At 65.6% G+C, this 111281-nt stretch carries 110 protein-coding genes and 1 tRNA gene (1 of these 111 cut by a window edge); 66 read left to right on the plus strand and 45 right to left on the minus strand.

Features of this window, described 5'->3' with window-relative positions; all coding sequences use genetic code 11:
• From rplL to RIdsm_RS01110, 6 genes are all read left to right on the plus strand, one after another.
• A protein-coding gene (gene rplL / locus RIdsm_RS01085; protein WP_057816440.1) for a 50S ribosomal protein L7/L12 crosses the window boundary here: on the plus strand, positions 1-37 show its 3' portion. 344 nt of this gene lie to the left of the window's left edge; the window shows 37 of its 381 coding nt (coding positions 345-381); its start codon lies off the left edge, out of view; its stop codon occupies positions 35-37.
• A 72-nt stretch (positions 38-109) separates the two neighbouring features.
• Entirely contained in the window at positions 110-1174 is a 1065-nt protein-coding gene (locus tag RIdsm_RS01090) for a glycosyltransferase family protein (RefSeq protein ID WP_143100488.1), read from the plus strand.
• A gap of 255 nt (positions 1175-1429) precedes the next feature.
• On the plus strand, positions 1430-5566 hold the full coding sequence (gene rpoB, locus RIdsm_RS01095; protein WP_057816438.1) for a DNA-directed RNA polymerase subunit beta: 4137 nt from the start codon (positions 1430-1432) through the stop codon (positions 5564-5566).
• A gap of 101 nt (positions 5567-5667) precedes the next feature.
• On the plus strand, positions 5668-9912 hold the full coding sequence (gene rpoC / locus RIdsm_RS01100; RefSeq protein ID WP_057816437.1) for a DNA-directed RNA polymerase subunit beta': 4245 nt from the start codon (positions 5668-5670) through the stop codon (positions 9910-9912).
• A 257-nt stretch (positions 9913-10169) separates the two neighbouring features.
• Positions 10170-10541: a hypothetical protein gene (locus RIdsm_RS01105; RefSeq protein WP_057816436.1), complete on the plus strand. Its 372-nt coding sequence runs from the start codon at positions 10170-10172 to the stop codon at positions 10539-10541.
• Positions 10538-10735 (plus strand): helix-turn-helix transcriptional regulator, encoded by a 198-nt coding sequence (locus RIdsm_RS01110; RefSeq protein WP_057816435.1) that lies wholly within the window; start codon positions 10538-10540, stop codon positions 10733-10735. The genes RIdsm_RS01105 and RIdsm_RS01110 overlap by 4 nt, the downstream gene beginning before the upstream one ends.
• Before the next feature lie 150 nt (positions 10736-10885).
• Here RIdsm_RS01110 and map read toward each other — a convergent pair whose 3' ends face one another.
• Positions 10886-11740, minus strand: coding sequence for a type I methionyl aminopeptidase (gene map, locus RIdsm_RS01115; protein WP_057816434.1), 855 nt, complete (start codon positions 11738-11740; stop codon positions 10886-10888).
• Positions 11741-11877: 137 nt separating this feature from the next.
• On the opposite strand from map, the gene RIdsm_RS01120 reads away from it, so the two are divergent.
• On the plus strand, positions 11878-12531 hold the full coding sequence (locus tag RIdsm_RS01120) for a hypothetical protein (RefSeq protein ID WP_057816433.1): 654 nt from the start codon (positions 11878-11880) through the stop codon (positions 12529-12531).
• On the opposite strand, the gene sfsA is transcribed toward RIdsm_RS01120, so the two are convergent.
• Complete coding sequence (gene sfsA / locus RIdsm_RS01125) at positions 12509-13228, minus strand: DNA/RNA nuclease SfsA (protein ID WP_057816432.1); 720 nt, start codon at positions 13226-13228, stop codon at positions 12509-12511. The genes RIdsm_RS01120 and sfsA overlap by 23 nt on opposite strands.
• Positions 13229-13276: 48 nt before the next feature.
• On the opposite strand from sfsA, the gene RIdsm_RS01130 reads away from it, so the two are divergent.
• The 6 genes from RIdsm_RS01130 to RIdsm_RS01155 all read left to right on the plus strand — a co-directional run bounded on the left by RIdsm_RS01130 (position 13277) and on the right by RIdsm_RS01155 (position 17638).
• A complete protein-coding gene (locus RIdsm_RS01130) occupies positions 13277-13999 on the plus strand; it encodes a competence/damage-inducible protein A (RefSeq protein ID WP_057816431.1) in 723 nt (240 codons plus the stop codon).
• On the plus strand, positions 13996-14730 hold the full coding sequence (locus RIdsm_RS01135; protein WP_057816430.1) for a GNAT family N-acetyltransferase: 735 nt from the start codon (positions 13996-13998) through the stop codon (positions 14728-14730). The genes RIdsm_RS01130 and RIdsm_RS01135 overlap by 4 nt, the downstream gene beginning before the upstream one ends.
• Positions 14727-15299 (plus strand): peroxidase-related enzyme, encoded by a 573-nt coding sequence (locus tag RIdsm_RS01140; RefSeq protein ID WP_057816429.1) that lies wholly within the window; start codon positions 14727-14729, stop codon positions 15297-15299. Before RIdsm_RS01135 ends, RIdsm_RS01140 begins: the two co-directional genes overlap by 4 nt.
• Before the next feature lie 62 nt (positions 15300-15361).
• A complete protein-coding gene (locus RIdsm_RS01145) occupies positions 15362-16258 on the plus strand; it encodes an OmpA family protein (protein ID WP_074940382.1) in 897 nt (298 codons plus the stop codon).
• Between the two features lie 5 nt (positions 16259-16263).
• Complete coding sequence (locus RIdsm_RS01150) at positions 16264-17103, plus strand: carbon-nitrogen hydrolase family protein (RefSeq protein ID WP_057816428.1); 840 nt, start codon at positions 16264-16266, stop codon at positions 17101-17103.
• Between the two features lie 79 nt (positions 17104-17182).
• Complete coding sequence (locus RIdsm_RS01155) at positions 17183-17638, plus strand: methylated-DNA--[protein]-cysteine S-methyltransferase (RefSeq protein ID WP_057816427.1); 456 nt, start codon at positions 17183-17185, stop codon at positions 17636-17638.
• Here the strand turns inward: RIdsm_RS01155 and RIdsm_RS01160 are convergent.
• From RIdsm_RS01160 to fsa, 4 genes are read right to left on the minus strand one after another with little or no spacing between them, the layout of a single operon-like run.
• The gene (locus tag RIdsm_RS01160; protein ID WP_057816426.1) at positions 17635-18333 is read right to left on the minus strand and encodes a CDP-alcohol phosphatidyltransferase family protein; all 699 of its coding nucleotides are present in this window, start codon (positions 18331-18333) and stop codon (positions 17635-17637) included. The genes RIdsm_RS01155 and RIdsm_RS01160 overlap by 4 nt on opposite strands.
• Before the next feature lie 35 nt (positions 18334-18368).
• A complete protein-coding gene (locus tag RIdsm_RS01165) occupies positions 18369-19283 on the minus strand; it encodes a tyrosine recombinase XerC (RefSeq protein ID WP_057816425.1) in 915 nt (304 codons plus the stop codon).
• Positions 19280-19987 carry a DUF484 family protein gene (locus tag RIdsm_RS01170; RefSeq protein ID WP_057816424.1) on the minus strand — a complete coding sequence of 236 codons (708 nt, stop codon included), beginning with the start codon at positions 19985-19987 and terminating at the stop codon, positions 19280-19282. Before RIdsm_RS01170 ends, RIdsm_RS01165 begins: the two co-directional genes overlap by 4 nt.
• 36 nt (positions 19988-20023) lie before the next feature.
• Complete coding sequence (gene fsa / locus RIdsm_RS01175) at positions 20024-20677, minus strand: fructose-6-phosphate aldolase (RefSeq protein ID WP_057816423.1); 654 nt, start codon at positions 20675-20677, stop codon at positions 20024-20026.
• An 87-nt stretch (positions 20678-20764) separates the two neighbouring features.
• Between fsa and RIdsm_RS01180 the strand changes: the two genes are divergently transcribed.
• From RIdsm_RS01180 to RIdsm_RS01200, 5 genes are all read left to right on the plus strand, one after another.
• Positions 20765-22963 (plus strand): primosomal protein N', encoded by a 2199-nt coding sequence (locus RIdsm_RS01180; protein ID WP_057816422.1) that lies wholly within the window; start codon positions 20765-20767, stop codon positions 22961-22963.
• Positions 22964-23009: 46 nt separating this feature from the next.
• Entirely contained in the window at positions 23010-24140 is a 1131-nt protein-coding gene (locus RIdsm_RS01185; protein WP_057816421.1) for a flavin-containing monooxygenase, read from the plus strand.
• A gap of 64 nt (positions 24141-24204) precedes the next feature.
• Positions 24205-25437 (plus strand): MFS transporter, encoded by a 1233-nt coding sequence (locus RIdsm_RS01190; RefSeq protein WP_057816420.1) that lies wholly within the window; start codon positions 24205-24207, stop codon positions 25435-25437.
• 22 nt (positions 25438-25459) lie between these two features.
• Positions 25460-26335: a 50S ribosomal protein L11 methyltransferase gene (locus RIdsm_RS01195; RefSeq protein WP_057816419.1), complete on the plus strand. Its 876-nt coding sequence runs from the start codon at positions 25460-25462 to the stop codon at positions 26333-26335.
• A gap of 110 nt (positions 26336-26445) precedes the next feature.
• Positions 26446-26790, plus strand: coding sequence for a hypothetical protein (locus RIdsm_RS01200; RefSeq protein ID WP_057816418.1), 345 nt, complete (start codon positions 26446-26448; stop codon positions 26788-26790).
• Positions 26791-26933: 143 nt separating this feature from the next.
• On the opposite strand, the gene RIdsm_RS01205 is transcribed toward RIdsm_RS01200, so the two are convergent.
• Complete coding sequence (locus RIdsm_RS01205) at positions 26934-27122, minus strand: DUF1127 domain-containing protein (RefSeq protein ID WP_057816417.1); 189 nt, start codon at positions 27120-27122, stop codon at positions 26934-26936.
• A gap of 315 nt (positions 27123-27437) precedes the next feature.
• Between RIdsm_RS01205 and ruvC the strand changes: the two genes are divergently transcribed.
• The 5 genes from ruvC (at position 27438) to thpR (ending at position 30990) form a co-directional block, all read left to right on the plus strand.
• Positions 27438-27929, plus strand: coding sequence for a crossover junction endodeoxyribonuclease RuvC (gene ruvC, locus RIdsm_RS01210; RefSeq protein WP_057816416.1), 492 nt, complete (start codon positions 27438-27440; stop codon positions 27927-27929).
• Positions 27926-28594: a Holliday junction branch migration protein RuvA gene (ruvA, locus tag RIdsm_RS01215; RefSeq protein ID WP_057816415.1), complete on the plus strand. Its 669-nt coding sequence runs from the start codon at positions 27926-27928 to the stop codon at positions 28592-28594. Before ruvC ends, ruvA begins: the two co-directional genes overlap by 4 nt.
• 54 nt (positions 28595-28648) lie before the next feature.
• On the plus strand, positions 28649-29677 hold the full coding sequence (gene ruvB / locus RIdsm_RS01220; RefSeq protein WP_057816414.1) for a Holliday junction branch migration DNA helicase RuvB: 1029 nt from the start codon (positions 28649-28651) through the stop codon (positions 29675-29677).
• Between the two features lie 110 nt (positions 29678-29787).
• On the plus strand, positions 29788-30417 hold the full coding sequence (locus RIdsm_RS01225) for a hypothetical protein (RefSeq protein WP_057816413.1): 630 nt from the start codon (positions 29788-29790) through the stop codon (positions 30415-30417).
• A 12-nt stretch (positions 30418-30429) separates the two neighbouring features.
• Positions 30430-30990 carry an RNA 2',3'-cyclic phosphodiesterase gene (thpR, locus tag RIdsm_RS01230; RefSeq protein WP_057816412.1) on the plus strand — a complete coding sequence of 187 codons (561 nt, stop codon included), beginning with the start codon at positions 30430-30432 and terminating at the stop codon, positions 30988-30990.
• Here the strand turns inward: thpR and RIdsm_RS01235 are convergent.
• Positions 30987-31793 carry a mechanosensitive ion channel family protein gene (locus RIdsm_RS01235; protein ID WP_057816411.1) on the minus strand — a complete coding sequence of 269 codons (807 nt, stop codon included), beginning with the start codon at positions 31791-31793 and terminating at the stop codon, positions 30987-30989. The genes thpR and RIdsm_RS01235 overlap by 4 nt on opposite strands.
• Positions 31794-31973: 180 nt before the next feature.
• On the opposite strand from RIdsm_RS01235, the gene ybgC reads away from it, so the two are divergent.
• The 14 genes from ybgC (at position 31974) to RIdsm_RS01305 (ending at position 45517) form a co-directional block, all read left to right on the plus strand.
• Complete coding sequence (gene ybgC, locus RIdsm_RS01240; RefSeq protein ID WP_057816410.1) at positions 31974-32360, plus strand: tol-pal system-associated acyl-CoA thioesterase; 387 nt, start codon at positions 31974-31976, stop codon at positions 32358-32360.
• A 73-nt stretch (positions 32361-32433) separates the two neighbouring features.
• A complete protein-coding gene (locus RIdsm_RS01245) occupies positions 32434-33696 on the plus strand; it encodes a SulP family inorganic anion transporter (RefSeq protein ID WP_057816409.1) in 1263 nt (420 codons plus the stop codon).
• 175 nt (positions 33697-33871) lie between these two features.
• The gene (tolQ, locus tag RIdsm_RS01250) at positions 33872-34567 is read left to right on the plus strand and encodes a protein TolQ (protein WP_057816408.1); all 696 of its coding nucleotides are present in this window, start codon (positions 33872-33874) and stop codon (positions 34565-34567) included.
• Between the two features lie 3 nt (positions 34568-34570).
• On the plus strand, positions 34571-35041 hold the full coding sequence (gene tolR, locus RIdsm_RS01255; protein ID WP_057816407.1) for a protein TolR: 471 nt from the start codon (positions 34571-34573) through the stop codon (positions 35039-35041).
• Between the two features lie 10 nt (positions 35042-35051).
• Complete coding sequence (locus tag RIdsm_RS01260) at positions 35052-36200, plus strand: energy transducer TonB family protein (protein ID WP_057816406.1); 1149 nt, start codon at positions 35052-35054, stop codon at positions 36198-36200.
• Positions 36197-37534, plus strand: coding sequence for a Tol-Pal system beta propeller repeat protein TolB (gene tolB / locus RIdsm_RS01265; RefSeq protein ID WP_057816405.1), 1338 nt, complete (start codon positions 36197-36199; stop codon positions 37532-37534). The genes RIdsm_RS01260 and tolB overlap by 4 nt, the downstream gene beginning before the upstream one ends.
• 110 nt (positions 37535-37644) lie before the next feature.
• Entirely contained in the window at positions 37645-38148 is a 504-nt protein-coding gene (pal, locus tag RIdsm_RS01270; RefSeq protein ID WP_057816404.1) for a peptidoglycan-associated lipoprotein Pal, read from the plus strand.
• Between the two features lie 26 nt (positions 38149-38174).
• Positions 38175-39041 carry a tol-pal system protein YbgF gene (gene ybgF, locus RIdsm_RS01275; protein WP_057816403.1) on the plus strand — a complete coding sequence of 289 codons (867 nt, stop codon included), beginning with the start codon at positions 38175-38177 and terminating at the stop codon, positions 39039-39041.
• Entirely contained in the window at positions 39038-40291 is a 1254-nt protein-coding gene (gene tilS, locus RIdsm_RS01280) for a tRNA lysidine(34) synthetase TilS (RefSeq protein WP_236553227.1), read from the plus strand. Before ybgF ends, tilS begins: the two co-directional genes overlap by 4 nt.
• A gap of 80 nt (positions 40292-40371) precedes the next feature.
• Positions 40372-42294, plus strand: coding sequence for an ATP-dependent zinc metalloprotease FtsH (ftsH, locus tag RIdsm_RS01285; RefSeq protein ID WP_057816402.1), 1923 nt, complete (start codon positions 40372-40374; stop codon positions 42292-42294).
• A gap of 101 nt (positions 42295-42395) precedes the next feature.
• Positions 42396-43076, plus strand: a complete 681-nt coding sequence (locus tag RIdsm_RS01290; protein ID WP_057816470.1) for a methyltransferase domain-containing protein — start codon at positions 42396-42398, stop codon at positions 43074-43076.
• 105 nt (positions 43077-43181) lie between these two features.
• On the plus strand, positions 43182-43781 hold the full coding sequence (locus RIdsm_RS01295; protein ID WP_057816401.1) for an MOSC domain-containing protein: 600 nt from the start codon (positions 43182-43184) through the stop codon (positions 43779-43781).
• 10 nt (positions 43782-43791) lie between these two features.
• Positions 43792-44964, plus strand: coding sequence for a benzoate/H(+) symporter BenE family transporter (locus RIdsm_RS01300; protein WP_057816400.1), 1173 nt, complete (start codon positions 43792-43794; stop codon positions 44962-44964).
• Positions 44965-45007: 43 nt separating this feature from the next.
• Positions 45008-45517, plus strand: a complete 510-nt coding sequence (locus RIdsm_RS01305) for a L,D-transpeptidase family protein (protein WP_057816399.1) — start codon at positions 45008-45010, stop codon at positions 45515-45517.
• 6 nt (positions 45518-45523) lie between these two features.
• Here RIdsm_RS01305 and RIdsm_RS30320 read toward each other — a convergent pair whose 3' ends face one another.
• Positions 45524-45913, minus strand: coding sequence for a hypothetical protein (locus RIdsm_RS30320; RefSeq protein WP_074940355.1), 390 nt, complete (start codon positions 45911-45913; stop codon positions 45524-45526).
• A 76-nt stretch (positions 45914-45989) separates the two neighbouring features.
• Positions 45990-46640 (minus strand): YggS family pyridoxal phosphate-dependent enzyme, encoded by a 651-nt coding sequence (locus tag RIdsm_RS01315; protein WP_057816398.1) that lies wholly within the window; start codon positions 46638-46640, stop codon positions 45990-45992.
• 164 nt (positions 46641-46804) lie between these two features.
• Between RIdsm_RS01315 and RIdsm_RS01320 the strand changes: the two genes are divergently transcribed.
• Positions 46805-47287: a DUF3576 domain-containing protein gene (locus RIdsm_RS01320; RefSeq protein ID WP_057816397.1), complete on the plus strand. Its 483-nt coding sequence runs from the start codon at positions 46805-46807 to the stop codon at positions 47285-47287.
• Positions 47288-47305: 18 nt separating this feature from the next.
• Here the strand turns inward: RIdsm_RS01320 and RIdsm_RS01325 are convergent, their stop codons facing one another.
• On the minus strand, positions 47306-48565 hold the full coding sequence (locus RIdsm_RS01325) for a glycosyltransferase (RefSeq protein WP_057816396.1): 1260 nt from the start codon (positions 48563-48565) through the stop codon (positions 47306-47308).
• A 149-nt stretch (positions 48566-48714) separates the two neighbouring features.
• Between RIdsm_RS01325 and leuS the strand changes: the two genes are divergently transcribed.
• The 4 genes from leuS to RIdsm_RS29980 all read left to right on the plus strand — a co-directional run bounded on the left by leuS (position 48715) and on the right by RIdsm_RS29980 (position 54105).
• The gene (leuS, locus tag RIdsm_RS01330) at positions 48715-51279 is read left to right on the plus strand and encodes a leucine--tRNA ligase (RefSeq protein WP_057816395.1); all 2565 of its coding nucleotides are present in this window, start codon (positions 48715-48717) and stop codon (positions 51277-51279) included.
• Positions 51266-51754, plus strand: a complete 489-nt coding sequence (gene lptE, locus RIdsm_RS01335) for an LPS assembly lipoprotein LptE (RefSeq protein ID WP_057816394.1) — start codon at positions 51266-51268, stop codon at positions 51752-51754. Before leuS ends, lptE begins: the two co-directional genes overlap by 14 nt.
• Positions 51751-52776, plus strand: coding sequence for a DNA polymerase III subunit delta (holA, locus tag RIdsm_RS01340; RefSeq protein WP_057816393.1), 1026 nt, complete (start codon positions 51751-51753; stop codon positions 52774-52776). The genes lptE and holA overlap by 4 nt, the downstream gene beginning before the upstream one ends.
• A gap of 162 nt (positions 52777-52938) precedes the next feature.
• Positions 52939-54105, plus strand: a complete 1167-nt coding sequence (locus RIdsm_RS29980) for a hypothetical protein (protein WP_057816392.1) — start codon at positions 52939-52941, stop codon at positions 54103-54105.
• 67 nt (positions 54106-54172) lie between these two features.
• On the opposite strand, the gene RIdsm_RS01350 is transcribed toward RIdsm_RS29980, so the two are convergent.
• Together RIdsm_RS01350 and RIdsm_RS01355 are read right to left on the minus strand one after the other, a co-directional pair.
• Positions 54173-55372, minus strand: a complete 1200-nt coding sequence (locus RIdsm_RS01350) for an MFS transporter (RefSeq protein WP_082647391.1) — start codon at positions 55370-55372, stop codon at positions 54173-54175.
• A 16-nt stretch (positions 55373-55388) separates the two neighbouring features.
• Positions 55389-55829 carry a GFA family protein gene (locus tag RIdsm_RS01355; RefSeq protein WP_057816390.1) on the minus strand — a complete coding sequence of 147 codons (441 nt, stop codon included), beginning with the start codon at positions 55827-55829 and terminating at the stop codon, positions 55389-55391.
• 142 nt (positions 55830-55971) lie between these two features.
• Between RIdsm_RS01355 and RIdsm_RS01360 the strand changes: the two genes are divergently transcribed.
• Together RIdsm_RS01360 and RIdsm_RS01365 are read left to right on the plus strand one after the other, a co-directional pair.
• On the plus strand, positions 55972-56559 hold the full coding sequence (locus RIdsm_RS01360; RefSeq protein ID WP_057816389.1) for a glutathione S-transferase family protein: 588 nt from the start codon (positions 55972-55974) through the stop codon (positions 56557-56559).
• Positions 56560-56640: 81 nt separating this feature from the next.
• Positions 56641-56934, plus strand: coding sequence for an HNH endonuclease (locus RIdsm_RS01365; RefSeq protein WP_057816388.1), 294 nt, complete (start codon positions 56641-56643; stop codon positions 56932-56934).
• Here RIdsm_RS01365 and RIdsm_RS01370 read toward each other — a convergent pair.
• Positions 56931-57851, minus strand: coding sequence for a LysR family transcriptional regulator (locus RIdsm_RS01370; RefSeq protein WP_057816387.1), 921 nt, complete (start codon positions 57849-57851; stop codon positions 56931-56933). The two genes, RIdsm_RS01365 and RIdsm_RS01370, sit on opposite strands and share 4 nt — an antisense overlap.
• A 107-nt stretch (positions 57852-57958) precedes the next feature.
• Between RIdsm_RS01370 and RIdsm_RS01375 the strand changes: the two genes are divergently transcribed.
• The gene (locus RIdsm_RS01375) at positions 57959-59194 is read left to right on the plus strand and encodes a urate hydroxylase PuuD (RefSeq protein ID WP_057816386.1); all 1236 of its coding nucleotides are present in this window, start codon (positions 57959-57961) and stop codon (positions 59192-59194) included.
• 126 nt (positions 59195-59320) lie between these two features.
• Here the strand turns inward: RIdsm_RS01375 and arsC are convergent, their stop codons facing one another.
• The 3 genes from arsC to RIdsm_RS30850 are packed head-to-tail and all read right to left on the minus strand — an operon-like array spanning position 59321 to position 61475.
• A complete protein-coding gene (arsC, locus tag RIdsm_RS01380; protein WP_057816385.1) occupies positions 59321-59662 on the minus strand; it encodes an arsenate reductase (glutaredoxin) in 342 nt (113 codons plus the stop codon).
• The gene (locus tag RIdsm_RS01385; protein WP_057816384.1) at positions 59659-60717 is read right to left on the minus strand and encodes a quinone-dependent dihydroorotate dehydrogenase; all 1059 of its coding nucleotides are present in this window, start codon (positions 60715-60717) and stop codon (positions 59659-59661) included. Before RIdsm_RS01385 ends, arsC begins: the two co-directional genes overlap by 4 nt.
• Positions 60714-61475, minus strand: a complete 762-nt coding sequence (locus RIdsm_RS30850; RefSeq protein WP_082647390.1) for a DUF952 domain-containing protein — start codon at positions 61473-61475, stop codon at positions 60714-60716. Before RIdsm_RS30850 ends, RIdsm_RS01385 begins: the two co-directional genes overlap by 4 nt.
• A 105-nt stretch (positions 61476-61580) precedes the next feature.
• Between RIdsm_RS30850 and RIdsm_RS01395 the strand changes: the two genes are divergently transcribed.
• Positions 61581-63140, plus strand: a complete 1560-nt coding sequence (locus RIdsm_RS01395; protein ID WP_057816383.1) for a bifunctional metallophosphatase/5'-nucleotidase — start codon at positions 61581-61583, stop codon at positions 63138-63140.
• A 103-nt stretch (positions 63141-63243) separates the two neighbouring features.
• Here RIdsm_RS01395 and RIdsm_RS01400 read toward each other — a convergent pair whose 3' ends face one another.
• Complete coding sequence (locus tag RIdsm_RS01400; RefSeq protein ID WP_057816467.1) at positions 63244-63798, minus strand: flavodoxin family protein; 555 nt, start codon at positions 63796-63798, stop codon at positions 63244-63246.
• A 120-nt stretch (positions 63799-63918) separates the two neighbouring features.
• Here RIdsm_RS01400 and RIdsm_RS01405 point away from each other — a divergent pair, with 120 nt between their 5' ends.
• The 6 genes from RIdsm_RS01405 to RIdsm_RS01430 all read left to right on the plus strand — a co-directional run bounded on the left by RIdsm_RS01405 (position 63919) and on the right by RIdsm_RS01430 (position 71551).
• On the plus strand, positions 63919-65112 hold the full coding sequence (locus RIdsm_RS01405; RefSeq protein ID WP_057816382.1) for a class I SAM-dependent methyltransferase: 1194 nt from the start codon (positions 63919-63921) through the stop codon (positions 65110-65112).
• A 96-nt stretch (positions 65113-65208) separates the two neighbouring features.
• Positions 65209-66843, plus strand: a complete 1635-nt coding sequence (locus RIdsm_RS01410; RefSeq protein ID WP_057816381.1) for an MFS transporter — start codon at positions 65209-65211, stop codon at positions 66841-66843.
• Positions 66844-66891: 48 nt separating this feature from the next.
• On the plus strand, positions 66892-67647 hold the full coding sequence (modA, locus tag RIdsm_RS01415) for a molybdate ABC transporter substrate-binding protein (protein ID WP_082647394.1): 756 nt from the start codon (positions 66892-66894) through the stop codon (positions 67645-67647).
• Positions 67648-67650: 3 nt separating this feature from the next.
• Positions 67651-68343: a molybdate ABC transporter permease subunit gene (gene modB / locus RIdsm_RS01420; protein ID WP_057816379.1), complete on the plus strand. Its 693-nt coding sequence runs from the start codon at positions 67651-67653 to the stop codon at positions 68341-68343.
• Positions 68340-69422, plus strand: a complete 1083-nt coding sequence (gene modC / locus RIdsm_RS01425) for a molybdenum ABC transporter ATP-binding protein (RefSeq protein WP_057816378.1) — start codon at positions 68340-68342, stop codon at positions 69420-69422. The genes modB and modC overlap by 4 nt, the downstream gene beginning before the upstream one ends.
• Positions 69423-69640: 218 nt before the next feature.
• Positions 69641-71551, plus strand: coding sequence for an elongation factor G (locus tag RIdsm_RS01430; RefSeq protein WP_057816377.1), 1911 nt, complete (start codon positions 69641-69643; stop codon positions 71549-71551).
• 3 nt (positions 71552-71554) lie between these two features.
• On the opposite strand, the gene hisA is transcribed toward RIdsm_RS01430, so the two are convergent.
• Positions 71555-72277, minus strand: coding sequence for a 1-(5-phosphoribosyl)-5-[(5-phosphoribosylamino)methylideneamino]imidazole-4-carboxamide isomerase (hisA, locus tag RIdsm_RS01435; RefSeq protein WP_057816376.1), 723 nt, complete (start codon positions 72275-72277; stop codon positions 71555-71557).
• 136 nt (positions 72278-72413) lie between these two features.
• Here hisA and RIdsm_RS01440 point away from each other — a divergent pair, with 136 nt between their 5' ends.
• On the plus strand, positions 72414-72806 hold the full coding sequence (locus RIdsm_RS01440; protein ID WP_057816375.1) for a DUF2147 domain-containing protein: 393 nt from the start codon (positions 72414-72416) through the stop codon (positions 72804-72806).
• Positions 72807-73044: 238 nt separating this feature from the next.
• Here the strand turns inward: RIdsm_RS01440 and hisH are convergent, their stop codons facing one another.
• The 8 genes from hisH to RIdsm_RS01480 form a co-directional block, all read right to left on the minus strand.
• Positions 73045-73683, minus strand: a complete 639-nt coding sequence (gene hisH / locus RIdsm_RS01445) for an imidazole glycerol phosphate synthase subunit HisH (protein ID WP_057816374.1) — start codon at positions 73681-73683, stop codon at positions 73045-73047.
• Between the two features lie 4 nt (positions 73684-73687).
• Positions 73688-74275, minus strand: coding sequence for an imidazoleglycerol-phosphate dehydratase HisB (gene hisB, locus RIdsm_RS01450; protein WP_057816373.1), 588 nt, complete (start codon positions 74273-74275; stop codon positions 73688-73690).
• 79 nt (positions 74276-74354) lie between these two features.
• Positions 74355-75362 carry an LLM class flavin-dependent oxidoreductase gene (locus tag RIdsm_RS01455; protein ID WP_057816372.1) on the minus strand — a complete coding sequence of 336 codons (1008 nt, stop codon included), beginning with the start codon at positions 75360-75362 and terminating at the stop codon, positions 74355-74357.
• A 453-nt stretch (positions 75363-75815) separates the two neighbouring features.
• A tRNA-Gly gene (locus RIdsm_RS01460) sits at positions 75816-75890 on the minus strand.
• 94 nt (positions 75891-75984) lie between these two features.
• Positions 75985-76374, minus strand: coding sequence for an MAPEG family protein (locus RIdsm_RS01465; protein WP_057816371.1), 390 nt, complete (start codon positions 76372-76374; stop codon positions 75985-75987).
• A 21-nt stretch (positions 76375-76395) separates the two neighbouring features.
• Positions 76396-76887, minus strand: a complete 492-nt coding sequence (locus tag RIdsm_RS01470) for a DUF2314 domain-containing protein (protein WP_057816370.1) — start codon at positions 76885-76887, stop codon at positions 76396-76398.
• Between the two features lie 76 nt (positions 76888-76963).
• Complete coding sequence (locus RIdsm_RS01475; RefSeq protein ID WP_057816369.1) at positions 76964-80407, minus strand: pyruvate carboxylase; 3444 nt, start codon at positions 80405-80407, stop codon at positions 76964-76966.
• A gap of 199 nt (positions 80408-80606) precedes the next feature.
• Complete coding sequence (locus RIdsm_RS01480; protein ID WP_057816368.1) at positions 80607-81788, minus strand: alpha-hydroxy acid oxidase; 1182 nt, start codon at positions 81786-81788, stop codon at positions 80607-80609.
• A 333-nt stretch (positions 81789-82121) separates the two neighbouring features.
• Here RIdsm_RS01480 and RIdsm_RS30695 point away from each other — a divergent pair, with 333 nt between their 5' ends.
• The 5 genes from RIdsm_RS30695 (at position 82122) to RIdsm_RS01500 (ending at position 87491) form a co-directional block, all read left to right on the plus strand.
• Positions 82122-82250, plus strand: a complete 129-nt coding sequence (locus RIdsm_RS30695; protein ID WP_268874587.1) for a hypothetical protein — start codon at positions 82122-82124, stop codon at positions 82248-82250.
• 101 nt (positions 82251-82351) lie between these two features.
• A complete protein-coding gene (locus tag RIdsm_RS01485) occupies positions 82352-82819 on the plus strand; it encodes a hypothetical protein (protein ID WP_074940357.1) in 468 nt (155 codons plus the stop codon).
• Positions 82820-83073: 254 nt separating this feature from the next.
• Positions 83074-85419: an ATP-dependent helicase gene (locus RIdsm_RS01490; protein ID WP_057816367.1), complete on the plus strand. Its 2346-nt coding sequence runs from the start codon at positions 83074-83076 to the stop codon at positions 85417-85419.
• A 187-nt stretch (positions 85420-85606) separates the two neighbouring features.
• The gene (locus RIdsm_RS01495) at positions 85607-86488 is read left to right on the plus strand and encodes a fatty acid desaturase (protein ID WP_057816366.1); all 882 of its coding nucleotides are present in this window, start codon (positions 85607-85609) and stop codon (positions 86486-86488) included.
• A gap of 7 nt (positions 86489-86495) precedes the next feature.
• Positions 86496-87491, plus strand: a complete 996-nt coding sequence (locus RIdsm_RS01500) for a zinc-binding dehydrogenase (protein ID WP_160325846.1) — start codon at positions 86496-86498, stop codon at positions 87489-87491.
• A 577-nt stretch (positions 87492-88068) separates the two neighbouring features.
• Here RIdsm_RS01500 and RIdsm_RS01505 read toward each other — a convergent pair.
• From RIdsm_RS01505 to RIdsm_RS01520, 4 genes are all read right to left on the minus strand, one after another.
• Positions 88069-88320 carry a DUF7218 family protein gene (locus tag RIdsm_RS01505; RefSeq protein WP_057816364.1) on the minus strand — a complete coding sequence of 84 codons (252 nt, stop codon included), beginning with the start codon at positions 88318-88320 and terminating at the stop codon, positions 88069-88071.
• A gap of 70 nt (positions 88321-88390) precedes the next feature.
• Complete coding sequence (locus RIdsm_RS01510) at positions 88391-89305, minus strand: DMT family transporter (RefSeq protein WP_057816363.1); 915 nt, start codon at positions 89303-89305, stop codon at positions 88391-88393.
• Positions 89306-89408: 103 nt separating this feature from the next.
• Positions 89409-90782: an L-serine ammonia-lyase gene (locus RIdsm_RS01515; RefSeq protein WP_057816362.1), complete on the minus strand. Its 1374-nt coding sequence runs from the start codon at positions 90780-90782 to the stop codon at positions 89409-89411.
• Entirely contained in the window at positions 90782-91483 is a 702-nt protein-coding gene (locus RIdsm_RS01520; RefSeq protein ID WP_057816361.1) for a glutathione S-transferase family protein, read from the minus strand. The genes RIdsm_RS01515 and RIdsm_RS01520 overlap by 1 nt, the downstream gene beginning before the upstream one ends.
• A 347-nt stretch (positions 91484-91830) precedes the next feature.
• Here RIdsm_RS01520 and rpiA point away from each other — a divergent pair, with 347 nt between their 5' ends.
• From rpiA to RIdsm_RS01550, 6 genes are all read left to right on the plus strand, one after another.
• Positions 91831-92619 (plus strand): ribose-5-phosphate isomerase RpiA, encoded by a 789-nt coding sequence (gene rpiA / locus RIdsm_RS01525; protein WP_057816360.1) that lies wholly within the window; start codon positions 91831-91833, stop codon positions 92617-92619.
• 10 nt (positions 92620-92629) lie between these two features.
• Positions 92630-93985, plus strand: a complete 1356-nt coding sequence (gor, locus tag RIdsm_RS01530; RefSeq protein WP_057816359.1) for a glutathione-disulfide reductase — start codon at positions 92630-92632, stop codon at positions 93983-93985.
• A 69-nt stretch (positions 93986-94054) separates the two neighbouring features.
• Positions 94055-95218 carry an FtsH protease activity modulator HflK gene (gene hflK / locus RIdsm_RS01535; protein WP_057816358.1) on the plus strand — a complete coding sequence of 388 codons (1164 nt, stop codon included), beginning with the start codon at positions 94055-94057 and terminating at the stop codon, positions 95216-95218.
• Positions 95218-96450, plus strand: coding sequence for a protease modulator HflC (gene hflC / locus RIdsm_RS01540; RefSeq protein ID WP_074940359.1), 1233 nt, complete (start codon positions 95218-95220; stop codon positions 96448-96450). Before hflK ends, hflC begins: the two co-directional genes overlap by 1 nt.
• Complete coding sequence (locus tag RIdsm_RS01545) at positions 96447-96644, plus strand: DUF2065 domain-containing protein (RefSeq protein ID WP_082647388.1); 198 nt, start codon at positions 96447-96449, stop codon at positions 96642-96644. The genes hflC and RIdsm_RS01545 overlap by 4 nt, the downstream gene beginning before the upstream one ends.
• A 198-nt stretch (positions 96645-96842) precedes the next feature.
• The gene (locus RIdsm_RS01550) at positions 96843-98291 is read left to right on the plus strand and encodes a DegQ family serine endoprotease (protein WP_057816465.1); all 1449 of its coding nucleotides are present in this window, start codon (positions 96843-96845) and stop codon (positions 98289-98291) included.
• A 133-nt stretch (positions 98292-98424) separates the two neighbouring features.
• On the opposite strand, the gene RIdsm_RS01555 is transcribed toward RIdsm_RS01550, so the two are convergent.
• The 7 genes from RIdsm_RS01555 to RIdsm_RS01580 all read right to left on the minus strand — a co-directional run bounded on the left by RIdsm_RS01555 (position 98425) and on the right by RIdsm_RS01580 (position 104461).
• Entirely contained in the window at positions 98425-98700 is a 276-nt protein-coding gene (locus RIdsm_RS01555; protein WP_074940361.1) for a type II toxin-antitoxin system RelE/ParE family toxin, read from the minus strand.
• Positions 98693-98986 (minus strand): type II toxin-antitoxin system RelB family antitoxin, encoded by a 294-nt coding sequence (gene relB / locus RIdsm_RS01560; protein WP_057816357.1) that lies wholly within the window; start codon positions 98984-98986, stop codon positions 98693-98695. Before relB ends, RIdsm_RS01555 begins: the two co-directional genes overlap by 8 nt.
• A gap of 114 nt (positions 98987-99100) precedes the next feature.
• Positions 99101-100387 carry an ABC transporter substrate-binding protein gene (locus RIdsm_RS01565; RefSeq protein ID WP_057816356.1) on the minus strand — a complete coding sequence of 429 codons (1287 nt, stop codon included), beginning with the start codon at positions 100385-100387 and terminating at the stop codon, positions 99101-99103.
• Positions 100388-100457: 70 nt separating this feature from the next.
• Positions 100458-101861 carry a hypothetical protein gene (locus tag RIdsm_RS29995; protein WP_074940392.1) on the minus strand — a complete coding sequence of 468 codons (1404 nt, stop codon included), beginning with the start codon at positions 101859-101861 and terminating at the stop codon, positions 100458-100460.
• Positions 101862-102029: 168 nt separating this feature from the next.
• Complete coding sequence (locus RIdsm_RS01570) at positions 102030-102314, minus strand: YrhK family protein (RefSeq protein WP_057816355.1); 285 nt, start codon at positions 102312-102314, stop codon at positions 102030-102032.
• 102 nt (positions 102315-102416) lie between these two features.
• The gene (gene pheS, locus RIdsm_RS01575) at positions 102417-103490 is read right to left on the minus strand and encodes a phenylalanine--tRNA ligase subunit alpha (RefSeq protein ID WP_057816354.1); all 1074 of its coding nucleotides are present in this window, start codon (positions 103488-103490) and stop codon (positions 102417-102419) included.
• A gap of 83 nt (positions 103491-103573) precedes the next feature.
• Complete coding sequence (locus RIdsm_RS01580; RefSeq protein WP_057816353.1) at positions 103574-104461, minus strand: fatty acid desaturase family protein; 888 nt, start codon at positions 104459-104461, stop codon at positions 103574-103576.
• A 140-nt stretch (positions 104462-104601) separates the two neighbouring features.
• Between RIdsm_RS01580 and RIdsm_RS01585 the strand changes: the two genes are divergently transcribed.
• The gene (locus RIdsm_RS01585; RefSeq protein ID WP_057816352.1) at positions 104602-105282 is read left to right on the plus strand and encodes a hypothetical protein; all 681 of its coding nucleotides are present in this window, start codon (positions 104602-104604) and stop codon (positions 105280-105282) included.
• Here the strand turns inward: RIdsm_RS01585 and RIdsm_RS01590 are convergent.
• The 5 genes from RIdsm_RS01590 to RIdsm_RS01610 all read right to left on the minus strand — a co-directional run bounded on the left by RIdsm_RS01590 (position 105275) and on the right by RIdsm_RS01610 (position 108875).
• The gene (locus tag RIdsm_RS01590; protein WP_057816462.1) at positions 105275-106042 is read right to left on the minus strand and encodes a MauE/DoxX family redox-associated membrane protein; all 768 of its coding nucleotides are present in this window, start codon (positions 106040-106042) and stop codon (positions 105275-105277) included. The two genes, RIdsm_RS01585 and RIdsm_RS01590, sit on opposite strands and share 8 nt — an antisense overlap.
• A gap of 5 nt (positions 106043-106047) precedes the next feature.
• The gene (locus RIdsm_RS01595) at positions 106048-107349 is read right to left on the minus strand and encodes a flavin monoamine oxidase family protein (protein WP_057816351.1); all 1302 of its coding nucleotides are present in this window, start codon (positions 107347-107349) and stop codon (positions 106048-106050) included.
• Between the two features lie 190 nt (positions 107350-107539).
• Positions 107540-107905: a 50S ribosomal protein L20 gene (gene rplT, locus RIdsm_RS01600; protein WP_057816350.1), complete on the minus strand. Its 366-nt coding sequence runs from the start codon at positions 107903-107905 to the stop codon at positions 107540-107542.
• Positions 107906-107918: 13 nt separating this feature from the next.
• Positions 107919-108119: a 50S ribosomal protein L35 gene (gene rpmI / locus RIdsm_RS01605; protein WP_057816349.1), complete on the minus strand. Its 201-nt coding sequence runs from the start codon at positions 108117-108119 to the stop codon at positions 107919-107921.
• A 120-nt stretch (positions 108120-108239) separates the two neighbouring features.
• Complete coding sequence (locus RIdsm_RS01610; RefSeq protein ID WP_057816348.1) at positions 108240-108875, minus strand: cation efflux transmembrane domain-containing protein; 636 nt, start codon at positions 108873-108875, stop codon at positions 108240-108242.
• A gap of 72 nt (positions 108876-108947) precedes the next feature.
• Between RIdsm_RS01610 and RIdsm_RS01615 the strand changes: the two genes are divergently transcribed.
• On the plus strand, positions 108948-109376 hold the full coding sequence (locus tag RIdsm_RS01615) for a MerR family transcriptional regulator (RefSeq protein ID WP_057816347.1): 429 nt from the start codon (positions 108948-108950) through the stop codon (positions 109374-109376).
• A 12-nt stretch (positions 109377-109388) separates the two neighbouring features.
• Here the strand turns inward: RIdsm_RS01615 and RIdsm_RS01620 are convergent, their stop codons facing one another.
• Together RIdsm_RS01620 and pyk are read right to left on the minus strand one after the other, a co-directional pair.
• Positions 109389-109610, minus strand: a complete 222-nt coding sequence (locus RIdsm_RS01620) for a hypothetical protein (RefSeq protein WP_057816346.1) — start codon at positions 109608-109610, stop codon at positions 109389-109391.
• Positions 109611-109657: 47 nt separating this feature from the next.
• Complete coding sequence (gene pyk, locus RIdsm_RS01625) at positions 109658-111103, minus strand: pyruvate kinase (RefSeq protein WP_057816461.1); 1446 nt, start codon at positions 111101-111103, stop codon at positions 109658-109660.
• Positions 111104-111281: the final 178 nt, after the last annotated feature.

Below are 111281 nucleotides of genomic sequence, written 5' to 3' on the forward strand. Positions count from 1 at the left end.
GCTGGAAGCAGCCGGCGCCGAAGTCGAACTCAAGTAATTCCTTTCCGGAATTGAGGAATCTTCAGGGGTCCGTTCCGCGGGCCCCTGTTTTCGTTGTAAGGTCATAGGCATGAGCCCGCGATACCTCTTCACCTGCCCCGACTCTCCGAAACCATCGGGCGGTGTGGCGGTCGTTTACCAGACCGCGGAGCTGTTGGCCGAGGCGGGCTACGAGACGGGTCTGGTGCATAACAGCCCGGGCGCCTGCCATCCGGATTACGCGGTGACCGTGCCCAATTACTACACCCGAGCTATCGCCAGGGTCATGGCCCGTTACAGCGGGCGCCTCGGCCGGCTTCGGGCCCTGGTCAACAGGCTGCTGTCCGGCGACTCGGCCAAACGGGGCAAGGCGCTCGACCTGCGCCCCGATGATGTGATCGTGATGGGCGAATGGCAGATGCCCGACGTGATGGAGGCATTCCCGCGCCATCGCAAGATCGTCTATGTCCAGAACCCCTTCGCCCATGTCGACGCCCATGCCCGCGCGCTTGGCCGCGGGCTCGACCCGGTGGCGCAGATCGACCACTACATCGGCATTTCCGATGCCAACATGAGTGTCTTCGATCTTCTCGGCCTCGACCGTGTGTCCTATTTTCCGGTCGCGCCCAAGCTCGACCTCTTCCCGTACCGCGAGACCAAGAAGAAACTGGTCACCTACATGCCCCGGAAACGCCCGCAAGAGGCGCTCGTGGTCGACAACGCCCTGCGCGCCCGCGGCCGGCTGAAGGGCTATGACCTCGTCGCCATCGACGGGGTGCCGCCGGCGAAAGTGGCCGAGCTTCTCGGCGACTCGCTGATCTTCATCTCCTTTCTCAAGCAGGAGGCGCTCGGCTTCCCCGCGGCCGAGGCCATGTCGGCCGGCTGCATCACCGTCGGCTTCACCGGCTTCGGCACCGAGGAATATTTCAGCCCCGACACCGGCGTGCCCACGCCAGAGGGCGATCTGCCCGCGCTGGTTCAGGCGACCGAATCGGTCATCGCCGAATACGAGTCTTCGCCGGCCCGACTCGATGCCCTCCGCAAGGATGCCTCCGCCTTCGTGCGCGACCGTTACGCCCCCGAGCGGTTCAGGAAGGGCCTTCTGGAGGCCTGGAAGCAGATCGAAACGGCCCTCGAAAGCTCAAAACGAACCTGATGGCAAAGAGTAAACTGTTCGTGAGCGAGAAACTGCTCTTGACGCCCTTGCAGTCGGAACAAATATGATGCTACGAGATCACCTCACTTAACGCATCTTGCCAAACCTGTATGTGCGCAGGTTTGGCTAGGTGCGTTTCGATGTCCGAGCGTTCAGCCTGGCACGCTGCACAGGAATGGGACACCGAACCGCCTGAACGGTCACTTCGCCGGTTGCCGCCCCGCGAAGTGGCGTGAGTACAAGGACAGTCCCCTTATGCCCGCGACCTATCTTGGCCAGAAGCGTCTTCGGAAATACTACGGCAAAATCCGCGAAGTGCTGGAAATGCCGAACCTCATCGAGGTTCAGAAATCTTCTTACGACCTTTTCCTGAACTCCGGCGATCAGCCCGACCCGCAAGACGGCGAAGGCATCAAAGGTGTCTTCCAGTCGGTTTTCCCGATCAAGGATTTCAACGAAACCAGCGTGCTGGAATTCGTCAGCTACGAGCTGGAAAAACCCAAATACGACGTCGATGAATGCATGCAGCGCGACATGACCTACAGCGCCCCGCTGAAGGTCACCCTGCGCCTGATCGTGTTCGATCTCGACGAGGATACCGGCGCCCGCTCGGTCAAGGATATCAAGGAACAGGATGTCTTCATGGGGGACATGCCGCTCATGACCCCGAACGGCACCTTCGTCGTCAACGGCACCGAGCGCGTGATCGTCAGCCAGATGCACCGTTCGCCCGGCGTGTTCTTCGACCACGACAAGGGCAAGACCCATTCTTCGGGCAAGCTGCTCTTCGCCTGCCGCATCATTCCCTACCGTGGCTCGTGGCTCGACTTCGAGTTTGACGCCAAGGATATCGTCTTCGCCCGGATCGACCGCCGCCGCAAACTGCCGGTGACGACCCTGCTCTATGCCCTCGGGCTGGATCAGGAAGATATCATGAATGCCTACTACGATACGGTCGACTACAAGCTGCACAAGAAAAACGGCTGGGTCACCAAGTTCTTCCCGAACCGCGTGCGCGGCACCCGTCCGACCTATGACCTGATCGACGCCGCCTCCGGCGAGGTGATCGCCGAAGCCGGCAAGAAGATCACGCCCCGCGCGGTCAAGAAGCTGATCGACGAAGGCAACGTGACCGAGGTGCTCCTGCCCTTCGAACAGATCGCAGGCAAGTTCGTCGCCCGTGACATCATCAACGAGGAAAACGGCGCGATCTACGTCGAGGCCGGCGACGAGCTGACGATCACCCGCGACAAGGATGGCGAGATCACCGGCGGCACCGTGATGGAGCTGATGGAGGCGGGTATCACCGATATCCCCGTGCTCGACATCGACAACATCAATGTTGGCCCGTACATGCGCAACACCATGGCGCAGGACAAGAACATGAACCGCGAAACCGCGCTCATGGATATCTACCGCGTCATGCGCCCGGGCGAGCCGCCGACGGAAGAGGCCGCCTCGGCCCTCTTCGAAACGCTCTTCTTCGACGGCGAGCGCTATGACCTCTCCGCCGTGGGCCGCGTGAAGATGAACATGCGCCTCAACCTCGAAAAGCCCGACACACAGCGCACGCTGGACCGCGAGGATATCGTGGCCTGCATCAAGGCCCTGGTCGAGCTGCGCGACGGCAAGGGCGACATCGACGACATCGACCACCTCGGCAACCGCCGAGTGCGCTCGGTCGGCGAGCTGATGGAGAACCAGTACCGCGTTGGCCTTCTCCGCATGGAGCGCGCCATCAAGGAACGCATGTCCTCGGTCGAGATCGACACCGTCATGCCGCAGGACCTGATCAACGCCAAGCCGGCGGCGGCCGCGGTACGTGAATTCTTCGGCTCCTCGCAGCTGTCGCAGTTCATGGACCAGACCAACCCGCTCTCGGAAGTCACCCACAAGCGGCGCCTCTCGGCGCTCGGGCCGGGCGGCCTGACGCGCGAACGCGCGGGCTTCGAGGTGCGCGACGTTCACCCGACCCACTATGGCCGGATGTGCCCGATCGAGACGCCGGAAGGCCCGAACATCGGCCTGATCAACAGCCTCGCCACCTTCGCCCGCGTGAACAAGTACGGCTTCATCGAAACGCCCTACCGCCGCGTGAAGGACGGGCAGGTCACAGACGACGTGACCTACATGTCCGCCACCGAGGAAATGCGCCACACCGTGGCCCAGGCCAACGCGACGCTCGACGATGACGGCAAGTTCGTCAACGAGATGGTCAACACCCGCCAGTCGGGCGAATACATGCTGGCCCCGGTCGAGCATGTCGACCTGATCGACGTCTCGCCGAAACAGCTGGTCTCGGTCGCGGCCTCGCTCATTCCGTTCCTGGAAAACGACGACGCCAACCGCGCTCTGATGGGCTCGAACATGCAACGTCAGGCCGTGCCGACGCTCCGGTCCGAGGCCCCGCTCGTGGGCACCGGCATCGAAGGCGTCGTCGCGCGTGACTCGGGTGCATCCGTTCTCGCCCGCCGTGCCGGCGTGATCGACCAGGTCGATGCCCAGCGGATCGTGATCCGCGCCACCGAGGATCTCGAAATCGGTGATCCCGGCGTCGACATCTACCGGATGCGCAAGTTCCAGCGCTCGAACCAGAACACCTGTATCAACCAGCAGCCGCTGGTGAAGGTGGGCGACACCGTGGGCAAGGGCGAAGTCATCGCCGACGGCCCGTCGACCGACCTCGGTGAACTGGCGCTCGGCAAGAACGTGGTCACGGCCTTCATGCCGTGGAACGGCTACAACTTCGAAGACTCGATCCTGATCTCGGAACGCATCGCCCGCGATGACGTGTTCACGTCGATCCACATCGAGGAATTCGAGGTCGCCGCCCGCGACACCAAGCTCGGACCGGAAGAGATCACCCGCGACATCCCGAACGTCGGCGAGGAAGCCCTGCGCAACCTCGACGAGGCGGGCATCGTCTATATCGGCGCCGACGTGCAGCCGGGCGACATTCTCGTGGGCAAGATCACCCCGAAAGGCGAAAGCCCGATGACGCCGGAAGAGAAACTCCTCCGCGCCATCTTCGGCGAAAAGGCCAGCGACGTGCGTGACACCTCGCTGCGCGTGAAGCCGGGCGACTACGGCACTGTCGTCGAAGTCCGCGTCTTCAACCGCCACGGGGTCGAGAAAGACGAGCGCGCGCTCCAGATCGAGCGGGAAGAGGTTGAACGCCTCGCCCGTGACCGGGACGACGAGCTCGCCATTCTCGAGCGCAACATCTACGCGCGTCTCAAGGACCACATTCTCGGCAAGGTCGCCGTGAAAGGCCCCAAAGGCGTCAAGTCCAACTCGGAGATCACCGAGGAGCTGCTGGAAACGCTCTCGCGCGGCCAGTGGTGGCAGCTTGCCCTCAAGGAAGAGCATGACGCCCAGATCGTCGAGGCCCTGAACGAGCAGTACGAGGCGCAGAAACGCACCCTCGACGCCCGTTTCGAGGACAAGGTCGAGAAGGTCCGCCGCGGCGACGACCTGCCGCCGGGCGTGATGAAGATGGTCAAGGTCTTCATCGCCGTGAAGCGCAAGCTTCAGCCGGGCGACAAGATGGCCGGCCGTCACGGCAACAAGGGCGTGATCTCGAAGGTGGTCCCGATGGAGGACATGCCGTTCCTCCAGGATGGCACCCCCGTCGACTTCTGCCTCAACCCGCTCGGCGTGCCTTCGCGGATGAACGTCGGTCAGATCCTTGAAACCCACATGGGTTGGGCCGCCCGCGGCCTTGGCATCAAGATCGACGAGGCGCTGCAGGAATACCGCCGCTCGGGCGACCTGACCCCGGTCCGCGAGGCGATGAAGATCGCCTATGGCGACGATGTCTACGACGAAGGCATCGCCTCCATGTCCGAAGAGGGTCTGGTGGAAGCCGCCGGCAACGTCACCCGTGGCGTTCCGATCGCAACCCCGGTCTTCGACGGTGCGAAAGAGCATGACGTGAACGACGCGCTCAAGCGCGCTGGCTTCGACGAAAGCGGTCAGTCCGTCCTTTACGATGGCCGCACCGGCGAACAGTTCAGCCGCAAGGTCACCGTCGGCGTCAAGTACCTGCTCAAGCTGCACCACCTTGTCGACGACAAGATCCACGCACGCTCGACCGGGCCGTACTCGCTCGTCACCCAGCAGCCGCTGGGCGGCAAGGCACAGTTCGGCGGCCAGCGCTTCGGCGAGATGGAGGTCTGGGCGCTCGAAGCTTACGGCGCGGCCTACACCCTGCAGGAAATGCTGACGGTGAAATCCGACGACGTGGCAGGCCGGACCAAGGTCTACGAGTCGATCGTCAAGGGCGAGGACAACTTCGAGGCCGGCGTGCCCGAAAGCTTCAACGTGCTGGTGAAGGAAGTCCGCGGCCTCGGCCTCAACATGGAACTCCTGGACGAGGAGGAAGACGAGTAACGGCGCTCGTCGGTGAGTTTTGCCCACCCTGCGAACCGTAGGGTGGGTGCCAACCCACCGCAGCCGCCGCTCTTCCCCTCACCCGATCAAAGGATTTGAACATGAACCAGGAACTCACGAACAACCCGTTCAACCCTGCGGCCCCCGCCAAGGTGTTCGACGAAATCAAGGTCTCGCTGGCCAGCCCGGAGCGTATCCTCAGCTGGTCCTACGGCGAGATCAAGAAGCCCGAAACCATCAACTACCGCACGTTCAAGCCCGAACGTGACGGCCTGTTCTGCGCGCGCATCTTCGGCCCGATCAAGGACTACGAATGCCTGTGCGGCAAGTACAAGCGGATGAAATACCGCGGCGTCGTCTGCGAGAAATGCGGCGTCGAGGTCACGCTCCAGAAGGTCCGGCGCGAGCGCATGGGCCATATCGAGCTGGCCGCGCCCTGCGCCCATATCTGGTTCCTGAAATCGCTGCCCTCGCGCATCGGCCTCATGCTCGACATGACCCTGCGTGACCTGGAACGCGTGCTCTACTTCGAGAACTACGTCGTGATCGAACCGGGCCTGACCGACCTGACCTACGGCCAGATGCTCACCGAAGAAGAGTTCATGGACGCCCAGGACGCCTACGGCATGGATGCCTTCACCGCCAATATCGGCGCCGAGGCCATCCGCGAGATGCTGCAGAACATCGACCTCGAAGGAGAGGCCGAGCAGCTGCGCGCCGATCTGGCCGAGGCCACCGGTGAACTCAAGCCCAAGAAGATCATCAAGCGCCTCAAGGTCGTCGAGTCGTTCATCGAATCCGGCAACCGCCCGGAATGGATGGTCATGACCGTGATCCCGGTCATTCCGCCGGAACTGCGCCCGCTGGTCCCGCTGGATGGCGGCCGTTTCGCGACCTCCGACCTCAACGACCTCTACCGCCGCGTGATCAACCGGAACAACCGCCTCAAGCGGCTGATCGAACTGCGCGCGCCCGACATCATCGTCCGCAACGAAAAGCGGATGCTGCAGGAATCGGTCGACGCGCTCTTCGACAACGGCCGCCGCGGCCGGGTCATCACCGGTGCCAACAAGCGCCCGCTCAAGTCGCTCTCCGACATGCTCAAGGGCAAGCAGGGCCGCTTCCGCCAGAACCTTCTGGGTAAACGGGTCGACTTCTCGGGCCGTTCGGTCATCGTGACCGGCCCGGAACTCAAGCTGCACCAGTGCGGCCTGCCCAAGAAGATGGCGCTCGAACTCTTCAAGCCGTTCATCTACTCGCGGCTCGAAGCCAAGGGCATGTCCTCGACCGTGAAGCAGGCCAAGAAACTGGTCGAGAAAGAGCGCCCCGAGGTCTGGGATATCCTCGACGAGGTGATCCGTGAGCACCCGGTTCTCCTGAACCGCGCGCCCACGCTTCACCGTCTCGGCATCCAGGCGTTCGAACCGGTCCTCATCGAAGGCAAGGCCATCCAGCTTCACCCGCTCGTCTGCTCGGCCTTCAACGCCGACTTCGACGGTGACCAGATGGCCGTGCACGTCCCCCTCTCGCTGGAAGCCCAGCTCGAGGCGCGCGTGCTGATGATGTCGACGAACAACGTTCTGTCGCCCGCCAACGGCGCACCGATCATCGTTCCCTCGCAGGACATGGTTCTCGGCCTCTACTACACCTCGATCATGCGGGCCGGCATGAAGGGCGAAGGCATGGTCTTCTCCTCGATCGACGAAGTGCAGCACGCGCTCGACTCGGGCGAGGTGCACCTGCACGCCAAGATCACCGCGCGCATTCCCCAGATCGACGAGGAAGGCAACGAGGTGATGCAGCGGTTCGAAACCACGCCGGGCCGTGTCCGCATCGGCGCGCTCCTGCCGCTCAACGCCAAAGCGCCCTTCGAACTCGCCAACCGCCTCCTTCGCAAGAAAGAGGTGCAGCAGGTCATCGACACCGTCTACCGCTACTGCGGCCAGAAGGAGAGCGTGATCTTCTGTGACCAGATCATGAGCATGGGCTTCAAGGAAGCCTTCCGCGCCGGCATTTCCTTCGGCAAGGACGACATGGTCATCCCCGATCAGAAGTGGACCATCGTCGAGGAAACCCGCGAACAGGTGAAGGGCTTCGAACAACAGTACATGGACGGCCTGATCACCCAGGGCGAAAAGTACAACAAGGTTGTCGACGCATGGTCGAAGTGTAACGACCAGGTGACCGACGCGATGATGGGCACCATCTCCGCCGAGATCACCGACGAAAGCGGCGCCGTGCAGGAACCCAACAGCGTCTACATGATGGCGCACTCGGGTGCCCGGGGCTCGGTCACCCAGATGAAACAGCTGGGCGGGATGCGCGGCCTGATGGCGAAGCCGAACGGCGACATCATCGAGACGCCGATCATCTCGAACTTCAAGGAAGGTCTGACCGTGCTGGAGTACTTCAACTCCACCCACGGCGCCCGGAAGGGTCTGTCGGACACCGCCCTGAAGACGGCCAACTCGGGTTACCTCACCCGCCGTCTCGTCGACGTCGCGCAGGACTGCATCGTGCGTCAGCACGATTGCGGCACCGAGCGTGCGATCACCGCCGAGGCCGCCGTGAACGACGGTGAAGTGGTGGCGTCGCTGGCCGAGCGCGTGCTGGGCCGTGTCGCGGCCGAGGATATCCTCAACCCCGCGACCAACGAGGTCGTCGTGGCCCATGGTCAGCTGATCGATGAACGCCTCTCCGACGCGATCGACCAGGCAGCCGTGCAAACCGCGCGGATCCGCAGCCCGCTGACTTGTGAGGCCGACGATGGCGTCTGTGCCATGTGCTATGGCCGCGACCTCGCGCGCGGCACCATGGTCAACACCGGCGAGGCGGTCGGCATCATCGCCGCCCAGTCGATCGGTGAACCCGGCACCCAGCTGACGATGCGGACCTTCCACATCGGCGGCGTGGCGCAGGGTGGCCAGCAGTCGTTCCTCGAGGCCAGCCAGGCCGGCACGATCGTGTTCGAAGCCGCCCAGACGCTCGAGAACTCGGCGGGCGAAACCCTCGTCATGGGCCGCAACATGAAACTGCGGATCATGGGCGAGAACGACCAGGAGCTTGCCAGCCACAAGATCGGTTACGGCACCAAGCTCTTCGTCAAGGAAGGCGACAAGGTCCAGCGTGGCGACAAGCTGTTCGAATGGGATCCGTATACCCTGCCGATCCTGGCCGAGAAGAGCGGTATGGCCCGTTTCGTCGACCTCACCAACGGCGTCTCCGTGCGCGAGGTGACCGACGATGCCACCGGCATGACCCAGAAGATCGTGTCCGACTGGCGCGCCGCCCCCCGCGGCAACGAGCTGAAGCCGGAAATCCTGATCGCCGACGCCGATGGCGAACCGGTGCGCAACGATGCCGGTCACCCGGTCACCTACCCGATGTCGGTCGACGCCATCCTGTCGATCGAAGACGGTCAGGATGTCAGCGCCGGTGACGTGGTCGCCCGGATCCCGCGCGAAGGCGCCAAGACCAAGGACATCACCGGCGGTCTGCCGCGTGTGGCCGAACTCTTCGAGGCACGTCGCCCGAAGGATCACGCCATCATCGCGGAAATCGACGGCTACGTCCGCTATGGCCGCGACTACAAGAACAAGCGCCGGATCAGCATCGAACCGGCCGACGAGTCGCTGGAGCCGGTCGAGTACATGGTGCCCAAGGGCAAGCACATCCCCGTTCAGGAAGGGGACTACGTGCAAAAGGGCGACTACATCATGGACGGCAACCCCGCCCCCCACGACATTCTGTCGATCATGGGTGTCGAGGCTCTGGCCGATTACATGATCAACGAGGTGCAGGAGGTCTATCGTCTTCAGGGCGTGAAGATCAACGACAAGCACATCGAGGTGGTCGTCCGCCAGATGCTCCAGAAGTGGGAGATCCTCGACAGCGGGGAAACCACGCTTCTCAAGGGCGAGCATGTGGACAAGGCCGAATTCGACGCGGCCAACGAAAAGGCGATCGAACGGGGCAAACGCCCGGCTCAGGGCGAGCCGATCCTTCTGGGGATCACCAAGGCCTCGCTGCAGACCCGGTCGTTCATCTCGGCGGCATCGTTCCAGGAAACCACGCGCGTGCTGACCGAAGCCTCGGTTCAGGGCAAGCGTGACAAGCTGGTCGGCCTCAAGGAAAACGTCATCGTCGGTCGCCTCATCCCGGCGGGCACCGGTGGCGCGACCCTCAAGGTCCGCTCGATCGCCCAGGGCCGCGACAACGTGGTCATCGAGGCCCGCCGCGAGGAGGCCGAAGCGGCCGCCGCGCTGGCAGCTCCCGATGCCAACGACGTGGTCGGCGGCGACGATTTCGACAACTTCGTCGAGACGCCCGAGAGCCGCGAAGACTGAGCATTGCCCGGTTAGAAACACCAGAGGCCCCGCCAACCGGCGGGGCCTTTTTCGTTGTGGGCCAAGGGGTTGAAACCGTGACGTCCCCAACCCGTAGGGTGGGTGAAACCCACCGCCCCGACGCCTGCAAACCACCGTTCTAGGGTGGGTGAAACCCACCTCCCCATCCTCTCGAAACCCTAAAAATGTAAAGCACCCTTGACACCGCGCAACTACTCCCCCAAATGTAAAGGACACTTTACAAAAACGGGACCCTCATGAAACAGAACCTCGTCCTCCTGGTCCTCGGGCTGGCCGCCTACGCGGCCACCCTGATCTTCTCGCAAAGGATTCTCGCCACCGCCCCCCACGGCGCCACCGCCGGCATTCTCCTCTCCCTCGCCCCCATGCTGCCCGCCATCTTCATCTGTGCCGTCATCATCCGCACCATCCGTCATCTCGACGAAATGCAGCGCAAGCTGCAATTCGAGGCGCTGGCCTTCGCCTTCGCGGGCACGGCGCTCCTCACCTTCGGCTACGGTTTCCTCGAAGGGGCGGGCCTGCCGACGCTGTCGATGTTCGTGGTCTGGCCGCTGATGGCGGCGCTCTGGGTCGTCGGCACCATCATCGGCCGAATCCGATACGGATGAAGAACCGCATCCAGGATCTGCGCCGCCAGCGCGGCTGGTCGCAAGCCGACCTTGCCAGCCAGCTCGGCGTCTCCCGCCAGACGGTCAACGCCCTCGAACGCGGCCGCTACGACCCCAGCCTGCCGCTGGCCTTCACCATCGCCCGCGTGCTCGGCGAAAGCATCGAGGATATCTTCCAGCCCGATCCCGAATAGCGCGCAACGCCCGGCGCCTTAACCCGGCCCCGCGCGCGGCCCGTCGGCGAAAAACACCGACAAAATACCGACGTTATACCGACGCGATACCGACATCGGGTTTTGCCGTGTTTTCAAGGAATTAACCGTGATTCGCCAAAGATGCGCGGTTCAGCCCCAGGTCGGGTGAAATTTACCCGCCGGTGACAGGGTAAAAATCTCGCAGCCGTCCGCCGTCACCCCGATGGAATGCTCGAACTGCGCCGACAGCGACTTGTCCCGCGTGATCGCCGTCCAGTCATCCGACAGCACCTTGGTCTCCGGCCGCCCGAGGTTCACCATCGGCTCGATGGTAAAGAACATGCCTTCTTCCAGCACGGGGCCCGTTCCGGGCCGGCCATAGTGCAGCACGTTGGGCGGCGCATGGAACACCCGGCCCAGCCCGTGACCGCAGAAGTCCCTGACAACGCTCATCTTGTGACCCTCGACGAAGGTCTGGATCGCGTGGCCGATATCGCCGAACGTGTTGCCCGGCTTCACCGCCTCGATCCCCTTCATGAGGCTGTCATGCGTCACCTGCATCAGCCGCTCGGCATAGGGTTTCGGCTGGCCCGCCACGAACATCCGGCTGGTGTCGCCATACCATCCGTCGACGATCACCGTGACGTCGATATTCAGGATATCGCCATCCATCAGCGTGTCATCGGTGCGCCGGTTGGTGTCGTTCTTCCACTTCGGCAGCTTGCTGCCCGGAATCCCGTGGCAAACCACGTGGTTGACGCTGATACAACTGGCGTGCTGATAGCCCTTGTACCCGATCGTCGCCGACGTGGCCCCGGCCTTGTTTACATGGGCCTCGATCATCCGATCCAGCTCGCCGGTTGTCTGTCCGACCGCCACATGCGGCGCCAGGTCGTCGAGGATTTGCGCGGCCAGCTCGCCGGCCTTGTGCATGCCGGCAAAATCGGCCCGCTCATGAATGCGGATCCCGTCGCGTGTCAGTTTGCCGCGATGTTCATTCTTCACGGTTGGCTCCCGTAACTTACCGTTTCGCCTTCTATTTATGACACTTGAGCGCAATGTGCCAGAGGCGCCGCCTGCGTCCTTCTGAACCCCGCCATTCCAGTGTAATCTGTCACCATTATTTTGAAACAGGTAGTGTCATGAACAGAGTCTCCAAGCTATTCCCCCTGTTGGCCACCTCGATCGTGATTTCGGCGGCAGACCGGGCCACAGCCTCCGACTGCCTCGCCGAGGTCCGTGCCCTCTGGGATGAGGGCGCCCCCCTCGACGCCTTCCAGCGCCCGCCGCACGAGAACACCAACACCGTGCGCGACGCTAACGGAACCGTAACCGAAATCTACGACTCCATCATTGAAACACCCCTGCGCACCATCGCCGGAATACGTGGCACCCATATGACGCTGGCCATCGACAACGACGTCTGGACAGGCCCCGGCGTTAACGGTCCGTGGACCCCGCAACAGGGCTTCACCGGCGATCGCCGGGCCCAGTACAATGCCGACCGCCTGCAGCGCCAGGCGAACCTCACCGATGTCGCCTGCCACGGCACGGTCGATGTCGAGGGCGCCAGCTACCTCTCCTATAGCTTCACCACCAAGTCCGACCCCGACGAAGAAATGGGCGGCCTGTGGTACGGCTCCTCCGACACGGTCTACATCGACCCCGGCACGCGGCAGGTGATGATCTGGGAAATGGGCAACTTCGTGTCGTCCTGGGCACCGGCGCCCACCGGCGAGCATCACCGCGTGGTCTTCACCTACGACCCGTCGATCAAGATCCTGCGACCGGGGTGAATGCCAACGGCCCGGCCACCTCCACCGCCTCCGGCGTGATGGCACAGCCAAGGCAGATCGTCTCCACCCCCGCCTCCCGCGCCGCGGCAAAGGCCGCGGCATAGGCCGGGTCGATATCCGCGGCCAGCGTGACATCGGCGCAATCCGTCCTCTGCACCAGGAACAGCATCACCGCCCGGTGCCCCGCCCGCGCCATTTCCGCCAGTTCCAGCAGATGCTTGCGCCCCCGCGCAGTCACGCTGTCGGGAAACTCCGCCAGCCCCGCCTGCCGCGACAGCGTCACCGACTTCACCTCGACATAGGCATCCGGCAACCCGTTCTCCTGCAACAGAAAATCGATCCGGCTGCCGGCCCCGTACTTCCGCTCGGGCAGCACCGTGCCATAGGCCGCCAGCCCCGGCACCGCCCGCGCCTCAAGCGCCGCCTTAAGCGCGCGGTTCGGCAAGCCGGTATCGACCCCGGTGAAATGCCCGTCGCGGTGCTCAACCAGCCGCCAGCCGTATCTCAGCTTCTTCTTCGGGTCGTCATTGGGCTCGACCCAGATCCGCATCCCCGGCTCCGCAAGCCCCATCATCGACCCTGGATTGGCGCAATGCGCCACCACCTCGCGCCCATCCGCCTCCAGCCGGATGTCGGCCAGGAAGCGTTTGTACCGGCGAAGAAGCCGCGCCGGCTCAAGAGGGGTTTGAAAGCGCATGTCGCAGGGCCTATACCGATCTGACGACCCATTCAAGAAAGGCCGCCGATGCCCAACCCCACCGCCGCCATGCTCGTCATCGGGGATGAAATCCTCTCGGGCCGCACACGCGATGCCAACATGCACCACTTGGCGAACGTGCTGACGGAACGCGGCATCGACCTCAAGGAAGTGCGTGTGGTCAGCGATGACCCCGACGCCATCACCGACGCCGTCAAGGCGCTGTCGCAGGCCTATGACCACCTCTTCACCTCCGGCGGCATCGGCCCCACCCATGACGACATCACCGCCGACAACGTCGCCCGCGCCTTCGACACCCCGATCGATGTGCGCGACGACGCCCGCGCCCTGCTTGAGGCGCATTACCAGAAAAGCGGCCAGTCCCTGAACGACGCCCGCCTGCGCATGGCCCGCATCCCCGAGGGCGCAACGCTCATCGACAACCCGGTCAGCATCGCGCCGGGCTTCACGCTGGGCAACGTCCATGTCATGGCCGGCGTGCCCCGCATCTTCGAGGCGATGCTGGAAAGCGTGTTGCCCAAGCTGACCGGCGGCTCGCCCGTGCTGTCCCAAACGCTGCAGATCATGCGCCCCGAGGGCGATATCGCGGGCCCGCTGGCCGATCTCGCGGCGCGCTATCCCGATCTCTCGATGGGCTCCTACCCATTCCAGCGCGAGGGAGCCTTTGGCGCCCACGTGGTCCTGCGCGGCACCGATCCCGAACGGCTCGACGCCGCGATGGCCGAACTGCGGAAGGCCTTCCCCGAATGATCCCCGACATCGAAACCCTTTATGGCGTGATCGACGCCACATGGGCCCCGGCCGCCATGACGCAGGCCGGCCCCTGGACCATCCGCGAAGGGCAGGGCGGCGGCCAGCGCGTCTCGGCCGCCACCGCGAACGGCCCGGTCACCGAAGCCGACCTGCCCCAGGCCGAAGAGGCCATGCGCGCCCTCGGCCAGACGCCGCTCTTCATGATCCGCAAGGGCGACGACGATCTCGACACCATGCTCGCCGGGCGTGGCTACAAGGTCGTCGATCCCGTGAACCTGTGGATCGGAAAGGCCCAGCCGCTCGCCGACGAGGCCGGCCCCCGCGGCAAGGCCTACGCCGTGTGGGAGCCATTGGCGATACAGGTCGACATGTGGGCCGACGGCGGTATCGGCCCCGGGCGGATCGCGGTGATGCACCGGGTCGAAAGCCCCAAGACCTCGATCATCGGCCGGTTCGAACACACCCCCGCCGCCACCGCCTTCGTCGGCCTGCACGCGGGCGTGGCGATGATCCATGCCCTCGAAGTACCCGAGGCGCTCCGCCGCAAGGGAGTCGCCGTGCGTGTCTGCCGTCAGGCGGCGCTCTGGTCGGTACAGAACGGCGGCACCTGGATCTCGGCCCTTTGCACTCAGGCCAACACCGGGGCCAATGCCCTCTACTCTTCCCTCGGCCTCGGGGTTGTGGGACAGTATCACTACCGCAAAGCACAGGAAGACAGCGCCTCATGAGCCAAGACGATCAGCCCACCGCCCTCGATCTGCCGATGGTCGACCCGCTGCCGCCCGAGACGCAGAAATATTTCGACGTCTGCATGGACAAGCTGGGCATGGTGCCGAACGTGCTGAAGGCCTATGCCTTCGACATCGACAAGCTCAACGCTTTCACGGCCATGTATAACGACCTCATGCTGGCCGATAGCGGGCTCACGAAGCTCGAGCGCGAGATGATCGCGGTGGTTGTCTCCTCCATCAACCGTTGCTGGTACTGCCAGGTGGCCCACGGCGCCGCCGTACGCGCCCTGTCGGGCAAGCCGGAACTGGGCGAGGCGATGGTGATGAACTGGCGCATGGCCGATCTCGACGACAAGCAGACCGCCATGCTGAGCTTCGCCGAGAAGGTGACCAAGGCCAGCGCCGAGGTGACAGAGGACGACCGACAAACCCTGCGCGACGCGGGCTTCACCGACCGCGATATCTGGGATATTGCCAGCGTCGTCGGCTTCTTCTCCATGTCGAACCGCGTCGCCAGCGCCACGGGCATGCAGCCCAACGCCGAATATCACGCGCAGGCGCGCTGAGCCTTTTGGAGGGCCTGGCGCGTCTCCTTGTCCTGTTTCCGATCCTGATCGGGGGCGCCGGGATGGCGTCGGCGCTCGACCTGACCGTGCCGGGCGAGGCCGAGCTGACCCGTAAAGAGCAAAGCGCGGCGGGCTCCTACCTGCTTCCGACCGGCCCCTTTTCCGATGGCCAGGTCCCCTCGATCGATGTCGAAGGCCTCGTTTCCCGACAGGCCTGGCGGATCGAGGGCGAGGCGCTGACAACGCTCAAGCTTCTCGTGCCGCTGCGCGATCAGCTGACGGAGGAAGGCTACGAGATCCTCCTCGATTGTGCCGACCGTGAATGCGGCGGGTTCGATTTCCGCTTCAACACCGAAATCCTGCCCGCTCCGGACATGTTCGTCGACCTGTTCGATTTCCGTTTCCTCTCGGCGCGGAAAACCGATGGGCCAAGCGCCGAATACGTCTCCTGCCTTGTCAGTGTGACCGGGCAGACGGGCTATCTGCAACTTGTCACCGTCGGCGGCGGCGAAGCCCCCAAGGTCGAGATCGGCGCGGTCGATACGGCGTCACCCGCCAGCCCGCCGCTCCCGGCCGGGACGGCCGATATCGTCGACCAGTTGCGGTCGCAGGGCCACGTCGTGTTGCCCGACCTGGTGTTCGACAGCGGCTCGTCGGCCCTGGCGGAAGGATCCTACGACTCCCTGGCCGCGCTGGCCGGGTTTCTCAACGAGGATGCCTCGCGCCGCATCGCGCTCGTAGGCCACACCGACACCGTGGGCGGGCTCGACACCAATGTCGCCCTGTCCCGCCGCCGGGCCGCCTCGGTGCTCGAGCGGCTCGTGTCCCGCTACGAGGTGCCGCGCGCCCAGATGGAATCGAACGGGATGGGCTACCTCTCCCCCGTCGCGCCAAACACCACGGAAGCAGGCCGCGAGGCGAACCGCCGGGTCGAGGCCGTGCTTCTGAACACCGAGTGAGCGCCATGGCCGAGCCCCGAAACCTCCGCCTGCTCGCCTGCCAGATCGACGTGCCGCCCATGACCCGGGCCGAGGATCGCGACGCCCATCTGAAGCGCACGACCCGGCTGGTGTCCGACGCCCTTGCGGATAACCCCGCCGACCTGGTCGTCCTGCCCGAACTTTCCAGCATCGACTATTCCCGCCCCGCCTTCGATGCGCTGGATGATCTGGCCGAGCCGCTGGAGGGCCCGTCATTCGACGCCTGGGCCCGTGTCGCGCAGGCGCACGACACCCACGTCGTCTTCGGTTTCGCCCGGCAGCAGGGGGGCGACCGGTTCATCAGCATGGGCGTCGCAGCGCCCGACGGCACCTGTCTGGGCGTCTATGACAAGCTGCACCTGTGTCAGTACGGCGCCTCGATGGAGAAGGAATACTTCACCCGCGGCGACCACGTTCTGACCTTCAAGGTAAACGGCCTCACCTGCGCGCCGATCATCTGCTACGACATCCGCATTCCCGAACTGTCCCGCAGCCTGACCCTGACCCACGGCGCCGACCTGATCCTGCACAGCGGCGCCTATTACCGCGACGAAAGCTTTGCCACCTGGCACGAGTTCATCACCGCCCGGGCACTGGAAAATCAGCTCTACCTGCTCAGCCTCAACCGGGCTGGCACGCATTTCGGCGGCTCGGCCTTCTGCCGCCCGTGGATGGATGAAACGATGCCGAAGCTGTTCTTCGACGCCCATGCCGAAGATCTGCGCTGGTTCGAGGTGACGGCCTCGGCCATCGCCGACGCGCGGCAAGGCTACACGTTCCTGAAAGACCGCCTGCCGGATTACGACGCCCTGCCGAACGGCTGACTCCTCAATTGCGCAGGTTTCGGGGCGAAGGCCCTGTCGAAACGCGCTATCCTTCGCAGGATTGCCCAAGGAATTTGCCATGTATTCCGCCACACTCTCCACCCCCGTCGGCCCGCTGACAGTCACCAGCAACGGCACAGCCATCACCCGCGTTTCGTGGGAAGGGCCCAAGGGCCACGACGCGCGCCCTGAACTGACCGAAGCCCTGTCGCAGCTCGACGCCTATTTCGAGGGAACGCTGAAGGATTTCGACCTGCCCCTCGCCGTCGAGGCGCCCGCCTTTCAGGTGCAGGTCTGCGAGGTCATGCAATCCATCCCCTTCGGCGAAACGCTAACCTATGGCGACATCGCCAAACGTCTCGACGTCCCGGCACAGGCGATCGGACAAGCCTGCGGCGGCAACCCGATCCCGGTCATCATCCCGTGTCACCGCGTGCTCGGCGCCACGTCCCTGGGCGGTTATTCGGGCGAAGGCGGGGTGGAAACCAAGGTCTGGCTCCTGCGCCACGAAGGCGCGGCGGGCCTCTTGATCTAGGCCTTGTTGCGCTCGGGGATGACCTGTTGCACGGCCCCTGCGAACAGCAGGTAAAGGCTGGTCGCGACCAAGCCCCAATGCGCCCAGCTTTCCGGGTGGAAATCGACCCATGCCGCCCAGCCGGCGAAGAAGGTCCAGGCCACCGCGATCGGCAGCGTCACGACCCGCCAGCGCTTGGTCCGCGCCGGGTGGACGAACTTCAGCGGCAGGAACATCGCCACCGCCATCGCCACCACCAGCACGAGGATCAGCCAGAAATTCGGCTCGACCGCGAACAGCACCAGCACCAGCATGTTCCAGCAGCCGGGAAAGCCGTGAAACGAATTGTCCTTGGTCTTCATCTTGGTGTCGGCGAAATACATCGCGCTGGCATAGGTGATCACGATGATCGCGAACCAGCCTGTCCAACCCGGCAGCAGGTCGGAACTGAACAGCGCGAAGGCCGGGATGAAGACATAGGTGAGATAGTCGATGATCAGGTCGAGCAGCACCCCGTCGAACCGCGGCGCATATTTCTGGACGTGGTAATGACGTGCCAGCGGCCCATCGACCCCGTCGACGGCGAAAGCCACCACCAGCCACAGGAACATCATGTCCCATTTCTCGTCCACGGCCGCCAGCATGGCCAGCATGGCGAAGACTGCACCGGTCGCGGTCAGCAGGTGAACGAGGAGGGCCTTGAACGCGTCTGTCATGCAGGTTTCATGAAGCAAAATCGGTGGCGGCGCAATCAGGCTTTGGGATGGGCACGGCGATAGACCTCCATCAGCCGCGCGGTATCGACGGCCGTATAGGCCTGCGTCGTCGAAAGCGACGCATGGCCCAGCAATTCCTGTATGGCCCGCAAGTCGCCGCCCGCGTTCAGCAGGTGCGTGGCGAAGCTGTGGCGCATGGCGTGCGGGGTAACACTGGCGGGCAGGCCAAGCTGAAGCCGCACCTGTTCCACCACCTTCTGCACGGCGCGAGGGCCAAGCACCCCGCCGCGCACCCCGCGGAAGAGCGCGGCATCAGGCTCGGTGGGGTAGGGGCAAAGCCTGAGATACACCTCGACCGCCTCGCGTGCCGGCCCGATCACCGGCACCACCCGTTCCTTGCCGCCCTTGCCGATGATCCGCAGCGACCCGCCCAGCGGCAGGTCGGCGCCGGTCAGGCCAAGCGCCTCGGATATCCGCAAACCACAGCCGTAAAGCAACGTGACGACCGCCTGATCCCGGGCCGCGACCCACGGCACCTGCGATTGCAGGTCGAGCGTGTCGATCACCCCCTGCGCGGCATCCTCGGCCAGCGGCCGGGGCAGTTTCTTCTGAAACTTGGGGGCACGCGCCGCCATCACTGCCGTTGCGTCGAAGCCTTCACGCTCGGACAGCCACCGGTAAAAGCTCTTCACCGCCGACAGCTTCCGTGCCAGCGACCGCGCGCCAATCTCCTCCGCGCGACACCGGGCCATCCAGCTGCGCATGTCCGACAAGGTCACCGCCTTGAGCGCACCGATGCCTTGCAAGCCGCCCTTGTGCTCCGTCAGGAAAGCCAGAAAGCCCCTCACATCGCGCGCATAAGCCTCGATGGTATTGTCCGAAGCCCCCTTCAGCGCCTTCTGCGAGTGCAGCCAGTCATGCAGCGCCGAACGGGCGGCGTCGGAAATCATGACAGCCAGCGGCGCATCGCCCTTTCGAAAACGCCGGTGAAGAAGGCCAGCAGGTCGGTGCCCTGCTGCGGGCTGAACTGGTGCGGATCTTCCGCCCCCATGGCCAGCATGCCGGGCAGGCGCCCCTTGCCGAAATCGAGCATCAGGCAGGCCTCCGACCGGATGAACTGCGCCCGCGCGCCATAGATTCGCCTGTCGCCCTCGCTCAGCTGGCGCAGGGTGACCTGGCGGGGTTGGCCGGGCCGGCCCGCGGTCAGGTAATCCTCGATGAAACCGGGCTCGGCCACGGAAAGAACGTCGCCCAGCTTGCGCACCGCCGGGTCGTCGTCATCCTGCACCGACTCCAGCACCAGCCGCACGCTATCGACCCGCAGAATATCGGCCACCTCGCCGCCGAGGTCGCGCAGGAATGTCTCGAAATCCGTCGGGTCCAGCATCCGCAGAATGGCCCGGTGCACCTGGTTGGTGCCCGACAGGTTCTCATAGGCCGCCGCGATCACGCTGCGATGCGTATCCTCGAGGCGGGCCAGCCGCGCCTCGAGCCGTTCCATCGCGATCCCGCGCAGATCGACGATATTGCCCCCCATCGCACGCTCGTTCGCGGCGATAAGGGCGCGCATAAGGTCCTGATCTTCAAGAATAACGTCGGGCTGCGCGATGATTTTCTCGCGCATCTGGTCATTGATCGCGGGCTTGCTGCTCATTCTCGCCTCGTTGATTTTTCGATTTTATAGCATGGCCTACAGGATTTTCTGCCCTGTTTTTTCCCAATCGCTCAAAAACGCTTCGAGGCCTTTGTCGGTCAGCGGGTGCTGCGCCATCTTCTTGATCACATCCGGCGGCGCGGTCATCACGTCGGAGCCGATACGCGCGGCCTCGAACGCGTGGTTCACGGTGCGGATCGACGCGGCGAGGATCTCGGTTTCGAAATCGTAATTGTCATAGATCTGCCGGATATCGGCGATCAGCTGCATGCCGTCGAGGTTGATGTCGTCGAGCCGGCCGATGAAGGGGCTGATGAAGGTCGCGCCGGCCTTGGCCGCCAGCAGCGCCTGGTTGGCCGAGAAGCACAGCGTCACGTTGACCATGTGGCCCTCGTTCGTCAGCACGTTACAGGCTTTCAGCCCGTCCCACGTCAGTGGCACCTTCACGGCGATGTTCTCGGCGATCTTCGCCAGCTTGCGGCCCTCGGCGATCATCTCGTCGGCCTTGAGCGCCACGACCTCGGCGCTGACCGGGCCGCTGACGATCTCGGTGATCTCCTTGGTCACCTCGAGAATGTCCCGCCCCGATTTCAGGATCAGCGAGGGGTTGGTGGTGACCCCGTCGACGACGCCAAGGTCGTTCAGTTCCTTGATCGCCTCGACATCGGCAGTATCTACGAAAAACTTCATGGCGCACCCTTTCAAGCGGCTTGGGTTTGGTTGGCTTTGCGTTTACCCCATAGATCGATTTGCGGAAACCCTAGAAGGAGCGAATGCGTGGCCGAAGCGCCGGGATTCTTTGCCGAAGGCGAGCTTGTGGGGGTGCTCACCACGCAACCGCTCGACCGGCTGCTTGATTACCGGGCACCCGAGGGGGGCTGCCATCCCGGCGCGTTCGTCGAGGTTCCGCTGGGCCCGCGCAAGGTTCTGGGTGTGGTCTGGGGGCCGGGGAAAGGCGATTTCGACGCCTCGAAAATCCGGTCGGTCATCCGCGTGCTCGACGTGGCGCCCATGCGCGAAGAGTTGCAGGCCTTCCTCGAACGCGCCGGCGATTACACGCTGACATCGATGCCGGCCATGCTGCGGCTGGCCACGCGCGCGCCGGGGCTGGGCGACCCGCCCTCGATGCGCAAGGTCTACCGCCTCGGCGATGCCGAACCCGAGCGCATGACCGATGCGCGCCGCCGGGTGCTCGAGGTGCTGCGCGATTATGGCGGGCTCTCCTTCACCTTGAAGGAACTGGCCGAACAGGCGGGCGTGACCTCCTCGGTGATCAAGGGGCTGGTAAAACACGGTGCCGTTCGCGAGGAGGACACTCCACGCGACGTGCCCTTCCCGACGCTTCAGCCCGATATCGCCGGCGTCGACCTGACCGGCGAACAGGCCGACGCCGTCGAGGCCCTGCGCGAGGGCGTCCAATCGCGCGCCTATGGCACGACGCTGCTGCGAGGCGTGACCGGCTCGGGCAAGACAGAGGTCTATCTCGAAGCCGTGGCCGAGACGCTGCGCCAGCGGCGTCAGGCGCTGGTGCTGCTGCCTGAGATCGCACTCACCACCGAGTTCCTCACCCGCATCGAGGCCCGCTTTGGCGCCCGCCCCGCCGAATGGCATTCCGGCGCCACGATGACCGAGCGCCGCCGAATCTGGAAGATGGTCGGGCAGGGCGGCACGCAGGTCGTCGTCGGCGCGCGCTCGGCGCTGTTCCTGCCCTTCCGAGACCTCGGCCTGATCGTCGTCGATGAAGAACACGACACCTCCTACAAGCAGGAAGACGGCGTGCTCTACAACGCCCGCGACATGGCCGTTCTGCGCGCCAGCCTGTGCGGCGCGCAGGTGGTGCTGGCCTCGGCCACGCCCAGCCTTGAAAGCTGGGCCAATGCCGAAGCTGGCAAGTATCGCCGGCTCGACCTGACCGCCCGCTTCGGCGAGGCGGTGATGCCCGAGATGCGCGCCATCGACATGCGCGCCGAAACCCTGCCGTCGCAACGCTGGGTCTCGCCCACGCTGCAAAAGGCGGTCGAGGCGCGGCTGGCCGCGGGCGAACAGGCGCTTCTCTTCCTCAACCGCCGTGGCTATGCGCCGGTCACGATCTGCCGGGCCTGCGGGCACCAGGTGGGCTGCGACCATTGCGATGCGCGGATGGTCGAGCACCGGTTCCTCAAACGCCTGATGTGCCACCAGTGCGGCGAGACGAAGCCCTTGCCGCAGGTCTGCCCAAGCTGTGGGGCGGAAGACCGGATGGCCGCCGTCGGCCCGGGGGTGGAGCGGATGTCGGAGGAGGCCGCCGCGCTCTTCCCCGACGCCCGCATCGCCACGCTGTCGTCCGACCTCTTCGGCTCGGCCCGCGCGCTGAAGGAGCAGATCGCCGAAATCGCCGAAGGCGGTGCCGACATCATCATCGGCACGCAGCTTGTCGCCAAGGGTCACAACTTCCCCAACCTTACCCTCGTGGGCGTGATCGATGCAGATCTCGGCCTTCAGGGCTCCGACCTGCGCGCCGCCGAACGCACCTTTCAGCTGATGCGCCAGGTGGCCGGTCGCGCCGGGCGCACCGAGAAGCGGGGCACAGCGCTACTTCAGACATTCCAGCCCGAGCATCCGGTGATCCGCGCCATCCTGTCCGGAGACGAGGAAGGCTTCTGGGCCGCCGAGGCCAACGAGCGTCGGCAGGCCGGCGTGCCACCCTATGGCCGGATGGCGGGCATCGTGCTCTCCTCGACCGACATGCAGGAAGCCTTCGACATCGGCAACCTGCTCGCCCGAAACGACGCCCCCCTCCGCGCGGCCGGCGCACAGGTCTTCGGCCCGGCGCCCGCCCCCATCGCCCGGGTGCGCGGGCGGCACCGGGTGCGGCTGCTGGTTAAGGCGCCCAAGGGCGTCGCGCTGCAGGGCCCGGTGGCGCAATGGGTGGGGCAGGTGCGCGGCTCGAACCAGTTCCGATTGAGTGTCGATATAGACCCGCAAAGTTTTTATTGATCCCTCACCTGTTGACCCTGTGGCGGCAGGCGAGTCCAATGTTGATATGGAGGATGTCATCGTCATAGGCGCTGGGCCAGCCGGGCTGGCGCTGGGTGCCTGCCTGAACGCCGAGGGGCTGTCACCCCTGATCCTGGAGCGCGAGGCATGCGTCGGAAGCGCGTGGCACCGGCACTATCGCCGGCTGGCACTGCACACCGACAAGAAGCGCTCGTCGCTGCCCGGGCTGCCCTTTCCGGATGACGCACCACGCTATGTGCCGCGCACGCAGGTGGTCGCATATCTCGAACGCTATGCCGAGGCGTTCGGCCTGCAGCCCCGGTTTGGCGCCGAGGTCGCGAAGGCGGAGCCGTCAGAAGGCGGCTGGCAGGTGACGCTGTCATCCGGCGAAACGCTGGCCAGCCGCGCGCTCGTCTTCGCAACGGGCGTGTCTGAGAGGCCCCATTTCGCCACGTGGCCGGGTCTGGAAGGCTTTCCCGGCCCGGTCATCCATTCACGCGCCTATCGCGCCCCCGGCGACCTGCCGGGCGAACGGGTGCTGGTCGTGGGTTTCGGCAACTCGGGCGGCGAGCTTGCCATCGACCTGTCCGAGGCCGGCCGCAAGGTCGATATCGCCGTCCGCAGCCCCGTCAACCTTCTCCCGAAAGAGCTCTTCGGCCGGCCCATCGGCAACTGGGAGGTGCTGCAACGCATCTTTCCCTACCGCGTGGCCGACGCGATCACCGCCCCGATCCTGCGGTGGAAGATGGGCAACTATGCCCGCTTCGGCCTGCGTAAATCCGAAAAGGGCCCCATCGCACAGGTCCGCGAAGACGGGAGGATACCACTGATCGACCTGGGCACACTCGACCTGATCCGCCGCGGGCGGATCAAGGTGCGCCCGGGCCTTTCGCGCATCGAGGGGGCTCTGGTGACCTTCGACGACGATACCAGTGCCCAGTACGATGCGATCCTGCTGGCCACCGGCTATACGGTCGACCTGCGCCCGATCCTCGGGCCCATGCCGAACGTGCTCGACGACACCGGCCGCCCCCTCGCCTCGGGCGAGGAGTTGGCGCCGGGGCTCTGGTTCTGTTCCTACCACACGGTCCCCAACGGCCAGCTCAGGGAAATCTCGCGCCAGGCCCCTGTCATCGCGCGGGCCGCGGCCGAACACCTTGCGCCTCATGCCGCCTGACGCACAGATCGTTGTGCGGCAATAGCTCTCGCCAAGGCGGATGGATCGGCGTAAAGGATCAGAAATGACACGCACCGTCCCCCTTGCCGAAGCGAAACACCTGCCCGTCTGGCGGCGCCCGGTCACGCTTCTTTTCCTGATGGCCGCCGCCATGCCGGTGGCCTTTGCGACATGGTCGGCCCTGCTCAACAACTTCGTCATTGAGGTGGCGGAGTTCGACGGCAAGGATATCGGCTGGCTGCACACGGTGCGCGAAATCCCCGGCTTCTTCGCCATCGGCGTGATCGCCATCATCATCTTCATGCGCGAACAGGTGCTGGGGCTAGTGTCGCTCCTGCTGCTGGGCGTGGCGACCGCGGTCACCGCGTGGTTTCCCAGCCTCGGCGGTATCCTGACGATCACCATGCTCAGCTCGATCGGCTTTCACTATTACGAGACGGTCAACCAGTCGCTGCAACTTCAGTGGCTCGACAAGCTGCGCGCCCCAAAGATGCTGGGCTGGCTTCTGGCGGCAGGGTCGGCGGCAACGCTCGTGGCCTATGGCCTGATCGTCCTCACGTGGGAGACGCTGGGCCTGACCTACAACATCGTCTACCTGCTGGCGGGCGGATTCACGGCGGCGGTCGCGATCTTCTGCATGTTCGCCTACCCGCAGTTCGAGGCGCCCAACCCGCAGGTCAAGAAGATGATCCTGCGCCGGCGCTATTGGCTTTATTACCTTCTCCAGTTCGTGGCCGGTGCCCGGCGGCAGATCTTCGTCGTCTTCGCGGGCTTCATGATGGTCGAGAAATTCGGCTTTCAGGTGCACGAGGTGACGGCGCTTTTCCTGATCAACCTCGTCGCCAACATGATCTTTGCCCCGCTGATGGGCCGGGCCGTCTTCCAGTATGGCGAGCGCGCGACGCTGATCTTCGAGTATGCCGGGCTGGTCATCGTCTTCCTTGCCTATGGCGGTATCTATTACTTCGGCTGGGGCGTCCTGCTTGCCGCCGTGCTCTACGTGATCGACCACATGCTCTTCGCGCTGGCTCTGGCGCTGAAGACCTACTTCCAGAAAATCGCCGATCCGGGCGACATCGCGCCCACCGCGGCCGTGGCATTTACCATCAACCACATTGCGGCGGTTTTCCTGCCGGCCTTGCTGGGCTATCTGTGGCTCGTCTCGCCCGGGGCGGTGTTCCTGCTGGCGGCCTGTATGGCGGGGGCCTCGCTGCTTCTGGCCCTGCTGATCCCGCGCCATCCCGAACCGGGGCACGAGACGATCCTGTCGGCTGTGGCGCCCGCGCCGGCCGAATGACGCCAGACCAATACGAGGCCCCATGCCAACCTACACGGCCCTGACGACCCTATCCGGAAAACACGCCGCCGAAGCGCTGGGTGAAGACCTTGAGCGCCTGACGCCCGAGCCCACGGGAATCGGTACGTTCGAAATCGAGGACGGCTCCGGCCTGTGGGAAGTGGGGGCCTATTTCGATGGCGCGCCCGACGAGGCCGGGCTCGCGTTGCTGGCGGCGATACATGACGCGAAGCCCTTCGTCGTGTCGGAACTGCCCGACGTCGACTGGGTCGCCAAGGTGCGGCGCGAACTCGTGCCCGTCGAGGCCGGCCGCTTCTTCGTCTATGGCAGCCACGATGCCGACAAGGTACCGAGCAACAGCGTCCCGCTTCTGATCGAGGCGTCGATGGCCTTTGGCACCGGCCATCACGGCACCACGCAGGGCTGTCTCAGGGCACTCGACAAGCTGGCCGCCGAAGGCATGACGGCGACGCGCGTGCTCGACCTTGGCTGCGGCACCGCGGTTTTGGCCATGGGGGCGGCGCATGTCTGGCCCGATGCAACGATCCTTGCAAGCGACATCGACGAGGTGGCGGTCGAGGTGGCAGAGGCCAACCTTGCGGCGAACGGGCTGGCGGGCCGGGTCGCCTGTATCGAGGCCGAGGGGCTCGACAATCCCGATATCGCCGGAAAAGCGCCTTTCGACCTCATCTTCGCCAACATCCTGAAGGGCCCGCTCATCGCCCTCGCGCCGGCGATCACCGATGCGCTGGCCCCCGGCGGCCGCGTGATTCTCTCGGGGATTCTCAACGAACAGGCCGACGAGGTGATCGAGGTCTACTCGGCCGCGGGAAACAGTCTGGTCGAGCGCTCGGAGATTGGTGAGTGGACCACGACAGTTTTGCGCAAACCTGTCTGAAAAGCAGTTAAAAAACGGTTATTTCAAGGCGGATGCCCAAGTTTCGCCACATTTAATGCCTAGCTTTTGCCTTAATGTGGTGGGGTCACATTTGAAGTTACGGTGCTGTCATGAGTAAATGGTTCGAGACATCGCGCGGTCTGCAACAAGGCGCGAAAAACCTTCGGTCTTATATCGACCGGGTCCGCCAGTCGGACCGAGCCGAAGATGGCGTCATCGTCCTCACCAACCACCGCCCCGAAGCCGCGATCAACCTGAAAGGGTTTACGCTTCTGGTCGCCGTTTTCCTGGCGTTCAAGGGCTTCGTGATCGCGTATCTTGGCCTCGACGTCTATTCCGCCGCCATCCAGAAGCTTGAATACGGCTCCCTGCTGGAACAGGCGGGGGCCTTCATCATGCGCCCTGACGTGGTGTCGCAGGCCGTGGCCGGCCAGCTTCTTCCGATCGTGCGATAAGTTTCGGTTCAGCACGACCGCCGCCCGGTTCGGGGCATCCCTATCCAAGACCTCTCTCACGACGAAAAAAGCCCTGTGCCGTTGGTCCCGGCACAGGGCTTTTACGTGAGTGGCGGCCCCCGAAAAGGGGAAGCTGCTGAAACTCAGAACGTGATGCGGTCGATATCGCCACGAACGAGGCCGATATCGTCGAGCTCACGGTCGCTCAGTTGCGACAGGGCTTTGCGGGTCATGCGGGCGTCGTTCCATGCGGCAACGGTGCCAACCAGTTTGAACAGGCCACCGAAGAGGCCAGCGTGGGATGCGGTGCGGGTGGTGTCGAGGACAGCCATTTCGATATTCCTTCTGTACGCGCGGATAGCGGATTGTGATGATGTTTCTAAACCGCCAGATAATTGGGCGATCATGCGCGGGCAAGCTAGGTTGCTGCATAGTCCATATGCAGTTTTTGCAAGGCTCACGTGGTGGATAAACACCTGTTAATAAGACGTTTTCGTGACAGCTGCTTCAAATTTGCTGCGTTGCAGCACGGAATCGACGCCCCATGGTCTGAAATCGCCATTTGCCCGCGCAAAATCGCAATCCGCTTGGCGTATGTTCCCGTTTCGTGCTAAGGATTGCAAAACGACACGAACGGGCAGGGACATATGCGGGTAGTGGGCATCGACCCCGGGTTGCGAAACCTCGGCTGGGGCGTGATCGAGGCAGACGGCAGCCGTCTGACACATATCGCCAACGGCGTTTGCAAGTCGCAAGGCGCGGATCTGGCCGAGAGGCTCCTGTCCCTGTATCGGCAACTGACTGAAATCCTGAACAGATTTTCCCCCGAAACCGCGGCGGTCGAACAGACTTTCGTCAACAAGGACGGGGCCGGCACGCTGAAGCTGGGCCAGGCGCGGGGCATTGCCATGCTGGTGCCGGCGCAATTCGGGCTGACGATCGGGGAATATGCGCCCAACACGGTCAAGAAGACAGTGGTCGGCGTGGGCCATGCCGACAAGGTCCAGATCGCGCACATGGTGAAGGTGCAACTGCCCGGCGCAGACATTGCCGGGCCCGACGCCGCCGATGCGCTGGCCATTGCCATCTGTCATGCCCATCACGTGAAGCTTCCTGCCATGCGGAGGGTCGGCTCATGATCGGGCGCCTTGCCGGCCGGATCGACTATCGCGCCGCCGATCACGTGCTGATCGACGTGCGCGGTGTGGGCTACCTCGTCTATTGCTCCGAGCAGACACTGCGCGCCCTGCCGGGCACGGGCGAGCACGTGGCGCTTTATACCGACCTGCTGGTCCGCGAGGACCTGCTGCAGCTGTACGGCTTCACCACGCTGGCCGAGAAGGAATGGCATCGCCTGCTGATGAGCGTGCAGGGCGTGGGCGCGAAAGCCTCGCTCTCCATTCTCGGCACGCTGGGGCCGGACGGTGTCGGCCGGGCAATCGCGCTGGGCGACTGGAACGCGGTGAAGGCCGCCAAGGGCATCGGGCCCAAGACGGCGCAGCGCGTGGTGAACGAATTGAAGGACAAGGCGCCGGAGGTGATGGCGATGGGGGCGGTTTCGTCCCAGGCCGCACCGGTCCAGGACACTGACGACGTGATCGAGACACCGGGTCCCGCCACGCCGGCCCCGGCCGCCCCCTCCGGCCCCGGTGCCCAGGCCGAAGCCTTGTCGGCGCTCACCAACCTGGGCTATGCCCCGGGCGAAGCCGCCGGCGCCGTGGCGCAGGCGGCGGGCGATGCGCCCGAGGCCGAGACGGCGGAACTGATCCGCCTGTCGCTCCGTCTGCTGGCGCCGAAAGGGTAGGGACATGGCACCGCTCACCGGACTTTACAGCCCGTTTCGCGACAAGGCGCGGCCATGACCGGCCCCGACCCGACCCTGCGCCCCGACCCGCTGCCCGAGGATGCCGAGCGCAGCCTACGCCCGCAGGCTTTGCAGGACTTCATCGGCCAGCAAGAGGCCAAGGCCAATCTGCGCGTCTTCATCCAGTCTGCCCGCCAGCGCGGCGAGGCGATGGACCACACGCTGTTTCACGGACCCCCCGGACTTGGAAAAACGACGCTGGCCCAGATCATCGCCAAGGAGCTTGGCGTGGGATTCCGAATGACCTCGGGCCCGGTGCTGGCCAAGGCGGGCGACCTGGCGGCGATCCTGACCAATCTCGAAGCCAATGACGTGCTCTTCATCGACGAGATCCACCGTCTCAACCCGGCGGTGGAGGAGGTACTTTACCCCGCGATGGAGGATTTCGAACTCGATCTCGTGATCGGCGAGGGGCCGGCGGCCCGCACCGTGCGGATCGAGCTGCAGCCCTTCACACTGGTCGGCGCCACCACGCGGCTGGGCCTGCTGACCACGCCGCTCCGCGACCGGTTCGGCATTCCGACGCGGCTGCAATTCTACACCGAGGACGAGTTGCACGAGATCGTCACCCGCAATGCGCAGTTGCTGGGCGTCCCCGCCGACAAGGATGGCGCGCGCGAGATCGCCCGCCGCTCGCGCGGCACGCCGCGGATCGCCGGGCGCCTTCTGCGCCGGGTGGTGGATTTCGCCGTGGTCGAGGGTGATGGGCACATCACCAAGGCGCTGGCCGACGGGGCGCTCACCCGGCTGGGGGTCGACCACCTCGGCCTCGACGGGGCCGACCGGCGATACCTCGCGCTGATCGCTGAGGCCTACCAGGGGGGGCCGGTGGGCATCGAGACCATGAGCGCGGCACTCTCGGAAAGCCGCGACGCGCTGGAGGAGGTGATCGAGCCCTTTCTCCTGCAGCAGGGCCTGATCCAGCGCACGCCGCGCGGGCGGATGCTGGCGCAGCGGGGCTGGCGGCACCTGGGGTTGAAAGCGCCCCGGCCGAAAGGGCAGAGCGACCTGTTCGGCAAGTAAGATCGCCCGTGCCGGGCGATGCCTTCGGCGAGGATATTTGGAGCCAGAAGAAGCCGGGCGGGATTGCGCCGGCGGGCGCGGCTGCGTAAGTCGGGGCCATGGCAGAGACGATGACCCCGCAAGAGATCGAGGCGCTGTTCACCCGCGCCGATGGCAGCTACCTGTTCGCCCGCTGGGGCCGGCCGATCGTGCCGGTGGTCTTCGGGGTCGATGACAAGACGCTCGGCACCGTGAAAGGCGCGATCGAGGCGGTGGTCGGGCTGGCCGGGCACCAGATGGCCGAGACCGACCCGGAACTGGGCGTGAACTGCATGTTCTTCTTCTTCCGCGACTGGGATGAGCTGCTCGAGGTGCCCGACCTAGACCGCCTGATCGAGGGGCTGGGCCCGCTGGTGGCCAAGCTGAAGGAGGCCGATGCCAACCAGTACCGGGTGTTCCGGTTCGACGAACAGAACGCGATCAAGGCGGCGTTCGTCTTCCTGCGGATGGATGCGGAGCTGAGCCAGGTTCCTGCCGAGACGCTGGCGCTGGGGCAGGTGGTGCAAACCGTTCTCTTATGGTCCGACAGGGCGTTCACCGATGCCTCGCCGCTGGCGCGTGTGCCGGAAGGCGACCGGGTGATCCTGCGGCCCGATATCGCCGGGGTGATCCGGGCCGGGTATGACCCGGTGATGCCGGCAGTGGCGCAGGATCCGAGCCACGCATTGCGGCTGGCCGCAAGGGTCGGCCGCGAGCAGTAGAGGGCCCTTGCGATGAGAAGCTTCATCGCCATTCCCGTGCCCGAAGAGCAGGCCGACCCGCTTCTCGACGTGCAGCACGCGCTGGAGGTCGGCCGCCCGGTCCCGCCCGAGAACTGGCACGTGACGCTGGCCTTCCTCGGCAACCAGACGGAGGATGTGCTGGAGCACCTGCACGATCGCCTTTCGGAGCTCGAGGCCCCGGAGTTCGACATGCGTATCGCCGGAGTGGATATATTCGGCGGTCGCAAACCCAGCCTGCTCTATGCCGCCGTCGACAGTTCGGAGCCCCTCAGCCACCTGCGCAAGAAGGTGCGGCAGGTGGTGCGGAACGCGGGCATCGACCTGCCCCGCGAACGCTTCCGCCCGCATGTCACCCTGGCGCGGTTCCGCAAGCGGTTGACCATGCTCGAGACGCAGCGCATCGCCGGTGTTCTGGAAGGTTGGGGTGATGTCGAGGCCGGGGTTCTTCCGGTCGGGCATTTCACCCTCTACCGGTCGATCGCCGGGCCTGATGGTATGATCTACGAGCCGCTGGCCGAGTACCCGCTCGGCCAGCGCCAGGACGGGGCTTAGCCCTCTTTCTGAATTTCCACCGAATGCGGATAGGGGATAGAGATACCCCCCTTGTCGAAGGCTTCCTTGACCGCCTTGGTCATGTCGAACTTGAGGTTCCAGTAATCGGCCGCGTTGCACCACAGGCGCACGCCCAGATCGACGCTGCTGTCGCCGAGGTTCGTGACACGCACCCAGGGCTCGGGGTCTTCGAAGACGCGGGTGTCGGCCCTGGCGAGGTCGAGGATGATCTTCATCGCCGCATCGGCATTGTCGGAATAATCTATACCGAAGGTGAAGTCACAGCGGCGCGTGTCGTGATGCGAGTAGTTGGTGATGATCGCGCCCCAGGCCTGGCCGTTGGGCACGATGATCTGGACGTTGTCGGCGGTGACCAGCTCGGTGACGAAGAGGTTGATGTCGACAACCGTGCCGGCTGTGCCGCCGATGTCGACATACTGGCCGTTCTTGTAGGGCCGAAAGAGGATGATCATGAACCCGGCCGCGAGGTCGCCCAGCGTCCCCTGAAGCGCAAGGCCGATGGCCAGCGTGGCGGCGCCAAGCACGGCGACAAGGCTGGTTGCCTCGATCCCGAAGAGGCCCAGGATGGCCGTCAGCACCATCAGCAGGATCAGCCATTTCACGATGCTGGCCACGAAATTGCCGATGGTGTTGTCGATCTTCGGGCTGGCATTGACCCGGCGGCGGATCAGCCCGCTGACGGCGCCGGCGATGATCCAGCCGAGGACAAGGACGATGATCGCCTTGACCGCGTTGACGACCAGCGGGCCGTAGCCGTTTGCCGTTTCCATAATTCCTTCCATCTGTCCCTCCTGATGAAATGCCCCGCCGGGCTGGTACGATAATTGCAATTGATCTTGACGAAGCGTTGCCAGAGGGGGGCGGGAAAATAAAGTCTCGCCGGTCCTGCCGGGTGGAATTTCTGTACCTTGGACCGGAAAATCCGGTTTCGGCCGCTCGGATTGAAGGCTAACGTCCGCGCCATGACACACCGCTTTGCCATTCGCGTTTACTACGAAGACACCGACATGGGCGGGATCGTCTACCATGCCAACTTCCTGAAATTCATCGAACGGGCCCGCAGCGAGTGGGTGGCCGGGCTGGGTCTGGATCAGAACGCCATGCGCGACGATGGCATCGTCTTTGCCGTGCGCCGGGTCGAGGCGGATTACATGCTGCCCGCCCGCTACGGAGACGAGCTTGAAGTGCGCACGACGACCGCCTCGATCAGCGGTGCCCGGCTGGTGATGGACCAGAAGGTCGTGCGCGGCGAGGAGATCCTGTTCACGGCACAGGTCACCGTGGCCTGCATCACGATGGACGGGCGTCCCGTGCGCCTGCCTGCCGGGATTCGGAAGATCGTGAACTGAACCTTGGCGGTCGTGTCTGTCGTTCCCGCCCGGCTTTTGCGCCGGCCCTGTCTTGCAGACCTGCTACCGCATCATGAAACCGAAAATTCTCACCACCCTGAAAGACTACGATCGCCAGACCTTTCTCGGTGACATTGCCGCCGGGGTCACCGTTGCAATGGTGGCCCTCCCGCTCAGCCTTGCGATTGCCATCGCGTCCGGTGCAAGCCCTGCAAAGGGGCTTGTCACCGCCATCGTCGCGGGCTTCCTCATTTCGCTGCTCGGGGGAAGCCGGGTCCAGATCGGGGGGCCGACCGGGGCGTTCATCGTCGTCGTCTTCGGCATCATTGCCGAGCAGGGGTATGACGGGCTGGTTCTGGCCACCTTCATGGCGGGGGCGATCCTGCTGGTCGCCGGGGCGCTGCGGGCGGGCCGGCTGATCCAACTGGTGCCCGAGCCGGTGATCAACGGGTTCACCATCGGCATCGCGATCATCATCGCCACCAGTCAGTTGCAAAGCCTGTTCGGCCTGACGCTTGCCGAGGTGCCGGCCGAGTTCTTCGCCAAGCTCGGGGCGCTCTGGTCGGCGGGGCATACTCTGAACCCGTCGGCATTGCTGATCGGGCTGGTCACGATGGTGCTGATCGTCTGGCTGCGCCGGCTGGCGCCCCGCTTGCCCGGGCTGATCGTTGCCGTCGCCGCAACCTCGGCCGTGGTGGAGCTGGCGGGTTTGCCGGTGGACACGATCCACTCGCGCTTCGGCGACCTGCCGCGCAGCCTGCCCATGCCTGCCATGCCCGAGGTGAACCTCGCGCGGATGAGAGAGCTTCTGCCGGATGCGTTCCTGATCGCCTTTCTCGCTGGCGTGGAGTCCCTCCTTTCCGCGATGGTGGCCGACCGGATGGTCGCGGGCCGCCACCGCCCCAATGCCGAGCTTATCGCCCAGGGCGCCGCCAACCTTGGTTCCGCGCTGTTCGGCGGTCTTCCCGCGACCGGGGCCATCGCCCGAACCGCCACCAACGTGCGCGCCGGGGGCCGCACGCCGGTCGCCGGGCTGGTGCACGCCGCCACGATCCTGATCGTGATGCTGGTGGCGGCGCCGCTGGCCGGCTATCTCGCGATGCCGGCGCTGGCGGGGCTGCTCATCCTGACCGCGTGGAACATGAGCGAGCCGCATCGGTGGCGCGGATACCTGAAGGATCGCAGGTCAGACCAGGTCCTTCTGCTTCTGACCCTCGTGCTGACGGTTGTCACCGATCTCGCGGTTGCCATTGGTGTCGGTGTGGCCGTCGGGTTGGCGCTGCGTCTGAGACGACGCAACGTGCCGCCATCCGACTGGACGCCACCGGAAAGATGACCGCCGAATCGCTCGATTCCCCTTGTACGACGGCAATTATCCGCCTTTGCCCCGCGTCCCGCTTGCCCTGACGCGGAAGTGATGGCTTTCCCTGTGGAATTCCGCTAGGTTCGCCGTCAATGAGGCCGGTGAACAAGGCCCTTCGGGACGAAACGACGTCGAAAAGAGCAGGCAGATGGAAGCAGAAACCCTGGCATTGGCACAGGAGATGGATTTCTCCCTGTGGGCGCTGTTCGCGCGTGCCACAATCGTAGTCAAACTTGTGATGATTTTCCTGATCGTCGCCTCGTTCTGGGCGTGGTCGATCATCATCCAGAAACTTATCACCTATCGCCGTGCCCGCGCCGAGGCGGCGCGGTTCGACGACCGGTTCTGGTCGGGCGACCCGCTTGACGAGCTGTTCGACGAGATCGGGCCCGATCCGAACGGCCAGTCTGAAAGGGTATTCGCCGCCGGCATGATGGAATGGCGGCGGTCACACCGGAACGATGGCGGGCTGATCGCCGGCGCGACGGCGCGGATCGACCGGAACATGGACGTGGCCATCGCCAAGGAAGCGGATTCGCTGCAAAGCGGGCTGTCGGTGCTGGCGACGGTCGGCTCGACGGCGCCGTTCATCGGGCTCTTCGGCACCGTCTGGGGCATCATGCATGCCTTCATCGGGATTGCCGAACAGCAGAACACCAACATCGCCGTGGTGGCGCCGGGCATCGCCGAGGCCCTTCTGGCCACCGGCCTGGGCCTTCTGGCGGCCATCCCCGCCGTCATCTTCTACAACAAGCTCAGCGGCGACAGTGACCGGATCGTGGCGGGCTACGAGGCCTTTGCCGACGAGTTCTCGACCATCCTCAGCCGCCAGCTGGACAGCTGACCCATGGGCGCAGGTGTCGTTCAGAAAACCGGAGACCGCGGCCGCAGGCGGCGCGGGCGCGGGCGCTCGCGCCCGATGGCCGAGATCAACGTCACGCCCTTCGTCGATGTGATGCTGGTGCTGCTGATCATCTTCATGGTCGCGGCGCCGCTGATGACCGTCGGCGTGCCGGTGGAACTGCCCAAGACCGCCGCCAGCGCCCTGCCGACCGAGCAGGAAGAGCCGCTGACGGTGACGATCACGCCGGAAGGCACCGTGATGCTGCAAACCACCGAGATCGCCACCGAACAGCTTGTCACCCGCCTGCGGGCCGTGGCCGCCGAGCGCGAGAGCACGCGGATTTTCCTGCGTGCCGATGGCAACGTGCCCTATTCGATCGTGATGCAGGTGATGGGTGCGCTCAACCGCGGCGGATTCTCCAACATCGGCCTGGTCACCGACACCGGCGGGCCCACGCTCGACGAGGACGGCTGACGCGTGCGGCATGAATACCGGTCAGATCATATCCGGGGCCGGACACGCTGGCCTGATCTTCTGGGCTCTGTTCGGAGGGGCGTTTCGTGACGTGCCGCCGCCCCATGAAGCGACCGAGGTGACCGCGATCTCGGCCGAGGATTACGCCGCGCTCATGGCGCCGGAGCAATCGCCCGAAGCGGTCGCCAATGTCGATACGCCCGAGCCGCCCGAAGCGGGCGAGGCGCCTGGAATGACCTCCGAGGCCGACGCCGTGCCCGAAACGGCACAGCCCGAAGTGGCGGAAACCTCCGAGCCCGACACGCCCCCCGAAGTGACGGAGCCCGACCCGCCCGCCCAGGCCGAGGTCAGCGACGAACCGCCCGTCATGCAGCCTCCGCAGGAAGATACCGCGGCGCTGGTGCCCGAGGTTTCCCCCGACAGTCAGCCGCGCGAGGCCCCGCGGGTGGCTCCCGAACCCGTCGCCCGCCCGGAGCCTGACGTGCAGATCGACGATGTCGATCAGCAGGAAACGGCCCCCGACGAAAGCGCCGAGCCGGTCGAGGAAGACCAGGAAGAAACCGCGCGCGAGGAGGCCACGACCGAAATCGTGACCGAGGCCGACGACCCCGCGGATGCCGCGCCGAGCCGGTCGCTGCGCCCCCGCACCCGGCCGACCCGGCAGGCGGAAGCCGAGACCGAGGCCGAGCCGGAAGCCGAACCGCAGCCCGAGCCGCAGGAACAGACCGAAACCGCCACACAGCAAAGCCCCGAGGTCGACGAGAACGCCGTGGAAAACGCTCTGGCCGAAGCGCTTGGCGGCGCCGAAACGCAGGCCGACAGCACGCCTTCCGGTCCGCCTCTGACCGCTGGCGAGAAGGAAGGGCTGCGCGTCGCCGTGCAACAATGCTGGAACGTCGGCAGCCTGTCTTCCGAGGCGCTCAACACCACGGTCGTCGTTTCGGTCTCGATGTCGGAAGACGGCCGGCCGATCACCGCGTCGATCGAGATGCTCAGCGCCTCCGGCGGCAGCGACTCGGCCGCAAGACAGGCCTTCGAGGCGGCGCGCCGCGCGATCATCCGCTGCGGTGCGGATGGATACAAATTGCCACCGGAGAAGTATGATCAGTGGCGCGACATTGAAATGACATTCAATCCGGAGAAAATGAGGATCAAATGATGCGATACATGCTCAGCCTCCTTGCGGCCGTTTTCATGCTGGCCGCGCCCGCCTTCGCCCAGGACCAGGACGGGGATGACGGGCCTCTCCGGATCGAGATCACCGAGGGTGTGATCGAGCCCTTGCCCTATGCCGTGCCCAGTTTCGTCGCCGATACGGCGGCCGCGTCGGAATGGGCCGACAAGATTTCACGGGTGATCGCCTCCGACCTGAACGGCACCGGCCTTTTCCGCGAAATCCCCGCAGAGGCGCATATCGCGCGGATCACCAGTTTCTCGAGCCCGGTGCAGTTTTCCGACTGGAAGGCGATCAACGCCCAGGCGCTGATCACCGGGTCAGTGAGAACCGAGGCGTCGGGCCGGATCGTGGTCAGCTTCCGTCTTTACGATGTCTTTGCCGGGCAGGAACTCGGCGACGGTCTCCAGCTTGCCGGCACCGAACAGGGCTGGCGCCGCATCGCCCACAAGGTTGCCGACCAGGTCTATAGCCGCCTGACGGGCGAAGACCCGTATTTCGACAGCCGCGTCGTCTATGTCGCCGAAAGCGGCCCCAAGGACGCCCGGCAGAAGCGCCTGGCGATCATGGATTACGACGGCGCCAACGTCACCTACCTGACCGATGACTCGTCCCTCGTTCTGGCCCCCCGCTTTTCCCCGCAGGGCGATCAGGTGCTCTACACGAGCTATGAAACCGGTTTCCCGCGTATCTACGTTCTGAATGTCGAAACGGTTGGCCGCCGCGTCCTGGAAAGCCAGGATGGCACGATGAGCTTCGCGCCCCGCTTTGCGCCTGACGGGCAGACCGTGGTCTACTCTCTCACGCGCGGCGGCAATACCGACCTTTACGCGATGCAGATCGGCTCGGGGCAGAGCACCCGGCTGACCAGCGCGCCGTCGATCGAAACCGCCCCCAGCTTCAGCCCGGACGGCAGCCAGATTGTTTTCGAAAGCGATCGGTCCGGCTCTCCGCAGCTCTACATCATGCCGTCCAACGGCGGCGAGGCGCAGCGGATCAGTTTCGGGCAGGGCCGGTACGGCACGCCGGTCTGGTCGCCGCGCGGCGACCTGATCGCGTTCACCAAGCAATCCAAGGGCCGCTTCCATATCGGCGTGATGCGCACCGACGGCAGCGAAGAGCGGCTACTGACGGCCTCCTTCCTCGACGAAGGCCCGACATGGTCGCCCAATGGCCGCGTCATCATGTTCACCCGGGAAACCCAGGGCGCCCAGGGCAGTTCGAGCCTCTATTCGGTCGACATCACCGGCCGGAACCTCAAGCAGGTGGCCACGCCCACCGGCGCCTCCGACCCGGCATGGTCGCCATTGCAGAAATGACACCCCCGCAAAACCCCTGCGTTTCCAATACCGCGCCGCTGTGGTAGAAGGTTTAAGAGGACCAGGATGAAACATTGGCCCGATACAAAACTGATATGTGAGGCAACGACATGACTTATCTGAGCAAGGCAATCCTGGTGGTGGCGGGGCTGGCCCTGACTGCCTGCAGCAACGCCGACCGTTTCGGGGATTCCGCGTCCGCCAACGCCATGAACAGCAGCGTGGCCGGCACCGCGCAAGACCCCTCTTCGCCGCTCTATTTCCAGGAAGCCGTGGGCGACCGGGTGCTGTTCGAGGTGGACCAGTCGAGCCTGACGCCGACCGCGACCGCAACGCTCGACGGGCAGGCCGATTGGCTGATGCGCAATTCCGACTACAACGCCGTGATCGAAGGCCATGCCGACGAACAGGGCACGCGGGAATACAACGTTGCCCTCGGTGCGCGCCGCGCCAACTCCGTCCAGGAATACCTGATCACAAAGGGCGTGGCCGCGAACCGGCTCAAGGTCGTGTCCTACGGCAAGGAACGCCCGATCGAGATCTGCAGCGAGGAAGCCTGCTATGCCAAGAACCGTCGCGCGGTGACCGTGATTTCGGCCGGTCCGACGAGCTAAGGTTCATCTGAGGGAGTATGCCGACAATGCGCCGGGTGTGGATTGGAATCTTTGTTGCCGTTCTGGCCACGACCAGCGTGGGCCATGCGCAGAACCGGGATGAAACGCTGGCCGACATCCGTCAGGAAATGTCGGTGCTTTATGTCGAGTTGCAGAAACTCAAGCGCGAGCTCAGCACCACGGGCGGCGTCAGCGACACGCAGGTCGGCGGCTCTGTCATCGACCGGGTCGGTTCCATCGAAAGCGAGCTTCAGCGGCTGACGTCGAAGACGGAAGAGCTCGAGTTCCGCATCGACCGGGTGGTCGAAGACGGCACCAACCGCCTTGGCGACCTCGAGTTTCGCCTTTGCGAGCTCGAAACCGACTGCGATGTGTCGCAGTTGGGCCAGGGTAGCACCCTCGGTGGCACACAGCCTTCGACCGGAAGCAGCACCTCCATGACGCTTCCCTCGACCGACAATGGTACGAGCACCGACAGCGGGTCCAGCAACTCCAGCGGCGTGCAGATGGCTGTCGGCGAACAGGCCGATTTCGACGAGGCCAACAAGGCGCTCAACGACGGCGACTATTCTGCCGCCGCCGACAAGTTCGCGCTGTTCATCCAGAATTACCCCGGCAGCCCGCTGGAAGCCGAAGCAGGGTTGAAACGGGGCGAGGCGCTAGAGCAGGACGGGCAGACGTCGAAGGCCGCCCGCGCCTATCTCGACACGTTCAGCGCCGCGCCCGAGGGGCCGAAGGCCGCCGACGCGCTCTTCCGCTTGGGTCGGGCGCTGGGTCGGTTGGGCCAGACCGAGGAAGCCTGCGTCACGCTGGCAGAAGTCGGCTTCCGCTTCCCCGACAGCCAGCCCGCGCAGGGCGCACAGGCCGAGATGCAGAGCCTGTCCTGCCAGTGACCGACGATTTCGCGCGCCTGCGGCAGCAGGTCGCCGGCGCGCTCGGGTCCGATGTTGGTGAACCCCTTGGCGTTGCCGTCTCGGGCGGAAGCGATTCGGTGGGGCTTTTGACCCTTCTCAACGAATGGCGGCTGGACGGGGGCCCCGAACTGCGGGCGGTCACCGTCGATCACGGCCTGCGACCCGAGGCGGCGAAAGAGGCCCGCGCCGTTGCCCGGCTTTGCGACGGCTGGCACATCCCCCACACCACGCTGGAATGGCAGGGGTGGTCCGGCACGGGAAACCTGCCCGACGCCGCGCGCCGGGCGCGCTACGGCATGATGGCGGCCTGGGCGACAAAGGCCGGTGTGCCTTCGATCGCGGTGGCCCACACCGCCGACGATCAGGCGGAAACCTTCCTGATGCGGCTGGCGCGCTCGTCCGGGCTCGATGGGCTCTCGGCGATGGCGCCGCGCTGGCAGCAGGGCGGCGTCACCTTCTTGCGGCCCGTCCTCGGGGTTACCCGGGACGAGTTGCGCAGCCTGCTCAGGGCACGGGGCGTTGGCTGGTTCGATGACCCGACAAATGCCGACCCAGCCTATGAACGGGTCCGCGCACGGCAGGTATTGCAAGCCCTCGCCCCGCTGGGAATCGAAGCCGAGACACTGGGCGACGTGGCGCGCAACCTTGCGGACGCGCGCCGCTATATCGAGGCCCAGGTGGCCTTGGCGGCACAAGACGTGGCCCGGATCGAGGCGGGCGACGTTCTGATCGATCGCAGCAAGCTTTCAGAACTCGACCCCGAAATCGCGCGGCGCCTTCTGCAACAGGCAATCCTGTGGATCAGCGGCGCCGAATACCCGCCGCGCGGGCCTGCCCTGAAACGTGTCATGCGCGGCATTGACGCAGGCGACAGCGCAACCCTGCACGGCTGTCGCTTCCTCATCCGGGCCGAGACGCTGCGGATCACCCGCGAGGCTCAGGCCGTCGCCGGCCTGACGGCCCGGCCCGGCGAGGTCTGGGATGGCCGCTGGCGCCTGTCCGGCCCTGCCATGGAAGGCGCAATCGTGGCCGCATTGGGCGAAAACGGGCTGAAACACTGTCCCGACCGGCAAAATTCCGCATTGCCGGCCGCATCTCTGCGCGCGTCTCCGGCGGTCTGGCAGGGGCAGACCTTGGTCTCTGCGCCGCTGGCGGAGCTTGAAAATGGCTGGTCGGTCGAGCTCGTGCGCCGTGAAAACCACGACTTCGCCGCACTAATATCGCATTGAACCGCCAGAGATGATGGCTATTTTAGACGGGTACCGCTTGTGATAGAGCAAGCCGACCCCCTCTTGTAAGGAGAACGTCCTTGGGTAACGCGAGAAACATAGCCTTCTGGCTGGTGCTCTTTCTGCTGATACTGGCGCTGTTCAATCTGTTCAGCGGCTCCGGCAATACCCTGCAGAGCAAGCAGATCCGCTATTCCGAATTCGTCGCGGCAGTCGAGGACGGCACGGTCAGCCAGGTTACCCTGGACGGCGAGAACGTGCGTTTCCGTGGCACCGATGGTCAGGATTACGTGACCATCAAGCCGGAAGACGCCGAATTGACCCCGATGCTGATCGAGCAGGATATCCCGATCACCGCCGAACCGCAGGAGCAATCGGGCTTCCAGACCTTCCTGATCTCGCTTCTGCCCTTCGCGCTGCTCATCGGTGTGTGGATTTACTTCATGAATCGCATGCAGGGCGGCCGCGGCGGCGGGGCCATGGGCTTCGGCAAGTCCAAGGCCAAGATGCTGACCGAGAAGCATGGTAGAGTCACGTTCGACGACGTGGCTGGCATCGACGAGGCCAAGGAAGAACTGGAAGAGATCGTCGAATTCCTCCGCAACCCGCAGAAATTCTCGCGCCTCGGCGGCAAGATCCCGAAAGGCGCACTGCTGGTCGGCCCTCCGGGCACCGGTAAGACGCTTCTGGCCCGCGCCATTGCGGGCGAGGCGGGCGTGCCCTTCTTCACCATCTCGGGCTCGGATTTCGTCGAGATGTTCGTGGGTGTCGGTGCATCCCGCGTGCGCGACATGTTCGAACAGGCCAAGAAGAACGCCCCCTGCATCGTGTTCATCGACGAGATCGACGCCGTCGGCCGCCACCGCGGCGCCGGCTATGGCGGCGGCAATGACGAGCGCGAACAGACCCTCAACCAGCTTCTGGTCGAAATGGACGGGTTCGAGGCCAATGAAGGCGTGATCATCATCGCGGCCACCAACCGGAAAGACGTGCTCGACCCCGCGCTGCTGCGCCCGGGCCGGTTCGACCGCCAGATCACCGTGCCGAACCCTGATATCAAGGGTCGCGAGAAAATCCTCGCCGTGCATGCCCGCAAGACTCCGCTGGGCCCCGATGTGGACCTTCGGATCATCGCCCGCGGTACGCCCGGTTTCTCCGGCGCCGACCTTGCCAACCTCGTGAACGAGGCGGCGCTGATGGCCGCCCGCGTGGGCCGGCGGTTCGTCACCATGGACGATTTCGAGAACGCTAAGGACAAGGTGATGATGGGCGCCGAGCGCCGGTCGATGGTGTTGACCGACGACCAGAAGGAAAAGACCGCCTATCACGAGGCAGGCCATGCCATCGTCGGCCTTGCCCTGCCGAAATGCGACCCGGTCTACAAGGCCACGATCATCCCGCGCGGCGGCGCGCTGGGCATGGTGGTTAGCCTGCCCGAAATCGACCGCCTGAACTGGCACAAGTCGGAATGCGAGCAGAAGCTGGCGATGACCATGGCCGGCAAGGCCGCCGAGATCATCAAGTACGGCCCCGACAACGTGTCGAACGGCCCGGCCGGCGACATTCAGCAGGCCAGCGGTCTCGCCCGCGCGATGGTTCTGCGGTGGGGCATGTCCGACAAGGTCGGCAACGTCGACTACGAACAGGCCCACGAAGGCTACATGGGCAACGCCGCCGGCGGCTTCTCGATCTCGGCTCACACGAAAGAGCTGATCGAGGAAGAGGTGAAGCGCCTGATCGACGAGGCCTACGAACATGCCCACGCGATCCTCACCGAAAAGAACGAAGAGTGGGAGCGTCTGGCCCAGGGTCTTCTGGAGTACGAAACCCTCACCGGCGAAGAGATCGAACGCGTGATCCGTGGCGAGCCGCCCGAGTCGGATGACGACGGCAGCGCGCCCGAGAAGGACGACAAGCCATCGGTCACGGCCATTCCCAAGACCAAGCCCAAATCATCGCCGGGGTCCGGCGATGGCGGAATGGAGCCCGAACCCTCCACGTGACGACGAAGACACGAAGCTCTGACTGGAATCCGGGCGCCTATGCCCGGTTCCACGATTTGCGCCTGCGCCCTGGGCTCGACCTGTTGAACGCGGTCAGCCGGATGGGCGCTGGCGATATCGTCGATCTTGGCTGCGGCAACGGGGCCATGGGCGAGGCGCTCAAGGCTCGCGCCGGCGGGCGCGACGTCATCGGCGTCGATGCCTCGCCCGCCATGCTGGAAAAGGCGCGCGCCTTGCAGGCTTATTCCAAGCTTCAACAAGCCGATATCCGCGACTGGCACCCGACGCGCCCGCCCGGGCTGATCCTGTCCAACGCCGCGTTGCACTGGGTGGGCGGGCACGAAAAGCTCATGCCGCGGCTCGTCTCGATGTTGGGCAAGGGCGGCACTCTGGCCGTTCAGATGCCGCATCAGAACAAGGCGCCCTCGCACCGTGTCTGGCTGAGCCTTGTCGAGGAAATGTTCCCCGGCCGGGTCGAGAAGATGGGCACGCCGGGCGTGATGGCCCCGGTGAAATACGAGGAGCTGCTTTCGTCGAAGGGTCAGTTCCGCATGTGGGAAACCGAGTACTACCAGCGACTGATGGCCGAGGGCGGCAGCCACCCGGTGCGCCGCTTCACCGAAAGCACTTATGCCCGCCCCGTGTTGCAGGCGCTCGAGGAAGACGAAAAGGCCGAGCTGATCCGCCGCTACGAGGAAGTCATGCACGCCGCCTACCCGGTGCGACGCGACGGCTCCGTGTTGTTCCCGTTCCGCCGGCTGTTCTTCACGCTTACTGTCTAGGCCGCCGTCGCCGGGCGCGATTGTTCCCGTCACAAGTTACGGATTGACCCCCGGTGCCGCTTTGCCGAAGCTGCGCGCGATAAGCCGCTTCGAAAAGGACACCCCATGCCCGCCCTCATACCAACCGATTTCAAAGGCACGGTCACCTGGCTCGGCCTCGTGGGGGAAGAGCGCGAGGGCGTCCGCTCCGCGGCAAAGCCGGAGATGTTCGCAAGCTTCGCCGGGGCGGAAGGCGAGATCCACTCCGGCCTCACCCGGCCCTCCTGCGTGCGGGTCACGACCCAGTACCCCGAGGGCACCGAGATTGCCAATGTCCGGCAGTTCACCATCGTCTCGGCCGAGGAACTGGCCGCTATTGCCGAAAAGATGGAGATCGACGAAGTGAAGCCGGAATGGCTGGGAGCCTCGATCGTGATCGAGGGAATCCCCGACTTCACCCATGTCCCGCCCTCGGCCCGGCTGCAGAACGAGGCAGGCACCTGCCTTGTCATCGACATGCACAACCGGCCCTGCATCTTCCCCGCCAAGGAGATCGAGAAGGATCACCCGGGCTTCGGCAAGCGGTTCAAGCCAGCCGCGGAGGGCCGGCGCGGCGTCACCGCCTGGGTCGAGCGGGAGGGGCCGCTTGCCGTGGGCGACGTGATGCGCCTGCACGTGCCCGACCAGCGCACGTGGTCGCTACTGGACGAAGCGCGGCAAGGCTGAGACCGGCGACATGACCAGGGATTTGCCGCCTTTCCAGACGGTCTCGACCGGCTTGGTCGTGGCTATGGTCGGGTTCTTCAGCTCCTTCCCGATCCTGTTGCAGGGGATGCACGGCGTCGGTGCCGACACGTCACAGGCGGCGTCCGGCCTGATGGCGGCGGCCATCTCGATGGGGCTGGCGGGCATTGTGCTCAGTCTGTGGACAAAGACGCCCGCCTCCGTCGCGTGGTCCACCCCCGGCGCGGCCCTGCTGGCGGTCACGGCCCCGGTCGAGGCCGGGTTCGCCGGCGCCATCGCCGGCTTTCTGACTGCCGGCGCGCTGACCGTACTGGCAGGGCTCTGGAAACCACTCGGGCGGCTGGCGGCCGCGATACCGACCTCGCTGGCCCAGGCAATGCTCGCGGGCGTCCTGCTGCCGATCTGTCTTGCGCCCGTCACCGCCGTGGCCGAAACACCGAAGATCATTGCGCCCACCCTTCTGGCCTGGTTCCTGCTGGGCCGCATCAGCCGATTGCTGGCAGTGCCCGGCGCGGTCGTGGTGGCCGCCGTGACCATCGCCCTCACCGCCGATCTGTCGGCATGGGCGCCCGGGGCCCTGTTGCGGTCGCCGGAATTCATCATGCCAGAGTTTTCGCTGGCCGCCGTGATCGGCATCGGCCTGCCGCTCTTCATTGTCACCATGGCCACCCAGAACATTCCCGGCATCGCCGTGATGCGCAGTTTCGGCTTCGCGCCCCCGCCCGGGCCGCTTTTCGCCTCTGTTGGCGGGTTCTCCATCCTGTCGGCCCCCTTCGGCGCGCCGGCGACCTGCCTCGCCGCGATCACCGCCGCCATGTGCTCGAACGAGGACTCGCACCCCGACCCCGACAAGCGCTACTGGTCGGCGGTGTTCGCTGGCGGGTTCTACTGCGTGCTTGGCCTGTTTGCCGGTGTGATCACCAGCTTCGCCAGCCTTGCACCGCCGATGTTGATGGCCGCCGTCGCGGGGGTTGCCCTGTTGAGCGTCTTCGCAAGCTCCGCCGCCGCCGCGCTGGAGCCGGTGCGCACCCGGGAAGCGGCCGCGCTCACCTTTGTCGTCACGGCTTCCGGTGTCACCGTCTTCGGCCTCGGCGGCGCGGTCTGGGGGCTGTTGGCCGGTGGCATCGTGCAGATCCTGCGCGAGGCAGGTTGGGGCAGGGGATGAGCCGGGGCTTTTCCAGAGGCTGCTCTTGCGGCATCAAGGGCACATGACACCCGATGACCTCATTCTCACCCCGCTCGGCCTGCGCTTCCGCGGGCGCCGCTACCCCTGTACCATCGGGCGGGGCGGGCTGAGCCTCGAGAAGCGCGAAGGCGACGGGGCGACGCCCATCGGTCAGCACAGAATCGTCGGCATGCTCTACCGTCCCGACCGCATGGCCCGGCCCGTGGCATGGGCAAAACCCATCCGGCCCGGTGACCTCTGGTCGGACGAGTCGGACGACCCCGACTACAACCAGCTCGTGAAACGGCCCTATGCCGGCTCGCACGAGGTGATGCGGCGGGGCGATCCGCTTTACGACCTCGTGCTCGTGACCGACTGGAACTGGCCCGACGCACAGCCGGGCCAGGGGTCCTGCATCTTCCTGCACCGCTGGCGCCGGCCGGGATACCCAACGGCCGGCTGCGTGGCGTTCCGCCCCGATCACCTCCGCCGGATCGCAGCCGCCATAACCCCGGGCGCGCGGCTGATCATTCGCCCCGGATCGTACCGCTAAGGCACGCTATTCCGGGAACTTCCGCGCCGCGGTGGCCTTGCCCAGAACGGTGCTGCCCTTTCGCGCGGTGGCCGTCCATTGATAGGTATGCACCTGACCCGGAGGGCAAGGGCCCTTGTACTTGAAGATCCCGGCGGGAACCGTGCCGTTCCCCGACATCCGAACCTTGCCACCGCCGTGATTGTATTGCGGTACGTTCTGGTCCTTCATCCGGAATTCGACCGTTTCGGTCCCGGCCGGCAGGCCGCGCACGACGAAGGCCGGGTTGCCGGTCGTCTTCGCCCGGCCGTTGTTGCAGGCCGGCGTGTTGCCCCATTGGAAACTGATGGTAAATTCCGCGGCGGCGGTGGTGGCTGAAAGCCCCAGAACCGCGAGCGATAGCAGCAATGCACGCATCAAGGTCACTCCTGAAAATGGATCGGTGACCGTAGTATACGCCGAATCCCCGGAATTTCGCATTGCCGAGTGTTAATCAGCCGGTCCGCTCTCCGAAGATCGCGCTGCCCACCCGCACATGGGTGGCGCCGAAGGAAATTGCCTTTTCGAAATCGCCGCTCATCCCCATCGACAATCCGCTCAGCCCGTTGCGCTCTGCGATCTTGGCGAGCAGCGCGAAATGCAGGCTGGCCTCCTCCTCGACCGGCGGGATGCACATCAGGCCCTGCACCGGCAGGTCGAGCGCTCTGCACTCCTCGATGAAGGCGTCGGCGTCACCGGGCAGGATGCCGGCCTTCTGTTCCTCCTCTCCGGTGTTCACCTGGATGAACAGCTCGGGGCAGTGCCCCTCCTCCTGGGCTAGCCGCGCCAGCGTCTTGGCAAGCTTCGGGCGATCGACGGAATGGATAGCCTGGAACAGGCCGAACACCTGCCGCGCCTTGTTTGTCTGCAAGGGCCCCACCAGGTGCAGGTCGATCCCGTCGAACCGTTCACGGAACTCGGGCCACTTGCCCGCGGCTTCCTGAACGCGATTCTCGCCGAAACAGCGGTGGCCCTCCTCAAGCACGACCGCGACCCGTTCGTTCGGCTGTTTCTTTGAAACCGCCACCAGGCGCACGCTTCCCTCGGGCCGTCCGGCATCGCGTTCCGCCTCGGCAATCCGGGCTCGTATGGTATCCAGGCTCACGGGCTTTCCTTCCCCTGTATTGTCAGCCAAAGGTCTGCCACAGGGCGCCGCGCTGCACAATCTCTGCCGCACAAGCGCAAGGGTTTGGCGACATTGGGGTAAACTCCTTGCCCCGGTCCCTGTCGTTGGATAGTAGAGGGGGGAAACAGTGACGGGCGATTAAGATGATCCACCTCCGTTTGAAAACAGCGCTGCTTGTGCTTCTGTGTGTCGGGCTGACCGCCTCGTGCAGTTCGTTCCGCGACACCAAGGTGCGGGAGAGCGCGTTCGAAGTCGAGACGGGCCCCGAGGCCGGCAGCGCGGTCGACGACGGCTCAAGCCTTCTGGACATCTTCCGCGGTGGCGGTGCGCAGGTAAAGGTGAACCGCTATTTGTGGACGGCCGCCCTGCAAACGCTTGATTTCCTTCCGGTTCAAAGCGCCGATCCCTTCACCGGCATCATCACGACCGGCTATGGCCGGCCGCCGGGCGGCGGGCGTGCCTATCGCGCGACCATCCTGATCAGCGACCCGGCGCTCGATGCCCGCTCGCTGAATGTCGCCCTGCAGACGCAAAGCGGCCCAGTCAGCGCCGGAACCCAGCGCGCGGTGGAGGATGCGATTCTCGCCCGGGCCCGTCAGCTTCGGGTCCAGGCCAAGAAATTCTGATCGCCGGGCGTTGAAAGTTCAGTCGCGGGGCGGGCCCGGGGGCTCGCTTCGCATGACTGAATCGACCCAGGAAAGCTGCCGCGGCAGGCAGGTCTTCTGCAAATCGTAGTCGTCGATCATCAGCCGGCGGGCCGCCCGGCCCAAGGCGCGGCGCTGCTCTTCGTCATCAAGCAGTTCGCAGACCCGGTCAACCAGCGCCTCCTGATCGAAGAAATCCACCAGCCGTCCGGTCTCGCCATCGCGAATCACCTCGCGCACCGGGGCGGTGCCGCTGGCCACGATGGCCGCCTCGCAACTCATCGCCTCCATCAGGCTCCAGCTCAGGACGAACGGGTAGGTCAGGTAAACATGCACCCGGCTGACCTGCAGCAGTTGCACGAATTTGCTGTAGGGGATGCGGCCAAGGAAATGCACGCGGTCCCAGTCTTTCGTGGCGATGCGCCCGCGCACCTCGTCGATGAAGATCTGTTTCCATGTCTGCCCCTTGGGTGGCTGGGCGCCATAGCTCACCTCGTCGCCACCGACGATCAGAACCTTGGCGTTCGGCCGTTCCTTCAGCAGCCGGGGCAGGGCGCGCATGAAGACGTGATAGCCGCGATAGGGCTCGAGGTTGCGGTTCACGAAAGTGATGACCTCGTCGTCGCGCGTGACGTCGAGATCGCCGATCTCCAGCCGCACAGCGGGGTTCGCGCTGGCGGTCTTAGTATCGATGCCGTCATGGCAAACGGTGATCTTGTCGCGAAACTCGGGCGGGAAGGTGTCGGCCTGGAAGCTCGTCGGGCTGATACCGGCCGTCGCCGTTGGGAAATGCAGATGATTGTTGATGTTTTTCATCCGGATGCGCAGCGGCTGCAACTCCGTGTCCGATTGCTCGAACTCCGGATCGAAGTTCAAATGCGGATGACCCGACCGGTGATATAGCTCGCAGTAAAGCCCGATACGGGCGTCGGGCCAGACGTCATGCAGGAACATCGCCTCGCCCCAGCCCGGATGCGCAAGGATCAGGTCGGGCACAAAGCCGTTGTCCCGCAGCTTGCGCGCCGCAAGGAAACACGCCTGCCCACGCGTGACCTTGCTGTCGAGATCAAGCAGCCACGGATGCACGTTCTGCACGCCACGGTCGGGCAGGGCATAGGGCAGCACCTTCACACCCTTCCACGTGGTCGGTTCCTTGACGCGCAGGGTGAGCGACACGCACTGGTGCCCCTTCGATGCCAGGAGCGGAGCCAGGTGCTTGTACTGGCCCGGAAAATTCTGGTGAATGAAAAGGATATTCATCGTAATGGCTGCCCGCTCGTCTTTTTCCCCTTATAGGCCCGCACATTCCGGCTGCAAAGACACGCATTTTTCAGCCATCCACACTGGACCCTCGCGCGCTCTGCGCCTATCACCCCAGAGGATCAGACAGATGTAAGGACGGGCAGGCCATGTCGCGCTACTCCGCCGCCGAAATCGAAGCCAAGTGGCAACAGGCCTGGGACAAGGCCGAGGTGTTCCGCGCCGAGCGGACACAGGATAAACCCAAGTACTACGTGCTCGAGATGTTCCCGTATCCCTCGGGCCGCATCCACATGGGCCACGTGCGCAACTACACGATGGGCGACGTGATCGCCCGGCACAGGCTGGCGACCGGGCACAACGTGCTGCACCCGATGGGGTGGGACGCGTTCGGTATGCCGGCCGAGAACGCGGCGATGGCCTCGGGTGGCCACCCGAAAGACTGGACCTATGGCAACATCGCCGACATGCGCGGCCAGATGAAACCGCTGGGCCTGTCGATCGACTGGACCCGCGAATTCGCCACCTGCGACCCGGAATATTACGGCCAGCAACAGGCGCTGTTCCTCGATTTCCTCGAGAAGGGCCTCGTCTACCGCAAGAACGCCGTGGTCAACTGGGACCCGGTCGATATGACCGTGCTCGCCAACGAACAGGTGATCGACGGCAAGGGCTGGCGCTCGGGTGCCGATGTCGAGCGGCGTGAGCTCACCCAGTGGTTCTTCAAGATTTCCGACTTCTCGGAAGAGCTTCTGGAGGCGCTCGACGGGCTCGACAACTGGCCTGCCAAGGTGCGGCTCATGCAGGAGAACTGGATCGGCAAGTCGCGCGGGCTTCAGTTCAGTTTCGAGCGCACCGATGGCGGCGAGATCGAGGTCTACACCACCCGGCCTGACACGCTTCTGGGCGCCTCCTTCATCGGCATTTCGCCCGATCACCCGCTGGCCAAGGAACTGGCGGAGAGCAACCCCGAGGTGGCCGCGTTCCGCGCCGAGTGTTCCAAGGGCGGCACCACGGAAGAGGCGCTGGAGAAGGCCGAGAAGCTGGGCTTCGATACCGGGCTGACCGTCAAGCACCCGCTCGACCCGAATTGGGAGCTGCCGGTCTGGATCGCCAATTTCATCCTGATGGATTATGGCACCGGCGCGATCTTCGGCTGCCCGGCCCATGACCAGCGCGACCTCGATTTCTGCCGCAAGTACGACTTGCCGGTGATCGACACCTTCTTCGCGATGGATGACCAAACGCCGGTCGCGACTGAAGCTTTCGTGCCGCCCAAGACCGACAAGGTGAAATGGGTGAACCATTTCGCCGGCATAGACGTGGCAACCGGTCAGGAGGCGATCGACGCCACCATCGACTATGCCGAAAAGAACGGCTGGGGCACAGGTGTAACCAAGTTCCGCCTGCGCGACTGGGGGCTCAGCCGCCAGCGCTACTGGGGTTGCCCGATCCCGGTGGTGCATTGCGAGACCTGCGGCGTGGTGCCGGAGAAGAAGGAGAACCTCCCCGTCGAACTGCCTTACGACGAGGACGGCAAACCGATCGACTTCGCCACCCCCGGCAACCCGCTCGACCGTCACCCGACATGGCGCGACTGTGCCTGCCCGAAATGCGGCGCCCCGGCCAAGCGCGAGACCGACACGATGGACACGTTCGTCGACAGCTCGTGGTACTTCGCTCGCTTCACCGCGCCCCGCGCCGAGACGCCGACCGATATGGTCGAGGCCGAGTACTGGATGAATGTCGACCAGTATATCGGCGGCATCGAGCACGCGATCCTGCACCTGCTCTATTCGCGGTTTTTCGCCCGGGCGATGCATATCTGCGGCCACCTGCCCGAGAAGGCGATCGAGCCGTTTGACGCGCTTTTCACGCAGGGGATGGTGACGCACGCCATTTACCAGACGAAGGATGACAAGGGCCGTGCGGTCTACCACTTCCCCGAAGACGTGGAAGAAGGTGATGGCGGTATGCGTCTCAAGGCGACGGGCGAGGCGGTGGAAATCGTCCCCTCCGCCAAGATGTCGAAATCGAAAAAGAACGTGGTCGACCCGGTCAACATCATTCAGGAGTTCGGCGCCGACACCGCGCGCTGGTTCGTTCTCTCCGACAGTCCGCCCGAGCGCGATGTCGAATGGACGGCAGCGGGCGCCGAGGCAGCGTTCAAGCACCTGTCCCGCGTCCACCGCATCGTCACCGAGATCGCCGTCAGCACCGAGGCGGCCACGCCAGAGGCCGACGAGGCGCTCCGGCGCGAGATGCACAAGACCATCCACGACGTGACTGGCGGGGTCGAAAGCTTCGGCTTCAACGCCGCCATCGCCAAGCTTTACGCCTTCACCAACACGCTGGCCCGCTCGCAGGCCGGGGCGGAGGCCAAACGCGAGGCGGCGGTGACGCTCGTGCAACTGATGTCGCCGATGACGCCACATTTGTCCGAGGAGCTCTGGTCAACGCTGGGGCAGGAAGGGCTTGTCACCACCGCCAAATGGCCCGTGGCCGAGGAGGCGATGCTGGTCGACGATACCATCACGATGCCGATCCAGATCAACGGCAAGCGCCGGGCGGAAATCGAGGTTCCCAAGGACATGGACAAGGCAGAGGTTGAAAAAGCCGCGCTGTCGAACGATGCTGTCATCAGGTCGCTGGATGGGGCCCAGCCCAAGAAGGTTATCGTCGTCCCCGGTCGGATCGTGAATGTCGTCGTTTAACCGCCGTCTTTTCCTGTTGTCGGGCGCCGCTTTGGCCGGTTGCGGGTTCACGCCTGCCTATGGCCCTGGCGGGGCGGCGACCCGGTTGCAGAACGCGGTGCTGGTGGACGAGCCCGACAGCCGTCCGGGCTACCTCCTGACCCGCCGGTTCGAGGAACGGCTGGGCCGGGCCAACCCGGGGCGCTATGCGCTGTCCTACTCGATCGTCATCACCGAGAATGCCATCGCGATCTCGTCGAACAACGTCATCACCCGCTACAACATGCTGGGCAAGGTGACCTTCGCGCTGCGCGATATCGACACCGACAAGGTTCTGACCAGCGGCAAGGCCGACAGTTTCACCAGCTATTCTGCGTCCGGCACCACCGTCGCCACACAGGCCGCGAAACGCGATGCAGAGGCGCGGCTGATGACCATTCTCACCGACATGATCATCACCCGGCTGACAGCCGAGGCCGGCACGCTGCCCGCATGAAACTGAGCCCGCGCGACGCGCCCGGCTATTTCGCCCGGCCCGAAACGAACCGGGCGGGGCTGCTGATCTATGGCAATGACGCGATGCGCGTGGCCATGCGGCGGCAGGAGGTGATCAAGGCGCTGATCGGCCCGCAGGGCGAGGAAGAGATGCGCCTGACCCGGATGAACGCGGCCGAGCTGCGCAAGGACCCGGCGATGCTGCTTGATGCGGTGAAGGCGCAGGGGTTCTTTCCGGGGCCGCGCGTGGCCTTCGTGGAAGACGCCAATGACAACGTCGCGGGGCCGGTGACCGATGCCCTGACGGACTGGCGCGAGGGCGACGCGCAGGTCGTGGTGACCGCCGGGCAGCTCAAGGCCACGTCGAAGCTGCGCAAGCTGTTCGAGGGCCACAAGAACGCCTATGCCGTTGCAATCTATGACGATCCTCCGTCGCGGGCCGAGATCGAGGGCGTTCTGAAACAGGCCGGTCTGACCGATGTCGGCAACGAGGCGATGCGCGATCTGACGGCCCTGTCGCGGGAGCTCGACCCCGGCGATTTCCGCCAGACGATCGAGAAACTGTCGCTCTACAAGCTCGGCGACGACCAGCCTGTCGGCCCCGAAGATGTCGCCGCCTGCGCGCCCGCGTCGACCGAAGCCGAGATGGACGACGTGCTGCATATCGTGGCCGAGGCGCGGCCCGGAGAGATCGGGCCGGTGATGAAACGCCTGCGGGCACAGGGGGTGCAGCCGGTCGGCCTCTGCATGGCGGCCTCGCGCCATTTCCGCACGCTCTATGCCGCCGCGTCCGACCCGGGCGGGCCGGCGCAGGGGATCGCGCGGGTGCGCCCGCCGGTCTTCGGGCCGCGGCGCGACCGGATGCAGCGGCAGGCCCAGGCCTGGGGGGCGGCGAAGCTGGAAGAGGCGGTGACCCTGCTCACCGACACCGACCTGCGGTTGCGCTCGGCCGGGCAGACGGCGCCGGACATGGCGCTGGTGGAGCGGACGTTGATCCGGCTGGCGATGATGGTGCGGCGCTGAGGCGGGCGAATCAGGGTTAATGGCCCGAAATTGCACGTTTTTCCGATATCGGTATCGCGTCGGTATTACGTCGGTATTTTGTCGGTGTTTTTTCGGTGGGAGGGCTTGGTTAACGCGCCGTGCGCTGGACTTGGCGAGAACGGCGGGGCAGGCTGCTCGGGGATGGTGGAGATTGCAGATATCGAGGATCGGGAGAGCCTGGAGGCGTGGCTGAAGGATCAGCCGCGCGAGGTGGCTGTCTGGATCGCATTGCGGGCGGCGGCGCGGGTGTTGCCGGTGTGGTGGGATGCGGTGCTGACTGATGACTGGGCGCACAAACGTGATTTGACGGCCCTGCCGGTTCTGCGCAGCCTGTTGCTATCTTCGGTTGCGGCGGTTGGACCAACCGAAGATAGCAACGCCACCGCCCACGCCGCCGACCGCGCCGCCTACGCCGCCCGCGCGGCCCGCGCTGCCGCCGACGTCACCGCCGACGCCACCGCCCACGCCGCCGCCCGCGCGGCCCGCGCCGCCGCCCACGCCGCCGCCGACGCCGACCGCGCCGCCTACGCCGCCGCCTACGCCGCTGCCGCCGCCGCCGACGCTGCTGCCGACAGCGACTTAGTCTGGGCTGCCATCAGACTGGATGTAGAACAGACGGCGGGGGGCTATGTGCCTGACACCTTGGCGCTGTGGCCGGATAGTAAGGGGCCGCTGGAGGAGCAATGGCGGGCGATCGTTTGGCAGGTGACCAATTCCGAGGAGGCTGAAGGCTGGCAGTTCTGGATAGAGTGGTACGACGCCCTGCTCGACGGTCGCCCCATGCTGGGCGATGCGGCGCGCACGTGGGAGATGTTGGAGGAGATTGCCCTGATTGACGACGCGACATGGGACGCGGGGCCGGAGGTGGTGAATCCGGTGATCCGGGAGATTTGGGATCTTTACCGGCTACGCGAAGAGGTGGCGGCCTTGTGCGCCGAAAAGGAGCAATTGCTGGCGGGCAGGGCATCTGCCGAGGCACGGTCGCACAATCAGCCGCCGGAACTGGTCGATACCGAACCGGAAATGGCGCGGCAGGTCGAGGTTATCTGGGCCGGGCTGGACGCGGCGCAGGATGAGCTTGAGCAGGAGGTGCCGGACAAGCACGTGCTGCAACGCACCGCCGAGGAAATGCTGGCTGCACTCAAAGCGGTTGCCGGGTATTGTGCAAAGGTGGGTGATGCGGTCGTGATGTCGGCTGCCAAGGTCGGCGGCGGCGCGGTCGGCACCGCTATCTTGGATCACGTCGCAAACAATGGCCGACTGTTCCAGTTCGCCAAGGACCTCTTTCAGTACGCCGTTGGCGGGTGAGCCGGCGCAGGTCTTGGGATTGTAAGGTGTATACACCTGACCGATTGCCCCTGTTGATGTCGCTCCCCTAATCCGGCTCCACCGGCACCCGCCTTGCCGCCAGCGCCAAGCCGCCAAAGATCACCACCCCCACCAAAACCGACCAGCCCAGGACCGTCTGGATATCCGCGTGGTCCATCTCCTTGGGCCCGGCCATGGCGGTTGAGACGAGGTAGAGCGTGGCGGCGAAGACGAGCCTTCCGCAGAAGCTTTGCAGGGAGAGGTAGGTGGCGCGGCTGCCGCTTGTCAGGAGGGTTTGCACCCGGGCGATGAGGAAGGGGCGGGAGAGGGAGTCGGGGACCATGCGGAGGAAGAGGAAGGCGATGACGATGACGGAATCGCTGAGGGCGAGGATGCCGCAGAGGGCGATCTGTAGGGCGAAGGCGAGGAGGAGGATGGCGGGAAGCCCGAACTGGGTTCTGAGGCGCGGGGCGAAGAGGGAGGCGGCGACGGAGATGACCATCATGGTGGCCGAGACCGCGCCGCTGACCACGGGCGCCTCGGCGGCGAGGCCGGCCTTGGTGAGGGCGTCGAGGATGAAGGGCTGGCCGAAGACGAAGGGGAGGTGGCTGAAGCCGTACATCGCCATGCTGAGGGCGAAGAGCCAGGCGAGCACGGGGTTGCGGAGGGCGTCGCGCAGGTTGGCGAGTTGGGAGAGGGGTTCGAGGGCCTCGTCGGTTTTCTGCGGCGGGTCGCGGAAGGCGAGGGTGAGGGCCAGCACCACGAGCCCCGTCAGGGTGCCGGCCCAGAAGGGGGCGGTGGGGTCGAGCCGGTAGAGCAGGCCGCCGGTGAGGGCGGAGAGGGCGAGCGCCGCGAAGGAGAAGCGCCAGGCGGTGAGCTCCTGCTGTTCGATCTCGGCCTCGCGGTCGGCGGCGGCGAGGGATTCGTAGAGGAGCGCGCTGTCGGTGCCGGAGGAAAACGCCATGGCCGCGCCGATCAGGACCTGGGCCGCGGCGAGCAGCAGGAAGCTGTCGCCGCTGGCCAGCAGCGCGGCCCCCGCCACACCCGTGACGCCCGAGGCGATCAGGGTGGTGCGGCGGCCGAGCCTGTCGGACATGTAGCCCGAGGGCACTTCGAGGGCGGTCGTTGCCACGTCGTAGACGGCGTAGAGCAGCACCGCCTCGGCGGGGGACAGGGTGCTTTGGAAGTACAGAAACCAGACGGCCTGCCAGAAGACGAGGCTTTGGAAGAAGCGGAACCAGCGGTAGAGGCGGATGTTCCGCGCCATGGATGCGGGCAAGCGGTCAGGCTCCGGTCGCGTCACCGGGGGCGAACTGGGCGAAGACCTCGGCGCCGGTCATCTTTTTCGTATTGCCTGCGAAAGCATAGCCGTCGGGCTTTTCGTCGACGAAGACCTCCTCGGTCAGCTTGACGCCGTTCGGGTCGTCGAGCAGGCCCATGCCGATGAACATGTCGCCCTGATGGGGACCGGGAGCGGTGAGGCGGTAGAAGAGGCTTGAGCCGCAGGTCTTGCAGAAGGTGCGTTCGGCCCAGTCGGAGGAGGGGTAGGTGCCGATATTGTCTTCGCCCGTGACGGTGGCCTGGCCGGCTGCGCAGGGGATCGCGAGGTAGATGCCGCCTGTCCATTTGCGGCACATGGAGCAGTGGCAGGCGCCGGTTTCTTTCGGCGCCTCGGCGAAGGTGATTGTCACGGCGCCGCAAAGGCAGGATGCGCTGCATGTCATGGGGGTTCCTCCGGTTGGGATGACGGGCTCAGCATAGCCGGTGATGCTGAAAGGTCTTGTCAGTAATTGCGACAGGCGATTGCCATTGGCGCGGTGGCGGGGCAGTGTGGCGCCCGGCGACAGGACAAGGGAGGATCGCGTCATGTACAAGGTCATTGGCAGCCGTGCGTCGCGGGGCCTTCGGGTGCTGTGGATGCTGGAAGAACTGGGGCAGCCTTACGAGCATGTGCCGGCCAAGCCGCGGAGTGACGAAGCGCTGGCGGCGAACCCGTCGGGGAAGATCCCGGCCTTGCAGGTGGATGGCGAGACGATCACCGACGCGGTGGCGATCATGACCTACCTGGCCGACCGGCACGAGGCGCTTACCTTTGGCGCCGGGACGCTGGAGCGGGCGCGGCAGGATGCGTTCACGCTGATGATTCTGGACGAGGTGGAGAACCTGTTGTGGATGGCGGCGCGGCATACCTTCGTGCTGCCGGAAGAGCGGCGGGTGCCGGAGATTAAGGATTCGTTAAAGTGGGAGTACGAACAGGCGCTTCCCCGGCTGGAAGCGGCGATGACGGGCCCGTTCCTGACGGGGGAAATGATGACCCTCCCCGACATGCTGTTGACCCATTGCCTTGGCTGGGCCGAGCGGGCCGGGTTTGCCGAGGCGCCGGCCAAGCTGGCCGATCTGCGGGCGCGGATGGAGGCGCGTGATGCGTTCCAGCGGGTGCTGGAGCTGCCGTGAGCGGGTGTGAAGATCGACGGCACGCTTCTTTCCGCTGACTTCGGCTTGCCGTGCTGTCTATCCGTGACAGGTTAACGGGCTATGGACGATCCGATCTGTCCGCTATGCGGCCGGCCTATTCCGCCCGAGGCCAAGCAGAGCCTGCATCACCTTGTGCCCAAGCTGAAGGGCGGCAAGGGCGGGCCGGTCGTGCTGTTGCACCAGATCTGTCATAACGAGATCCATGCCACGCTGACCGAGGCGGAGCTGGCGCGGGAATTCTCCACAATAGAGGCGCTGAAGGCGCATCCGCGGCTGGAGAAGTTCATCCGGTGGGTGGCGAAGCGGCCGCCGGGGTTTCATTCGAAAACGCCGGGCGGGCGGCGCAAGCGCTAGGCGGCCTGGGGCGTGTCGGCCAAAGCCTCGGAAATGCGCTCGGCCATGAAGTCGATCAGCAGGCGCGTCTTGGGGTCCTGGTGGCGGCGGTGGGCGTAGAGGCAGCCCAGTTGCACCGGGACGGGCGGGCAGTCTTCCAGCACCGGGAGAAGGCGGCCCGTGGCGAGGTGGTCGGCCACCTCGAACCGGGGCTTCAGGATGATGCCGTGGCCGTCGAGCGCCCAGCTTGTCAGCACGTCGCCATCGTCGGATTCGAACGGTCCCTTGACCGAGAAGCGTTCGACCCCGTCGGGGGTTTCCAAGGGCCACTGGAATTCCTGCGCGCCGGGGTAGCGGAGGTTGAGGCAGTCATGGGCGCCCGAGGTGAGGTCGGTGGGGCGTTTCGGATGCCCTTTGTTTTCGAGGTAGACGGGGGCGGCGCAAAGGACGCGGGGACAATCGGCGATCTTGCGCATCTTGAGGGTGGAGTCGCGCGGCAGGCCGAGGAAGAAGGCCACGTCGAGCCCTTCGCCGGGCAGGTCGAGCGCGCGGTCGGAGAGGCGCAGGCGGATGTTGATGAGAGGGTAGGCCTGCTTGAAGGCGGGGACGTGTGGGGCGATCAGGCGGCGGCCGATTCCGAGGGGTGCCGCGATGAAGAGCGTGCCGCGGGGCGTGCGGGTGACGGAGGTGATTTCGGCCTCGGCATCCTCGACCGCCTCGAGGATCTTGCAGGCGCCGGGGTAGAAGAGGCGGCCCTGTTCGGTGGGGTTCAGCTGTCGCGTGGTGCGCTGGAAGAGGCGGACGCCAAGGTGTTCTTCCAGTTGTGAAATGCGGGCCGAGGCGACGGCCGCCGAGATACGCTGATCGCGGGCGGCGGCGGACATGTTGCCCAGTTCGTAGACACGAACGAAGGTGCGGATGTTGTCGAGATAGGCCATGGCGCGCTGATCTTCAGGTTCTGTTTGAAACTGATCTGTTTTTTCATTCAATAGAGAAGAATGCGCAGGCGCGCTAGGGTGGCGCGGTCTGAAGGAGTTTTCGCCAAATGTATGAACTTGCGATCATCTGGGACTGGCTCGGCTTTGCCATCCGCTGGCTGCATGTCATCACGGCGATGGCGTGGATCGGGTCGTCGTTCTACTTCATCGCGCTGGACCTTGGGCTGCGCAAGGCGCCGGACCTGCCGGAAGGCGCGCATGGCGAGGAGTGGCAGGTGCATGGGGGCGGGTTCTACCATATCCGCAAGTACCTCGTGGCACCGGAGCGGATGCCGGAGCACCTGACGTGGTTCAAATGGGAGAGCTATTCGACGTGGTTGTCGGGGGCGGCTTTGCTGATGGTGGTCTACTGGGCCGGGGCGGAGTTGTACCTGATCGACCGGACGAAGGTGGATCTGGCCGTCTGGCAGGGGATCGCGATTTCGGCGGCCTCGCTGGGGGTGGGCTGGCTGGTTTATGACCGGCTGTGCAAGTCGCCGCTGGGGGAGCGGCCGACGTTGCTGATGGTGCTGCTGTTCGGGCTGCTGGTGGCGATGGGGTGGGGGTATACGCAGGTCTTCACGGGGCGCGCGATGATGCTGCACCTCGGCGCCTTCACGGCGACGATCATGACGGCGAACGTGTTTCTCATCATCATTCCGAACCAGAAGATCGTGGTGGCGGACCTGAAGGCGGGCCGGGTGCCGGATGCGAAATACGGGAAGATCGCGAAGCTGCGGTCGACGCATAACAACTATCTGACTTTGCCGGTTATTTTCCTGATGTTGAGCAATCATTACCCGCTGGCCTTTGCGACCGAGTGGAACTGGGTCATTGCGGCGCTGGTGTTCCTGATGGGGGTGACGATCCGGCATTGGTTCAACACGCGGCATGCGGGGACGGGGAACCCGCACTGGACATGGGCGGTGACGGTGCTGCTGTTCCTGGCGGTCATGTGGCTGTCGACGGCGCCCTTGCGGCAGGGGGATCTGGATGAGGCGGAGGCAAGGGAATTGTCAGCGTCTGAAAGGGTTTATGCAGAGGCCGAGGGGTTCGAAGAGGCGCGAGATATCGTGCTGGGGCGGTGTTCGATGTGCCATGCGCGGGAGCCTGTCTGGACGGGGGTCAGGCGGGCACCGAAGAACGTGCTGCTGGAGACGGAGGCGGAGATTGCGGCGCATGCGACGCCTATTTTCCTGCAGGCCGGGGCGAGCCATGCGATGCCGCCGGGGAACGTGACCTGGATGGAAGAGGACGAGCGGCGGGTGATCGTGGCGTGGTACCGGGCGGCGAACGGGGGGTGATTGGGGCTGAAAACCGACGTCGGTATAACGTCGGTATTTTTTCGGTATTGCGTCGGTGCTTGGTGAGGATCGATATCTTGAAAAGATATCGGGTCGAATTCTTTTAAAGAATTCGACGGGGCGGGTTCAGAGGATGTCGAGGGCCTTTTCCGGCGGGCGGGCGATGACGGCTTTCTCGCCGGAGAATATGACCGGGCGTTCGATGAGTTTCGGGGCTTCGGCCATGGCCTTTAACAGGGTCTCGTCGGGGTCGGATTTCGAGAGCCCCATCTCCTTGAAGACGGCTTCGCCCGTGCGGATCATCTGGATGGCGGGCAGGCCGAGTTTCGACTGGGCGTCCTGCAGTTCGGCCAGAGTGGGCGGCTCGTCGAGGTAGCGGCGGATGGTGATCTTTTCGCCGCGCTCTTCCAGCAGGGCGAGGGCCTGGCGGGATTTCGAGCAGCGGGGGTTGTGCCAGATGGTTGTCATAGCCAGTCCTTCGTTTTTGTGCCGGTGGCGTCGGCGACGTTGGTGAAGCCATCCTGTTCGAGCAGGCGGTCGAGGCCGCGGGCGATGGTTTCGACCAGCGAGAGCCCCTCGTAGACCATGGCCGAGTAGAGTTGCACGGCGGTGGCGCCGGCGCGGATCTTGGCGTAGGCGTCTTCGGCCGAGCTTATGCCGCCGACGCCGATGAGGGGGAGGTCGCCGTTGGTCAACTGGGCGAGTTTGGCCAGCACGCGGGTGGATTTTTCGAAGAGGGGGCGGCCGGAGAGGCCGCCGGCCTCGCCTTTTGCGGGGCTTGTCAGGCCCTCGCGGGACAGCGTGGTGTTGGTGGCGATGATGGCGGCAAGGCCCGACTGGCGGGCGACGTCGGCGATTTCGGAAAGCTCGGCATCGGTCAGGTCGGGGGCGATCTTGAGGAAGATCGGTATGGGGGTCGGCAGGGTATCGCGGGCGGCCATGACGCCCGAGAGGAGGGAGGCCAGCGCCTCGGCCCCTTGCAGGTCGCGCAGCTTCTCGGTGTTGGGGCTGGAGACGTTGACGGTGGCGAAATCGAGATGCGGGCCGCAATGGGCCAGCACGCGGGCGAAATCGTCGGCGCGGTCGGCGCTGTCCTTGTTGGCGCCGAGGTTGAGGCCGATGACGGCGTCGCGGGGGCGGTTGGCGAGGCGGGCGCCGACCGCTTCCATGCCGTCGTTGTTGAAGCCGAAGCGGTTGATGACGGCGCGGTCTTCGGTGAGGCGGAAGAGGCGGGGGCGGGGGTTGCCCGGTTGCGGGCGCGGGGTGACGGCGCCGGCCTCGAGGAAGCCGAACCCGGCACGGGAGAGGGGGCTGAGGGCGGTGGCGTTCTTGTCGTAGCCCGCGGCGAGGCCGATGGGGTTGGGGAGGTGGAGGCCGGCGAGCTGGGTGCGCAGGCGCGGGCTGGTGATGAGGCCGGGGAGGGGCACGGCGCCGAGGCGGAGGGCCTGAAGGCTGAGCCCGTGGGCGGTTTCGGGGTCGAACCGGTGGAGGAAAGAAAGGCCCGCGCGCTCGAAGAGGTTCATCCGAAGGCCCCGCCTGTCTCGGTGGGTTTGCAGCGGATGAGGCGGGAGGTGCGCACGGCGGCCTGACGGTGGATCACGGCCTCGCGGTACGCCGGGTCGGTGACCATTTCGAGGAAGGCGTGGGCCGTGGGGTAGCGGGCGATGAAGGCGTGATCCCAGTGCTCGGACGTGGGGCCGATGAGCATCGCCTGCATCTCGCCCCGCCAGACGATCGAGGCGCCGAGTCGTTGGATGATGGGGGCGGTTTCCTCGCCGTAGCGGCGGTAGGCCTCGGCGCCGGTGAGGCCTGCGTTGGCGAGGTCATGGCCCTCGGGGTAGGCGGCGTCGGAACGCAGGGCCACGAGGTTCAGCATCTCGACCGGGTGGTCGCGGTCGAGATCCTTGAAGAGCTGGAACTGGGGCCGGGTCGGATCGACATGGCCGGCGAGGTCTTCGGGGAAGACGTGAGTGCCGTGGGCGAGCGGCAGGGGCTCGACGCGGGCAATGTCGGCAAGGTGCAGCTCTCGGTAGAGATGCGGGAAGAGGGCGCCGCCTCGGGAGGGCTCCCATTTGAGATCCTCGCCGAGATCGTCGGTGTGCACCGAGACAAGGACGAGGTCATCGGCATCGGTGAAGTGCTTGGCGGCGGTCTCGGCGGCCTGCTGTGGCGTGGAGAAGTGGATGTAGCCGTCGGAGAGGTCGATGGGGGCGCCGGCGGTCTTGCCGTCGCGCTTCATGGCCTGCCATTCGGCGGCGCGGAAAATCTTGAGGATCAGCATGGGGCCGGTGATGCCCCGCCGTCATGCGCCGGTCAAGCCGGAAGGTTTTGACGGAACGCGAAAGCGCGGGCAAACTCGATTTCATACCAACAGGAGTTTGAGACCATGCTGACCCGTCTTGCCCTTTCGGGCCTCTTTGCCGCCATCGCCGGGATGGCGCAGGCCGACTATACGTTAACCATCCTGCATACCAACGATTTCCACGCCCGGTTCGAGCCGATCAGCAAGTACGACTCGACCTGCGCTGAAGAGGACAACGCGGCGGGCGATTGCTTTGGCGGCTCGGCGCGGCTGGCCACGGCGATTGCCGAGGTGAAGGCGGCGGCGGTGAACCCGGTGCTGTTCGACGGGGGCGACCAGTTCCAGGGGACGCTGTTCTACACCTATTACAAGGGGCAGCTGGCGGCCGAGATGATGAACCGGCTGGGCTATGACGCGATGACGGTCGGGAACCACGAGTTCGACGACGGGCCGGAGGTGCTGCGCGGGTTCATGAACGCGGTGGAGTTTCCGGTGCTGATGTCGAACGCGGATGTGAGCGGCGAGCCCCTGCTGGCCGACGTGATGATGAAATCGACGGTGATCGAGCGGGAGGGCGAGAAGCTGGGGCTGATCGGGCTCACGCCGCAGGATACGGACGAGCTGGCGAGCCCGGGGCCGAATATCATCTTCACCCCGCCGGCGGATGCGGTGCAGGCGGAAGTCGACAAGCTGGAGGAGCAGGGGGTCAACAAGATCATCGTGCTGAGCCATTCGGGCTATCGGGTGGACCTGGAGGTGGCGAAGGCCACCACGGGCGTAGACGTGATCGTCGGCGGGCATTCGAACACGTTCCTGTCGAGCGATGACGCCTCGGCCGCGGGGCCCTACCCGACGATGGTCGGCGATACGGCGGTGGTGCAGGCCTATGCCTATGGCAAGTACCTGGGCGAGCTGGTGGTGACCTTCGACGACGACGGCAAGGTTGTCGAGGCGAGCGGCGCGCCGCGGCTGCTGGATGCGGGCGTGGCCGAGGACGAGGCCGTGAAGGCGCGGATCACCGAGGCCGCGCAGCCGCTCGAGGAGATCCGCAACAAGGTGGTGGCCGAGGCGGAGACGGCGATTGGCGGCGACCGGGTGAATTGCCGCGCGGGCGAGTGCGAGATGGGCAACCTGGTGGCCGACGCGATGCTGGACCGGGTGAAGGGCCAGGGAATCGACGTGGCCTTCACCAATGGCGGCGGGCTGCGGGCGAGCATCGATGCCGGGCCGATCACCATGGGCGAGGTGCTGACGGTGCTGCCGTTCCAGAACACGTTGTCGACCTTCAGGGTGACCGGTGCCGTGCTGAAGGAGGCGCTGGAGAACGGGGTGAGCCAGTTCGAGGAGGGTGCCGGGCGCTTCCCGCAGGTGGCGGGGATGAGCTTTGCCGTCGATGTGACGAAGCCGGTGGGCGAGCGGATTTCCGACGTGATGGTGGGCGGCGAGCCGCTGGACCCTGAGAAGCTCTATGGTGTGGCGTCGAACAACTATATCCGCAATGGCGGGGATGGTTACGCGATGTTCGTCGATGCGCAGGACGCCTATGATTTCGGGCCGGACGTCGCGGATGTGACGGCGGAGTACCTGGCCGAGAACGGGCCGTATACGGCCTATACCGACGGGCGGATCAAGGTGGGGATGTAGTAGGGGGCGCTGCCCCCGACGTTGAAACCCTGCAGGGTTTCAACGCCTCCCCCGGGGTATTTGGGCCAAGAAAATGCGGGGGCGGGGCGCTTTTGCGATGGGGTCAGCCCTGTCGCCAGCGGAGGGTGGCGGTGGCGATGCGGGTGCCGAAGTGGTGGGCGGTTTTCAGGTCGTCTGCGTCGACCATCTGGGTCTTGTCGCGGGAGGAGGTGGCGGTGAGGCCGAGCCAGCTTCCGCCGGCGTTGATGCCGGGTTTTGAAGGGTCGACGGGGGCGCCGATTTCGGCCTGGCCGACCCAGATCATGCCCATTTGCGCCGCGTAGATCGCGAGGCGGATGAGGGAGGCGAGCTTGTCGCCCGAGGGGTAGGTGGCCACGGTCATGCCGCCGGCGATCTTGTCGCGCCAGAGGAGGTCGGGCCAGCGGTCGGAGGCGTCTTCGAGGAAGCGGTCGAAGCCGGCGGCGGTGGAGCCCATGTAGGTGGGGGTGGCGAAGAGGATGGCTTCGGCGGCGTCGAGTGTTTGCCAGTCTTCGTCGGTGATGTTCTCGACGTCGATGAGGGCGGCGCCGCCGGCGCCTTTTGCCACTGCCTCGGCCAGCACGCGGGTGTGGCCGTTGCCGGTGAAGTACGGGATGGCGATGCGGGGTGCGTCTGTCATGTCAGGCAGGCTGCGCCGGATCGGGGGCGGGTGCAAGATGCTTGAGGGGCACGGATGTCTTTGCATCCGGGCGCGAAACCGGCCTATCTTGCGGCGATGGTTGGATAATCCGGGGGTGACATGAGCAAGGTCAGGGAGCAGTACGAGGCGTTTCCCTATCCCGAGAGGGACCCGGAGGAGGAGCGCAAGCGGCTGATCACCGGCTCGCCGTCTTTGCCGCAGGAGGTGGATCATTTCGTGTTTGGCGGGCAGCGGGACTGGTCGAAGCCCTTGCGGGTGTTGGTGGCCGGGGGCGGCACCGGGGATGGGTTGATTCAGCTGACGGCTTTGCTGACGCAATACGGGAAGCCCTATGAGGCGGTGTATGTCGACCTGTCGGAGGCGTCGCGGCGGGTGGCGGAGGCGAGGGCCAAGGTCCGGGGGCTGGAGAATATCCGCTTCGTGACGGGGAGCTTGCTGGATGCCGGGGCGTTCGGCGAATTCGATTACATCGATTGTTGCGGGGTGCTGCATCATCTGCCGGAGCCGGAGGCCGGGTTCGAGGCGCTGCGCGGGGCGCTGGCGCCGGGGGGCGGCATGGGGTTCATGGTTTATGCGCCCTACGGGCGGTCGGGGGTCTACCCGTTGCAGGCGGCGTTCGGGGCGCTTTATGGCGATCTGCCGCCGAAGGAGCGGATCGCGAAGGCAAGGGAGGTCTATGAGCGGCTGCCGGAGGGGCATCCGTTCAAGGCGAACCGGAACGTGAACGATCACAAGAGCGGGGATGCGGGGTTTTACGACCTACTGCTGCATACGCAGGATCGGGCGTATGACGTGCCCGCGCTGCTGGACGTGCTGGAGCGGACGGGCTGGGCGTTGAGCGGGTTTACCGTGCCGGCGCTCTATGATCCGTCGCGTTTGGCCGATGTGCCGGAGGGGTTGGGAGAGCCGGAGTGGATGGCGTTGGCGGAGCAACTGCTTGGGACGATCCGGACCCATACGGCCTACGCGGTGCCGAAGGCCGAGGCGCGGGGGCCGGCGACGGGCAAGAACCGCAACCTTGTACCGCAGATCAAGGGGGTGCAGGCGGCGCAGCTGGCCCGCGCGGTGGCGCAGGGGCAGAAGGTGACGCTGGGCTCGGACGGGCTTTCGGAGGTGCTGACGCTGCCGAAGGAGGCGGCGCCGCTGATCGGCGCGGTGGACGGGCGGCGGAGCCTGGCGGAGATCGCGCAGGTCTGCCGGGCCGATCCGATCGGCTTCGGGGCGCTGTGGGGGAAGGTCGAGGCAAAGCTCGCCCCCTGGGGGATGCTGCTTTATTCGTCGGTGCTGCGGTGAGACGGGCCGGTCACGCCGTCGTGTAAGGGTGCAAGTTGATGGGACGGGCGGCGCAGGGATAGGCTGGCCGGACGCTTGGAAGGGATTGGAGAGCCCATGACGGACCGTGTTGCCCCCAAGGGCTGGTTTGACGCCATCGTCTTTGACCTCGGCCGGCAGGTGCGGTGGTCGTTCCTGCCGCCGTTGATGGTGTATTTTGCCTATGGCTTCACCGGGCTCACGATGATCGTCGGTACGTTCTTCGTGAAGGATTACCTCGACCTGTCGGCGGCCTACCTTGCCGGGCTGGCGTTCTGGGCGGGGCTGCCCTGGGCGCTGAAGATGCCGCTGGGGCACCTGGTGGACATCATCTGGAAATGGAAATGGCTGCTGGTGTGGATCGGGGCCGGGTTGCTGGCGGCAAGCGTGTTCATCATGTACCTGGTGATTTCCGAGCGGGAGATGATGGCGGCGGTGATGCCGATCAGTTCGTGGTACGTGCTGAGCTACCTTCTGGCGCCCTGCGGGGTTGTTTTGCAGGACGCGGTGGCGGATGCCATGTCGGTGGAGGCGGTGCCGAAGGTCGACGAGGCCGGCAACCCGATTTCCGAGGATGACGAGAAGGCGATGCATGTGACCATGCAGACGCTGGGACGGTTCGCGCTGATTTCCGGCACGGTCGTGGTGGCGGCGCTGAACATCTACATGTTCCGCGGCATCGAGGCCCTGAGCGCAGACGCGAAGGCGGATATCTACGCGAACATATACCTTGCCGCGCTGGGGATACCGGCGATTTCGGTGTCTGGCGTGGTGCTGGCCGGGGTGCAGAAGGCGCTGAAGAAACGGCGGCTGGAACGGCAGGGCCTGGCGGGAGAAGAGGTCGAGGCGGCGTTCGCGCGGCCGGACGAGGAGACCAAGCCCAACATGTGGTATTTCATCGGCGGGGGCGCGTTCGTGGCGCTGACGCTGGTGATCGGGCTGGGGCAGGTGCCCTATGGGCAGGAGATCATCTTTGTCGGGTCGCTGGCCATCGTGATCTTCCTGATGCGGCAGCTTCTGGCGGTGCTGCCCGCCGCGCAGGCGCGGACGCTGGTGGGCACGGCTGTGATCATCTTTGCTTTTCGTGCCACGCCGAGGCCGGGCGACGGGCAGACATGGTTCAACATCGACGTGCTGGCCTTCGACCAGCAGTTCCTGTCGGTGCTCTCGCTGATTACCTCGGTGCTGACGCTGGTGGGGATGGTGGTGCTGCGCCCGCTGATGGCGCATCGGTCGATTGTTTACATCGTGGTGCTGCTGACGCTGGCGGCGGGGGTTCTGACGCTGCCGAATATCGGGCTTTACTACGGGATACAGAACATCACCGCGCCGCTGACGGGCGGGATCGTGGATGCAAGGTTCATCGCCATTCTGGATACGGCGGTGGAGTCGCCGCTGGGGCAGGTGGCAATGATTCCGATGCTAGCGTGGATCGCGAAGAATGCGCCGTCGGACCTGAAGGCGACGTTCTTCGCGGTGATGGCCTCGTTTACCAACCTGGCGCTGTCGGCGGGGAACCTGGGAACGAAGTACCTCAACCAGATCTACACCGTGCGCCGGGAGGTGACGGACCCGGCCACTGGCGCGGTGACGACGCAGCAGGACTATTCCGAGCTGGGGTGGCTGCTGATCACCGTGGCGGTGGTGACGGTGGTGGTGCCGCTTGTCGTGGTGGCGATGATTCAGCGGAGCCGGTTGAAGAGCGTGGATTAGCGCTTGCGGAGGAGGGCGGGGTGTCAATACTCCGTCAGTATGATGCAGATGATCAAAGGATACCTGGCTTTCGCACTGATGGTGCTGATGGCGGTGCCGGCGGCGGCCGAGGATATCACCGTGTTCGCGGCGGCCAGCCTGAAGAACGCGATGGACGAGGTGGCGGCCGGGTTCGAGGCGGCGGCCGGGCACGGGGTGACGGTGTCTTATGCCGGTTCGTCAGCCCTGGCGCGGCAGATCGAGCTTGGCGCGCCGGCGGATGTGTTCGTGTCGGCCAACCCCGGCTGGATGGACCGGCTGGACGAGGCCGGGAAGACCGAAGGCGGGACGCGGGTCGATTTGCTGGGCAACCGAATCGTTCTGATTGCGCATGGCGTGGCCGAGCCGGTCGAGGTCGGCGCGGGCATGGACCTTGCGGGGATGCTGGGGGACGGACGGCTGGCGATGGCGCTGGTGGATGCGGTGCCAGCGGGGATTTACGGCAAGGCGGCGTTGGAGAGCCTTGGCTTGTGGAAGAGCGTCGAGGCGAGGGTTGTGCAGGCGGATAACGTGCGCGCGGCCTTGAAGCTGGTGGCCATCGGTGAGGCACCGATGGGGGTGGTCTATGCCACCGATGCGGCGGCCGAGGAGGGGGTGAGCGTGCTGGGCGTGTTCCCCGAGGACAGCCATCCGCCGATTGTCTACCCGGTGGCGGCGATGACGGGCCGGCTGAGCCCGATGGTGGCGGAGTTCCTTGGCTATCTGCAAAGCGGTGCCGCGCGAGAGGTGTTCAAGCGGCACGGGTTCACCGTGCTGGCGGATTGAGGCATGGGCTGGCTCGGGCCGGAAGAATGGCAGGCGGTGGCGCTGTCGCTGAAGGTGTCGTTCTGGGCGACGCTGGTTGGGCTGCCGATTGGCATCTTCACCGCCTATGCGCTGGCAAGGTGGCGGTTTCCGGGCAAGCAGGTGGTGAACGGGCTGGTGCATTTGCCGCTGATCCTGCCGCCGGTGGTGACGGGGTATCTTTTGCTTTTGACGTTCGGCACGACCGGGCCGGTGGGCGGCGTGCTGGAGAAGGTGGGGATCGTCTTTGCCTTCCGCTGGACCGGGGCGGCGCTGGCGGCGGGGGTAATGGCGTTTCCGCTGATGGTGCGGGCGATCCGGCTGTCGATCGAGGCGGTGGACCCCAAGCTTGAGGAGGCGGCGGCGACCTTGGGTGCGTCACGGGCTTGGGTGTTCGTGACGGTGACGCTTCCGCTCATATTGCCCGGCGTGCTGGCCGGAGCGATATTGGCCTTTGCCAAGGCGATGGGGGAGTTCGGGGCGACCATCACCTTTGTGTCCAACATTCCGGGTCAGACGCAGACGCTGCCCTCGGCGGTTTATGCGTTTTTGCAGGTGCCGGGCGGTGAAGGGCCGGCGATGCGGCTGGTGATCGTGTCGGTGGTAATCGCGCTGGGGGCGTTGCTTTTGTCTGAGGTGGTGGCGCGGCGCGCGGCGGCGCGGGTGGCGGGCGGATGACGCTGGAGGTGGATATCGGGCACACGCTGGGCGGGTTCCGGCTGGATGTGGCGTTCGAGGCGCCGCCGGGGGTGACGGTGCTGTTCGGGCGGTCGGGATCGGGGAAGACCTCGGTGATCAACGCCGTGGCGGGATTGTTGAAGCCCGACCGGGGCCGGGTGGCCCTGGATGGGGCGGTGTTGTTCGACAGGGGCTCTGGCAAGTGGCTGCCGCCGCATCGGCGCAGGCTGGGGTATATCTTTCAGGAGGGGCGCCTCTTTCCGCATATGACGGTGAAGCAGAACCTGTCCTATGGGCGGTGGTTCGCCGGGAATGGCGCGACCGAGAGCATGGATCACGTGATCGACATGCTGGGGATCGGGCATTTGCTGGCGCGGCGGCCGGGCGGGTTGTCGGGCGGCGAGAAGCAGCGGGTGGCGATTGGCCGGGCGTTGCTGGCCGGGCCGCGGTTGCTCTTGGCCGACGAGCCTTTGGCGGCGCTGGATGAGGGGCGGAAGGGAGAGATTTTGCCCTATTTCGAGCGGCTGCGCGACGAGGTCTCGGTGCCGATCCTATATGTCAGCCATTCGGCGGCCGAGGTGGCGCGGCTGGCGACCACGGTGGTGGTGTTGCAGGACGGGCAGGTCGTGCGGCAAGGGCCGGCGGGCGAGGTGCTGAGCGATCCGGAGGTGATGCCGACGGGCGTTCGGGGCGCCGGGGCGCTGCTGGTGGCGAAGGTGGCGCGGCATCACGAGGACGGGCTGACCGAGCTGGAGGCGGGCGGGGCATCGCTGTTCCTGCCGCGCGTGGCGCAGGAGGTGGGCCGCGAGGTGCGGATGCGGGTGGCGGCGCACGAGGTGATCCTGTCGCGGGAAAAGCCGGTGGGGCTGTCGGCGCTGAACCTGTTGCCGGGGACGGTGTCGGCGATCAGGGCCGGGGAAGGGCCGGGCACGCTGGTGTCGCTGGAGACGCCCGCCGGAACGGTCCTGGCAAGGGTGACGCGGCGGTCGGCGCAGGCGCTGGAGCTGGCGCCGGGGGCGGATTGCTATGCCGTCATCAAGACGGTGGCGGTGGCGCCGGAGGACGTGGGCGGGCTTTGACCGTCGCCGCCCGTGCCGCAGGGACTTCTTGACGGGCGGCCCGGCGATGACCGACAGTGGAAGGACCGAGACCGCCGAAACGGGGGCCGGCCGACAGGTCAGGCCATGAACCGGCGGGAAGGGCAGCGTACAGGCGAGACAGGGTCGCGGCGGCGATGGCCGCCTCTCCTATGTTCGGGCAGCGGGATGGAAGCTGGCTTGAAACAGGGAGGAACATCATGCGGGTCTTTACGGTTCTCGGACCATCGCAATCCGGTAAATCGACATTGGTGGAGGGGCTGATCGGGCTGGAGGAGCAGCGCGCGCAGGTTCTCGACATTGCGGGCGTGGCGAAGGTGAGCCAGTTCGGTTTCATGGGCGATGACTGGACGGCGGTGGATATCGCGGGCGGGGCGGAAAACCTGTCGACGGCGGGGCCTGCGTTGGCGGGGAGCGATGCGGCGGTGCTCTGCGTCGGGGCCGATCCCGAGGCCGCGGTGCTGGCGGCCCCCTATTTCAGGCTGATCGAAGAAGCAGGGGTTCCCTGCTTTCTTTTTGTGAACCGGGTGGATGCGGCGGCAGGCCGGATGAGCGAGGTGATCGCTTCGTTGCAGGTCTATTGCCGGCACGGGATCGCATTGCGGCAGGTGCCGATACGGGAGGACGGGCAGATCGTCGGTGCGGTGGATTTGATATCCGAGCGGGCCTGGCAATACCGGGAGGGGGAGCCGTCGGCTTTGGTGGAGATCCCCGAGAGCGTGGCCAGTCGCGAGCAGGAGGCGCGAGAGCACCTGCTGGAGGCGCTGGCGGATTTCGATGACGGGCTGATGGAGCAGCTGATCGAGGACAAGCAGCCGCTGACCGAGGATGTTTATCACACCGCGACGAGCGTGTTGCAGCATCATGACCTTGTGCCCGCGCTGATGGGCTCGGCCGAGCATCGCCACGGGATGCTGCGGCTGATGAAGTCGCTCAGGCACGAGGCGCCGGGGGCCGAGGTGGCCCGTGAGCGCCTGTCGGAGGGGGCCAAGCCGGTGGCGGTGGGGCTGCTGGCGGATCACGTGAAGCATCTTGGCAAGACGGTGATGATCCGGGCGCTGGGCGAGGGCGTGGGCAATGGCAAGCCGCTGGGCGGCAAGGCGGTGGGGAGTATCACCGGGCTCGATGCCAAGTCGCCCCTGCCGGAGCTGGCGCCGGGGGATGTGGGGCTGACGATGAAGTCGGACCATTTGAAGGCCGGGGAGGTGTATGGGGCCGATGCCGCGCATCCGCTGCCGGACTGGGCGCAGGCGCATGAGCCGGGGTATCGGCGGCTGATCGAGCCGGCGCATGAGCGGGACGAGGCAAGGCTGTCATCGGCGCTGGAGCGGTTGTCGGAGATCGATACCGGGATACGGGTCGAGCAGGATGCGCAGTCGGGGCATGCCGTTCTGTGCGGGCAGGGGCCGCAGCATTTCCGGCGGTTGGCGTCGAAGCTTTCCGACGGGTTCGGGATCGAGGTGACGGAGCATCACGTGCCGCCCGCCTATCGCGAGACGATCCGCAAGCCGGTCACCTGCCATCACCGGCATCGCAAGCAGTCGGGCGGGGCCGGGCAGTTCGCCGACGTGGTGATCGACGTGAAGCCGTTGGCCCGCGGGTCGGGCGTTGCCTTTGACGAGGTGGTGAAGGGCGGAGCGGTGCCGCGCAATTATATTCCGGCGGTGGAGGCCGGGGTGCGCGATGCGCTGACCGAGGGGCCGAACGGGTTTCCGGTGGTCGATGTGAGCGTGACGCTGACCGATGGCAAGCACCATTCGGTGGACAGTTCCGACTTTGCCTTCCGCACTGCGGGCAAGAACGCGATGAAGGAGGCGATGGCGGAAAGCGGGGCGACGGTGCTGGAGCCGATCGCGCAGGTTCTGATCCATGTGCCGTCGGTCTATGCCGGGGGCTTGGTGCCGACGATTTCCGGGATGAAGGGGCAGGTGATGGGCTTCGAGGGCCACCCGACCGCCGCCGGGTGGGACGTGTTCCGCGCCATGCTGCCGATGACGGCGCTGGATGAGCTGACCCATACGCTGGCCAGCGCGGCGCGGGGGACGGCTTGGTTCACGGCGGAGTTCGATCACTACACCGAGGTGCGGGCGGAGGAGCTGGCGAAGGCGTGAGGATCAGGCCTTGAGGGCCGCCAGCGCCGCTTGCAGGTCGAGCGCGCCGTCATAGAGGGCGCGGCCGGAGATGGCGCCGTTGAGCGGCGCGCCGCAGTCGCGCAAGGCAAGAAGGTCGTCGAGGCTGGAGACGCCGCCGGAGGCGATGACGGGGATCGAGACGGCGTTGGCGAGTGCCGCGGTGGCCTCGATGTTGGGGCCCTGCATGGCGCCGTCGCGGTTGATGTCGGTGTAGATGATGGCGGCGACGCCGGCATCTTCGAAGGATTGCGCGAGGTCGGTGACCTGCACGTCGGTTTCCTCGGCCCAGCCGCGGGTGGCGACGAGGCCGTTGCGGGCGTCGATGCCTACCGCCACCTGGCCGGGGAAGGCGGAGGCCGCTTCGCGCACCAGCGCGGGGTTTTCCACGGCCACGGTGCCAAGGATGACGCGCTTGAGGCCTTTTTCGAGCCAGCGTTCGATGGTGGCCATGTCGCGGATACCGCCGCCCAGCTGGGTGGGCACATCGACGCGTTCGAGGATCGCCTCGACGGCCGCCGCGTTCACCGGCTCGCCCGCGAAGGCGCCGTTCAGGTCGACGAGGTGCAGCCATTCGCAGCCCGCCTCGACGAATTTCGCGGCCTGGCTGGCGGGGTCGTCGTTGAAGACGGTGGCCTTGTCCATCTCGCCTTTGAGCAGGCGGACGGCCTGGCCGTCCTTGAGGTCGATCGCGGGGTAGAGGATCATCTTGGCGTCTCTTTCCTGAGTGTCGCGCGGGCTTTGGCATGACGCTGCGAAAAATGCAACGCGACCCGACGTCAGACTTGATCGGTTGTGGGATCGGGCCTCAAGCTGAACGCAGTTTTCAAAGGGAGGAGAACCTATGAGAAAACTCGGAATGATGATCGGCGCGCTTTGCCTGAGCGCAGGCGCGGCCTTTGCCGACCCGGTGGAAGGCACGTGGAAGACCGAGCCGGGCGACACCGGCGGCTATCTGCACGTCAACGTCTATGGCTGCGGCGACGCGATCTGTGGCGTTATCCGCAACGCCTATGACAAGAGCGGCGCGGCGCAGCCCGGGTACGAGCATCTCAACAAGCGGATGCTGTGGGACATGCAGGCGGAAGGCGGCGGCCAGTACGGCGACGGCAAGATCTGGGCGCCTGACCGGGGCAAGACCTACAATTCGAAGATGTCGCTGAACGGGAATACCCTGACGGTCGAAGGCTGTGTGGCGGTGTTCTGCCGGGGGCAGACCTGGACGCGGGTTCAGTGATCTGAACCGTGGGAGGGGGCGCTGCCCCCAACGTTGAAATCCCTTCAGGATTTCAACGTCCCCCCGGGATATTTCGGGCCAGAAGAAGCCGGGGCGGTGTGCTCCGGCTTCTTTCGCTTGGCGCTTGGCGGACGGCGGGTTTCTGGGGGTATTTCAGACCATAAAGAAGCAGTGGCGACTTCCCGGCTTCATCTTGCCGGAAATACTCCCGCCGGAGGCATAAAAGTTCTTTTGGGGATCACGGTGCCCAGCGGAGGAAGTTCGCGATCATGCGCAGGCCGGTGGACTGGCTTTTTTCCGGGTGGAACTGGGTGCCGACGATGTTGTCGCGGCCGACGACGGCGGTGACGTCGCCGGCATAGTCGCAATGGGCGAGGCGGTGGGCCGGGTCGGCGACCTCGAACTGGTAGGAGTGGACGAAATAGGCGTGGTGGCCGGTTTCGATACCTTCGAAGATCGGGTGGGGGTGGTCGATCACGAGGTCGTTCCAGCCCATGTGGGGGATCTTGAGCGACGGGTCGGAGGGCGAGATCGCGGCGACGGTGCCGGGGATCCAGTCGAAGCCGGGCGTCTCGGTGTATTCGAGGCCGCGGGTGGCCATCATCTGCATGCCGATGCAGATGCCCATGAAGGGGCGGCCGCCGGTGATGACCGCTTCCTCGATCGCCTCAAAGAGGCCGCGGTGGTCGTAGAGTTCCTTTTGGCAGGCCGGGAAGGCGCCATCGCCGGGCAGGACCACGCGGGCGGCCTTGCGCACGGTGTCGGGGTCGGAGGTCACGGCGACCGCACCCGCGCCGGTCTCGGCCGCCATGCGCTGGAACGCCTTTTCGGCCGAGTGCAGGTTGCCGCTTTCGTAATCGACGATGACGGTTGTCATGAGCCTACAGCGCGCCCTTGGTGGAGGGGATCGCGTCGGCCTTGCGCGGGTCGGTCTCGACCGCGTCGCGCAGGGCGCGGGCGACGGCCTTGAAGGCCGCCTCGGCGATGTGATGGCTGTTGAAGCCGTGCAGCGCGTCGACATGGAGGGTGATGCCGCCATGAGTGCTGAGCGCCTGGAAGAACTCGCGCACGAGCTCGGTGTCGAACGTGCCGATCTTGGAGGTGGGCAGGTCGACGTTCCAGACGAGGAAGGGCCGCCCCGAGAGGTCGAGCGCGGCGCGCACGAGCGCGTCGTCCATTGGCAGGAGGCAGGCGCCGTAGCGGTTGATGCCTTTCTTGTCGCCCACGGCCTCGCGCAGGGCCTGGCCCAGGGCGATGCCCACGTCCTCGACGGTGTGGTGGTCGTCGATATGCAGGTCGCCTTTGCAGCGGATCTTCATGTCGATCAGCGAGTGGCGCGCCAGCTGGTCGAGCATGTGGTCGAAGAAGCCGACGCCCGTTTCGTTGTCATACTGGCCGGTGCCGTCGAGATCGACGGTGACGTCGATCTCGGTCTCGGCGGTTTTCCGGGTAATCTGGCTTTTGCGCATCCGTGGAATCCGTCAGTGGTTTCGCGCCCTTATAGGCGGGCGCGCCCCGCAGGCCAAGGGCCTGTTGGGGTGACGGATGTCAGGCAGCTTCGGGCTGGAGGCGCATCTCCTGCAGGATTTCGGCCGCGATTTCGAAGGAGCGGAGGCGGGCGGCGTGATCGTGGATCATGCCGGTGATCATCAGCTCGTCGGGCTGGAACGTGTCGATCAGGGTGCCGAGCTGTTGCCGCACGCGGTCGGGCGAGCCGGTGGCGGAGCAGGCCAGCGCCTCGCGGACCTGGGCCAAGACGGGGGTGGGGATCTCCCGTGTGACATCCTCGACCGGGTAGGGCAGCTTGCCCGGCTTGCCGGTTCTGAGGCGGGCGAAGGCGAGGATCTGGGAGGAGCGGTGATAGGTCGCCTCCTCGTCGGTGTCGGCAGCGCAGACGCCGGCGGCCATCATGACGTGGGGTTTGTCGAGAAACTCCGAGGGCCGGAAGGTTTGGCGGTAGGTTTCGATCGCCTGTTCCAGCATCGCGGGGGCGAAGTGGGAGGCGAAGGCATAGGGCAGGCCCAGATAGGCCGCGAGCTGCGCGCCATAGAGGCTGGAGCCGAGGATCCAGACGGGCACATGGGTGCCGGTCCCGGGGATGGCGCGGACGGTGGCGTTGTCGGGCATATCGCCGAGATAGGCGATCAGCTCCTGCACGTCGTTCGGGAAGCTGTCTTCGGGGGCCATGTGGCGGCGCAGGGCCCGGGCGGTGGCCATGTCGGTGCCCGGTGCGCGGCCGAGGCCGAGGTCGATGCGGCCCGGGTAGAGGGTGGCCAGCGTGCCGAATTGCTCGGCGATCACCAGGGGCGCGTGGTTGGGCAGCATGATGCCGCCCGCGCCGATGCGCATGGTTTTCGTGGCCCCGGCGACATGGCCGATGACGACGGACGTGGCGGCGCTGGCGATGCCGGGCATGTTGTGATGCTCGGCCAGCCAGTAGCGGTGATAGCCGAGCCGTTCGGCGTGTTGGGCGAGATCGACCGTGGCTGCCAGCGCGTCGCCGGCGGTTTTCCCCTCGGGGACGGGGGAGAGGTCGAGGAGTGAGAAATTCTGCATGGGGGCCTCCGTTACGGTGAAGCTAATCATCGCGGGAGGGGAGGCCAAGGCCGGGGCGGGAGAAATCGGGGCATGGGGGTGATTCCATCGGGTGAGGTCGGGTCTTGTGCGATGCGCCGTTGAATTTGGCGCCTGCGCGGAATCGAGGGCGAAGCCCACCGCGCATCGACGGGCCGTCCGGACGGCACGGCGATTTGGCGGGTGGAGTGCCACGCTCGAATGGTGGAAGTGTTTGGCGGGGATAAAGTGCCAATCACGACTGTCGGATCGCCGTACCACGGCCCACCTCTCGGCGATTGCAGGCAATCGCCTGCCGGTCAGCGGACGATGCGCGGCTTCTCAGCGCGGGAGGCGACACTCTAAGGCCCTGAGCATTGTCGTGCAGCGTGTACGGAAACGGGCGCTGCCGCGTGGGCGGCGATTTCCGTGGACGTCAGTCTTGAATGGAAGAATTGGAGCGGGTGATGAGATTCGAACTCACGACATTTACCTTGGCAAGGTAACGCTCTACCCCTGAGCTACACCCGCATCCTTGGGTGAGGCGTGAGATATAAAGACTTTGGCGCCGCTGCAAGGGGAAAATGCAGGGGGGGCGAGGATTTTTCGGCGGAAATCGGCGGGATCAGAAGAGGGCGTGGCCGATAAGGCCGAGGCCGGAGAGCAGGAGCATGGTGAAGGTGAGGACCATGCCGGCCTGACGGAGCGGCAGGATCTGGGGGGTGGAGCCGAAGCCCACCGCGTGAAGGAGGCGGCCGGCGAGGAGGGTGAGGCCGAGGAGGTGGAGCGCCCATACGGGCGCGCCCTGGAGTTCGGCGAGCAGCAGGAGCAGTGCGCCGAAGGGGGCGTATTCGGCACAGTTGGCTTGCGTGCGGATGCGTTTGCGCAGCGCCTTGTCGCCGTCGTCGCCCAGCGAGATTTTCGACGACCAGCGGTAGAAGATGACCCGGAAGCTGAGGAAGATCAGCAGGAGGGCGAGGGCGCCGGCGTAGAGGGGCGTGACGATGAGGGGCAAGGGAGGCTCCGTTTTTCGAGGTTACCAGCCGGGCGGGAGGGGCCGGTCGGAGAGGGTGGCGCGGACCTGTGCGCGGGCTTCGGTGTCGAGGCCTTCGAGGATCACGCGGGTGGTGTAGCTGCCATAGGCGCGGTCGCCGATATGATAGACCCAGTCGTAGATCTGCTCCGTGGTGAAGGCGACCGGGTCGCCGTAGGCGAGGCCATCCATGTAGATGGGGTCGTTGGCGAGGCGGCCGATCCAGTTCGGGCCGACCTTGCCGAGTTGCTCGACCCAGATCACCTCGACCCAGTCGGTACCGACTTCGAAGGCGACCTTGACCAGCGCGTCGGGGCTGGCGAGGCGGTCGCCGTCGAAGGCATTGCGGACGAAGAGGGGGAGCGTGTCCTGCGCCTGATCGATCGCGGCGTTCATGACGGGATCGGTGTCGGCGAAATGGGTGACGTTTTCGTCGGCGCGCAGCGGGGCGGCGAGGAGCAGCGTGAGGGCCAGCAGGGCGGAAAACGGTTTCATGATGAGCGACTGGGTCCAATGAAAAACCCCGCAACCATAGGTCGCGGGGCTCGTTCGGTAAACCGGGATGTCGTCGTTATTCCAGCTCGATCATCAGGTCCTTGGCGTCGATCTGGCTGCCGGGCTGGACGTGGATGGCTTTCACCGTGGCGTCGCGTTCGGCGTAGATGCCGGTTTCCATCTTCATGGCCTCGATGGTCAGGAGGGCGTCGCCGTCCTTGACCTTCTGGCCGAGCTGCACCGAGACGGAGGCCACGACGCCGGGCATGGGGGCGCCGACATGGTCGGCATTGCCGGCTTCGGCCTTGGGGCGCTGGGTGGTCTGGGATTTGACCATGCGGTTCGGCACGCGGATGACGCGGGGCTGGCCGTTCAGTTCGAAGAAGACGCGCACGTCGCCGTCTTCGTTGGTCTCGCCCACGGCCTGAAGCAGGATCTCCATGGTCTTGCCCGGGTCGATCTCGACGCTGATCTCCTCGCCCGGTTCCATGCCGTAGAAGAAGGTCTTGGTGGGCAGGGTGCGGACGGGGCCATAGGTGCGGTGGCGGCCCATGTAATCAAGGAAAACCTTGGGATACATGAGGTAGCCGTTGAGATCTTCGCGGTCGACCTTCTTGCCCTCGAGCTCTTCCACCAACTGGGTGTGCGTCGCTTCGAGGTCGATGGGCTCGAGGTGTTTGCCGGGGCGTTCGGTGTTGGGTTTCTCGCCCTTGAGGACCTTGTTGACGATCTTGTCAGGGAAACCGCCCGGGGGCTGGCCGAGGTTGCCACGCATCATGTCGATGACCGAATCGGGGAAGGCCACGTCTGTGTCGGGGTCTTCGACCTGTTCGCGGGTGAGGCCCTGGCTGACCATCATCAGGGCCATGTCGCCGACGACCTTGGAGGATGGCGTGACCTTGACGATATCGCCGAACATCTTGTTCACGTCGGCATAGGTCTGGGCCACCTCGTGCCAGCGTTCCTCGAGCCCGAGGGAGCGGGCCTGGGCCTTGAGGTTGGTGAACTGGCCGCCGGGCATTTCGTGGAGGTAGACTTCCGATGCCGGGGCCTGAAGCCCGGCCTCGAAGGCCACGTACTGGGCGCGGACGTGTTCCCAGTAGTTCGACAAAGCCCGGACATGGGCGATGTCGAGGCCGGTGTCACGCTCGGTATGGGCCATCGCCTCGACGATCGAGCCGAGGCAGGGCTGGGAGGTGCCGCCCGAGAAGGCATCCATCGCCGCATCGACCGCATCGACGCCGGCATTGGCGGCGGCGAGGATGGTGCCGCCGGCGATGCCGGAGGTGTCATGCGTGTGGAAGTGGATGGGGATCGAGACTTCGTTTTTGAGGGCGGTGATGAGCTGGCGGGCGGCGGCGGGTTTGAGGAGGCCCGCCATGTCCTTGAGACCCAGCACGTGGGCGCCGGCGTTCTCCATCTCCTTGGCCATCGAGACGTAGTACTTGAGGTCGTACTTGGCGCGGTCGGGGTCGAGGATGTTGCCGGTGTAGCAGATCGTGCCCTCGCAGATCTTGCCGGTGTCGATGACGGCGTCCATCGCGACGCGCATGTTCTCGACCCAGTTGAGGCTGTCGAAGACGCGGAAGACGTCGACGCCGGTTTCGGCGGCTTGCCGCACGAATTCCTGCACCACGTTGTCGGGGTAGTTGGTGTAGCCCACCCCGTTGGAGGCGCGCAGCAGCATCTGGGTCAGCAGGTTGGGCATGGCGGCGCGCAGCTCGCGCAGGCGCTGCCAGGGGCATTCCTGCAGGAAGCGGTAGGCCACGTCGAAGGTCGCCCCGCCCCAGCATTCGACCGAGAAGAGCTGCGGCACGTTATGGGCATAGGCGGGCGCCACCCGGATCATGTCGATCGAGCGCATCCGCGTGGCCAGCAATGACTGGTGACCGTCACGCATGGTGGTGTCGGTCAGGAGCAGCCGGTTCTGCTCGAGCATCCAGTCGGCGACCGCCTTGGCACCCTGCTCTTCCAGCAGGGTCTTGGTGCCGGCAGGCGGTTCCTTGGCGTCGAGTTTCGGCGCTTTCGGCACCGGCGCGTCGGCCTTGGGCTTGGCCCGCCCCTGGGTTTCCGGGTGACCGTTCACCGTGATGTCGGCGATATAGGTCAGCACCTTGGTGCCCCGGTCGCGCCGCTTGGCGAACTGGAAAAGCTCCGGTGTCGTGTCGATGAACTTGGTGGTGTATTCGTTCGACAGGAAGGTCGGGTGCTTCAGCAGATTCTCGACGAAGGCGATATTGGTCGACACACCCCTAATACGGAATTCACGCAACGCACGGTCCATCCTTGCGATGGCGGCTTCGGGGGTTTGCGCGTGCGCCGTGACCTTGGTGAGCAGCGAATCGTAGTAGCGCGTGATGACCCCGCCGGAATAGGCGGTGCCGCCGTCGAGACGGATGCCCATGCCCGTGGCCGAGCGATAGGCGGTGATGCGGCCATAGTCGGGGATGAAGTTGTTGAGCGGGTCCTCGGTGGTGATCCGGGTCTGAAGGGCGTGGCCGTTCAGGGTGATGTCTTCCTGCGTTTTCTTGCGCGTGGCCTCGGCCAGGGTCTTGCCCTCGGCGATCATGATCTGGGCCTGCACGATGTCGATGCCGGTCACCTCTTCGGTGACGGTATGTTCGACCTGTACGCGGGGGTTCACCTCGATGAAGTAGAACTGGTTGGTGTCCATATCCATCAGGAACTCGACCGTGCCGGCGCATTCGTAATCGACATGCTTGCAGATCTTGTAGCCGAGCTCGCAGATCTCGGAGCGCTGGAGGTCGGTGAGATAGGGGGCGGGGGCGCGTTCGACGACTTTCTGGTTGCGGCGCTGGACCGAGCAGTCGCGCTCGAACAGGTGGTACATGTGGCCGTGCTTGTCGCCGAGGATCTGCACCTCGACATGGCGGGCGCGGGTGATCATCTTTTCGAGATAGCCCTCGCCGTTGCCGAAGGCGGCGAGCGCCTCGCGGCGGCCTTCGAGCACCTTTTCCTCAAGCTCTTCGGGCTTGGTGACGGGCCGCATGCCGCGGCCGCCGCCGCCCCAGGAGGCCTTGAGCATCATCGGGTAGCCGATTTCCTTGGCCTGTTTGCGGATGAGGTCCATATCCTCGCCCAGCACCTCTGTGGCGGGGATGACGGGCACGCCGGCCTCGACCGCGACGCGGCGGGCGGAGGCCTTGTCGCCCAGGGCGCGCATGGTCTCGGCCCGGGGGCCGATGAAGGTGATGCCGTTCGCCGCGCAAGCATCGACGAAATCGGGGTTTTCCGACAGGAGGCCATAGCCCGGGTGGATGGCGTCGGCGCCGGAGAGCTTGGCGACGCGGATGATCTCGTCGATGGAGAGATAGGCCTGGACGGGGCCCAGCCCCTCGCCGATGCGATAGGCCTCGTCGGCCTTGAAGCGGTGGAGGGAGAGCTTGTCTTCCTCGGCGAAGACGGCGACCGTGCGCTTGCCCATCTCGTTGGCCGCGCGCATCACGCGGATCGCGATTTCGCCGCGGTTGGCGATGAGGATTTTCTTGAAGTCAGCCACCGGCCCGCCCTCCTGACATTTGGTCCTGTGTGCGTGGCACCGCGGAATTGCCGCAGTGCAGCGCCATTGCTGCGCAACTTGTAGGATTTGTGAAAGGTTTGCGCAATGGCGGCGGTGGCCGTTCCACCCTTTCGCGAGAGATTCTGCCCGATCGGGGAGGCGGGATTACCCGGATTGGAGGCGGGGAAGTGCCGCGATATCAGGGGGTTGGCGGGGCGCCATAGGGCGTGCCTTGGGGGGTGCGGGTGGCGGGGACTACCCGGTTGCGCACCTCTGTCAGGGTGCGGATGCCGAGCTGGCCCATATTGGCTTCGAGATCGGCCTTGAGGATATGGGCGAGGTGGCCGGGGCCGGCGGGCCCGAGGGCGGCGAGGGCGTAGTGCCAGCCGCGGCCCATCATGGTGAAATCGGCCCCGAGCGCGATGGCGCGGAGGATGTCGAGCCCGCCCTCGATGCCGCCGTCGAAGATGATCGGCAGGGAGGTGGCGGCGCGGATCGCGGGCAGGGCGTCGATGGTGGCCGGGGCCGCGTCGAACTGGCGGCCGGCATGGTTCGAGATCCAGATCGCGTCGGCGCCTTCCTTTTCGAGCCGTTTGGCATCGTCGGGGTTCATCACGCCCTTGACGAGGAAGGGCCCCTCCCACGCGTCGCGGAGCCAGCGCAGGTAGTCCCAGTCGGGGGAGGTGCGCAGCAGGTAGCCCGCGTGCTTGTTCGAGGGCAAGCCCTTGGTATTGGGGGCATAATCGTCGATCATCCGCATCCTTGGCATGCCGCGTTTGGCCATGCCGAGCGCCCAGGCGGGGCTGGTGGCGATATGGGCCAGAAGGCGGGGGGTGATGCGGGGCGGCTGGGTCAGGCCGGAGCGGACCTGGCGTTCGCGGCGGGAGCCGACGGGGACGTCGACGGTGAGGATGAGGGTGCGGAAGCCGGCGGCCTTGGCCCGTTTGAGCATGTCGGTGCGGATCTCGGGGTCGCGCGGCGGGTACATCTGGAACCAGCCGTGATCGCCCAGCACCGGTTGGACATCCTCGGGGGTCTGGCTGGCCACGGTGGAGAGGCCGTAAGGGATGTTCGCGGCGGCCGCGGCGCGGGCGAGGTGGCGCTCGGCATCGGGCCAGACGAGGCCGGACATGCCGACCGGCGAGATGCCGACGGGGAGATCGTAAGTGGTTCCGAGGAAAGAGATTTCCGTGGAGCACTCGATCTCGCCATGGAGGATGGAGGGCATGAGCTGGACCGCGTCGAGGCCTGTGCGGTTGCGGCGGGTGGTGGCCTCGGTTCCGGTGCCGCTGTCGAGGAATTCCCAGACGAAATGCGGCAGGCGGCGGCGGGCGCGGGCGCGCAGGTCGGAGAGGGCGGGATATGCGGTGTCGAGGCTCATGGGAGAGAGCGATAGCAAGCGGCGGCGGGGGGCGGAAGAGGGAATGGTGACGGCGGTGGTTTCTGCGATGCGGCGCGAATCATGGTTAATGGCGTTGTTTTGAAGGAAAGGGGACGTCGGTATCACGTCGGTATTTTGTCGGTATCGCGTCGGTGCGGGTGTCTGTGGGGCCGTGGGTTAATGCGGCGTGCGGGGCGCAACGGGCGAGATGTTGTGTGGGGCGCAACGGGGCGGGGCGGAATTTTGGAAAATTCCGGGTCGGAAAATTCGAATTTTCCGGCGCGGGTGGAGAGGGTGGCGCCCCGGAATTTGCGAAAATTCCGGGGCAGGAAAATGCGCATTTTCCTGGCCGTTTTCCGCGCGGAAAACGGGCGGGAGGAGAGGTCGGTGGATGCCCGGTGGGGTGCGCGTGTGGCGGGCGTGGAATTGGATATTTTTGCCAAGAAGAAGCGGTTGGGGTGATCTTTCCAGGCAAAGGGCGTGCCGGGTCTTGGTTTGATTTGTTAACGCGGGGATCTGATGTTAACTTTTTGTTAACACTTTCAGCCCTGCGAGGTGTTCATATGGGTGAAGTCCAGTTGGCCGCGCTGTTATGCGCTTTCCTTGCCGGAAGCGACGATGAAGTGCGGCATTACTTCGATGTCTATGACACCAAGCGCTATGTGCGGGTGGATTGCGAGACGCCGGACCACGTGATCGAGGTGGGGATGGATGGCACGTCATCCGCGCGGGACAGCGTACACCAGGCGCTGTTTTACGCGCATCTGACGGGGAAGACGCCCGTTGTCTTGATGATCGATCAGGATGGTTTTGAAGGGCGGTTCGAGTACGAGATGCGCCACGTCACGGAGATGGCGAATGTCGGCTATGCCCGGTGCAGTAAGGGCGCGATCCTGCGGTGGGTCGAGAGCAGCCCGATGCGGGCATCGGTGACTGAAGACGGCGAGCATGATCTTCCGGCGACCGGAAATGTCGGGGCGGCCTGTGATCTTGGTGCGGTTTTTGGCCGGGATGCGCTGGAGTCGTTCTGAGGCGTAGGGGCTGTCTTTGGCGCGCTTGGGGGGGAGGCACCCTTTGGGCCCGAGAGGCGCTGTTTGGCGTTTGGGGCGGGCGGGGGATTGGATATTTTTGCCAAGAAGAAGCGGGTGGGGTGGTGTGCGTTGGAGGGGTTGGCGAGGGGCTGGCCTGGGGGCCGGGGCGACGCGGGAAAAAATCATCGGCGGCGTGTGGAACATGAGGGGAACATCGGCTTTCCCTTGGTGGCAATGCACGCTATTCTGAGGTCATGAGCAGTTTTGACGAGACCGACGCCTTCGAGGGCGCTTCGCTGGCCGCGCGGGCGATGGCGGCCCGGCCTGCGCCGTACCTGGATGATCTGAACCCTGCGCAGCGTGAAGCGGTGGAGGCGCTGGATGGCCCGGTGCTGATGCTGGCGGGCGCCGGGACGGGCAAGACCAAGGCGCTGACGACGCGGCTGGTGCATCTGCTGAATACCGGGCGGGCGCGACCGAACGAGATCCTGTCGGTGACCTTCACCAACAAGGCGGCGCGGGAGATGAAGCTGCGCGTGGGCCGGTTGCTGGGCGAGACGGTGGAGGGGATGCCGTGGCTGGGCACGTTCCACTCGATCTGCGTGAAGCTGCTGCGGCGGCATGCGGAACTGGTGGATTTGAAGTCGAACTTCACGATTCTCGATACGGATGACCAGTTGCGGCTGCTCAAGCAGCTGGTGCAGGCCGCGGGGATCGACGACAAGCGCTGGCCGGCAAGGCAGCTGGCCGGGGTGATCGACCACTGGAAGAACCGGGCCTGGACGCCCGACAAGGTGCCCGCCGGGGAGGCCTCGGCCTATGATGGGAAGGGCGTGGCGCTTTACCGGCAGTACCAGGAGCGGCTCAGGGAGCTGAACGCGGTCGATTTCGGCGACCTGCTGTTGCATATGGTGGTGATCTTTCAGAACCATGAGGATGTGCTGAAGCAGTATCAGCGGTGGTTCCGGTACATCCTCGTGGACGAGTACCAGGATACCAACGTGGCGCAGTATATGTGGCTGCGGCTCTTGGCCGGGGGGCACAAGAATATCTGCTGTGTGGGCGATGACGATCAGTCGATCTATGGCTGGCGCGGGGCCGAGGTGGGCAACATCCTGCGGTTCGAGAAGGATTTTCCCGGTGCCACCGTGGTGCGGCTGGAACAGAATTACCGCTCGACGCCGCATATCCTGGCCGCTGCGGGGGGCGTGATTTCCGGCAACAAGGGGCGGCTGGGCAAGGAGCTGTGGACCGAGGTCGACGAGGGCGAGAAGGTTCGGCTGATCGGCCATTGGGACGGCGAGGAAGAGGCGCGCTGGATCGGCGAGGAGATCGAGTCGATGCAGGGCGGAACGCGGGGGATGCGGCCGTTTTCGCTGGACGAGATGGCGATCCTGGTGCGGGCGTCGCACCAGATGCGGGCCTTCGAGGACCGGTTCCTGACGATCGGGATGCCCTATCGGGTGATCGGCGGGCCGCGCTTCTACGAGCGGATGGAGATCCGCGATGCGATGGCCTATTTCCGGCTGGTGGTGAGCCCGGCGGACGATTTGGCGTTCGAGCGGATCGTGAACACGCCGAAGCGGGGGCTGGGCGACAAGGCGCAGCAGAAGATCCAGGTGGCGGCAAGGCAGAATGGCGTGTCGCTGCTGGAAGGCGCGGCGATCCTGCTGGAGGAGAAGGGACTTTCCGGCAAGGGGGCGGCGGAGCTGGGCCGGCTGGTCGAAGGCTTGCGGCGCTGGGGCCGGATGGCCGGTGATCCGAGCATGAGCCATATCGAGCTGGCCGAGGTGGTGCTCGACGAGTCCGGCTATACCGAGATGTGGCAGAACGACAAGACGCCGGAGGCGCCGGGGCGGCTGGAGAACCTCAAGGAGCTGGTGAAGGCGCTGGAGGGGTTCGAGAACCTGCAGGGGTTCCTGGAGCATGTCAGCCTTATCATGGATAACGAGAGCGAGGAGCAGGGCGAGAAGGTGTCGATCATGACACTGCATGCCGCCAAGGGCTTGGAGTTTCCGGCCGTGTTCCTGCCGGGCTGGGAGGACGGGTTGTTCCCCTCGCAGCGCTCGATGGATGAAAGCGGGTTGAAGGGCGTCGAGGAGGAGCGGCGGCTGGCCTATGTGGGGATCACGCGGGCCGAGGAGCTGTGCACGATTTCCTTTGCGGGGAACCGGCGGGTCTACGGGCAGTGGCAGAGCCAGATGCCGTCGCGCTTTATCGACGAGTTGCCGGAGGATCATGTGGAGGTGCTGACGCCGCCGGGCTTGTATGGCGGGGGCTATGGCTCGGCCGGGCTGGGCGGCAGCGGGATCGAGTCGCGGGCGGCGGAGGCGGACGGGTATAACTCGCCCGGCTGGCGGCGGTTGCAGGCGCGGGCCGGGCAGCGGCCGCTGAGCCAGCCGCGGGAATCGAAGGCGAGCGTGATCGACGCGCAGGCGGTGAGCAGCCACACGGTGGGCGAGCGGGTGTTTCACCAGAAGTTCGGGTATGGGGCAATTCTGGGGATCGAGGGCGACAAGCTGGAGATCGATTTCGAGAAGGCGGGGGTGAAGAAGGTCGTCGCCAAGTTCGTCAGCGGGGCGGACGATATTCCGTTTTAGGCGGTCTCGAGCGGTGGGTTGGCACCGACCCTACGTGCGTTATTTGAGCGCGTGAATAAATTTTTCCTTACAGTCGCGGCAGGGGTTGGGGTAGCCTGACCCGGGTGCGCCGCGCGGGCTGTTTGATCGCGGTCAATGCGGAGGCGGCCCCGGGGGCGCAGGATGGCGCGTCAATCGGAGGGTGAGCATGTCGACCGTACGCGAGGAATTCGAGATTGCCCGCAAGCACACGCCGGAATTCGGCGGGCGGACGCTGTGGCTGGAGGCGGGGATGTTCGCCTTTGCCATTGCCGCCACGTGGTTGACCCTGGCCGGGCATATCCCGCTTTGGACCGGGATGGTGGTCAACACGGTGTTTATCTACGGGATCTACACGGTGGTGCACGAGGCGGTGCATGCCAATATCAGTTCGCGCCGGAAGGATCTGCGCTGGGTCGATACGGTGGCGGGGACGCTGGCCTGTGCGCCGCTGTGGCTGTTCTATCATCAGCACCGGCGGCAGCACATGGCGCATCATGCGCATACGAACGAGGCGAGCGACCCGGATCTTTATGCCAAGGGGTCGTTCCCGGTGTGGATCTTCGTGAAGCTTCCCGCCGCGCTGATCCAGTATTTCAACCCGGTGGCGCAGTACCGGGAGTGCCGGCGGTTCGGCTGTACGGAGCGGGAGGTGGTCTATACCTTCGTGACCTTCGCCATCTACAGCGCCTTGCTGATCGGGGCCGTGGTGGCGGGGTACTGGATGGAGGTGCTGTTGCTGTGGTTCGTGCCGTGGTGGGTGGGGCAGACGGTGATGCTGACCTTTTTCACCTGGACGCCGCACCATGACCATACCGAGACGGGGCGATACCGGAACACGCGGGTTTCCCTGTTTCCCGGCGCGAATTTCCTGTTGCAGGGGCAGAATTACCACCTGATCCACCACATGGAGCCGAGCGTGCCGTATTACCGCTACAAGCCTGTCTTCGACGAGATGCGGCCGCTTCTGGAGCGGAACCATGTGCGGATCGAGGGGATATGGCCAGACCCGGCGAACGAGCATCCGCCGGGGGCGCATCCGGCGGAGTGAGATGAACATGAAGGTGAAAGCTGTCGTCATTACCGGCCAGGGCGGGCCGGAGGTCATGAAACTGCAGGATATCGAGCTGGCATGGCCCGGGGGGCCGGGGGATGTGCTGGTGGAGCTGAGGGCCGCGGCGCTGAACCCGGCGGATACGTTTTTCCGACAGCTGGGCGGGTATATCGACGCGGGGCCGTTCGTGCCGGGGCATGACGGGATGGGCGTGGTGAAAGAGGTCGGGCCGGAGGTGACGGAGGTCACCGTGGGCGACCGGGTGTGTTTCTGCAATGGCGGGATCGGGGGCGCGCCGGGGACCTATGGGGAGGCCGCGGTGGTGCCGGAGTGGCAGTTGGCGAAGGTGCCCGAGGGGGTGGACGACCTGACCGCCGCCGCGCTGCCGCTGGTGGCGATCACCGGGTGGGAAGCGCTTTATGAGCGGGCGCGGCTGGCCGAGGGGGAGCATGTGCTGATCCATGCCGGCGCGGGCGGCACGGGGCACATGGCGGTGCAGCTGGCCGCCCTGCGCGGCGCGAAGGTGGCGGCGACGGTGAGCGGGCCGGAGAAGGCGCGGCTTGTCGAGGATTTGGGCGCGGAGCTTTCCATCAACTATCGCGAGACGGATTTCGTGGCGGCCGCGCGGGACTGGTCGGGCGGTCTGGACGTGGCGTTGGACAACGTGGGCGAGGCGGTGATGACGCGGACCTACGGGGCGATGGCGCCCTATGGCCGGGTGGTCACGCTGATGGGGGTGGCGCCGGATGACGGGGACGTCACGGCCTACAACATGAACCTCGATATCCTGAACGTGATGATGTTGACGCCGATGTGGCTGGGGCTGGAGGGCGCCCTGCGGCGGCAGGCGGGGATCGTGCGGGAGGCATTGGCGTTGGTGGCCGATGGCAGGCTGCGGGTTCGGCATGCCGAGACGTTCGACCTCGACCGGGCCGGGGAGGCGCATGGGTTTCTCGAGAGCGGGCAGGCGGTGGGGAAGGTCACGCTGCGGATCGGGTAGGGGTGGTGGGTTTTCACCCACCCTACGGATCGGCATTGGTACGCTGAAGCGCACCCTGCGACGGCGGCGAGCGGTTGGTTGCCTTGGGCGTCCTCTTGCGGAGAGGCCGTAACCGGCGGCTTGGCGTGGCGCCTTTGGGGGGCCGGGGGAGTGAGTATTTCTGGCAAGATGAAGCGGGGTGGGCTCGGGCTTGTCGGAAAGGCGTGGCCGGGGAGGCGCGGCGCGTCTTGGTGGGCGGGGGAGCGAGTATTTTTGGCAAGATGAAGCCGGGCGGGCTCGGCCTTGCCGGAAGGGCGTGACCGGTGGAGGCGGGGCGCGATTGGTGGGCGGGAGAGTGAGTATTTTTGGCAAGATGAAGCGGGGTGGGTTCGGCCCTGCCGGAAGGGCGGGACCGGGGGAGGCGGGGCGCGATTGGTGGGCGGGGGAGTGAGTATTTTTGGCAAGATGAAGCGGGGTGGGTTCGGCCCTGCCGGAATGGCGGGACCGGGGAGGCGCGGCCAGTTTGGCGGTCGAGGCATGAGTGGTTCCGGCGAAACGAGGACCGGGGCGCGCGCAGATGCGGCGCGGGGTGGCGGGGTCAGCCGCGCAGGGCCTTGATCAGCTCGTCCTTGGTCATGTCGCTGCGGCCCTCGATGCCGATGTCCTGGGCCTTGTCGTAGAGCTCTTCCTTGGTCCAGTCCTCGTAGGCCGGGTTCTTGCCGCCTTTCTTCGAGGGTTTCTGCTTGTCGTTGGCCTGGGCGTTGGCGATGCGGGCGGCTTTCTCCTTGGAGTAGCCCTTGTCGCGGAGTTCCTCGTAGGTGTCTTCGTTCTTGATGCTCGGGTCGGGCATGGGGTGGCTCCTTCTGGCGGTGCTCTCTAGGGTAACGCCGGAGCGGAGGGGTGGTTCCGCCCGGGGGCCGTCAGGGCTGGGGCAGCGGCCGGCGCCCCAGCTTGCGTTCGCGGAAGAAGACGAAGAGCCCCGAGCCCACCACCAGCGCGATACCGGCGAAGGCCATCGTGCCCGGCAGGTCGCCGAAGATGTAGTAGCCGAGCAGCGTGGCGCAGACGATTTCGAGGTACTGGATCGATGCCAGCAGCGAGGCGGGCGCGAAGGAGAGGGCGAAGCTCAGGCAGACATGGCTGATCGTCGCGACGACCCCGAGGCCCAGCAGCAGTGTCAGGTCGCGCGGGTCGGGCCAGACCGGGTCGAGCGGGGCGAAGCCGGAGCCGTCGAACGCCGCCAGGATCGGGACGGCGAGGGACAGCGCGGCGATGCCGGTATAGATCTGCAGGGTGATCGGGTGCATCCGCGTGGCCATGCGCCGGGTCAGGATCATGTAGAAGGCAAAGCACAGCGCCGTGACCAGCGGCAGAAGCGCCGTCGGCCCGACCTCGGCAAAGCTGGGCTGGATGATCAGCAGCGCCCCGGCAAAGCCGATGCCGCAGGCGATGTAGCGGCGCGGGCCGATGGGTTCGCCCAGGAGGAGGCCGCCGAGCAGGGTCAGGATGAAAGGCTCGACGAAGAAGATGGCGATGGAATCGGCGATGGGCATCACGCGGATGGCGGTGAAGAAGAAGGCGGTGGCGATGAGCAGAAGCGTGGCGCGGGCGAGGTGCAGGCCGATTTCGCCCGCTTTCGGGCGGTGCAGCCAGCCGAAGGCCAGGGCCAGCGGCAGCAAGAGCGCCGCCTGGGCGAGAAACCGGGTGGTCGCGACCTGGCCCACGGCGACGGCGTCGCTGGTCAGCTTGGCGAAACTGTCCTGAACCGGGGCCAGGATGCAGAAGCCGATCATCAAGAGAATACCAAGGCCCGTCCGGCCGGTGTCCGCGCTCATTCTGTCCTGCCTGTGATGGGGTCGTTCCTGGGCGGCAATGCACAGAAAAGCGGCAGGAGGTGCAAGGGGAAACTGGCGCCCTGCTGACGGGATCGGTCTGCGGTCAGCAGTTGGGCACGTTCACCGCGAGGCCGCCAAGCGAGGTTTCCTTGTACTTCTCGCTCATGTCCGCGCCGGTCTGGCGCATGGTCTCGATGCAGGCGTCGAGCGGGACGAGATGCGTGCCGTCGCCGCGCAGCGCGAGGCTGGCGGCGCTGACCGCCTTGATGGCGCCGAGGCCGTTGCGTTCGATGCAGGGCACCTGGACGAGGCCCTTGACCGGGTCGCAGGTCATGCCGAGATGGTGTTCGAGCGCGATTTCGGCAGCGTTCTCGATCTGTTGGGGCGTGCCGCCGAGTACGGCCGCCAGCCCGGCCGCACCCATGGCCGCCGCGCTGCCGACTTCGGCTTGGCAGCCCGCTTCGGCGCCGGAGATCGAGGCGTTGTATTTCACCAGCCCGCCGATGGCGGCGGCGGTGAGCAGGAAATCCTCGACATGGGCCTCGGAGGCGCCGGGCACGTGTTCCAGCCAGTACTTGATGACCGCCGGCACGACGCCCGCCGCGCCGTTGGTGGGGGCCGTCACGACCTGACCGCCGGCGGCGTTCTCCTCGTTGACGGCCATGGCATAGGCGCTCATCCAGTCGTTGATCTTGTGGGGCGCGTTGAGGTTGGTGCCGCGCTCGGCGTCGAGCGCGTCGGCGATGCCCTTGGCGCGGCGCTTGACGTAGAGCCCGCCGGGAAGCTCGCCCTCGGTCGTGAGGCCCCGTTCGATGCAGTCGTTCATCACCTGCCAGATGCGGCGCACGCCCGATCTGAGGTTCTCGGACCCGCCGCGCGAGATTTCGTTGGCCTTCTTCATCTGGGCGATGGTCTTGCCGCTGGTTTCGGCCATCTCCAGCATCTCGACCGCGCTTTTGAACGGGTAGGGGACGGGCTCGCCCTCGTCGGTGTTGCGCCCCGCCGCCAGCTCGGCCTCGGTCATCACGAAGCCGCCGCCGATGGAGTAATAGGTCTCCTGCAGGATGACGTCGCCCTGCTTGTCGGTGGCCATCAGGATCATGCCGTTGGCATGGCCGGGCAGGTTGGGGCCGAAGTCGAAACTCAGGTCGTTTTTCGGGTCGAATTGCAGCGTGCCGAGGCCCTCGGGTTTGACGGTGTGGGTCTCGCGGATCTCCTCGAGCACCTTTTCGGCCGCGTCATGGTCGTAGGTGTCGGGCAGGAAGCCGGCGAGGCCGAGGATGGTGGCCCGGTCGGTGGCGTGGCCGACGCCGGTGAAGGCCAGAGAGCCGTGCAGCGTGCCCTTCACCCCGTGAAAGCCGAAGGGGGCCGCGCGCATCTTTTCGAGGAATTTCCCTGCTGCCACCATCGGCCCCATCGTGTGCGAGGAGGACGGGCCGATGCCGACCTTGAACATTTCGAAGACGGAAAGAAACATCAGGTGGCGCTGCCTTCTGGTGGTGTTGCGTGTCGCGGGGCCGTGAACGGCGTTTCGCCCAGGCCTTCGGCATGTATGGCAGCCCTGACGCTGTTACAACGTTCCAGACGCGTCGCCATCGCCTGCAAATGCGGCCAGTCGGCGAGGTTGAACCAGCTGTTGTCTTCGGCGGCCGGGTAGATTTGCAGCCAGCGCAGGAGGCAGGCGAGGTAGAGGTCGAGCGCCGAGGGGGCGGGGCCGCAGAGCCAGGCGGGCGATTGCGCGGCCTGGGTTTCGAGGAGGCCCACGTGGCGGCTGATCTCGCCCTTGAGATGGGCGCGCAGGGTGGCCTGCGCGGCTGGGTCGCCGCCCACATATTGGTCGGGGTAGAACCGCATCCGCATCGCCACGTGGAGCGTGTTGGAGGTGAAGAACAGCCATTTGAGGAAGGCGCCGCGCCCGGGGGCTTCGGGGACGGGGGCCAGCGTGCCGTGCCGGTCGGCCAGCCAGAGCAGGATCGCACCGGTCTCGAAGATCGCGCCGTCGGGGGTTTCCAGCGCGGGGATCAGGCCGGCGGGGTTCACCGCGAGATAGGCGGGCGCCTTGTGGCCGCGCGCCTTGCGGTCGATCAGCGCGGTTTCATAGGGCAGGCCCAGCTCCTCCAGCGCGAGGCGGATGATGAGCGAGGCGTTGTCGGGGGCGTAATGCAGGCGGTAGGTCATGGGTCGCGATTACGGCGGGGCGCGGGGGCTGTCACGCCGGAAAACGACCTCGGGCTGGCTGGATCGGAGAATTTCACCTGGCGTTAACCGAGTCGCCCTAGCCTTGGCCGGGCATATCCCGAAAGGAGGGCTGCCCATGTCCGCTGCCTGGTTCGTTCTGTTTCTCGCCACGCTCTGGCTTGCCATGTTCGGCGCCGACCCGGGGCGCGCGGTGACGCTTCCGCTGCAGGTGGGGGTCAGCCCGCCCGTCTAGGGCCCCGTTCCCGGCATTTTTTGGGGCAATTGCCCCTCGCACCGTCCGCGCAACTCTCTTATAACCGCGTGGAGTGTTCGGGGAGTTGCCTGCCATGTCCGGAGAGTTGTCGCCCATCGACAAGGCCAAATTCGTCGCGGCCAAGCGGTCTGTCGACTATGTCGAGGACGGCATGCGCGTGGGGCTTGGCACGGGCAGCACCGCGGCGTGGATGGTGCGCTGCCTGGGCGAGCTGGTGCGGGATGACGGGCTGAAGATCCGCGGTGTGCCCTCCTCGACCCGGACGGCCGAGCTGGCGCGTGACGTGGGCATCGAGGTCATCAGCATCGACGAGGCCAAGTGGCTTGACCTGACGATCGACGGCGCCGACGAGTTCGACGGCAACCTCAACCTGATCAAGGGCGGCGGCGGGGCGCTGTTGCAGGAGAAGATCGTCGCCACCGCCTCCGATCAGATGATCGTGATCGCGGATATCGGGAAAGAGGTCGAACATCTCGGCGCTTTCCCCCTGCCTGTCGAGGTCATTCCCTTCGGCTGGCAGACCACCCGCGCGCTGATCGAAGAGCTTCTGGTCAGCATGGACGTGCTGGGCCGCGATGCCTCGCTTCGGATGAACGGGCGGCATCCCTACGTCACGGACGAGGGGAATTACATTCTCGACCTGCATCTGGGCCGCATCGGCGACCCGCACCAGATGGCCATGGTGCTCAACCAGATGCCCGGCGTCGTTGAAAACGGGCTTTTCATGGATATCTGCGACATCGTGATCATCGGCCATGGCAACGGGAAGGTCGAGACGCGCGATATCAACGAAGGCACGGTGGAAGAGGATCGTCTGGATTTCGTGGAATCCGACAACCTGTTCTCCGACCTGCAGGATTAGGACAAAAGTTATGGTATTCGACTACGATCTTTTCGTGATCGGCGGCGGCTCGGGCGGTGTGCGCGCGGCCCGGGTGGCGGCGCAGGGCGGCGCCAAGGTGGCGCTGGCCGAGGAAGACCGTTACGGCGGCACCTGCGTGATCCGGGGCTGTGTGCCCAAGAAGCTGATGGTGTTCGCCAGCGAATACCCGGGCCACATCGCCGATGCGCGGGCATATGGCTGGCAGGTCGAGCCGGGCCGCTTTGACTGGGACGCGTTCAAGACCAAGCTGCATGGCGAGCTTGACCGGCTGGAAGGCGTCTATCGCAACCTGCTGAAGAACTCGGGCGTCGAGGCCTACGATGCCCGCGCCACGCTGGAAGATGCGCATACGGTGAAGCTGTCGACCGGCGAGAGCTTTACCGCCAAGCATATCCTGCTGGCGACCGGCGGCCGCCCGGTCAGGCCTGACCTGCCGGGCGCCGACGAGGGGCTGGTGTCGAACGACATCTTCCACATGGACACCCTGCCCAAGTCGATGCTGATCATCGGGGGCGGGTATATCGCCTGTGAATTTGCCGGCATCCTGAACGGGCTTGGGGTGGAGGTGACGCAGTTCTATCGCGGCGCGCAGATCCTGCGGGGCTTCGACGAGGAGGCGCGCGGCCTGATCGCCGACGAGATGATCGCCTCGGGCATTCACCTGCATCTGGGCACCGATATCAAGCGGGTCGAGCAGGGCGGCGACGGCTACAAGGTGACCGGCACCAACGGCAGCGAACACACGTTCGAGAAGATCTTCTTCGCCACAGGCCGCACCCCCAATACCGACGGGATGGGGCTGGAAGAGGCCGGCGTGAAGCTTGGCCGCAAGGGCGAGGTCGTGGTGGACGAGTACAGCCAGACCAGCGTGCCCTCGATCTATGCGATCGGCGACGTGACCGACCGGGTGAACCTGACGCCGGTGGCGATCAGGGAAGGGATGGCCTTTGTCGAGACGGTGTTCAACGGCAACCCGACGCCTGTCGATCATGAGCTCATTCCCACGGCGATCTTCACCCAGCCCGAGTTCGGCACGATCGGCCTGTCGGAGGAAGAGGCGCAGGAGCAGGAGCCGATCGAGGTGTACGCGACCTCGTTCAAGCCGATGCAGCAGGCCTTTGCCGGGCGGAACGACCGGGTGCTGATGAAACTGATCGTGAGCCAGGAAACCCGCAAGGTTCTGGGCTGTCATATCGTCGCGCCCGGGGCGGGCGAGATGATCCAGCTGGCGGGCATCGCCGTAAAGATGGGCGCCACGAAAGAGGATTTCGACCGCACCGTGGCGGTGCACCCCACGATGTCGGAGGAGATCGTGACGATGAAAGCGCCGGTGCGCAGCGGTTGATTTTTGCCTGTTGATACACAGGTTATGAAGTAGCGTTTGGACGGACGCCAAAACAGAGGAAGAGGTTATATGGCTGGACATTCTGGCGGCCCCTGGGGCGGCGGCGGAAACTCGGGAGGCAACGGGGGCGACGACGACGACCGCCGTGGCAACCGGGGCGGGCGACGGCCCCCCGAAGGCGGGTCGCAAATCCCCGAGATCGACGAGCTCGTCAAGAAAGGCCAGGATCAGCTGCGCGTCCTCATGGGCGGGCGCGGCGGCTCTGGCCGCGGCAATGGCAGCACGCCGGGCGGCGGCGGGCCGTCGTTCGGGCGCGGCGCCTTCGTGCTTGGCGGCCTGATTGCCGTTGTTTTGTGGGCCACGGCCAGCTTTTACACCGTCAAGCCGGAAGAGCAGTCTGTCGAACTGTTCCTCGGCAAGTATTACTCGACCGGTGACCCGGGTCTGAACTTTGCCCCGTGGCCGCTCGTGACCGCAGAGGTCATCAACGTGACCTCGGAGCGGACCGAGAATATCGGCAGCGGCCGGGGTTCGTCGGGTGGTGACGGGCTGATGCTGACCACCGATGCCAATATCGTGGACATCGATTTCCAGGTGGTCTGGAACATCAACGACCCCGCCAAGCTTCTGTTCAACATCCGCGATCCGCAGCTGACGGTTCAGGCGGTGTCGGAGGCGGTCATGCGCGAGATCATCGCCGCGACCAACCTGGCGCCGATCCTCAACCGCGACCGTGGCATCATCGCCGATACGGCGCGCGAGAACATCCAGACGACGCTCGACGAGTATGACAGCGGCATCAACATCGTCCGGGTCAACCTCGACACGGCCGACCCGCCGCGCGAGGTGATCGACGCCTTCCGCGAGGTGCAGGCCGCCGAGCAGGAACGTGATCGGCTGCAACGCCAGGCCGACGCCTATGCCAACCGCGTTCTGGCCGAGGCCCGCGGTGAAGCCGCGCAGGTTCTCGAACAGGCCGAGGGTTACCGGGCCCGCGTGGTCAACGAAGCCATCGGTGAGGCGAGCCGCTTCATCGCCGTGGCGCAGGAGTTCAACCAGGCCCCCGAAGTGACCCAGCGCCGTCTCTACCTCGAAACGGTCGAGCGCACGCTTGGCAAGATGGACAAGATCCTGCTGGACGAAGCCACCGGTGAAAACGGTCAGGGCGTGCTGCCCTACCTGCCGCTTGATCAATTGCGCCGGTCGCAGACCGACAACGGAGGATCGAACTGATGCGTAAATCCGCGCTACTCCTTCCCATCCTCGCCGTTGTTGTCATCGGCATCCTGTCCTCGCTCTACATCGTGGACGAACGCGAGAAGGCCCTCGTGCTGCAATTCGGCCAGATCAAGAAGGTCGTCGACGAACCGGGCCTGGGCGTGAAGGTACCCCTGATCCAGGAAGTCGTGCGGTACGACCGCCGGATCCTGTCGCTGGATACCGACGCGATCGAGGTGACCCCGTCGGATGACCGCCGGCTGGTGGTCGACGCCTTCACCCGCTACCGGATCGCCGACGTGGTCCAGTTCCGGCAGGCTGTCGGCATCGGCGGCACCCGTGTCGCCGAAGACCGGCTGGCCTCGGTTCTGAACGCCCAGATCCGCGAGGTGCTGGGTGCCGACCAGGTCACATCCGACACGATCCTGTCGCCGCAGCGGCGTGACCTTGCCGTTCGCATCCTCGAACAGGCGCGCGCCAGCGCGGCGGGGCTTGGCCTCGAGATTGTCGACGTGCGGCTGAAGCAGACCAACCTGCCGCAGCAGAACCTCGACGCCACCTTCGCCCGGATGCGGGCGGAACGGGAACGCGAGGCTGCCGACGAGATCGCCCGCGGTAACGAGGCGGCGCAACGCGTGCGCGCCGCCGCCGACCGGACCGTGGTGGAAACCGTGTCGAACGCCGAACGCGAGGCCGAGATCGCCCGCGGTGAGGCCGATGCCGAACGGAACCGGATCTATGCCGAAGCCTTTGGCAACAATCCGGATTTCTTCTCCTTCTACCGGTCGCTCTCGGCGCTGGAACGGTCGATGAACCAGGAAAACTCGACCATCGTCTTCTCGCCGCAAAGCGAGTTCCTTGGCCCGATGTTCGACGCCGTGCGCGCCGACGGGCTGGGCGAGGTTGCCGTCGACGAGATCGACCTGGATCGCCTTCGCGAAATGGCCCCGGAAACCGAGATTTCCCCGGACCTGCCCGAAAGCGAGCGGCGGCGGCTGGAAGAGGACGCGGCCCAGCAGGAAGCCGAGCAGGAGGCCGAAGCGGCTGAAACCTCCGGGGACGAAGAGGCCGACGCCGGTATCGTCGACCCCGATGAGGTCGACACCGATACCGAAGCCGAAGCTGACGCCGGCATCGTCGATCCGGACGAGGTCGACACCGATACCGCCGATGAGGAACCGGCCGACGACGCGGCGGCCGACGACGCCGCCGCGGACGAGCCCGCCGGTGAGGATGTCGAAAATTGATCGCCACGTTTTTCCTGGCCCTCGGGCTGGTACTTGTGGTCGAGGGGCTGGTGTACGCACTGGCCCCTTCGCTTGTCGAGCAACTGCTGGCCGCGCTGCGCGCCATTCCGGAGGACAGCCGCCGGCTGATCGGGCTTGCGTCGATCGCCTTCGGGCTGCTTCTCGTGTGGTGCGCGAAGATGCTCGGCGCGTGATCTGGGCGCTTGATTTGGCGGTCGCGACCGGTTCACATGGTCGTGACAGATGCTTGTCACCTTTTGCGTATCGGCATTGCGTTCATACATAGTCGCTCAGGACACCAACTGCCCTACCGATGATGACAATCGGATCAATCCGGAGGAGAGTTTCCATTGACAGCAAAAACCATCACCAAAACCCGGGACGACCGCGGCATGCTGCGGGCCTTCTGGCTGACGGCGCTCGCCATGGGCCTCGTCATTGCCCAAGCCATCGCGGCACAGGCGCGCCCCGACAGTTTTGCCGACCTCGCTGACACGGTCAGCCCCGCGGTCGTCAACATCACCACGTCCACCGTGGTGGCGCAGGGCACCGGGCCCTCGCCGATCGTCCCCGAGGGTTCGCCCTTCGAGGACTTCTTCCGTGAATTCCAGGATCGCAACGGCGACCGGCCCCGCCGCACCTCGGCGCTGGGCTCGGGCTTCGTGATCTCGGAAGACGGCTACGTGGTCACCAACAACCACGTCATCGAAAGCGCCGACGAGGTGATCATCGAGTTCTTCTCGGGCGAGGAGCTGACGGCGGAAGTCGTGGGCACCGACCCCAAGACCGATATCGCGCTTCTGAAGGTCGATACGGACAAGCCGCTGCCCTTCGTCAGCTTCGGCGACAGCGACACCGCCCGCGTGGGCGACTGGGTGATCGCCATGGGCAACCCGCTGGGGCAGGGCTTCTCGGTGTCTGCCGGGATCGTTTCGGCCCGCAACCGGGCGCTCAGCGGTACCTATGACGACTACATCCAGACCGACGCCGCGATCAACCGCGGCAACTCGGGCGGGCCGCTGTTCAACCTCGATGGCCAGGTCATCGGCGTGAACACCGCGATCCTGTCGCCCAATGGCGGCTCGATCGGCATCGGCTTCTCGATGGCGTCGAACGTGGTGACCCGGGTGGTCGACCAGCTGCGCGAATACGGCGAAACCCGCCGCGGCTGGCTTGGCGTGCGCATCCAGGACGTGACCGACGACGTGGCCGAGGCGATTGGCCTCGAGAAGGTCTCGGGCGCCCTTGTCACCGACGTGCCCGAAGGCCCGGCCGCCGAGGCCGGCATGGAAGCGGGCGACGTGATCATGTCGTTCGACGGCAAGGAAGTCACCGACACCCGCAGCCTGGTGCGCCAGGTGGGCAACAGCCCGGTGGGCAAGACGGTGCGCGTGGTGGTCTTCCGTGACGGCAAGACCAAGACGCTGAAGGTCGAGCTTGGCCGCCGCGAAGAGGCCGAGGGCGCCATCCCCGCCGCCCAACCCGGCGAGGACGAGCCCGAAGCCCAGGAAACCGAGAAGACCGTTCTCGGCCTGACCCTCGCTCCGCTCGACGACGAGCTGCGCGAGCAGCTGGAGCTTGACGGCGATACCGAAGGCCTTGTGGTCAAGGATATCGACACGCTGGCAGAGGCCTACGAGAAGGGCATGCGCGCCGGTGACGTGATCACCGAGGCCGGCCAGCAGAAGCTGCGTGCCATCGGCGACCTGGAAGACCGCATCGCGGATGCACGGGAAGCCGGGCGCAAATCGCTCCTGCTTCTGGTCCGCCGCGCCGGCGAGCCGCGTTTCGTGGCGCTGTCGCTGGATGAAGGCGAAAACGGCGGCAGCAGCAGCGAGTAAGCGCTGCGCCCATAGCTGAAACGACGGCAGCCCCGGAGGAAACTCCGGGGCTGTTGTCATTTCTCGACCTGGCGCGCGGTGCCGCTTTCTTGAAAAGAAAGCGGATCGAAATCTTTTGAAGATTTCGACCTCGTTAGGGCCACATCCGTGCCGCGTGAAGCACTCGCAGCACTGTGACCACCGTGGGGCGCTCGGCATAGATCACGATGTAATTGTGGTGAACGACCAGCTCCCGCGTACCATGAACCCGGCCGGGGCGTCCTGTCTTTGGCTGCTCGGCAAGGCGGGCCACCCTGGCCTCGATCTTCTCCAAAAGGGCCAGTGCCGCGTCGGGGTTATCGTTCGAGATGTAGTCGACGATGGCCATCAGGTCAGCCACCGCCGACGCCTTCCATTCCAGTTCAGGCACCGCGTTTCCTGTTGATCAGCGCGCGAGCATCCTGCATGGCCTCGTCATGCGGCGTCGCTGGCCCGGTATCGGCCAGCGCCTCCTGAACCTTTTTGCGAAACCAGGCGTCATACGCCTCCGGATCGGCGGTCAGGCCCGCGGGCAGCCCCCCTTCCGCCGCCACGCGGGTCAGCAGGATACGTACCGCATCCGACAGAGTCAGGCCGACGCCGGAAAGGGCTTCGGCGGCCTGCGCCTTCAAATGGTCATCGACGCGAACATGAAGCATTGAGGTTCGGGCGGGCATGGGATGATCTCCTTTACTGGGAAGATATATATCTCAATTGAGATACGCTCAAGCGTCCGTCAACGAAAAAGGGCGCCCCCGAAGGCGCGCCCCGTTGTCTCGCGATCCAGCGCCTCAGAACGACTGGGTCGTGTAATCCACCTCGTCGGGGTAGAACGTGTCCTCGATCGAGGTGGTGTGCACGCGCTTGAGGAACCCGTCCTCGACCCGGCTGATATACTGGTGGCCGAACACCTGGTGGGTCTTGCCGTTGAACTGCTTGGCCCCCTGCGGGTGCTCGTTCGAGTGTGGCATCTCGGTCATCGCCTCGACCGCCTCGATCAGCGCGGCGCGGTCATCCGGGCCCTTGTAGTCACAGGCTTCCATCCCGGCCTTGAGCGTGTAGAGCGTCTCCCAGCAGCCGAACATGTGGGCATAGGTCGACACGTCGGTGGCATCGCTGACCGAGGCGCCGCGTTCGTCGACGCCCACCTGCTCGCGGAAGAACTTGTCGAACTCCGACTGGTCTTCCTGGGCGTGGCGCGGGTTGCCCTCCCAGAAGTAGGTGTCGTTGAGGTATTCGAGGCCGGGGCTGGCCAGGTCGACCGCCTCGAGGCTGTCGATGAAGCCGAACATTTCCGGCCGCGACGGCCCGAAGAACTCGCCCAGCTCCTTCACGAAGGTCAGAACGGCCGGCCCCACCATGACGTGATACAGCACTTCCGTCTCGCGCGGGATCTTGGGGAAATACTTGGTGAACGACGTCTCGGACGGCGGGATGGCGATATGCTCGAGCACCTCGCCGCCCTGCGCCTCGATCGCCGAGGTGAAGAAATCGCGGTGATCGTGGCCGAAGGCGAAATCGGGGAACACCATGGTGACCTTCTTGCCGAGGTTCTCCGACACGTAGGGCGCCATCGCCTGCACCTGGCTTTTCACGTCGGTGATGCCGGGCTGCAGGGTATAGCGGTTGAGCATGCCCGAGGCCACGTGATGCCCTTCCGAGACCACGAAATAGGGCAGCTTCAGCTCGCCCGCCCGCGGGGCCGAGCCGATCACCACGTGGCTGAACAGCGTGCCGAAGCCCACGTCGCAGCCATGCTGGTTGGCGAATTTCTCGACCACCTCGGCGCCGCGCTTGGGGTCGGTGCCGTCATCCTCGGCGACGATCTCGACCATGCGGCCGTTGATGCCGCCCGCGTCGTTGATCAGCTTGGCGGCGGCCTGGGTGGTGCGGTCGTACCAGCGGCCATAGGCGGCGCCGATGCCGGTGCGGTGGACCTGGAAGCCCACCTTGATCGGCTCGGAGGTCTGCGCGTCGGCAAAACGCGCCCAGAGCGGCAGGCTTGCCGCGCCCGCCGCGCCACCCGCCAGTGTCTTCAATGCGCCCCGGCGCGTCGTGCCCTTGATGAGTTTGGTCATAGCAAGCTCTCCCTGTTGCTTGACCCAAGTCTGCGAAGCGTCAGGCCATTTGTCCAGCAGTTTGCGCGCGCTACAGCCCGCGGGGCGAGGCCAGAAGCCAGAGACCGAACACCGTATAGGCAACCATGAAGGCCGCCAGCGGCGCCTGCCCGAGAACGGCGCGCCGGGTGCCGGGCGTGTCGCGCAACGCCAGCGCATGGGCCAGCAGGATGGCGATGACATGGCCGATGACCACGGCACCGGCCTGGCTCAGCCAGATCACCTTGACCGTGCCGGGCGTGTTGAAAAAGCCGGTGGTGACATAGAAATCGCCGAGGCCCAGCAGGTTGGCGCCGTTGCCCAGCGGGTCGTTCAGCGCCTTCGCCACGTATTGCCCGTCGACCAGGATGGCCGTCAGGTAATGCGCCACGTGATAGCCCAGCGCGATCGGCAGGATCGACGGGGCAAACAGGCAGAACGCCTGTTTCAGCGGCCGGCGCGTGCCGGCGATCCGCTCGCCCAGCCACAGGCAGGCGGCGAAGGCGGCGATCAGGGCGAGGTTGCAGACCACCAGCCCGATCAGCGTCTGCGCGATCACCGCCGAGCGGCCGGGGAACTCCAGCGGGTTCACCCCCAGCACGCCCATCCACCAGAAGGTCTCGTTCAGCCCGTCGAAACTGCCGGTGCCCAGCAGCACCAGCGTGAAGACGGCCAGCGCCAGCGGCGGCGCCTTCATGGAAATCACCTGCCAGCCCGGCAGCCCCGCCGCCACCCGGCCCCGCGCCCGGCCCAGCAGGCCCATCCGCGCATAGATCCGCATCAGCACCGTGATCCCCTCGGCCCGCACCATCCAGGCCGGGCCAAAGAGCACCAGGCCCAGCAGCGCCACGTACCAATAGGCGCCCGCATAGGCGGCCAGTCTTGCCGGATCGGTCGGCGCGGGATCGGCCAAAAGAAACCCCGCGAACAGAAGGAAAATCCCCAGCGCCGGCCAATGCCCCAGCCGGCGCGGATAGCGCCACGGCGCCCGGCTGCCGGTGAGCTTCGTCAGCAGGGCCGCCGGCCCCGTCCACGGGTTCGTCCAGCGCCAGTGATTGCCGATCAGCCCCTGCACCGAGACCATGCCGATCCACCACACCGTCCAGACGAAAAGCGGCATCGGGTTCACCGACGGGTCGCGCGAACCGGTGAATCCCCGCCAGACGAGAAACGCCAGCACCACAGCCGCGAGGCAGGAGGTGACATGCCGGAGGGCCGCGCTCGCGGGCCACATCCGGACCGTCCGGAACAAGGCCTCCGCCGCGCCGGGCGGCAACAGCGCGAGCAGTACGACCGTCAGGGCAACGCTCGCCCCCCCGGCGGCGATGTAGACATCCGTGGGCAGAAGCAGCACGAAGCCCTGCTCCGAGGCATGCGCCAACGCCCCCTGCGCCGTCAGCGCGACAACCGCGAGGGCAGCGATTGCGGCAAGGGCGGATTTGGATATTTGGGCCAAGAAGAAGCGCAGGTGTCTGCCAGCTTCTTCTTGGTCAAAATATCCCCGCCGGAGGCATCCCGAAATCTGCCCCATGCGCGCGCGCCGATGGTTCATGTGCCGGTCTCCGCTTGCCTGTCCCGGCCACAGCGTCAGGTGCGCCGCCCGGCAAGTCAAGCGGCGCCGGTGTCACGTCTGCTCGGCGCGCTCCGCCACCTTGTCGACCTCGCCAAGGCTGAGCAGGTGGATCTCCCGTGCCAGCCGCAGCGTGGGCTTGAGGCAGAAGAGCAGCGAGCCCACCACGAAGAGCCAGATCGCCGCCGTCTCGGTGTCCTTCCAGAAGAACAGGATCGAGCCTACGAGAAAGCTCAGCGCGGCGCCGAAATCGGCGGCGGTGTGGGCGATTTCATAGGCGGCGTAAAGATCGCGGCTTTCCTGCGTCTTCTGCCGGTTTTCCTGCCTGAAAAGGGGCATGTCACATCTCCGGGTCTGGGGTGTTCGCGGGTCAACATAATCGCCCCGCGCCCCGTCGCAACCCGGCCGTAGGGTGGGTGACAACCCACCGTGCGGTGGCCCTTACCGCGACAGCCCGCCGTGCAGGGTCGGCACGTCGAGGCTTGAAAACCCGTAATGCCGCAGCCAGCGCAGGTCGGAATCGAAGAACGCCCGCAGGTCGGGGATGCCGTATTTCAGCATCGCCAGCCGGTCGATGCCGATGCCGAAGGCGAAGCCCTGCCAGCGGTCGGGGTCGATATTGCCGGCCTGAAGCACCTTGGGGTGCACCATGCCCGAACCGAGGATTTCCATCCAGTCGTCGCCCTCGCCGATCTTCAGCGTGCCGCCTTCCCAGGAGCAGCGGATATCGACCTCGGCCGAGGGTTCCGTGAACGGGAAATGCGAGGCGCGGAAGCGCAGCTCGACCGAGTCGACTTCGAAGAAGGCCTTCACGAACTCCTCGAGGCACCATTTCAGGTTCGCCATCGAGATGTCGGTATCCACCGCCAGCCCCTCGACCTGGTGGAACATCGGCGTGTGGGTCTGGTCGAAATCCGCGCGGTAGACGCGGCCCGGGCAGATCACCCGCAGCGGCGCGCCCTGCAGCTCCATCGAGCGGATCTGCACCGGCGAGGTATGGGTGCGCAGCACGTGGGGCGGGCGGTTGTCGCCCTCGGCGCGGTGCATGTAGAACGTGTCCATCTCGGCCCGCGCGGGGTGGTGGCCGGGGATGTTGAGCGCGTCGAAATTGTGCCAGTCGCTTTCGATCTGCGGGCCTTCCGCGACCGAGAAGCCCATATCGGCGAAGATCGCCGTGACCTCTTCGGTCACCTGGCTGACCGGGTGGATCGTGCCGCTGCGCCGGGGCCGGCCGGGCAGGGTGACGTCGAGCCACTCGGTTTTCAGCCGCTCATCGAGCGCCGCATCGGCCAGCGCCGCCTTCTTGGCCGCCAGCGCCGAGTTGATCTCGTCCTTCAGCGCGTTCAGCTTCGGCCCGGCTTCCTGCCGTTCCTCGGGCGTCATCTTGCCCAGCTCGCGCATCTTCAGGCTGACCTCGCCCTTCTTGCCGACGGCCTGCACGCGCAGGTCCTCGAGCGTGGCCTCGTCGCCGGCCTCGGAAATCAGGGAAATATACTTGTCGCGCAGATCGTCCATCGCGGGGCGCCCTTGGTTGTGCTGTCGGCTGTCCTGCTAGCCGGGCGGGGCCGCGAATGCAAGCGGTGGCAGGGGCTTTCGCGCTAGCGCAGGGCCTTGGCGTAATCCGCGGTGAAGGCCGCATAGCCCTCGGATGTCACCGCATGCCGGCCTTCCATGTGCCCGTGCAGCTCCGGCAGGCGGTGGAAGGGCACGTTGGGCAGGGTGTGATGCTCGACATGGTAGGGCATGTTCCAGGCGAGGAACCGGATGATGCGGTTGGTACAGGTGGTGCGCGTGTTCTCGAACATGTTGGCGACAAAGGCGCAGCGCCCGTGCTCGGCCAGCAGGTAGAGCCGGAGAAAGGGTTGCCCCACGAGACAGGGCAGCAGCCAGACCCAGAAGAGCAGCGGCGTGACCAGAAGGCTTGCCAGCGCCACGGCGTAGATCGCCAGCATCCAGCGCGCCTCTGCCACCACGCGGGGCCGGGCACGCGCCGGAATATAGCGCCCCGGGTCGCGCCCCAGCGCGTTCTGCACCGTAATGCCGATCATCGCCCCCCAGAAGGGCAGGCCCGAGACGTGGCGGATATACTGCCCCCAGGTTTCCGGCTTGCCGCCCGCCACAAGCTCGGGGTCCTTGTCGGGGATGTTGGTGAAGCGGTGATGGGCGAGGTGGAAATACCGGAACCACTCGAAGGGCTGACAGATGAGCAGGCCGCTGACCCGCCCGACCCATTCGTTGATCCAGAGCGTGCGGAAGGGCGTCTTGTGCGTCGCCTCGTGTTCCAGCGTGAAGAGGAAGCAGATCGTGATGCCCTGCGCGACCACCGCCAGGGGCCAGAGCCACCAGCCCTGCGCGATCCACACGCCGAACAGCCCGATCAGCCCGAAATGCCCGGCCAGGTGGCGCAGGCCGGGGGCATCGGCGGTGGCGTTCAGATCGGCCAGCACCTCGCGCGGCAGGGCGGCGGTGAATTGCTTGTGGTCCATGGTGCAGAGCCTATGCAGGCGTCGCCCCTGCGGCAAGGGGCATCGAAGAGTGCCCCCCTCGCGCTTTCGTCAGTTGACAGTGTCTGCCCGGATTCATAGCGGATGTAGGCGACTCTTTTTCTCAAGTAAGGCAGGTAACGATGCGCTCCTTTTCCCCCGCTGACCAGATTCTCTTCGGCCTGATGAATGCCAGCCTGTTGTTCACCATCGCCTACTGGATTCTCGGCTTCGACCGGCAATTCGCCACCGGCTTTGCCATCGAGGACGGCCCTGTCGAGTACGGCACGGCGCTGATGCTGCTGGTCTCGGCGCTGGTGCTGGCCTGGCAGGCGGTGCGGCAGTTTCGGATGGGGCAGGCACTGGCCGGGGTCTGCCTGGTGGTCTATGCGCTGATCTTCGTCTTCGGAACGGGTGAGGAGATTTCCTGGGGCCAGCGCATCTTAGGGCTGGAAACGCCCGACTACCTGATGGAGCGGAATTACCAGGAGGAGATCACGCTGCACAATATCGTGGTGGGCGGCAAGCAGCTGACCAAGACGGTGTTCGGGGGCGGGCTGACCGTGGCGATCCTGCTTTACCTGCTGGCGCTGCCGGCGCTTTACGGGAAATCCGCCGTCGTTACCCGGCTGGCCGACAGGCTGGCCGTGCCGGTGCCGCTCTGGCGCCACGGGATCATGGGCGTGGGCGCCAGCGTGGTGATGCTGGTGGTCGACATCCCCCGGCAGTGGGAGGTTTACGAGCTGGTCTTCAGCCTGCTCACGGTGTCGATCTTCCTTGCGCCTGCGAACCTTGCGGCCTTCGGGCGCCGCACGGCTACTTGAGCAGCATCCAGGCGCCCATCGCGATCATCACGAGGTTCTCGGTCAGCGAGACGAAGCCCAGGGGCACGTTGGAATTGCCGCCGACACAGGCGCATTTCAACTCGCGCTTGTCGACATAGACCGCCTTGAAGACCGAAACGGCGCCCACCGTGCCGATGAACAGCGCCACCGGCGCGGCCAGCCATATGAGCGCGCCGGCGATCATCAGGATGCCCGCCAGCGCCTCGCCGAACGGGTAGAGATAGCCGTAGGGCACCCAGCGCCGGGCGAGCAGGTCGTAGTTGAGGAACATGGTGGAGAAGCTCTCCACGTCCTGCAGCTTCTGCACGGCGAGAAGAGTCATGGCGGTGGCGGCGAACCACTCGACCGTGCGGATGGCGAAGACCGTGCCCAGCGATGCCCAGGCGATTGCCAGCGCGACCAGGGCCGAGACGGCAAAGATGGCGATGACGGGGGTGTAGGAGGTCTCGCCCTCCTTCGTCACCGAATGGCCGAGCCGTTCGCGCAACTCCTCGTAGCCGCCGACACGTTCACCGCCGATATAGGTCTGCGGCGTGGTCTTCACGCCTTCGCGCTCCATGAAAGCGTCCACCTCCTCGCGGTTGGTGAGCAGGTGGTCGTCGACCTCGTAGCCCGAGCGTTTGAGCAGCCAGCGCGATTTCAGTCCGAACGGGCAAAGGTGGCCCGGCATGTTCATCCGGTAAAGGCTGGCGGTGCGGGTGTCGGCGGGGGCGGTGGTGTCTGCGGTTGCATCGGTCATGATACTCATGAAACGTGCCAGCCCCGCTCCCTGTTCCGAGCCACGCCCGGCCCCGGCCACTCGCCCCACAGTTTCATTGTTCCAAAAATACTCGAATCCGCCGCCTGCCACGCGCGCGTCGGCTGCAACAGGATCGCCCCGGTCACGCCGGAAACAGCCTCGCAATCTCCTGCGCCTTGTCGCGCCCGCTCTGATAGGCGCCGCTGATGCGCCGCGCCGGGGCGGGGGGTGGCATAGCTGCCGCCGATCAGCGGGTTGCGGCGCCAGGTGCTGGTGCCGGTGGCGATGATCCGTTTGCCGAACGCGCTGCCGAAGGCGAGGCAAAGCCGCTCCACCGCCAGGGCGGTCATGGCGGCGGGGCCGTCGGCCACGGCCGCTCCGGCGGCGTCGCCGCCGAGATGGGCGATGAACACCGGGGGCGGGCCGGGCATGACCTGGAAATCCACAGCCGTCTGGCCCGAGCCGGGGTCGACCATGCAGAAGATCTTGCCCGCCACCTCCGGCGGCAGGTCGGGCACCGCCACCGCGACCTTTTCGTAGGTGCCGCAGGGCAGGTCGGCCACGGTCTCGAGAAACGCGGCGGTCTCGCCGCCGGTGAACCGGATCGCGCCGGACGTCAGAACGTTGGTCGAGACTGTCACGATCGCTGCACCTGCGGTGATCTGCCCGTCCGGGGTGTGAACCTCGACCGTGCCGGGGTGCTCGACGATCTGGTCGACGGGCAGGCCCGTCCTGATCGGCAGCCCGGCTGCCATGCCCGCAATCAGCGCGCCATAGCCCGAGACGACGGGCCAGTCGGCCCCGGTATCCTCGTAATCCCGGTAACCCGGGGCCGAAACCTGGTCCGGGTCGGCGCCCGCCATGTATTGCAGGATGCACCTGACCCCGGCGGTCCAGCGCCCCGCATCGGGCAGCACCTGCTGGATCGAGACGTCGCGGCCCGCCGATGCGGCCGCTTCGATCGCGGCGCAGGCCGCTTGCGTTGCGGCCCCGGCCTGCTCCAGCTCGGCAGGCGAGGCGAACCTGCCGCCCTGCCAGATGGCAAAGTGATCCTGGCGCTCTTCCATGAAATACGCCGCGCCCAGCCGGTCGGCCCAGGGCACCAGCGGATTGACATCGCCCGAATGCAGCCAGTGACAGCCGTGATCCCACGGAACGGGCAGGGAGGTCGTATCGGTCAGGGCGCGGCCGCCGATACGGTCGGCGGCCTCGAGCATGACAAAGCGCAGGCCGGTGCCGGCCAGTTCCAGCCCGGCCCCGATTCCGGCGGCCCCGGCCCCTATGATGACGACGTCGAATTCCGGCATCCGTCAGTTTTGCGGTACAGGTGCCTCAAACGCAACGGGGGCCGGAATTTTCGAAAATTCCGGGGTAGAAAATACGTATTTTCTACCCCGTTTTCCGCGCGGAAAACGGCGCCGGCCGCCCCCGTAAAAGAAAAACGCCGCCGGCATCTCTGCGCGGCGGCGTTTCCGTTTGTCCCTCGGTGCGACTGGCTTACTGGGCCAATGCGCTTTTTGCCTGCTCGACGATGGCGCCGAATGCCGCCGGCTCGTGCACGGCCAGGTCGGCGAGAACCTTGCGGTCGACCTCGACGCCGGCCAGGCTCAGGCCGTTGACGAAGCGCGAATAGGTCAGGCTTTCATCATGGGCGCGCACCGCGGCGTTGATCCGCTGGATCCACAGCGCACGGAAGTTGCGCTTGCGGTTCTTGCGGTCGCGGGTGGCGTACTGGTTGGCCTTGTCGACGGCCTGTGCCGCCACCTTGTAGGTGTTCTTGCGGCGGCCGTAATAGCCTTTCGCGGCGCTGGTGACTTTCTTGTGACGGGCGTGGGTAACTGTCCCACCTTTAACGCGTGCCATTGATCAGTTCTCCTTAGCGCGAATAGGGCATCATCGGCTTGATGATCTTCTCATCAGCCTTGCTCAGCGTGGTCGTGCCACGCGCGTCGCGGATGAACTTGTTGGTGCGCTTGATCATCCCGTGCTGTTTGCCAGCCTGGGCGCGGATGATCTTGCCGCTGCCGCTTACCTTGAACCGCTTCTTGCAGCTCGATTTTGTCTTCATCTTGGGCATTTCCGGCTCCTTTGTCGGTCGGTTGTTCTACGCGACTCGGCATGCCACTCCGGCCGGCCGCGCTGATGAGCGGGCCGTATACGAGCTTCCCGCCTTCCGTGCAAGGGAAAATCCGGGCGTTCAGCCGGGCTCGTGGACGTGCCCGGCCTCCTCGCGCCGCTCGTCCAGCGCCTGCCGGATGATCTGAACCGACGACGACAGGAAGAGCCCCGCCATGATACCCGCGACCAGAAGGTCGGGCCAGCCAGTCGTGGTGCCCCAGACGCCGAGGGCCGCCAGCATCACCGCGACATTGCCGATCGCATCGTTACGCGAACAGAGCCAGACCGAGCGCACGTTGGCATCGCCATCCTTGTACTGCATCAGCAGCAGCACGCTGGCCAGGTTGGCCGCCAGCGCCATGACCCCCACGACGCCCATGATCCCCGCCTCGGGCACGCCGGTCACGAAGACCCGGTAGACGGTCGAGCCGAACACCCACGTGCCCATGAGCAGCAGGCTGACGCCCTTGGCCAGCGCGGCCGTGGTGCGCACATGTACCGATGCGCCGATCACCGCCAGCGAGATGCCATAGGTCAGCGCATCGCCCAGGAAATCGAGCGCGTCCGCCTTCAGCGCCTGCGACTGCGCGGCCCGGCCGGCGCTCATCTCGACGACGAACATCGCCGCGTTGATGGCGATGACTGCCCAGAGCCTGCGTTTGTAAGCGGCCGACACCCCGTCGAACCGCGCCTCATGTCCACAACAGCCTGCCATGGCGTACCTCGTTGAAATCGCGTTACCCGTAACCTAATCTCTCTAGTAACTAGAGCTTCAAGGGGGTTTTTGATGTATTCCATCGGAGAATTGTCCCGCCGCACCGGGGTCAAGGTGCCCACCATCCGCTATTACGAGGAGATGGGCCTGATTGCCGCCGCCGGGCGCACCTCGGGGAACCAGCGCCGCTATGGCCGCGACGAGCTGGAGCAGCTGGGGTTCATCCGCCATGCGCGCGATCTGGGTTTTCCGCTGGGGGCGATCTCGTCGCTCATCGAGTTGCAGCGCCACCCCGACCGCACCTGTCGCGAGGCGTCGGAGATCGCGCAGGCGCAGCTCGATGACGTGCGGGAGAAGATCGCGCGGCTCAGGGCGCTCGAGACGGAGCTGGGCCGGATCGTCGACGGCTGTTCGGGCGAGGGGACGCCGGAGGAGTGCTATGTGCTGGCCTCGCTGTCGGACCACGACCTGTGCGAAACCGAGCATGGGCAGGGGCATTAGCTCCGAGGCGGCTCAGATGAACTGCGCCACCACCCGCACGAAGACCTCGGGGATTTCCTCGAGCGTGTAGCCGCCCGGCTGTTCGCGGAAGGCCCAGACGATCAGGCCGCCCCCGACGATGGCCACAACGGCCGCCACCCGCGGCGTGCGCCGGTCGGCAAAGGCCGACAGCATCGACGGCACCGAGAGAACCGCCAGAACGATACCGATGATTAGCAGAAGATCTGGCTCCACGTGCGGTCCTTTTCCGAAAGGGGCCGGGGCCGGCCCTGGCGGGCAGGTTAGCCCGGATCGGTGGCGTAAATCAAACTTTCCTGACAGGGCGCGACGCGCAGGATGTTGGTTGTTCCCGGCACGTTGAACGGCACCCCGGCGGTGACGACGATCTGGTCGAGCGGCTCGGCATAGCCCTGTTCCCGCGCCGCCCGCGCCGCGCCCAGCACGGCCTGCTTGAACCGGTCGAGCGTGCCGGTCATCACGCAGTTCACGCCCCATGTCAGCGCCAGCCGCCGGGCGGTGCCCACGAGGTTGGTCATGGCGATGATCGGCACGCGCGGCCGTTCGCGGGCGGTCAGCAGGGCGGTGGTGCCCGACTGCGAGAAACAGCAGATGGCGACGATATCGGTCGCCTCGGCGATCTCGCGCGCGGCGGCGACGATACCGTCGGCGACGGTGGTGCGGTCGACCACGCGCGACGCCTCGATGATCTGGGTATAGGTCGGGTCGTCCTCGACCTCGCGCGCGACATTGTCCATCGTCGTGACAGCCTCGACCGGGTACTGCCCCGCGGCGCTTTCGGCCGACAGCATCACCGCGTCGGTGCCCTCGTAGATGGCGGCGGCCACGTCGGAGACCTCGGCCCGGGTGGGCATCGGGCTTTCGATCATCGATTCGAGCATCTGGGTCGCCACGATCACCGGCTTGGCCGCGGCCCGGCACTTGCGCACCAGCCGTTTCTGGATCGGCGGCACGTTCTGCACCGGCAGTTCGACACCCAGGTCGCCACGCGCCACCATGATCCCGTCAGAGGCGGCGAGAATGTTGTCGAACCATTCGACCGCCGAGGGCTTCTCGATCTTCGACAGGATCGCGGCGCGGCCCCTGGCCAGCTCGCGGGCCTCCTCGACATCCGCCGCGCGCTGCACGAAGCTCAGCGCCAGCCAGTCGACGCCCAGCTCGCAGGCAAATTCCAGGTCCTCGCGGTCCTTCTCGGATAGCGCGGCGAGCGGCAGCACCACGTCGGGCACGTTCACCCCCTTGCGGTTCGAGATCGTGCCGCCGACGATCACCTCGGTTTCGGCGTAATCGGGGCCGCATTCGGTGACCCTGAGGCGGATCTTGCCGTCATTGACCAGCAGGGTCGAGCCCACCTCCAGCGCTTGGAAAATCTCCGGGTGGGGCAGGCAGACCCGGGCGCCATCCCCTTCCGCCCCGTCGAGATCGAGCCGGAAGGACGCGCCTTCCTCAAGCTCCTCCTCGCCTTTGGCGAACGCCCCCACCCGCAGTTTCGGCCCTTGCAGGTCGGCCAGGATCCCGATCGGGCTGTTCAGCTCCTCCTCGATCTGGCGGATGATCCGGTGCTTCTCGCGAATGCCGTCATGGGTGCCGTGGCTCATGTTCAGCCGGAACACGTCGGCCCCGGCCTCGTGCAGGGCGCGGATCATCTCGTAGGTCTCGGACGAAGGCCCGAGCGTGGCGACGATCTTGACGTTGCGGTGGCGTCTCATGCGGGCGAAATCCTTCGGCTTGGGGTCCGCCACGATCATTCAGCCGTGGCCGGGCATGTCAATGGGCCTGTCGCGAATGGCGGCGGGGTATACGGAAAGTCTGTTATCGCTAACGGGTTTATGGTTGGTTATTACCCAATTCACATCCCCGCGCAACTGTCCTAGACCGTGCGCAAAG

Origin of the sequence: Roseovarius indicus, from assembly GCF_008728195.1 — a bacterium.
In the GTDB taxonomy this organism is placed as follows: Bacteria; Pseudomonadota; Alphaproteobacteria; order Rhodobacterales; family Rhodobacteraceae; genus Roseovarius; species Roseovarius indicus.

Coding starts and splice junctions, on each gene's coding strand:
- RIdsm_RS01090 (WP_143100488.1), top strand. CDS start 110: ATGAGCCCGCGATACCTCTTCACCTGCCCCGACTCTCCGAAACCATCG.
- rpoB (WP_057816438.1), top strand. CDS start 1,430: ATGCCCGCGACCTATCTTGGCCAGAAGCGTCTTCGGAAATACTACGGC.
- rpoC (WP_057816437.1), top strand. CDS start 5,668: ATGAACCAGGAACTCACGAACAACCCGTTCAACCCTGCGGCCCCCGCC.
- RIdsm_RS01105 (WP_057816436.1), top strand. CDS start 10,170: ATGAAACAGAACCTCGTCCTCCTGGTCCTCGGGCTGGCCGCCTACGCG.
- RIdsm_RS01110 (WP_057816435.1), top strand. CDS start 10,538: ATGAAGAACCGCATCCAGGATCTGCGCCGCCAGCGCGGCTGGTCGCAA.
- RIdsm_RS01120 (WP_057816433.1), top strand. CDS start 11,878: ATGAACAGAGTCTCCAAGCTATTCCCCCTGTTGGCCACCTCGATCGTG.
- sfsA (WP_057816432.1), bottom strand. CDS start 13,228: ATGCGCTTTCAAACCCCTCTTGAGCCGGCGCGGCTTCTTCGCCGGTAC.
- RIdsm_RS01130 (WP_057816431.1), top strand. CDS start 13,277: ATGCCCAACCCCACCGCCGCCATGCTCGTCATCGGGGATGAAATCCTC.
- RIdsm_RS01135 (WP_057816430.1), top strand. CDS start 13,996: ATGATCCCCGACATCGAAACCCTTTATGGCGTGATCGACGCCACATGG.
- RIdsm_RS01140 (WP_057816429.1), top strand. CDS start 14,727: ATGAGCCAAGACGATCAGCCCACCGCCCTCGATCTGCCGATGGTCGAC.
- RIdsm_RS01145 (WP_074940382.1), top strand. CDS start 15,362: ATGGCGTCGGCGCTCGACCTGACCGTGCCGGGCGAGGCCGAGCTGACC.
- RIdsm_RS01150 (WP_057816428.1), top strand. CDS start 16,264: ATGGCCGAGCCCCGAAACCTCCGCCTGCTCGCCTGCCAGATCGACGTG.
- RIdsm_RS01155 (WP_057816427.1), top strand. CDS start 17,183: ATGTATTCCGCCACACTCTCCACCCCCGTCGGCCCGCTGACAGTCACC.
- RIdsm_RS01160 (WP_057816426.1), bottom strand. CDS start 18,333: ATGACAGACGCGTTCAAGGCCCTCCTCGTTCACCTGCTGACCGCGACC.
- RIdsm_RS01165 (WP_057816425.1), bottom strand. CDS start 19,283: ATGATTTCCGACGCCGCCCGTTCGGCGCTGCATGACTGGCTGCACTCG.
- RIdsm_RS01170 (WP_057816424.1), bottom strand. CDS start 19,987: ATGAGCAGCAAGCCCGCGATCAATGACCAGATGCGCGAGAAAATCATC.
- fsa (WP_057816423.1), bottom strand. CDS start 20,677: ATGAAGTTTTTCGTAGATACTGCCGATGTCGAGGCGATCAAGGAACTG.
- RIdsm_RS01185 (WP_057816421.1), top strand. CDS start 23,010: ATGGAGGATGTCATCGTCATAGGCGCTGGGCCAGCCGGGCTGGCGCTG.
- RIdsm_RS01190 (WP_057816420.1), top strand. CDS start 24,205: ATGACACGCACCGTCCCCCTTGCCGAAGCGAAACACCTGCCCGTCTGG.
- RIdsm_RS01195 (WP_057816419.1), top strand. CDS start 25,460: ATGCCAACCTACACGGCCCTGACGACCCTATCCGGAAAACACGCCGCC.
- RIdsm_RS01200 (WP_057816418.1), top strand. CDS start 26,446: ATGAGTAAATGGTTCGAGACATCGCGCGGTCTGCAACAAGGCGCGAAA.
- RIdsm_RS01205 (WP_057816417.1), bottom strand. CDS start 27,122: ATGGCTGTCCTCGACACCACCCGCACCGCATCCCACGCTGGCCTCTTC.
- ruvC (WP_057816416.1), top strand. CDS start 27,438: ATGCGGGTAGTGGGCATCGACCCCGGGTTGCGAAACCTCGGCTGGGGC.
- ruvA (WP_057816415.1), top strand. CDS start 27,926: ATGATCGGGCGCCTTGCCGGCCGGATCGACTATCGCGCCGCCGATCAC.
- ruvB (WP_057816414.1), top strand. CDS start 28,649: ATGACCGGCCCCGACCCGACCCTGCGCCCCGACCCGCTGCCCGAGGAT.
- RIdsm_RS01225 (WP_057816413.1), top strand. CDS start 29,788: ATGACCCCGCAAGAGATCGAGGCGCTGTTCACCCGCGCCGATGGCAGC.
- thpR (WP_057816412.1), top strand. CDS start 30,430: ATGAGAAGCTTCATCGCCATTCCCGTGCCCGAAGAGCAGGCCGACCCG.
- RIdsm_RS01235 (WP_057816411.1), bottom strand. CDS start 31,793: ATGGAAGGAATTATGGAAACGGCAAACGGCTACGGCCCGCTGGTCGTC.
- ybgC (WP_057816410.1), top strand. CDS start 31,974: ATGACACACCGCTTTGCCATTCGCGTTTACTACGAAGACACCGACATG.
- RIdsm_RS01245 (WP_057816409.1), top strand. CDS start 32,434: ATGAAACCGAAAATTCTCACCACCCTGAAAGACTACGATCGCCAGACC.
- tolQ (WP_057816408.1), top strand. CDS start 33,872: ATGGAAGCAGAAACCCTGGCATTGGCACAGGAGATGGATTTCTCCCTG.
- tolR (WP_057816407.1), top strand. CDS start 34,571: ATGGGCGCAGGTGTCGTTCAGAAAACCGGAGACCGCGGCCGCAGGCGG.
- RIdsm_RS01260 (WP_057816406.1), top strand. CDS start 35,052: ATGAATACCGGTCAGATCATATCCGGGGCCGGACACGCTGGCCTGATC.
- tolB (WP_057816405.1), top strand. CDS start 36,197: ATGATGCGATACATGCTCAGCCTCCTTGCGGCCGTTTTCATGCTGGCC.
- pal (WP_057816404.1), top strand. CDS start 37,645: ATGACTTATCTGAGCAAGGCAATCCTGGTGGTGGCGGGGCTGGCCCTG.
- ybgF (WP_057816403.1), top strand. CDS start 38,175: ATGCGCCGGGTGTGGATTGGAATCTTTGTTGCCGTTCTGGCCACGACC.
- RIdsm_RS01290 (WP_057816470.1), top strand. CDS start 42,396: ATGGGCGCTGGCGATATCGTCGATCTTGGCTGCGGCAACGGGGCCATG.
- RIdsm_RS01295 (WP_057816401.1), top strand. CDS start 43,182: ATGCCCGCCCTCATACCAACCGATTTCAAAGGCACGGTCACCTGGCTC.
- RIdsm_RS01300 (WP_057816400.1), top strand. CDS start 43,792: ATGACCAGGGATTTGCCGCCTTTCCAGACGGTCTCGACCGGCTTGGTC.
- RIdsm_RS01305 (WP_057816399.1), top strand. CDS start 45,008: ATGACACCCGATGACCTCATTCTCACCCCGCTCGGCCTGCGCTTCCGC.
- RIdsm_RS30320 (WP_074940355.1), bottom strand. CDS start 45,913: ATGCGTGCATTGCTGCTATCGCTCGCGGTTCTGGGGCTTTCAGCCACC.
- RIdsm_RS01320 (WP_057816397.1), top strand. CDS start 46,805: ATGATCCACCTCCGTTTGAAAACAGCGCTGCTTGTGCTTCTGTGTGTC.
- RIdsm_RS01325 (WP_057816396.1), bottom strand. CDS start 48,565: ATGAATATCCTTTTCATTCACCAGAATTTTCCGGGCCAGTACAAGCAC.
- leuS (WP_057816395.1), top strand. CDS start 48,715: ATGTCGCGCTACTCCGCCGCCGAAATCGAAGCCAAGTGGCAACAGGCC.
- lptE (WP_057816394.1), top strand. CDS start 51,266: ATGTCGTCGTTTAACCGCCGTCTTTTCCTGTTGTCGGGCGCCGCTTTG.
- holA (WP_057816393.1), top strand. CDS start 51,751: ATGAAACTGAGCCCGCGCGACGCGCCCGGCTATTTCGCCCGGCCCGAA.
- RIdsm_RS29980 (WP_057816392.1), top strand. CDS start 52,939: ATGGTGGAGATTGCAGATATCGAGGATCGGGAGAGCCTGGAGGCGTGG.
- RIdsm_RS01350 (WP_082647391.1), bottom strand. CDS start 55,372: ATGGCGCGGAACATCCGCCTCTACCGCTGGTTCCGCTTCTTCCAAAGC.
- RIdsm_RS01355 (WP_057816390.1), bottom strand. CDS start 55,829: ATGACATGCAGCGCATCCTGCCTTTGCGGCGCCGTGACAATCACCTTC.
- RIdsm_RS01360 (WP_057816389.1), top strand. CDS start 55,972: ATGTACAAGGTCATTGGCAGCCGTGCGTCGCGGGGCCTTCGGGTGCTG.
- RIdsm_RS01365 (WP_057816388.1), top strand. CDS start 56,641: ATGGACGATCCGATCTGTCCGCTATGCGGCCGGCCTATTCCGCCCGAG.
- RIdsm_RS01370 (WP_057816387.1), bottom strand. CDS start 57,851: ATGGCCTATCTCGACAACATCCGCACCTTCGTTCGTGTCTACGAACTG.
- RIdsm_RS01375 (WP_057816386.1), top strand. CDS start 57,959: ATGTATGAACTTGCGATCATCTGGGACTGGCTCGGCTTTGCCATCCGC.
- arsC (WP_057816385.1), bottom strand. CDS start 59,662: ATGACAACCATCTGGCACAACCCCCGCTGCTCGAAATCCCGCCAGGCC.
- RIdsm_RS01385 (WP_057816384.1), bottom strand. CDS start 60,717: ATGAACCTCTTCGAGCGCGCGGGCCTTTCTTTCCTCCACCGGTTCGAC.
- RIdsm_RS30850 (WP_082647390.1), bottom strand. CDS start 61,475: ATGCTGATCCTCAAGATTTTCCGCGCCGCCGAATGGCAGGCCATGAAG.
- RIdsm_RS01395 (WP_057816383.1), top strand. CDS start 61,581: ATGCTGACCCGTCTTGCCCTTTCGGGCCTCTTTGCCGCCATCGCCGGG.
- RIdsm_RS01400 (WP_057816467.1), bottom strand. CDS start 63,798: ATGACAGACGCACCCCGCATCGCCATCCCGTACTTCACCGGCAACGGC.
- RIdsm_RS01405 (WP_057816382.1), top strand. CDS start 63,919: ATGAGCAAGGTCAGGGAGCAGTACGAGGCGTTTCCCTATCCCGAGAGG.
- RIdsm_RS01410 (WP_057816381.1), top strand. CDS start 65,209: ATGACGGACCGTGTTGCCCCCAAGGGCTGGTTTGACGCCATCGTCTTT.
- modA (WP_082647394.1), top strand. CDS start 66,892: ATGATCAAAGGATACCTGGCTTTCGCACTGATGGTGCTGATGGCGGTG.
- modB (WP_057816379.1), top strand. CDS start 67,651: ATGGGCTGGCTCGGGCCGGAAGAATGGCAGGCGGTGGCGCTGTCGCTG.
- modC (WP_057816378.1), top strand. CDS start 68,340: ATGACGCTGGAGGTGGATATCGGGCACACGCTGGGCGGGTTCCGGCTG.
- RIdsm_RS01430 (WP_057816377.1), top strand. CDS start 69,641: ATGCGGGTCTTTACGGTTCTCGGACCATCGCAATCCGGTAAATCGACA.
- hisA (WP_057816376.1), bottom strand. CDS start 72,277: ATGATCCTCTACCCCGCGATCGACCTCAAGGACGGCCAGGCCGTCCGC.
- RIdsm_RS01440 (WP_057816375.1), top strand. CDS start 72,414: ATGAGAAAACTCGGAATGATGATCGGCGCGCTTTGCCTGAGCGCAGGC.
- hisH (WP_057816374.1), bottom strand. CDS start 73,683: ATGACAACCGTCATCGTCGATTACGAAAGCGGCAACCTGCACTCGGCC.
- hisB (WP_057816373.1), bottom strand. CDS start 74,275: ATGCGCAAAAGCCAGATTACCCGGAAAACCGCCGAGACCGAGATCGAC.
- RIdsm_RS01455 (WP_057816372.1), bottom strand. CDS start 75,362: ATGCAGAATTTCTCACTCCTCGACCTCTCCCCCGTCCCCGAGGGGAAA.
- RIdsm_RS01470 (WP_057816370.1), bottom strand. CDS start 76,887: ATGAAACCGTTTTCCGCCCTGCTGGCCCTCACGCTGCTCCTCGCCGCC.
- RIdsm_RS01480 (WP_057816368.1), bottom strand. CDS start 81,788: ATGAGCCTCGACACCGCATATCCCGCCCTCTCCGACCTGCGCGCCCGC.
- RIdsm_RS30695 (WP_268874587.1), top strand. CDS start 82,122: ATGCGCATTTTCCTGGCCGTTTTCCGCGCGGAAAACGGGCGGGAGGAG.
- RIdsm_RS01485 (WP_074940357.1), top strand. CDS start 82,352: ATGGGTGAAGTCCAGTTGGCCGCGCTGTTATGCGCTTTCCTTGCCGGA.
- RIdsm_RS01490 (WP_057816367.1), top strand. CDS start 83,074: ATGAGCAGTTTTGACGAGACCGACGCCTTCGAGGGCGCTTCGCTGGCC.
- RIdsm_RS01495 (WP_057816366.1), top strand. CDS start 85,607: ATGTCGACCGTACGCGAGGAATTCGAGATTGCCCGCAAGCACACGCCG.
- RIdsm_RS01500 (WP_160325846.1), top strand. CDS start 86,496: ATGAAGGTGAAAGCTGTCGTCATTACCGGCCAGGGCGGGCCGGAGGTC.
- RIdsm_RS01505 (WP_057816364.1), bottom strand. CDS start 88,320: ATGCCCGACCCGAGCATCAAGAACGAAGACACCTACGAGGAACTCCGC.
- RIdsm_RS01510 (WP_057816363.1), bottom strand. CDS start 89,305: ATGAGCGCGGACACCGGCCGGACGGGCCTTGGTATTCTCTTGATGATC.
- RIdsm_RS01515 (WP_057816362.1), bottom strand. CDS start 90,782: ATGTTTCTTTCCGTCTTCGAAATGTTCAAGGTCGGCATCGGCCCGTCC.
- RIdsm_RS01520 (WP_057816361.1), bottom strand. CDS start 91,483: ATGACCTACCGCCTGCATTACGCCCCCGACAACGCCTCGCTCATCATC.
- rpiA (WP_057816360.1), top strand. CDS start 91,831: ATGTCCGGAGAGTTGTCGCCCATCGACAAGGCCAAATTCGTCGCGGCC.
- gor (WP_057816359.1), top strand. CDS start 92,630: ATGGTATTCGACTACGATCTTTTCGTGATCGGCGGCGGCTCGGGCGGT.
- hflK (WP_057816358.1), top strand. CDS start 94,055: ATGGCTGGACATTCTGGCGGCCCCTGGGGCGGCGGCGGAAACTCGGGA.
- hflC (WP_074940359.1), top strand. CDS start 95,218: ATGCGTAAATCCGCGCTACTCCTTCCCATCCTCGCCGTTGTTGTCATC.
- RIdsm_RS01550 (WP_057816465.1), top strand. CDS start 96,843: ATGCTGCGGGCCTTCTGGCTGACGGCGCTCGCCATGGGCCTCGTCATT.
- relB (WP_057816357.1), bottom strand. CDS start 98,986: ATGCCCGCCCGAACCTCAATGCTTCATGTTCGCGTCGATGACCATTTG.
- RIdsm_RS01565 (WP_057816356.1), bottom strand. CDS start 100,387: ATGACCAAACTCATCAAGGGCACGACGCGCCGGGGCGCATTGAAGACA.
- RIdsm_RS01570 (WP_057816355.1), bottom strand. CDS start 102,314: ATGCCCCTTTTCAGGCAGGAAAACCGGCAGAAGACGCAGGAAAGCCGC.
- pheS (WP_057816354.1), bottom strand. CDS start 103,490: ATGGACGATCTGCGCGACAAGTATATTTCCCTGATTTCCGAGGCCGGC.
- RIdsm_RS01580 (WP_057816353.1), bottom strand. CDS start 104,461: ATGGACCACAAGCAATTCACCGCCGCCCTGCCGCGCGAGGTGCTGGCC.
- RIdsm_RS01585 (WP_057816352.1), top strand. CDS start 104,602: ATGCGCTCCTTTTCCCCCGCTGACCAGATTCTCTTCGGCCTGATGAAT.
- RIdsm_RS01590 (WP_057816462.1), bottom strand. CDS start 106,042: ATGACCGATGCAACCGCAGACACCACCGCCCCCGCCGACACCCGCACC.
- RIdsm_RS01595 (WP_057816351.1), bottom strand. CDS start 107,349: ATGCCGGAATTCGACGTCGTCATCATAGGGGCCGGGGCCGCCGGAATC.
- rplT (WP_057816350.1), bottom strand. CDS start 107,905: ATGGCACGCGTTAAAGGTGGGACAGTTACCCACGCCCGTCACAAGAAA.
- rpmI (WP_057816349.1), bottom strand. CDS start 108,119: ATGCCCAAGATGAAGACAAAATCGAGCTGCAAGAAGCGGTTCAAGGTA.
- RIdsm_RS01610 (WP_057816348.1), bottom strand. CDS start 108,875: ATGGCAGGCTGTTGTGGACATGAGGCGCGGTTCGACGGGGTGTCGGCC.
- RIdsm_RS01615 (WP_057816347.1), top strand. CDS start 108,948: ATGTATTCCATCGGAGAATTGTCCCGCCGCACCGGGGTCAAGGTGCCC.
- pyk (WP_057816461.1), bottom strand. CDS start 111,103: ATGAGACGCCACCGCAACGTCAAGATCGTCGCCACGCTCGGGCCTTCG.